General features: G+C 73.8%; 111 protein-coding genes, 2 pseudogenes and 1 riboswitch (1 of these 114 cut by a window edge). Of the genes and pseudogenes, 48 read left to right on the forward strand and 65 right to left on the reverse strand.

Features of this window, described 5'->3' with window-relative positions; all coding sequences use genetic code 11:
- Nucleotides 1-150 precede the first annotated feature (150 nt).
- Complete coding sequence (locus tag GCU60_RS11935; protein WP_163205465.1) at nt 151-348, forward strand: hypothetical protein; 198 nt, start codon at nt 151-153, stop codon at nt 346-348.
- 81 nt (nt 349-429) lie between these two features.
- On the opposite strand, the gene GCU60_RS11940 is transcribed toward GCU60_RS11935, so the two are convergent.
- The 9 genes and pseudogenes from GCU60_RS11940 to mobF form a co-directional block, all read right to left on the reverse strand.
- Complete coding sequence (locus GCU60_RS11940) at nt 430-897, reverse strand: hypothetical protein (protein ID WP_163205467.1); 468 nt, start codon at nt 895-897, stop codon at nt 430-432.
- The gene (locus GCU60_RS11945; RefSeq protein WP_345770551.1) at nt 894-1,370 is read right to left on the reverse strand and encodes a TadE/TadG family type IV pilus assembly protein; all 477 of its coding nucleotides are present in this window, start codon (nt 1,368-1,370) and stop codon (nt 894-896) included. The genes GCU60_RS11940 and GCU60_RS11945 overlap by 4 nt, the downstream gene beginning before the upstream one ends.
- Nucleotides 1,363-1,572 carry a hypothetical protein gene (locus GCU60_RS11950; protein WP_163205469.1) on the reverse strand — a complete coding sequence of 70 codons (210 nt, stop codon included), beginning with the start codon at nt 1,570-1,572 and terminating at the stop codon, nt 1,363-1,365. The genes GCU60_RS11945 and GCU60_RS11950 overlap by 8 nt, the downstream gene beginning before the upstream one ends.
- Before the next feature lie 23 nt (nt 1,573-1,595).
- On the reverse strand, nt 1,596-2,537 hold the full coding sequence (locus tag GCU60_RS11955; protein ID WP_163205471.1) for a type II secretion system F family protein: 942 nt from the start codon (nt 2,535-2,537) through the stop codon (nt 1,596-1,598).
- A complete protein-coding gene (locus GCU60_RS11960; protein WP_163205473.1) occupies nt 2,534-3,397 on the reverse strand; it encodes a type II secretion system F family protein in 864 nt (287 codons plus the stop codon). The genes GCU60_RS11955 and GCU60_RS11960 overlap by 4 nt, the downstream gene beginning before the upstream one ends.
- Before the next feature lie 13 nt (nt 3,398-3,410).
- Nucleotides 3,411-4,163, reverse strand: coding sequence for a CpaF family protein (locus GCU60_RS11965; RefSeq protein ID WP_239521081.1), 753 nt, complete (start codon nt 4,161-4,163; stop codon nt 3,411-3,413).
- A 51-nt stretch (nt 4,164-4,214) separates the two neighbouring features.
- Nucleotides 4,215-5,009, reverse strand: a complete 795-nt coding sequence (locus GCU60_RS11970; RefSeq protein WP_345770552.1) for a tyrosine-type recombinase/integrase — start codon at nt 5,007-5,009, stop codon at nt 4,215-4,217.
- A gap of 6 nt (nt 5,010-5,015) precedes the next feature.
- Nucleotides 5,016-5,324: pseudogene (locus tag GCU60_RS22090) on the reverse strand (site-specific integrase); the annotation flags it as partial.
- Nucleotides 5,325-5,445: 121 nt separating this feature from the next.
- Nucleotides 5,446-9,108 carry a MobF family relaxase gene (mobF, locus tag GCU60_RS11975; RefSeq protein ID WP_163205477.1) on the reverse strand — a complete coding sequence of 1,221 codons (3,663 nt, stop codon included), beginning with the start codon at nt 9,106-9,108 and terminating at the stop codon, nt 5,446-5,448.
- 321 nt (nt 9,109-9,429) lie between these two features.
- Between mobF and GCU60_RS22095 the strand changes: the two are divergent.
- Together GCU60_RS22095 and GCU60_RS20325 are read left to right on the forward strand one after the other, a co-directional pair.
- Nucleotides 9,430-9,510: pseudogene (locus GCU60_RS22095) on the forward strand (transposase); the annotation flags it as partial.
- A gap of 78 nt (nt 9,511-9,588) precedes the next feature.
- On the forward strand, nt 9,589-9,771 hold the full coding sequence (locus GCU60_RS20325) for a hypothetical protein (protein ID WP_239521082.1): 183 nt from the start codon (nt 9,589-9,591) through the stop codon (nt 9,769-9,771).
- 186 nt (nt 9,772-9,957) lie between these two features.
- On the opposite strand, the gene GCU60_RS11985 is transcribed toward GCU60_RS20325, so the two are convergent.
- The 4 genes from GCU60_RS11985 to GCU60_RS12000 form a co-directional block, all read right to left on the reverse strand.
- The gene (locus GCU60_RS11985) at nt 9,958-10,878 is read right to left on the reverse strand and encodes a VOC family protein (RefSeq protein WP_163205481.1); all 921 of its coding nucleotides are present in this window, start codon (nt 10,876-10,878) and stop codon (nt 9,958-9,960) included.
- A gap of 34 nt (nt 10,879-10,912) precedes the next feature.
- The gene (locus tag GCU60_RS11990) at nt 10,913-11,779 is read right to left on the reverse strand and encodes a fumarylacetoacetate hydrolase family protein (protein WP_163205483.1); all 867 of its coding nucleotides are present in this window, start codon (nt 11,777-11,779) and stop codon (nt 10,913-10,915) included.
- A 348-nt stretch (nt 11,780-12,127) separates the two neighbouring features.
- Complete coding sequence (locus GCU60_RS11995; RefSeq protein WP_163205485.1) at nt 12,128-13,387, reverse strand: bifunctional 3,4-dihydroxy-2-butanone-4-phosphate synthase/GTP cyclohydrolase II; 1,260 nt, start codon at nt 13,385-13,387, stop codon at nt 12,128-12,130.
- Nucleotides 13,387-14,535 carry a flavin reductase gene (locus tag GCU60_RS12000; RefSeq protein WP_163205488.1) on the reverse strand — a complete coding sequence of 383 codons (1,149 nt, stop codon included), beginning with the start codon at nt 14,533-14,535 and terminating at the stop codon, nt 13,387-13,389. The genes GCU60_RS11995 and GCU60_RS12000 overlap by 1 nt, the downstream gene beginning before the upstream one ends.
- Before the next feature lie 118 nt (nt 14,536-14,653).
- Here GCU60_RS12000 and GCU60_RS12005 point away from each other — a divergent pair, with 118 nt between their 5' ends.
- The 6 genes from GCU60_RS12005 to GCU60_RS12030 all read left to right on the forward strand — a co-directional run bounded on the left by GCU60_RS12005 (nt 14,654) and on the right by GCU60_RS12030 (nt 22,911).
- Nucleotides 14,654-17,692: a BTAD domain-containing putative transcriptional regulator gene (locus GCU60_RS12005; RefSeq protein WP_163205490.1), complete on the forward strand. Its 3,039-nt coding sequence runs from the start codon at nt 14,654-14,656 to the stop codon at nt 17,690-17,692.
- Between the two features lie 55 nt (nt 17,693-17,747).
- On the forward strand, nt 17,748-18,191 hold the full coding sequence (locus GCU60_RS12010; protein ID WP_163205492.1) for a nuclear transport factor 2 family protein: 444 nt from the start codon (nt 17,748-17,750) through the stop codon (nt 18,189-18,191).
- Complete coding sequence (locus GCU60_RS12015) at nt 18,188-19,795, forward strand: 4-hydroxyphenylacetate 3-hydroxylase family protein (RefSeq protein WP_163205494.1); 1,608 nt, start codon at nt 18,188-18,190, stop codon at nt 19,793-19,795. Before GCU60_RS12010 ends, GCU60_RS12015 begins: the two co-directional genes overlap by 4 nt.
- A gap of 131 nt (nt 19,796-19,926) precedes the next feature.
- Complete coding sequence (locus GCU60_RS12020; protein ID WP_163205496.1) at nt 19,927-20,697, forward strand: FAD synthetase family protein; 771 nt, start codon at nt 19,927-19,929, stop codon at nt 20,695-20,697.
- A 169-nt stretch (nt 20,698-20,866) separates the two neighbouring features.
- Nucleotides 20,867-21,805 carry an intradiol ring-cleavage dioxygenase gene (locus GCU60_RS12025; RefSeq protein WP_345770553.1) on the forward strand — a complete coding sequence of 313 codons (939 nt, stop codon included), beginning with the start codon at nt 20,867-20,869 and terminating at the stop codon, nt 21,803-21,805.
- On the forward strand, nt 21,802-22,911 hold the full coding sequence (locus GCU60_RS12030) for a maleylacetate reductase (protein WP_345770554.1): 1,110 nt from the start codon (nt 21,802-21,804) through the stop codon (nt 22,909-22,911). The genes GCU60_RS12025 and GCU60_RS12030 overlap by 4 nt, the downstream gene beginning before the upstream one ends.
- A gap of 290 nt (nt 22,912-23,201) precedes the next feature.
- Here GCU60_RS12030 and GCU60_RS12035 read toward each other — a convergent pair whose 3' ends face one another.
- On the reverse strand, nt 23,202-23,588 hold the full coding sequence (locus GCU60_RS12035; RefSeq protein ID WP_239521085.1) for a hypothetical protein: 387 nt from the start codon (nt 23,586-23,588) through the stop codon (nt 23,202-23,204).
- Between the two features lie 16 nt (nt 23,589-23,604).
- Nucleotides 23,605-24,711, reverse strand: a complete 1,107-nt coding sequence (locus GCU60_RS12040) for an ArdC-like ssDNA-binding domain-containing protein (RefSeq protein ID WP_239521087.1) — start codon at nt 24,709-24,711, stop codon at nt 23,605-23,607.
- Between the two features lie 1,054 nt (nt 24,712-25,765).
- Between GCU60_RS12040 and GCU60_RS12045 the strand changes: the two genes are divergently transcribed.
- The 6 genes from GCU60_RS12045 to istB all read left to right on the forward strand — a co-directional run bounded on the left by GCU60_RS12045 (nt 25,766) and on the right by istB (nt 30,027).
- The gene (locus GCU60_RS12045) at nt 25,766-25,975 is read left to right on the forward strand and encodes a helix-turn-helix transcriptional regulator (protein ID WP_163205498.1); all 210 of its coding nucleotides are present in this window, start codon (nt 25,766-25,768) and stop codon (nt 25,973-25,975) included.
- 181 nt (nt 25,976-26,156) lie between these two features.
- Nucleotides 26,157-26,816 (forward strand): hypothetical protein, encoded by a 660-nt coding sequence (locus GCU60_RS12050; RefSeq protein ID WP_163205500.1) that lies wholly within the window; start codon nt 26,157-26,159, stop codon nt 26,814-26,816.
- A 55-nt stretch (nt 26,817-26,871) separates the two neighbouring features.
- Nucleotides 26,872-27,498 (forward strand): LuxR family transcriptional regulator, encoded by a 627-nt coding sequence (locus tag GCU60_RS12055; protein WP_345770555.1) that lies wholly within the window; start codon nt 26,872-26,874, stop codon nt 27,496-27,498.
- A gap of 59 nt (nt 27,499-27,557) precedes the next feature.
- The gene (locus GCU60_RS21050) at nt 27,558-27,680 is read left to right on the forward strand and encodes a hypothetical protein (protein ID WP_275585516.1); all 123 of its coding nucleotides are present in this window, start codon (nt 27,558-27,560) and stop codon (nt 27,678-27,680) included.
- A gap of 134 nt (nt 27,681-27,814) precedes the next feature.
- Entirely contained in the window at nt 27,815-29,194 is a 1,380-nt protein-coding gene (locus GCU60_RS12060; RefSeq protein WP_163205504.1) for a Mu transposase domain-containing protein, read from the forward strand.
- Entirely contained in the window at nt 29,191-30,027 is an 837-nt protein-coding gene (gene istB / locus GCU60_RS12065; protein WP_163205506.1) for an IS21-like element helper ATPase IstB, read from the forward strand. The genes GCU60_RS12060 and istB overlap by 4 nt, the downstream gene beginning before the upstream one ends.
- Before the next feature lie 222 nt (nt 30,028-30,249).
- On the opposite strand, the gene GCU60_RS12070 is transcribed toward istB, so the two are convergent.
- The 5 genes from GCU60_RS12070 to GCU60_RS12090 form a co-directional block, all read right to left on the reverse strand.
- On the reverse strand, nt 30,250-30,717 hold the full coding sequence (locus GCU60_RS12070; protein ID WP_163205508.1) for a hypothetical protein: 468 nt from the start codon (nt 30,715-30,717) through the stop codon (nt 30,250-30,252).
- A gap of 378 nt (nt 30,718-31,095) precedes the next feature.
- Nucleotides 31,096-31,533 carry an ATPase, T2SS/T4P/T4SS family gene (locus GCU60_RS12075; protein WP_239521088.1) on the reverse strand — a complete coding sequence of 146 codons (438 nt, stop codon included), beginning with the start codon at nt 31,531-31,533 and terminating at the stop codon, nt 31,096-31,098.
- Between the two features lie 228 nt (nt 31,534-31,761).
- Complete coding sequence (locus GCU60_RS12080) at nt 31,762-32,193, reverse strand: nitroreductase/quinone reductase family protein (protein ID WP_163205510.1); 432 nt, start codon at nt 32,191-32,193, stop codon at nt 31,762-31,764.
- Nucleotides 32,193-33,131, reverse strand: coding sequence for a zinc-binding dehydrogenase (locus tag GCU60_RS12085; RefSeq protein WP_163205512.1), 939 nt, complete (start codon nt 33,129-33,131; stop codon nt 32,193-32,195). The genes GCU60_RS12080 and GCU60_RS12085 overlap by 1 nt, the downstream gene beginning before the upstream one ends.
- 27 nt (nt 33,132-33,158) lie before the next feature.
- A complete protein-coding gene (locus GCU60_RS12090; RefSeq protein WP_163205514.1) occupies nt 33,159-34,241 on the reverse strand; it encodes an alkene reductase in 1,083 nt (360 codons plus the stop codon).
- A 90-nt stretch (nt 34,242-34,331) separates the two neighbouring features.
- Here GCU60_RS12090 and GCU60_RS12095 point away from each other — a divergent pair, with 90 nt between their 5' ends.
- On the forward strand, nt 34,332-34,832 hold the full coding sequence (locus GCU60_RS12095) for a MarR family winged helix-turn-helix transcriptional regulator (protein WP_163205516.1): 501 nt from the start codon (nt 34,332-34,334) through the stop codon (nt 34,830-34,832).
- 93 nt (nt 34,833-34,925) lie between these two features.
- On the forward strand, nt 34,926-35,546 hold the full coding sequence (locus GCU60_RS12100; RefSeq protein ID WP_163205518.1) for an NAD(P)H-dependent oxidoreductase: 621 nt from the start codon (nt 34,926-34,928) through the stop codon (nt 35,544-35,546).
- An 11-nt stretch (nt 35,547-35,557) separates the two neighbouring features.
- Here the strand turns inward: GCU60_RS12100 and GCU60_RS12105 are convergent, their stop codons facing one another.
- The 4 genes from GCU60_RS12105 to GCU60_RS12120 all read right to left on the reverse strand — a co-directional run bounded on the left by GCU60_RS12105 (nt 35,558) and on the right by GCU60_RS12120 (nt 38,639).
- A complete protein-coding gene (locus GCU60_RS12105; protein ID WP_163205520.1) occupies nt 35,558-35,797 on the reverse strand; it encodes a hypothetical protein in 240 nt (79 codons plus the stop codon).
- A gap of 221 nt (nt 35,798-36,018) precedes the next feature.
- On the reverse strand, nt 36,019-36,237 hold the full coding sequence (locus GCU60_RS12110) for a hypothetical protein (protein ID WP_163205522.1): 219 nt from the start codon (nt 36,235-36,237) through the stop codon (nt 36,019-36,021).
- A gap of 548 nt (nt 36,238-36,785) precedes the next feature.
- Complete coding sequence (locus GCU60_RS12115) at nt 36,786-38,324, reverse strand: acetolactate synthase large subunit (RefSeq protein ID WP_163205524.1); 1,539 nt, start codon at nt 38,322-38,324, stop codon at nt 36,786-36,788.
- Between the two features lie 3 nt (nt 38,325-38,327).
- A complete protein-coding gene (locus GCU60_RS12120) occupies nt 38,328-38,639 on the reverse strand; it encodes an EthD family reductase (RefSeq protein WP_163205526.1) in 312 nt (103 codons plus the stop codon).
- 232 nt (nt 38,640-38,871) lie between these two features.
- On the opposite strand from GCU60_RS12120, the gene GCU60_RS12125 reads away from it, so the two are divergent.
- Nucleotides 38,872-39,168: a WXG100 family type VII secretion target gene (locus tag GCU60_RS12125; RefSeq protein ID WP_163205528.1), complete on the forward strand. Its 297-nt coding sequence runs from the start codon at nt 38,872-38,874 to the stop codon at nt 39,166-39,168.
- Between the two features lie 106 nt (nt 39,169-39,274).
- Here the strand turns inward: GCU60_RS12125 and GCU60_RS12130 are convergent, their stop codons facing one another.
- Both GCU60_RS12130 and GCU60_RS12135 read right to left on the reverse strand, forming a co-directional pair.
- On the reverse strand, nt 39,275-43,639 hold the full coding sequence (locus GCU60_RS12130) for an FtsK/SpoIIIE domain-containing protein (protein WP_163205530.1): 4,365 nt from the start codon (nt 43,637-43,639) through the stop codon (nt 39,275-39,277).
- Nucleotides 43,640-43,723: 84 nt separating this feature from the next.
- The gene (locus GCU60_RS12135) at nt 43,724-44,659 is read right to left on the reverse strand and encodes a quinone oxidoreductase family protein (protein ID WP_163205532.1); all 936 of its coding nucleotides are present in this window, start codon (nt 44,657-44,659) and stop codon (nt 43,724-43,726) included.
- Between the two features lie 117 nt (nt 44,660-44,776).
- On the opposite strand from GCU60_RS12135, the gene GCU60_RS12140 reads away from it, so the two are divergent.
- From GCU60_RS12140 to GCU60_RS12160, 5 genes are all read left to right on the forward strand, one after another.
- Nucleotides 44,777-45,283 carry a toxin-antitoxin system HicB family antitoxin gene (locus tag GCU60_RS12140; RefSeq protein WP_163205533.1) on the forward strand — a complete coding sequence of 169 codons (507 nt, stop codon included), beginning with the start codon at nt 44,777-44,779 and terminating at the stop codon, nt 45,281-45,283.
- Between the two features lie 89 nt (nt 45,284-45,372).
- The gene (locus tag GCU60_RS12145) at nt 45,373-46,164 is read left to right on the forward strand and encodes a DUF4097 family beta strand repeat-containing protein (protein WP_163205535.1); all 792 of its coding nucleotides are present in this window, start codon (nt 45,373-45,375) and stop codon (nt 46,162-46,164) included.
- A gap of 11 nt (nt 46,165-46,175) precedes the next feature.
- Entirely contained in the window at nt 46,176-47,135 is a 960-nt protein-coding gene (locus GCU60_RS12150; protein WP_239521089.1) for an ATP-binding cassette domain-containing protein, read from the forward strand.
- Nucleotides 47,132-47,923, forward strand: a complete 792-nt coding sequence (locus GCU60_RS12155) for an ABC transporter permease (protein WP_163205539.1) — start codon at nt 47,132-47,134, stop codon at nt 47,921-47,923. The genes GCU60_RS12150 and GCU60_RS12155 overlap by 4 nt, the downstream gene beginning before the upstream one ends.
- Nucleotides 47,924-48,093: 170 nt before the next feature.
- Nucleotides 48,094-48,786: a DUF4230 domain-containing protein gene (locus GCU60_RS12160; protein ID WP_163205541.1), complete on the forward strand. Its 693-nt coding sequence runs from the start codon at nt 48,094-48,096 to the stop codon at nt 48,784-48,786.
- An 85-nt stretch (nt 48,787-48,871) separates the two neighbouring features.
- On the opposite strand, the gene GCU60_RS12165 is transcribed toward GCU60_RS12160, so the two are convergent.
- Complete coding sequence (locus GCU60_RS12165; RefSeq protein WP_163205542.1) at nt 48,872-50,071, reverse strand: acyl-CoA dehydrogenase family protein; 1,200 nt, start codon at nt 50,069-50,071, stop codon at nt 48,872-48,874.
- Between the two features lie 139 nt (nt 50,072-50,210).
- Here GCU60_RS12165 and GCU60_RS21060 point away from each other — a divergent pair, with 139 nt between their 5' ends.
- From GCU60_RS21060 to GCU60_RS12180, 3 genes are all read left to right on the forward strand, one after another.
- Nucleotides 50,211-51,365 (forward strand): acyl-CoA dehydrogenase family protein, encoded by a 1,155-nt coding sequence (locus tag GCU60_RS21060; protein WP_163205544.1) that lies wholly within the window; start codon nt 50,211-50,213, stop codon nt 51,363-51,365.
- A 65-nt stretch (nt 51,366-51,430) separates the two neighbouring features.
- Nucleotides 51,431-52,072 carry a dihydrofolate reductase family protein gene (locus GCU60_RS12175; RefSeq protein WP_163205546.1) on the forward strand — a complete coding sequence of 214 codons (642 nt, stop codon included), beginning with the start codon at nt 51,431-51,433 and terminating at the stop codon, nt 52,070-52,072.
- The gene (locus tag GCU60_RS12180; protein ID WP_163205548.1) at nt 52,069-52,749 is read left to right on the forward strand and encodes a peptidoglycan DD-metalloendopeptidase family protein; all 681 of its coding nucleotides are present in this window, start codon (nt 52,069-52,071) and stop codon (nt 52,747-52,749) included. The genes GCU60_RS12175 and GCU60_RS12180 overlap by 4 nt, the downstream gene beginning before the upstream one ends.
- Nucleotides 52,750-52,804: 55 nt before the next feature.
- Here the strand turns inward: GCU60_RS12180 and GCU60_RS12185 are convergent, their stop codons facing one another.
- The 5 genes from GCU60_RS12185 to GCU60_RS12205 form a co-directional block, all read right to left on the reverse strand.
- The gene (locus GCU60_RS12185; RefSeq protein WP_163205550.1) at nt 52,805-53,758 is read right to left on the reverse strand and encodes an aldolase/citrate lyase family protein; all 954 of its coding nucleotides are present in this window, start codon (nt 53,756-53,758) and stop codon (nt 52,805-52,807) included.
- 98 nt (nt 53,759-53,856) lie between these two features.
- Nucleotides 53,857-54,582: an SDR family oxidoreductase gene (locus tag GCU60_RS12190; protein ID WP_163205553.1), complete on the reverse strand. Its 726-nt coding sequence runs from the start codon at nt 54,580-54,582 to the stop codon at nt 53,857-53,859.
- Complete coding sequence (locus tag GCU60_RS12195; RefSeq protein ID WP_163205555.1) at nt 54,579-55,034, reverse strand: hypothetical protein; 456 nt, start codon at nt 55,032-55,034, stop codon at nt 54,579-54,581. Before GCU60_RS12195 ends, GCU60_RS12190 begins: the two co-directional genes overlap by 4 nt.
- A gap of 75 nt (nt 55,035-55,109) precedes the next feature.
- Nucleotides 55,110-55,949: a DMT family transporter gene (locus GCU60_RS12200; RefSeq protein ID WP_345770556.1), complete on the reverse strand. Its 840-nt coding sequence runs from the start codon at nt 55,947-55,949 to the stop codon at nt 55,110-55,112.
- Nucleotides 55,950-56,032: 83 nt separating this feature from the next.
- Nucleotides 56,033-56,908 carry a PhzF family phenazine biosynthesis isomerase gene (locus GCU60_RS12205; protein WP_163205557.1) on the reverse strand — a complete coding sequence of 292 codons (876 nt, stop codon included), beginning with the start codon at nt 56,906-56,908 and terminating at the stop codon, nt 56,033-56,035.
- 104 nt (nt 56,909-57,012) lie between these two features.
- Here GCU60_RS12205 and GCU60_RS12210 point away from each other — a divergent pair, with 104 nt between their 5' ends.
- Together GCU60_RS12210 and GCU60_RS12215 are read left to right on the forward strand one after the other, a co-directional pair.
- Entirely contained in the window at nt 57,013-58,251 is a 1,239-nt protein-coding gene (locus GCU60_RS12210) for a magnesium transporter MgtE N-terminal domain-containing protein (RefSeq protein ID WP_163205560.1), read from the forward strand.
- Nucleotides 58,244-58,762, forward strand: coding sequence for a DUF1003 domain-containing protein (locus tag GCU60_RS12215; RefSeq protein ID WP_163205562.1), 519 nt, complete (start codon nt 58,244-58,246; stop codon nt 58,760-58,762). The genes GCU60_RS12210 and GCU60_RS12215 overlap by 8 nt, the downstream gene beginning before the upstream one ends.
- Before the next feature lies 1 nt (nt 58,763).
- Here the strand turns inward: GCU60_RS12215 and GCU60_RS12220 are convergent, their stop codons facing one another.
- The 3 genes from GCU60_RS12220 to GCU60_RS12230 are packed head-to-tail and all read right to left on the reverse strand — an operon-like array spanning nt 58,764 to nt 60,486.
- Entirely contained in the window at nt 58,764-59,432 is a 669-nt protein-coding gene (locus tag GCU60_RS12220) for a DUF6518 family protein (RefSeq protein ID WP_163205564.1), read from the reverse strand.
- A 56-nt stretch (nt 59,433-59,488) separates the two neighbouring features.
- A complete protein-coding gene (locus GCU60_RS12225) occupies nt 59,489-59,800 on the reverse strand; it encodes an AzlD domain-containing protein (RefSeq protein WP_163205566.1) in 312 nt (103 codons plus the stop codon).
- Entirely contained in the window at nt 59,797-60,486 is a 690-nt protein-coding gene (locus tag GCU60_RS12230; protein WP_163205568.1) for an AzlC family ABC transporter permease, read from the reverse strand. Before GCU60_RS12230 ends, GCU60_RS12225 begins: the two co-directional genes overlap by 4 nt.
- Nucleotides 60,487-60,648: 162 nt before the next feature.
- On the opposite strand from GCU60_RS12230, the gene GCU60_RS12235 reads away from it, so the two are divergent.
- On the forward strand, nt 60,649-61,800 hold the full coding sequence (locus GCU60_RS12235) for an Mrp/NBP35 family ATP-binding protein (protein WP_163205570.1): 1,152 nt from the start codon (nt 60,649-60,651) through the stop codon (nt 61,798-61,800).
- A gap of 141 nt (nt 61,801-61,941) precedes the next feature.
- Here GCU60_RS12235 and GCU60_RS12240 read toward each other — a convergent pair whose 3' ends face one another.
- The 4 genes from GCU60_RS12240 to sigE all read right to left on the reverse strand — a co-directional run bounded on the left by GCU60_RS12240 (nt 61,942) and on the right by sigE (nt 65,194).
- Nucleotides 61,942-62,307, reverse strand: a complete 366-nt coding sequence (locus GCU60_RS12240) for a twin-arginine translocase TatA/TatE family subunit (protein WP_163205572.1) — start codon at nt 62,305-62,307, stop codon at nt 61,942-61,944.
- A 72-nt stretch (nt 62,308-62,379) separates the two neighbouring features.
- Nucleotides 62,380-63,711 carry a S1C family serine protease gene (locus GCU60_RS12245; protein WP_345770557.1) on the reverse strand — a complete coding sequence of 444 codons (1,332 nt, stop codon included), beginning with the start codon at nt 63,709-63,711 and terminating at the stop codon, nt 62,380-62,382.
- Between the two features lie 215 nt (nt 63,712-63,926).
- Entirely contained in the window at nt 63,927-64,499 is a 573-nt protein-coding gene (locus GCU60_RS12250; RefSeq protein ID WP_163205574.1) for a zf-HC2 domain-containing protein, read from the reverse strand.
- Nucleotides 64,496-65,194 (reverse strand): RNA polymerase sigma factor SigE, encoded by a 699-nt coding sequence (gene sigE, locus GCU60_RS12255; protein ID WP_163205576.1) that lies wholly within the window; start codon nt 65,192-65,194, stop codon nt 64,496-64,498. The genes GCU60_RS12250 and sigE overlap by 4 nt, the downstream gene beginning before the upstream one ends.
- Before the next feature lie 92 nt (nt 65,195-65,286).
- Between sigE and GCU60_RS12260 the strand changes: the two genes are divergently transcribed.
- The gene (locus tag GCU60_RS12260) at nt 65,287-65,943 is read left to right on the forward strand and encodes an O-methyltransferase (RefSeq protein ID WP_163205688.1); all 657 of its coding nucleotides are present in this window, start codon (nt 65,287-65,289) and stop codon (nt 65,941-65,943) included.
- A gap of 31 nt (nt 65,944-65,974) precedes the next feature.
- Here GCU60_RS12260 and glgC read toward each other — a convergent pair whose 3' ends face one another.
- Nucleotides 65,975-67,195, reverse strand: a complete 1,221-nt coding sequence (glgC, locus tag GCU60_RS12265) for a glucose-1-phosphate adenylyltransferase (RefSeq protein ID WP_163205578.1) — start codon at nt 67,193-67,195, stop codon at nt 65,975-65,977.
- A gap of 281 nt (nt 67,196-67,476) precedes the next feature.
- On the opposite strand from glgC, the gene glgA reads away from it, so the two are divergent.
- The 4 genes from glgA to GCU60_RS12285 all read left to right on the forward strand — a co-directional run bounded on the left by glgA (nt 67,477) and on the right by GCU60_RS12285 (nt 71,742).
- A complete protein-coding gene (gene glgA / locus GCU60_RS12270; protein WP_163205580.1) occupies nt 67,477-68,649 on the forward strand; it encodes a glycogen synthase in 1,173 nt (390 codons plus the stop codon).
- 38 nt (nt 68,650-68,687) lie between these two features.
- Nucleotides 68,688-68,825, forward strand: a riboswitch (adenosylcobalamin (AdoCbl) riboswitch).
- A 55-nt stretch (nt 68,826-68,880) separates the two neighbouring features.
- Complete coding sequence (locus GCU60_RS12275; protein WP_239521090.1) at nt 68,881-69,834, forward strand: ABC transporter substrate-binding protein; 954 nt, start codon at nt 68,881-68,883, stop codon at nt 69,832-69,834.
- 13 nt (nt 69,835-69,847) lie between these two features.
- Nucleotides 69,848-70,933 (forward strand): FecCD family ABC transporter permease, encoded by a 1,086-nt coding sequence (locus GCU60_RS12280; protein ID WP_163205582.1) that lies wholly within the window; start codon nt 69,848-69,850, stop codon nt 70,931-70,933.
- The gene (locus GCU60_RS12285) at nt 70,930-71,742 is read left to right on the forward strand and encodes an ABC transporter ATP-binding protein (RefSeq protein WP_163205584.1); all 813 of its coding nucleotides are present in this window, start codon (nt 70,930-70,932) and stop codon (nt 71,740-71,742) included. Before GCU60_RS12280 ends, GCU60_RS12285 begins: the two co-directional genes overlap by 4 nt.
- A gap of 41 nt (nt 71,743-71,783) precedes the next feature.
- On the opposite strand, the gene GCU60_RS19895 is transcribed toward GCU60_RS12285, so the two are convergent.
- The gene (locus GCU60_RS19895) at nt 71,784-72,629 is read right to left on the reverse strand and encodes a biotin-dependent carboxyltransferase family protein (protein ID WP_345770558.1); all 846 of its coding nucleotides are present in this window, start codon (nt 72,627-72,629) and stop codon (nt 71,784-71,786) included.
- Nucleotides 72,630-73,256: a 5-oxoprolinase subunit B family protein gene (locus GCU60_RS19900; protein WP_345770559.1), complete on the reverse strand. Its 627-nt coding sequence runs from the start codon at nt 73,254-73,256 to the stop codon at nt 72,630-72,632. It lies immediately after the preceding gene.
- A 100-nt stretch (nt 73,257-73,356) separates the two neighbouring features.
- Between GCU60_RS19900 and GCU60_RS12295 the strand changes: the two genes are divergently transcribed.
- Nucleotides 73,357-74,472, forward strand: a complete 1,116-nt coding sequence (locus GCU60_RS12295) for a hypothetical protein (RefSeq protein ID WP_345770560.1) — start codon at nt 73,357-73,359, stop codon at nt 74,470-74,472.
- 64 nt (nt 74,473-74,536) lie between these two features.
- The gene (locus tag GCU60_RS12300) at nt 74,537-75,265 is read left to right on the forward strand and encodes a GAF domain-containing protein (RefSeq protein ID WP_239521091.1); all 729 of its coding nucleotides are present in this window, start codon (nt 74,537-74,539) and stop codon (nt 75,263-75,265) included.
- 6 nt (nt 75,266-75,271) lie between these two features.
- Here the strand turns inward: GCU60_RS12300 and GCU60_RS12305 are convergent, their stop codons facing one another.
- Nucleotides 75,272-76,036, reverse strand: coding sequence for a 5-oxoprolinase subunit PxpA (locus tag GCU60_RS12305; RefSeq protein ID WP_163205586.1), 765 nt, complete (start codon nt 76,034-76,036; stop codon nt 75,272-75,274).
- 37 nt (nt 76,037-76,073) lie between these two features.
- Entirely contained in the window at nt 76,074-77,258 is a 1,185-nt protein-coding gene (locus GCU60_RS12310; protein WP_163205588.1) for a zinc-dependent alcohol dehydrogenase, read from the reverse strand.
- A gap of 173 nt (nt 77,259-77,431) precedes the next feature.
- Here GCU60_RS12310 and GCU60_RS12315 point away from each other — a divergent pair, with 173 nt between their 5' ends.
- From GCU60_RS12315 to GCU60_RS12335, 5 genes are all read left to right on the forward strand, one after another.
- On the forward strand, nt 77,432-78,496 hold the full coding sequence (locus GCU60_RS12315) for a spore photoproduct lyase family protein (RefSeq protein WP_204261920.1): 1,065 nt from the start codon (nt 77,432-77,434) through the stop codon (nt 78,494-78,496).
- Nucleotides 78,497-78,608: 112 nt separating this feature from the next.
- A complete protein-coding gene (locus tag GCU60_RS12320; RefSeq protein WP_204261921.1) occupies nt 78,609-80,282 on the forward strand; it encodes a SpoIIE family protein phosphatase in 1,674 nt (557 codons plus the stop codon).
- Nucleotides 80,283-80,371: 89 nt separating this feature from the next.
- Complete coding sequence (locus GCU60_RS12325) at nt 80,372-80,563, forward strand: helix-turn-helix transcriptional regulator (protein WP_163205592.1); 192 nt, start codon at nt 80,372-80,374, stop codon at nt 80,561-80,563.
- Complete coding sequence (locus GCU60_RS12330; protein WP_163205594.1) at nt 80,553-80,981, forward strand: hypothetical protein; 429 nt, start codon at nt 80,553-80,555, stop codon at nt 80,979-80,981. The genes GCU60_RS12325 and GCU60_RS12330 overlap by 11 nt, the downstream gene beginning before the upstream one ends.
- Nucleotides 80,982-81,036: 55 nt before the next feature.
- On the forward strand, nt 81,037-82,539 hold the full coding sequence (locus tag GCU60_RS12335; protein WP_163205596.1) for a phytoene desaturase family protein: 1,503 nt from the start codon (nt 81,037-81,039) through the stop codon (nt 82,537-82,539).
- A gap of 22 nt (nt 82,540-82,561) precedes the next feature.
- Here GCU60_RS12335 and GCU60_RS12340 read toward each other — a convergent pair whose 3' ends face one another.
- The 4 genes from GCU60_RS12340 to GCU60_RS21600 all read right to left on the reverse strand — a co-directional run bounded on the left by GCU60_RS12340 (nt 82,562) and on the right by GCU60_RS21600 (nt 89,171).
- Nucleotides 82,562-84,028, reverse strand: coding sequence for a hypothetical protein (locus GCU60_RS12340; protein ID WP_163205598.1), 1,467 nt, complete (start codon nt 84,026-84,028; stop codon nt 82,562-82,564).
- Between the two features lie 151 nt (nt 84,029-84,179).
- Nucleotides 84,180-84,347 (reverse strand): DUF3117 domain-containing protein, encoded by a 168-nt coding sequence (locus tag GCU60_RS12345; RefSeq protein WP_012947303.1) that lies wholly within the window; start codon nt 84,345-84,347, stop codon nt 84,180-84,182.
- A gap of 126 nt (nt 84,348-84,473) precedes the next feature.
- The gene (locus GCU60_RS12350) at nt 84,474-85,028 is read right to left on the reverse strand and encodes a DNA-3-methyladenine glycosylase I (RefSeq protein WP_163205600.1); all 555 of its coding nucleotides are present in this window, start codon (nt 85,026-85,028) and stop codon (nt 84,474-84,476) included.
- 42 nt (nt 85,029-85,070) lie between these two features.
- Nucleotides 85,071-89,171 (reverse strand): fibronectin type III domain-containing protein, encoded by a 4,101-nt coding sequence (locus tag GCU60_RS21600; protein WP_163205602.1) that lies wholly within the window; start codon nt 89,169-89,171, stop codon nt 85,071-85,073.
- A 147-nt stretch (nt 89,172-89,318) separates the two neighbouring features.
- Here GCU60_RS21600 and GCU60_RS12360 point away from each other — a divergent pair, with 147 nt between their 5' ends.
- Nucleotides 89,319-90,821, forward strand: coding sequence for a glycosyltransferase family 39 protein (locus GCU60_RS12360; RefSeq protein WP_163205604.1), 1,503 nt, complete (start codon nt 89,319-89,321; stop codon nt 90,819-90,821).
- A gap of 1 nt (nt 90,822) precedes the next feature.
- Here GCU60_RS12360 and GCU60_RS12365 read toward each other — a convergent pair whose 3' ends face one another.
- From GCU60_RS12365 to dapE, 6 genes are all read right to left on the reverse strand, one after another.
- Complete coding sequence (locus GCU60_RS12365) at nt 90,823-91,725, reverse strand: EamA family transporter (RefSeq protein WP_163205606.1); 903 nt, start codon at nt 91,723-91,725, stop codon at nt 90,823-90,825.
- 73 nt (nt 91,726-91,798) lie between these two features.
- Complete coding sequence (locus GCU60_RS12370) at nt 91,799-93,178, reverse strand: hypothetical protein (protein WP_163205608.1); 1,380 nt, start codon at nt 93,176-93,178, stop codon at nt 91,799-91,801.
- A 52-nt stretch (nt 93,179-93,230) separates the two neighbouring features.
- Nucleotides 93,231-93,689 (reverse strand): SRPBCC family protein, encoded by a 459-nt coding sequence (locus GCU60_RS12375; protein WP_163205610.1) that lies wholly within the window; start codon nt 93,687-93,689, stop codon nt 93,231-93,233.
- Complete coding sequence (locus GCU60_RS12380) at nt 93,682-94,050, reverse strand: DivIVA domain-containing protein (RefSeq protein WP_163205612.1); 369 nt, start codon at nt 94,048-94,050, stop codon at nt 93,682-93,684. The genes GCU60_RS12375 and GCU60_RS12380 overlap by 8 nt, the downstream gene beginning before the upstream one ends.
- A 1-nt stretch (nt 94,051) precedes the next feature.
- Entirely contained in the window at nt 94,052-94,879 is an 828-nt protein-coding gene (locus tag GCU60_RS12385) for a TIGR00730 family Rossman fold protein (RefSeq protein ID WP_163205614.1), read from the reverse strand.
- Nucleotides 94,876-95,988 carry a succinyl-diaminopimelate desuccinylase gene (gene dapE, locus GCU60_RS12390; RefSeq protein ID WP_163205616.1) on the reverse strand — a complete coding sequence of 371 codons (1,113 nt, stop codon included), beginning with the start codon at nt 95,986-95,988 and terminating at the stop codon, nt 94,876-94,878. The genes GCU60_RS12385 and dapE overlap by 4 nt, the downstream gene beginning before the upstream one ends.
- Nucleotides 95,989-96,060: 72 nt before the next feature.
- On the opposite strand from dapE, the gene dapD reads away from it, so the two are divergent.
- From dapD to GCU60_RS12405, 3 genes are all read left to right on the forward strand, one after another.
- Nucleotides 96,061-97,041 carry a 2,3,4,5-tetrahydropyridine-2,6-dicarboxylate N-succinyltransferase gene (dapD, locus tag GCU60_RS12395; protein WP_163205618.1) on the forward strand — a complete coding sequence of 327 codons (981 nt, stop codon included), beginning with the start codon at nt 96,061-96,063 and terminating at the stop codon, nt 97,039-97,041.
- Between the two features lie 47 nt (nt 97,042-97,088).
- Nucleotides 97,089-97,757, forward strand: a complete 669-nt coding sequence (locus GCU60_RS21065) for a hypothetical protein (RefSeq protein ID WP_163205620.1) — start codon at nt 97,089-97,091, stop codon at nt 97,755-97,757.
- 272 nt (nt 97,758-98,029) lie between these two features.
- On the forward strand, nt 98,030-98,536 hold the full coding sequence (locus GCU60_RS12405) for a GGDEF domain-containing protein (protein ID WP_163205622.1): 507 nt from the start codon (nt 98,030-98,032) through the stop codon (nt 98,534-98,536).
- Between the two features lie 56 nt (nt 98,537-98,592).
- Here the strand turns inward: GCU60_RS12405 and dapC are convergent, their stop codons facing one another.
- Both dapC and fdxA read right to left on the reverse strand, forming a co-directional pair.
- Nucleotides 98,593-99,699, reverse strand: a complete 1,107-nt coding sequence (gene dapC, locus GCU60_RS12410) for a succinyldiaminopimelate transaminase (protein ID WP_345770561.1) — start codon at nt 99,697-99,699, stop codon at nt 98,593-98,595.
- Between the two features lie 8 nt (nt 99,700-99,707).
- Nucleotides 99,708-100,034: a ferredoxin gene (gene fdxA, locus GCU60_RS12415; RefSeq protein ID WP_091764542.1), complete on the reverse strand. Its 327-nt coding sequence runs from the start codon at nt 100,032-100,034 to the stop codon at nt 99,708-99,710.
- Nucleotides 100,035-100,221: 187 nt separating this feature from the next.
- Between fdxA and GCU60_RS12420 the strand changes: the two genes are divergently transcribed.
- A complete protein-coding gene (locus tag GCU60_RS12420) occupies nt 100,222-103,083 on the forward strand; it encodes an EAL domain-containing protein (RefSeq protein ID WP_163205626.1) in 2,862 nt (953 codons plus the stop codon).
- A gap of 50 nt (nt 103,084-103,133) precedes the next feature.
- Nucleotides 103,134-103,895, forward strand: coding sequence for a GNAT family N-acetyltransferase (locus GCU60_RS12425; protein ID WP_163205628.1), 762 nt, complete (start codon nt 103,134-103,136; stop codon nt 103,893-103,895).
- Here GCU60_RS12425 and GCU60_RS12430 read toward each other — a convergent pair.
- The 7 genes from GCU60_RS12430 to GCU60_RS12460 form a co-directional block, all read right to left on the reverse strand.
- Nucleotides 103,846-104,274, reverse strand: coding sequence for a hypothetical protein (locus GCU60_RS12430; RefSeq protein WP_163205630.1), 429 nt, complete (start codon nt 104,272-104,274; stop codon nt 103,846-103,848). The genes GCU60_RS12425 and GCU60_RS12430 overlap by 50 nt on opposite strands.
- Nucleotides 104,271-105,167, reverse strand: a complete 897-nt coding sequence (gene mshB, locus GCU60_RS12435; RefSeq protein WP_163205632.1) for an N-acetyl-1-D-myo-inositol-2-amino-2-deoxy-alpha-D-glucopyranoside deacetylase — start codon at nt 105,165-105,167, stop codon at nt 104,271-104,273. Before mshB ends, GCU60_RS12430 begins: the two co-directional genes overlap by 4 nt.
- 118 nt (nt 105,168-105,285) lie before the next feature.
- Nucleotides 105,286-106,338, reverse strand: a complete 1,053-nt coding sequence (locus tag GCU60_RS12440) for a dipeptide ABC transporter ATP-binding protein (RefSeq protein WP_163205634.1) — start codon at nt 106,336-106,338, stop codon at nt 105,286-105,288.
- The gene (locus GCU60_RS12445; RefSeq protein ID WP_163205636.1) at nt 106,331-107,383 is read right to left on the reverse strand and encodes an ABC transporter ATP-binding protein; all 1,053 of its coding nucleotides are present in this window, start codon (nt 107,381-107,383) and stop codon (nt 106,331-106,333) included. The genes GCU60_RS12440 and GCU60_RS12445 overlap by 8 nt, the downstream gene beginning before the upstream one ends.
- Entirely contained in the window at nt 107,380-108,327 is a 948-nt protein-coding gene (locus GCU60_RS12450; RefSeq protein ID WP_163205638.1) for an ABC transporter permease, read from the reverse strand. Before GCU60_RS12450 ends, GCU60_RS12445 begins: the two co-directional genes overlap by 4 nt.
- Entirely contained in the window at nt 108,320-109,243 is a 924-nt protein-coding gene (locus tag GCU60_RS12455) for an ABC transporter permease (RefSeq protein ID WP_163205640.1), read from the reverse strand. Before GCU60_RS12455 ends, GCU60_RS12450 begins: the two co-directional genes overlap by 8 nt.
- 141 nt (nt 109,244-109,384) lie before the next feature.
- Nucleotides 109,385-111,037, reverse strand: coding sequence for a peptide ABC transporter substrate-binding protein (locus GCU60_RS12460; protein ID WP_345770562.1), 1,653 nt, complete (start codon nt 111,035-111,037; stop codon nt 109,385-109,387).
- Between the two features lie 374 nt (nt 111,038-111,411).
- On the opposite strand from GCU60_RS12460, the gene GCU60_RS12465 reads away from it, so the two are divergent.
- A complete protein-coding gene (locus GCU60_RS12465; protein WP_163205642.1) occupies nt 111,412-111,585 on the forward strand; it encodes a CsbD family protein in 174 nt (57 codons plus the stop codon).
- A 106-nt stretch (nt 111,586-111,691) separates the two neighbouring features.
- Here the strand turns inward: GCU60_RS12465 and GCU60_RS12470 are convergent, their stop codons facing one another.
- Nucleotides 111,692-112,573: a DUF559 domain-containing protein gene (locus GCU60_RS12470; protein WP_163205644.1), complete on the reverse strand. Its 882-nt coding sequence runs from the start codon at nt 112,571-112,573 to the stop codon at nt 111,692-111,694.
- A gap of 104 nt (nt 112,574-112,677) precedes the next feature.
- On the reverse strand, nt 112,678-112,870 hold the 3' portion of the coding sequence (locus GCU60_RS19905; RefSeq protein WP_345770563.1) for a (deoxy)nucleoside triphosphate pyrophosphohydrolase. It continues 569 nt past the right edge of the window; only the last 193 of its 762 coding nucleotides appear in the window; its start codon lies beyond the right edge, outside the window; the stop codon is at nt 112,678-112,680.

Here is a 112,870-nt window from a genome sequence, read left to right on the forward strand (position 1 = left end):
TGAACCGGCCCCACCTGGGCATCGGCGGACGCTCACCCATCGACCGCGTCAACAACGCAGCGGGTCAGTACACCTAGTGCGGTGCGCCGACAAGCCGAACACCGTCACGACGACTCACCGGGTGGTGGGCGCAACGACGCAAGGAGTGACATGGACAAGCAGACCAAGATCGACAGGTGGGTCATCCTCGACGAATGCGGGGACACCACAGTCGCGCGCGAGATCGACGCACAGTTCGGCAACGATGCCGAGCGCGCGCCCGGGGAGTACCCGGTCTTCGAAGACCCTCGCGACAGGGCCAGGTGCGCCTGCATGCTGGCATGCGACAACGGCGTACCGAGCCGCTGAAGCGTGGGTGGCAGGCGGCGGGCGCTTGGTACGTCGCCTGCCACCAGTGAGCGTTCGACGCTGTTCGAGGAGATCTCGGGGTCAGCCGTCGACGTAGCGGTCTCGCTCGACGACGAACTGGCCGGTCGCGGTGTTGGCGTCGATGAACTCCGGCAGCAGCGGGATCCGCACCGTCACGGTCACGCACACCGAGAACTCCTCCCCCGGCGCCAGCGTCGGGGTGTAGCTGCCCGCGGCGTCGCAGTCGGAACCGGCCGGCGCGTAGGCCAGCCGCATGTCGGTGACGTCGACCGACTGGTCCTCCACCGCCAGCTGCGCCGCCCGCAGCGCCCGCTCCTGCCCGGTCACCGGGTCCGGCGCGGTGCCCATCGCCCGGCCTGCCTCCCGGGCCGCGGCCTGCGAGGCGAACACCCCGCGCTGCACGGCCGAGAACCCGGCCACGATGTAGACCAGCGGCACGAACACGACCAGCGCGATGAACACGAACTCCACCAGTGCCGAGCCCCGCTCCTCGGCGAGCATTCCGAGCCGGGCCCGCAGCCACCTCACGAGCCCTCCTTGAGCGCCCGGCCGGTGACCTCCAGCGGCAGCACGTTGCCCAGCGCCGCCAGCAGCGAGGGCACCGAGCCGGTGCAGCGGACCACCACCAGAGTGGCCCCGCTGGGGTCCGGTTCCTCCCCCGACGTGCAGGACAACCCCTGCGCCGTCTGCACCGAGGTCGCCGACGCCACGACCTGTACGGTGCGGTCCGCGCCGGAGGCCGAGTCGACGTCGGCGTTGGCCGCGTACCGAGCCCCGTCCTGTGCGCTGGCGGTGACGACGTTGCGCACGTGCACGTAGACCGCCACCTGCAGCACCGCCAGCAGCAGCGCCACGATCAGCATCGAGACCATGACGAAGTCGACGACGGCGGCACCCCGCTCGCCGTCGTCCCCCTCGCGGAGCTGCTGGAACGGCCTCGGTGCAGGGGCCCGCCGCGAGCCTGCGAGCGGTGGGGGGCAGCGAGGTCCTCTCTTATCCACCAGCGCCGGTGACGGAGGTCAGCGCGTTGGAGACCGCCTCGGTGATGGCCTCGCGGAACGGGATGAGGATGGCGAGCACCAGGGCCGCCGTCATCACGGTGATCATCACCCAGCCCGGCACGTCACCCCGCTCGGGATCCTCGCCCCGGACCCGGTCGGCGAGCGCCGACAGGGTGGCGAACAGGTACGCGTAGGCGCGCATGGGTCGGTCCTTTCTGGTTCCGCTCATTGCGAGAGCGAGACGATGCTGATCAGGCCCGGGAACAGGGCGAAGAGGACGGTGACCGGCAGCACCAGGAAGACGACCGGCACCATCATGGCGATCTCCTTGCGCCCGCCGGCCTCGAGCAGCCGGCGCTTGCCGGCCTCCCGGACGTCGGCGGCCTGGGCGCGCAGCACCTCGGCCAGCGGGGTGCCGCGCTCGATGGCCACGAGCAGGCCGTCGATGAACCGGGCCAGCGGGTCCAGTGACGTCCGGTCGGCCACCTGCTGGAGGGCGTCGACCAGCGGGACGCCGGCGCGGGCGCGGCCGAGCGCGGCGCCGAGTTCGCGCGCCAGCTCGCCGCCGGAGAGCCGGGTCACCCGGGCGATGGCCGCCGTCGGGCTCTCCCCCGCCGTCACCGCCAGCGCCAGCAGCTCGGCGACCACCGGGAACTCGGCGAGCAGCAGCTCCTCCCGGCGCTCGACCTGCTGGGTCAGCCACCAGTCACGGCCCAGCACGCCGCCGACCAGGCCGGCGACGCACAGCAGCCCGGCGGAGAGCACGTTGAGGTCGCCTGCGGCGACCGACCCCACGGTGGCGACGACGGCGGCCGCCAGCAGGCCCAGCCCGCCCCACACCACCTGCTCGATGCGGAAGTCCTCGACGGTCAGCTCGCCACCGAGCGCGTCGAGCCGACGGCGCACCGCCGCCCGCCCGCCGAGGAACCGGTCGACGATGCGGGCGCCGTTGCCGATGGACGGGCCGGCGATCCGGAGCACGGCGGTGAGCAACCCAGGTTCCGTGGCCGTACCCAGCAGCCGGGACGGCGGCGGGGTGTCGTGCACGTAGGGCGCGAGCCGGTCGACCAGGCGGACCGAGCGGAACGGCGGCGCGTAGGTGAGCGCGAGCAGCAGGCCGGTCGCCGCCACCAGCCCGAGCAGCATCCCCACCATGCCCGCGCTCATTGGAGCACCCGCACGTCCTCGGGCAGCCGCCCGATCCGCAGCATCAGCCGGTAGGCCACCAGGCAGACCGCTCCCCCACCGACGAGGATCGCCGTCCCCAGGGCCGAGTCGTAGGCGGCCAGCGTCGTGGACTGGGTGGCCAGCAGCAGCAGGACGATCCACGGCGCGGCGATCGCCAGCCGGGCGGCCTGCACGACCCAGCCCTGCCGCGTCTCCAGCTCGGCGCGGGCGCGGGCGTCCTCCCGGAGGAACGTCGACAGCGTCCGCAGCACCCGGCCCAGGTCGCTGCCGCCGACCTCGCGGGCCACCCGCAGCGTCTCCACGATGCGGTCGCCCACCGGGTCGGCCAGGTCGTCCTTGAGCCGGTCCAGCGCCGCGCTGAAGCGGCCGCTGGAGCGGTACTCACCGGCGAACCGGGCGAACGGCGGGCGCAGCACCTCCGGCCCCCGGGTGGAGAGCGCCCCCAGCGCCTCGGGCAGCGACAGCCCGGCGCGGACGGCCGACGCCAGGTTGTCGACGACCTCGGGCCACACCTCCCGCAGGTCCGCCCGGCGCTTGCCGGCCAGCCGGCGCACCTGCACGTGGGGCAGCAGGAAGCCGAACAGCCCGAAGGCGATGCTGACGGTGACCGTGGCGGTGCTGAGCAGGACGACGACGAACACCAGCAGCCCCGCGCCGACCTGCAGCGCGAGCAGCTGGGCGCCGTTGATGCCGGTGAGCCCGGCTGCGGCGAGCAGCTGCTGGCGCCGGCCCGGGCGCCGCGGGTCGGTGCGCCGCTTCGGGGCCCGCGACCCGCTGCGCCAGACCAGCAGCAGGCCCACCCCGAGCAGCAGGCCGAGGAGGGCCCCGGACTCGGTCATCTCGGCTGCCCCGTCACGCCAGCAGCGCCGGCAGGTCGAACCCGGCGGCGGCGAAGCGATCGGCGTGCGGCGGATAGCCGTCGGCGCGCACCAGCCGGCCCTCGCGGGTGGTGAACACGTCGGCGGTCTCGACGACGCCGTCCTCCGCCCGGCCGGGCAGCGCGACGATCTCCCGCACCCGCCGGCGGCCCTCGGCGTCGGTGGCGGCGTGCACCACCAGGTCGACGCTGGAGGCGACGGTCGGCACGACGAACGACGTCCCGATGTTCTCCCCGGCCAGCAGCGGCAGGGTGCACATCTTCACCACGGCTTCGCGGGCGCTGTTGGCGTGCAGCGTGCACATGCCCGGCAGGCCGGAGTTGAGCGCGATGAGCAGGTCGAGGCACTCCTCCTGCCGCACCTCGCCGACCACGATGCGGGAGGGCCGCATGCGCAGCGCCTCCTTCACCAGCCGGCGCAGCGGGATCTCTCCGGCGCCCTCGAGGTTGGGCTGGCGGGTCTGCATCGAGACGACGTCGGGCAGCGGCACCCGCAGCTCGAAGACCTCCTCGCAGGTGATCACCCGCTCGCGCGCGGGCACGGCGGCGCACAGGCAGTTGAGCAGCGTCGTCTTCCCGGCCTGGGTGCCGCCGGAGACGAGGATGTTCAAGCCAGATGCGACGGCGGCCTCCAGGAAGCGGGACGCCTGCCCGGTCAGCGTGCCCAGCGCCACCAGCTCGTCGAGGCTGTGCGCCTGCAGCACGAACTTCCGGATGTTGACGGCCATGTGCCGGCGGGTGATGTCCGGGATGACGCGCTCCCAGCCTCTTTCCGCAGGTCAGCGCAGGTATGCGACCCCCTCAGTCCGCACGGAGTCCGCAGATGGCGCGAATGCCGCGTCGACAGCCGCACGGGTTCGGGTGTCCGCGTCGGGCCACAGGTGCGAGTAGGTCCGCAGGGTTTCCGTCTCGTCCGCGTGGCCCAGGACGTGTGCCACGGTCTTCACCGACTCCCCGTAGCGGATCAGCGCCGAGGCGGTGAAGTGCCGCAGGTCGTGGAACCGAGCGGTCGGGAGGCCGGCGCGCTTGCGGAGCGGCTGCCACACCGAGTTGTTGAAGGTGTTGGCCCAGATCGGGCCGCCGGTGCGCGACCGGAAGACGAGGTCGTCCGCTCCGGCCGGGAAGCCCGCCAGGTGCTCGGCCAGCGCCGAGGCGACTACGTCGGCCAGTGGCACAGTGCGGATACTTCCGCGGGTCTTCGGCGGTGCGAGCTTCGGCGGCGCCCCCGGCACCAGCGTCAGCTGCTCGAGGACGTCCAGCTCCCGCTCGAGGAACCGGACCCTGCTCACCTTGAGGCCCAGTGCCTCTCCGAGCCGGAGGCCACAGCCCGCGCCCAGGACGACGAGGGCGCGGTACCGGTCGGGCGCGGCGTCGACCAAGGCTGCGACCTGCTCGACCGTCAAGGGGACGACCTTCTCCCGGTGCGGCCGGGGCGGGACGGTGTCCCGGCACGGTGACTTGGCGAGGAACCCGTCCTCGACGGCGTCGGCGAAGATGCCGGCCAGCAGCGCCATCATCTGCCGACTCGTCGTCGGCGACAGCTTCGCCTCGATCCCGCGACGGAATGCAAGCACCTGAGTTCGCGTGACTGCCGACAGCCGCTTGTCCCCGAAGGTGGGCAACAGATGATTCCGCAGATAGGAGTCGTAGGCCCGGCGGGACGAGTCCCGTAGCGGCTGCGCCGGCAGCCAAGTCGCAACGTAGGCACGGAAGGTGCTCCGGCCCCTCTTCGGGTCAACCCAGTCACCGCGCACTAACGCCGCGGTCTGTTCGTCGAGCCACCGCTGGGCGTCGACCTTGCGCTTGAAGTGGCGGGCGTGCTCCTTGCCGTTCTCGTCCCGGTACCGCGGCCGGTATGTGCCGTCAGGCCGCCTTGCGATCGACGCCACCGCTCATCGCCTTCCCTGGTCGTGAATCTGGCCCTGGCCAGCGCAGTCTCGGCTGGTCTGCTGACCCGAACGCTGACACCGCGAATGGGACTTGTCTTCCTGCTCCCGTCTCCCTGGGGATTCACCGAGGCATCCCCAGGCCCGCGTCGGGATGTAGTGCGAGCCGTCGGAAGTCCTCGGGGCGCGGCGGTCGGACGACCAGCTGCGACTGCGCCGACAGGGAGGCGGGTGTCTGGGTGGTGGCGAGCTCGTGGTCGTGGCGGGCCCGCCACCTGTCCCGCTCGTGGACGAGGTGGTTGACCGGCTGGGCGAGGAGGGCCGGCTCGGCCGTCAGGCGCGCGATGCGAGCTCGGATGGCGGCCAGTTCTGCCTGAGTGGCGGCGATGTCCCGGTCGGCGTCGGACAGTCGCTCCGCCGGGTCGAGGGTCCAGGCGAGAGATCCGAAGCGGGCGAGCCGGTTCTCGTGCTGACGGCGGGCGTCGGCCACCGCGGCCCCGGCGTGCCGGTGGGTCTCCTGGGCGGTGGCTGCGGTCGCGTGCAGCTGCGCGTGCTCCGGGTGGGCGTGTTCGGCATGGTGGCGGGCGTAGGAATCGAAGGCGGTCCATAGCCGGGGTCGGTCGTCGGCCCGGTCAGCCAGGCGCGCGATCTGCTGCGGGTCGGTGGGTATCGCGGGCAGGTAGGGCCGCCAGGCGTCCGCCCAGTCCGTGAGCTGCTCGCGGGCCCGGTTCACCGCCGCCCGCCGGAGTTGGAGCCGGCCGGGACCGTCGAGCAGGATCTGCGCGGCGTCGCGGGCGGCGTCACGCGCGGCGTCCCAGCTGCCGAGCAGCGTGTCGCGGATCCGGTCGGTTTCGGCGGTGACGAGCGCGCCGCTGGCGTCGGCCCGCGCGGTGGCGTGGCGGGCGTCGATTCCTGTCTGCCGATATGCATCGGTGAGCGCGGCGGCCCGGTCGGCGTGGGCGGACTCGAGCGCGACGATCTGGCGCAGCGCGTCCCGGCACGGCAGGTCGTGGGCGAGCCGGTCCAGGCAGCGCTGCTCGGCCGTCCACGCCGAGTGCAGCTCGGCGAGCGCCTGCTCCAGCGGGCGCTGCTGGGCGTACCGGGTGGCCTCGGCCGCGGCCAGCCGGGCGGCGTGCGCCGGGCCGAGATCGGCGCGGTCGCGGGCGAAGACCGCGAGCCACTGCTCCCGCGCATCGGCGGGGTCGGCCGCCACGAGGTGGGCGGTGTTGGCGGTACGGCCGCGGGTCATCCCGACGTAGGCCGCCGCCGCGCCGGTGTCCTCGCCGACCACCAGGTGCGCGGCGGTCACGGTGTCGCCTTGGGCCCCGTGCGCGGTGGTTGCATAGGCCAGTTCCACGTGCGCGGTGACGTAGTCGGCGGGCAGCACCCGCACCCCTGTCCCGGGCGGGGTGACGGCGGGGGTGACAGAGCCGAGCACGCCGTCGGCGGGGGTGACATGCGGTTCGCCGTCGGGGGTGACGAGCAGCCCGCCGTCCCGGTCGACGCCGGTGACCATCCACACGTCGCGGTTGGCGACCTGCAGGTCGCGGTCGTTGCGGCGGGTGGCGATCCGGTCGCCGACGCCGATCCGCTCCCCGCCCCCGGTGACCACCACGCGCCGGTCGTCGACCCGGCCTTCGGTGACCAGCCGGTCCCGGATGGCGGCATTGAGGGCGGTCGCCTGCTCACGCGTGGCGACCACCACGGCCACCCGCTCCCCCGCGGTGTAGCAGTCGGCCGCGCCGGCGGCCAGCGCCTCCCGCAGCGCCTCGGCGTCGGGGTGCAGCCGGATCTGCCCGCGGGCCAGCAGCGCGTCGAACACCTTCCCCGGCTTCTCACCGGTGCGCATCGCGAGGGTCAGGTCGGCGTAGTCGGTGTCCGGTGTCGTGGTGCGGCCCATGGCGTCGGTGCGGGTGAAGCGGTGCACCCCCACCAATGTCAGGTGCTCGGTCGGGTCGACCTGGGCCGCGGCGAGGTCCAGGACACCACCGCGACCGACCGCCGCGAGCTGATGCCGGTCACCGAGCAGGCCGACGTGCACCCGGCACTCGTCGGCGACCGTCAGCAGGGCCCGGGCGGTGTCCTGATCCAGCATGCCCGCCTCGTCCACCACGAGGAGGTCACCGGCCCGCAGCCGCGCCCCGTCGGCCGGTCCGGCATAGGCGCGGCCGGTGACCGGGTCGGGATGGCCGACGGCGAGGCGGGTCCAGGCGCCGTCGGCATTCCAGCGCCAGCCGTACTCGAAGGCCAGCCGGGCCGCCGACCCGGTGACCGCGCCGACCTCCGCGCCGGCGACCTTGGCCGCCTTCAGCGTCGGGGTGACGACCACCAGCCGGCGGCCCTGCTCGGCGAGCAGGGTCCTGGTGGCGGCGAGGGTCGTGGTCTTGCCAGCGCCGGCCGCGCCCTCGATCACGACCAGGCGCCGCTGGCCGGCGAGCGCGGCGACCGCCGCCGCCTGTCCGGGATCCAGCCGGGTGGCACTGGCTGCGACGCTGACAGGCGGTGTCGGGTCGGGGCCCCGGACGCCGGCCGCCCGGTCGGTAGCGCGGGAGGCCAGCCGGGCGGTGAGGTCGGCCTCGACGGCGAGCACCGGGCCTGAGGTCCAGGCCCGGATGTGCTCGGGCGCCCCGTCCCGATCCAGCAGCGGCACGCACCGGCCCATGGTGCGGGCGGTGAGGTCCTCGGCCAGCTCATTGCGCACCGCCGCGTCGGTCACGACACCGGCGGCGGCGATCAGCCGTTCGGCCTCCCCGCGGATATCCGCGGTGTTCCACGCCGAGCGGCCGGCGGCCAGCCTCGCGAGCACCCGCTCCACCGCCGCCGGTCGATCCAGGGCCCCGATCGGCGTCGGGCGCAGTGCGACGGGGCGGTCGCGGGGCCGGTAGCCGAGGGCGTCGAACTCGGCCTGCCAGCGTTCCTCCAGCTTCGTTCCGGGCTGCGGGGTGACCTTGTCCGGGCGCCCGTCAGCCCACGCCCGCGTGTCCCACGCGCGGCGCAGCGCCGGGCCGGGGTGTTCGCCGGGGTGCGCGGCGGTCCATTCCCGTTCGTAGCGGTCCACATTCCGGGCGATCTGCGCGTGCCGCGCGCTGAACGGGCCGACGTACTCGGAGAGCTCCCGGATTTCTCCAGTGGTGTCCTTTGTGTAGCCGTGCGCGGCGAACGCGGTGTTCAATTCCGGATCACAGGCCATCGCGGCGTGCCCGATCCCGTTGATCGCATTCAGCGAATCCCGGACACCGACGGTGTGCAGGCCCCGCCATTTCCCGGCGGCGAACACCCGCGCCAGCAGCTGCAGGTGCAGATGCCGGTGCGGGTCCTGCGCGCGGGAGGTGTAGTGCCGCACCGTCACCGCCTCCAGCACCTCCAGCGGCACCTGCACCTGCCCGCCCCGCGGCCCGACCCGGGTAGTGGCGTGCTCCGCCAGCCAGCCGATGATCTGTTCAGCGGCGCGGTCCTGCGCGGCCTCGTACGCCGCAGCGATGTCCGGGTGCAGGGCGGCCGCCAGGGACCAGGTCTTCGGGCCGTTGACCACCACCTCGACGAACCGGACCGCGTGCCCGTCGGTGCGCAGCTGCCCGCGTGGTTCCCCAGTCGCCGGGTCGTGGCCGGCGACCCACGTCTCGTAGGTATCGCCGGTCAGCGGCGGCAACTCCCGCACGCCTCCCTCGGCGGCGGTGAAGCGGCGGGCGAACCCGGTTCCCTCGGCCAGGTAGTAGTCATCCGCCCGGCCGCAGCCGGCCTCCAAGTACTGCCGGGCCGCGGCCGGCGAACCGGCGTAGACCTTCATTCCTCCGCGCATTTCCAACGCCACCCAACAATGACCAACAAGTCACCCCTAGAAACGCCGATGGGCCCCGCAAAGCGGGGCCCGAGCTACCCCCGAAGGTAGCATGCGTGCCGTCTGGAGTGAAGGCATTAGACGGCATTGATGGCGTCTAATGTGAAGGCTTCAGATAAGATTACCTGGGCATGATCGGCGAAGGCGGTTTGAGATCTGTTGGTCGAATCGTTGGACATTGTCGGTTGTAGCTGATCGCCTCACGCTCGTGTCAGCCGTCAGCCGCTGTGTCACGTGACCAGACGCTACGGGCGGACTCCGAGCGGGGACATGTCCTCCCGCTTCCCCTGCGCGGCGCACCTGGTCTCCTGGGCCGGCCTGGCGCCGGGGGTGCACGAGTCGGCCGATAAGCGCAAGCGGGCCGGAGCAGCAGCACGGCAACAAGTGGCTGACCTCGATGCTGATCGAGGCCGCCGACTCGGTGGCCGGATGAAAGGCAAGAACTACCGGGGCGCCCAGCGCGGCTGGCTCAGCAGCCGCCGCGGCATGGCCCGCGCCCAGGTCGAAGTGGCCCACTCGATGCTGGTCTCGGCCTACTTCATGCTCAAGAACTGGCGCGACGTGGTCCATGCCGGGGCCGACGCCGGTGAGACGCGGGAGACACTTCGATGAGTTCCGTAGCAGTTTTCTCATAGCTGCCATCGGCTCTGGCCACCTCAGCCCGGTTCGGCCGTACCGTTCGTGGGAAAGCCGAACGGTACGGCCGACGGCACGGAACCGCTGGTGAGCGATCTCACCCGGCCCGGCACCCCCGCCGTCACGATGGGTGCGCGGCCGGGACGAACGTGGCCAGAAGTGTCAGCAGCTGTGGGCGCCGGTCATGAGGGCGCCGAGGTCCTCCGGCTTGAGGAACGAGGGGGGCGGCGGGGGCCCCCAGTTGAACAGGCCCTTGGCTCCCTCAAGTGTCTCCGGCGTCCACAACTGGTCATCGACGATGCAGTCCATGTCGGAGTAGTACTCACTGAAGTTGCCGGCGGGGTCCTTCAGGTACCAGAAGAAGTTCGAGCCGGCGTGGTGCCTGCCGAGGCCCCACACGTGCCGTTCCGGATGGCCTTCCAGCATCGTGGCCGCGCCGCGGCCCACCTCGTCGATGTCGTCGACCTGCCATGACGTGTGGTGCAGGAAGGTCACCGGGGCCTTCAGGACCAGTACGTTGTGGTGATCCGTGGAACAGCGCATGAAGACCCCGTGGTCGGCGATTGCGTCGCTGAGTTTGAACCCGAGGCCGTCGATGAAGAACGTGCGGGTGACGGCCAGGTCCGTTGTCCCTAGCACGGTGTGTCCCAGTTTCCGGGGCCGGACCCGCTCCGTGCGCAGCACGCCCGGCGCCCGGGCGCCCGGGCGTTCCACCCGACCAGGCCCGTTGTATGCAGTGGCCGCCACGGCTGCCTGGTTCAGCCGGGGCGCGACCTCCACGGTGGCCCGCACGCCGGTGGCCTTCTCCACCGCGGTGACGCGCTCGGGATCGCGGGTCGCATCGATGCCCAGGCGCCGCAGCCCGTCGGCGACCCGGCCGATGTCGTCGGGGTGGTCAGCGCCGACGTGCAGCTCCATCAGTCGGCGGGTGGGCGCCTGAACGATGCGCAGTTGGCGGCCGCCGTCCTGGGTGCTGAACCAGCCGTCCGGTTCCGGAGTCAGCCCGAACTCGGTGTAGTAGGCGGCGGTCTCCGCCACGTTCGGTACGCCGATGGTGACCGAGGTGAGACGGTGCAGGGCCATGACGATGGACTCCTCTTCTCGCGAAACGAATTGGTCAATTCGTGCTGGTGCCGGAAGCAACGAATCGCTGGCGGAGTTCACCGATGCCGGAAATGCGGCTGACCAGTTCGTCACCGGGCGCAAGCCAGCGTTGCGGTTGTCGGCCCATGCCCACACCGGACGGCGTGCCGGTGAACAGGACGTCGCCCGGCAGCAGCGGCAGGGCGCGGGAGAGCGCCGCGACCATGGCCGGCACTGAGAAGATCAGGTCACGGGTGCGACCCTTCTGCATCTGCTCGCCGTTGACCGAGCAACCCAGTTCGAGGTCGTCAGGGTCGTCGAGCTCATCGGGAGTGACCAGCCACGGCCCCATCGGGCCGAAGCCGGGCAGCGACTTGGCGAGGCTGAACTGCGGCGACGGGCCGGCCATCTGGGTGATCCGCTCGGAGAGGTCCTGACCGACGGTCAGCCCGGCGACGTGGTCCCAAGCCTGGGCTTCACTCACGTCCTGAGTCCGGCGGCCGATGACTACAACCAGCTCGACCTCCCAGTCCGTATGCCCCCCCTGGGGCAGGATGACCTCGGTGACCGGCCCGGTGAGGCATGAAGCCCACTTGGTGAACATGACCGTCGGGGCGTCGGGGACCGCGAACCCTGACTCGGCGGCGTGCTCCCGGTAGTTCAGGCCGATGGCGAAGAGTTGCCGGGGGCGGGGCGTCGGCGGACCCAGGTCCTCCGCAGCAAACGCGACGCCACCTGAGAGGTCGGCACCGGCGGCCCAGCCGGTGAACGTGGACCAGTCGTCGTAGACGGCCTGCGGGTCGGAGCTGAACCGGCCGTTGCTGGCTCGCTCGACGTCGACGGCCGATGCGCCGTCCGGGGCGATGAGGACCAGTCGGCCGGAGAGATTGGCGATGCGCACGGGGAGTTCTCCTCGGATCGGATCGGAGGGTGACGGTGGTGTCTGTCGTGGACGGGGGGTTCAGCCGGCCGCATCGGGCAGAGAGAGCACCGTGACAAGGACCCGGCGCAGTTCGGCCGCCGGATCGGCGGGTGCCTCGTGGGCCCGACACGCGATGTGGCGATCCGGTCGCACGAGGAGGCATCCCGCATCGCCGATGCCGCGGATGACTCCCAGTCGCCGTCCCTCTCGCGGGAGCCGACCTCGCGGATGCCCAGCGGGAAGCCCAGGTCGACGGAGACGTTCTCGGCGGCCTGCACCCATCTGTCGCTCAACAGGAAGCTCTGGCACCGCCTCTCCGGCATGACCTCAGCCCTGCCCGGAACATGCGACCGCGTCCGCAGAGAGCTCGAGCCGGTGGCCCATGCGCTCGCGCTTGGTGCGCAGGTAGCGCACGTTGTGCTCCGTCTCGACGGCGGGGAGCGCGACGCGGTCCACGACGATCAGGCCGTAGCCGTCCAGGCCGCCGAACTTGGCGGGGTTATTCGTGATCAGCCGTAGTCTGGTGACGCCGAGGTCGGCCAGGATCTGGGCGCCGACGCCGTAGCTACGCGAGTCGGCGGTGAGCCCCTGTGCCGTATTGGCGTCGACGGTGTCCAGCCCGTCGTCCTGGAGCGCGTACGCGCGGATCTTGTTGGCCAGGCCGATGCCGCGGCCCTCGTGGCCGCGCAGATAGACCAGCGCCCCGCAGCCTTCGTCGGCGATGGCGCGTAGTGCCTGCTCGAGCTGGCCGCCGCAGTCGCAGCGCAACGAGCCGAGGATGTCGCCGGTGAGGCACTCGCTGTGCACGCGCACTAGGGCTCCGCGCGGGGCCCGGCCGGCCGCCGCGACGTCGCCCATAACCAGGACCAGGTGCTCGCTCCTGTCCAGGGCGGAGCGGTAGGCGACGGCTCGGAAGGTACCGAACGCGGTCGGCATCACGGAGGTGGCGACCTGCTCCACGAGGCGCTCGGTGGTACGCCGGTAGCGGACCAGGTCGGCGATCGTCAGCAGCGGCAGGCCGTGTTGCCGGGAGAACGCCGCGATGTCGCCCCCGCGCGGCATGGTGCCGTCGTCGGCGGTGATCTCGGTGATGACCCCGACCCCTGACAGCCCGGCCAGGGTGGTCAGGTCGACAGCGGCCTCGGTGTGCCCGGCGCGCACGAGCACACCGCCGTTGCGGGCGCGCAGCGGGAAGACGTGCCCGGGGCGGCGCAGCTCTTCCGGCCGGGTGCCGGGTGCAGCGAGCGCGTGAACGGTGGCCGTCCGGTCGGCCGCCGAGACGCCGGTGCCCGCCCCCGCGTGGTCCACGCTGACGGTGAACGCGGTGCCGTGGGCGTCGGTGTTGTGCGCGACCATCGGCGGCAGCCGCAGCTCGTCGGCGCGTTCCGCCGACATGGGGGTGCAGACGATCCCGGTGCCATGCCGGACCATGAAGGCCATCTGCGCGGCGGTCAAACACTCTGCGGCGACGACGAGATCGCCCTCGTCCTCGCGATCGGGGTCGTCGACGACGACGATCATCCGGCCCGCGGCGAGGGCGGCGAGCGCTCCTTGCACCGCCGCGGCGGGCGACTGGCGAGTGGTCATCAGAAGAGCCCCCCGGCCGCGGTGATCGCGATGCGGACGCGTTCCTTGCCGGCCTCGGTGTGCTCGAGCACGAGCGCCCGAGTGCCCTCGACGTCGCCCGCCTGCAGCAGCTCGGCGATGGCGACGTGGTCGTCCGTGAAACGGTCGAGGGTCTCCTCCACGCCGTGCAGCGCCTGTGACATCACCGTCGGCAGGGCCAGCCGCCGGTACGCGGTCAGCAGCGAGGGGTTGGCGGCCAGCTCCACGAGCGTCTCGTGGAACGCCGTGTTGGCGGACACGTAGCCGTCGACATCGACGAACCGGCCGCCGCGGATCCACGGGCGGGTGCCCTCGGCCGCGCCACGCAGCCGCGTCAGCTGCTCAGCCGTGAGTGACCGGCCGACCTGGTCAATCGCGCCGCACTCGATGGCCGCGCGCGCGTCGTAGGCCGCCCAGGCGGTCCCGACCGTGATCGGCGTAACCGTGAAGCCGCGCTCGGGGTGCGGGCTCAACAGCCCGTCGGAACGCAACTGTTGGAGGGCGCGGAACACCGGCGCCCGGCCGACGTCGAGCTGCGCGGCGATGTCCTCGACGGTGATCGACTCACCGAGCGACACGACGCGGCTGAGGACGCGCTCGCGCAGCTCGCGGTACACCGAGTCATCCAGCGCCTCGGCGAAGCGACCGAAGCTGCCGCGGTAGTAGGCCAGCGGGCTACCGGGGGAGGCGCCGGCCGTGCGCACCTCGGCGACGAAGACGGTGTGCGTCGCCACGTCGACGAGTTCCTGGACGGAGCACTCCAGCGAGGCGAGGGCGTCGGCCAGGACCGGGACACCGAGCGAGCCCTCCCGCACGGCGACGTTGCGGAACTTGTCGGGATGACTGGTCGCGAACTGGGTCGCCAGCTCTGCCTGGTCCTCCGAGAGGATGTTGACCGCGAACACGCCTGAGGAGCGGACGGCGTCGTTGGTGGGCAGCCGACGGTTCAAGCACACCAAGAGCATGGGTGGATCCATCGACAGCGAAGACACGGCACTGGCGGTGACGCCGAACCGTTGCTTGTCGCAGCGCGTAGTAATAACGGTGACGCCGCTGGTGAAGTGGCCGACCACGTCGCGGAAGACCGTCTGGTCCACCCGCGGGGTAGGCGCGGTGTCCGAGCGGTTCATGTTGCTCCTCGGGATGGGAGAGGGGGCCGTGCATCACCGATCCCGAGCGTGGTCGATGGCCTGTTAACGGAGCCGAAATCGGTCGGTATGATGGCGCGCATGTCGAGGGTGACCGGCCATGCGCCCTGAGAATCGGCCCCCGGCAGCCGTCATACATAGCAAGCTCGCAGTCCCGCCGCTCGCGGACCGGCTGGTGCCGCGCGCCCGCGTGGCGCGCCTCGTCGCGCAGCTCGTCGACCGGCACCGCCTGGTCTGGGTGACGGCGACGGCGGGGGCGGGCAAGACCACGGCCGTGGTGCAGGCGGCCACGATGCTCGGCCGTCCCCTCGCCTGGCTGACCTTGGACGGCACCGACACCGCGCCGGGCCGCCTCCTGGTCTACCTCGAAGCCGCCATCGCGGGGCAGGTGCCCGACGCGCAGGGCGTCGTCGGCGCGGCGCTCGCCGCGCGCATCCCGCATGCCGAGGTCGCTGGCCTGCTCGCCGAGGCGATCGGGGAGGTGCCGCTGCTCCTGGTCATCGACGGCCTCGAGCAGTTCGCGATTGACGATGCCGACGAAGGGCGCGCGGTCATGAGCGGTCTCGTGCGGTATGCGCCGCCGTCGGCCCGCGTCGTGCTTCTCAGCCGGGTCGACGTGCCGCTGGACCTCGGGCCGGGCACCGGCCCGGACCAGGTCGCGGCCGTCGGCGAGGCCGCGCTGGCGTTCACCCCAGAGGAAGCGGCCGAGGCGCTGGCCGGGGTTGGCCGCACCGGCATAGATCCCGCGCGGGCGGTGGAGGTGACCGGCGGCTGGGTGACCGGCGTGCTGTTCGAGGCCTGGCGCTCGCAAGAGCACGTCGTCGGTGCCGGCGGGGAGGCGGACCCGCTGCATGGCTACCTTGCCTCGCAGATCCTCGACCTGCTGGACTCCGAAGACCAGGACTTTCTCTTCGCCACCTCGCTGCTCGACGAGGTGACCCCGGCCCGGGCCGCCGCCCTGGGCCTGCACCGGCCCGAGGAACGCCTGGTCTCCCTGCGGACGCGGCACCTCCCGGTCAACTGGACGGCGGGGAGCGAGGGCATGCGCTGTCACCCCCGTTTTCGGGAGTACCTGCTGGCACGGCTGCAGCGGCGCGACAGCGAGGCGGTACGCGCGCTGCGGAGCCGGCACGGGCAGCTGCTGCGGTCCGAGGGGCACCTCGAGGAGGCGGTTGAGTCCTTACTGACCGCCGGGGACCTCGACGCGGCGTTGTCGACGGCCGAAGCGGTCATCGGGGCGGTGATCGACCGGCTGGACTTCGCGGTCGCCGAACGCTGGCTCGACGCGCTGGCGCCCGCCGACGAGCCCGGTCGCCGGCGGCTGGCGGGCGCCGAACTCATGCTGGCCATCACGCGCGAGGACTACCGCCGGGGTGGGCTGATCGCCGACCGGCTCGAGCGAGCCGGCGCCCGGGCGGAGCTCGCCCACGCGTCGGCCACCGCGGCTGCGGCGCTGACCTGGTGCTACTGGCACCTCGGGCGGGTCGAGGACGCCCGGACAATCATGGCGGTCGCCGAGCAGGGGCCCGAGACCGACGCGGTCAGCTACTTGATGTCGCTGGTGGAGGGCGAGCCCGGCCGGTCACCGGCCGCTCGGACGTTCAGCGGCGGTCCCATGGACGCCCTCGTCATGCGGGTGCACTACGCGCACGGCCGGCTGCAGGACGTTGTCCGGCCCCCGACCTCGCCGTGGGCGGGCGCCGTGTCGGCCCCCTGGCGGATCGGCGCGCTGCGCGCCACCGGGCGGCTGACCGAGGCGCTGGAGCTGTACCGCGCGGCGGACGCGGGCGGTTGGTCGCCGGCCTGGATGCACGGGATCGTCGGGCCCGAGCTGATGATCGACCTGGGCCGTATCGACGAGGCGCGGGAGGTGATGGCGCGGGGACGAGGGCTCATCCTGGCCACCGGCTCGGTTGTCTTCAGCTGGCTGAACCGGCTGACCGAGGCGAAGCTCGAGCTCCGGCTCGCGGGGAACCTGGCCGCCGCGGTGGCCATCCTCGACGAGGTGGCCGCGGCCGGTGGCGATCGGTACGCCTTCATCCGGGAAGCCATCGACACCTGGCGGGGAATGGCGCTGCTGCTGGCGCAGGGTCCGGCCGGCGAAGCCGCCGCCCTACTGCGCCGGGCGGTGCGCAGCATGGAGGCGGCCGATCGCGTCTTGGACCTGCCGACCGCGGCCGTCTACCTGGCCGAGGCCCTCTGGCGGTGCGGCGACGCCGACGAGGCCGACGCCGCGGCCGACCGGGCGCTCGCCGCCGCGGTCCGGCAGGGGTCGAACCACCAGCTACTCATGGCCGTCGCCGATTTCCCCGGGGTGGTGTCCCGCCGCCTCGACGCCGAAGTCGCGCCGGACTCACCGTGGCACGATCTGGGGCGCGCGCTGCGCGCGAGATCGGTCCACGTCGACCTGGCGGCGGGCACGGTCCTCCGGCTGACCGAGTTCGGGCGCATCGCACTGGCCGTCGACGGCCGGGATGTCAAGCCGCGCATCGCCAAGAGCCTCCTGCTCGTGGCGTTCCTCGCCGCGGCGCCGGAGCATCGGGCCACCCGCGACCAGCTGATTGAGGGGCTGTTCGACGGACGCGATGACCCGTCGACCCGGGCCTACCTGCGCCAGGCGGTCCACCGGCTGCGGGAGGCGTTGCCGGAGGAGGCGGGGCTGGTGTTCGTGGACGGGGTCCTGGGTTTCGCCGAGCCGGTGCGGCTGGATACCGACAGTGGGCGGCTGGAGGCGCTGTTCACCGAGGCGGCCCACCTCCAGGGCGAGGCGCGCCTGAGCGTGCTGCTCCGAGCCTTGGAGATCGCCGACGCCGGCCCGTACCTGTCGGGAGTGGAGTTGGAGTGGGCCTCCCGACGGCGAGGGGAGATCGACGCGTGGCTGGTCGAGGCCCGGCTGACGGCGGCCCAGCTCTCATTCGCCGCCGAACGCCTCGGGCAGGCGGAGGAACTCGTGGAACGTGCCCTGGCCGAGGATCCGTACAAGGAGAGCGCCTGGCGGCTGGCCATGCGCATCGCGAGCGCGCTGGGTGACGAAGACCGGCTGATCGCCACCTTCCGGCGCTGCCGCGCGTCCCTGGAGGAGCTGGACCTGTTCCCTTCGGAGGCGACGAGCCGCCTGCTGGACCAGCTGCGGCGCTGAGCGCTCGCCGCCGGTTTCTCAGTCGTTAACGGCCCGGGCCGCAGGGTTCCGCGGCATGGCAGCACACAATCAGGTCCTCGCCGCGCTCTACGAGGCCTACAACCGGCACGACGCCGACGCGGCCGCCGAGCTCTATGTGCGGGACGGCACGCACGAGGACGTCGCCGTCGGACGTCCGGCCCGTGGCCGCGAGGCCATCGCCGCCGGACTGCACCGCCTGTTCACCGCCTTCCCCGATGCGCGGTGGACGCCCTCGAAACAGCTCGAGCACGACGGCAGGGCCTTCGGCACGTACCTGCTCACGGGAACCCTCCAGCAGGACATGGGGCCGTTCCCGGCCGGCGGGCAGCGCCTGGAGCTGCGCGGCGTACACGTGCTCGAGACCGACTCGGGGCTGATCCGGCTGTCCCAGGACTTCTGGGACAGCGCCACCTTTCAGCGCCAGATGGCGCCCACCACATCACCCACCACATCACCCGAAGGAGAAACGACGGCATGAGAACCGGTCAGGAATACCTGGAGTCCCTGCGCGACGGTCGGCGCGTTTACGTCGGCGGCGAGCTGATCGAGGACATCACCACGCACCCGAAGACCCGCGGCTACGCGCAGGCCATCGCCGACTACTACGACCTGCACCTAGACCCCAAGCATCAGGACATCACCACCTTCATCGACGAGAACGGCAACCGGCAGTCGATGCACTGGTTCCTGCCGCGGTCGAAGGAAGACGCCGTGCGCCGACGCGAGTACTGCGAGTTCTTGTTCCGGCACTTTAAGGGCGGCATCTTCACCCGGCCGCCAGAGGGCATGAACGTCGTGATGTTCATGCAGGTCGACGACCCGGCGCCGTGGGCGGAGAACTCGCGCTTCAAGGGCAAGCACCGCGACCTGTCGGGCAACATCGAGCGGCAGTGGGAAGAAGTCACATCCAAGGACCACGCCATCACGCCGATGTTCATCGACATCCAGTTCGACCGCGGCCGGGACGACGCGCTGGCCGAGACTCCGATGCTGAAGATCATCGAGGAGAAGGATGAGGGCATCCTGGTCCGCGGCTGGAAGGCCATCGGGACCTCCGTACCCTTTGTGAACCACCTGCTGATCGGCAACTTGTGGCGCCCCGGCCAGACGCCGGAACAGACCGTCTACGCGCTCGTGCCGATCGCGACGCCCGGGATAAGCATCGTCGCCCGCGAGTCGCGTGCCACCCCGGACGCCGACCCGTACGACCGGCCGCTGGCCACCATCGGGGACGAGCTGGACGCGATGGCGTACTTCGACGACGTGCTCATCCCGTGGGAGCAGGTGCAGCACATCGGCAACCCCGACCACGCCAAGTGGTACCCGCAGCGGCAGTTCGACTGGGTGCACCTGGAGACCCAGATCAGGCACACCGTGCACGCGGAGCTGATGGTGGGGCTGGCCCTGCTGATCACCCAGGCGCTGGGCACGGCGAACAATCCGGTCGTGCAGCAGCAGCTGGCCGAGCTGATCCGCTTCCGGGAGACCTGCCGGGCGTTCATGATCGCGGCCGAGGAGACCGGCTTCCACACGCCCGGCGGGCTCTACAAGCCAAACAACATCTTCGCGGACTTCGGCCGCGCCCACTACCTCGAGCACCAGCACGAGATGGTCAACCGACTGATCGACTTCTGTGGTCGCGGCGTGGTCATGCAGCCGACCAGGCGCGAGTTGGACCACCCCTACCTCGGGCCGAAGCTGGAGGAGGCGCTCCGCGGCGCCGAGATCAGCGCGCGTGACCGGATCAAGATCTTCCGGCAGATCAGCGAGCGGTTCCTCACCGAGTGGGGCACCCGGCACGAGATGTTCGAGAAGTTCAACGGCACGCCGCTCTACCTGATCAACCTGCTCACCATGCAGCGCACCGAATATCAGGTGGACGGCCCCTTGACCGAGCTCGCCCGCGAGGTCCTCGACTTCGGCGACACGGCCGAGCTCGGCCACCGAGCGCAGGAGGCGGAGCAGAAGTCGCACTACGCCAGCGTCCGCTTCCAGCCCGAGTACGCCCGCGCGCAGGACGTGCACAAGGGCTACATCGCAGAGGCGCAGAAGCCGACCGAGGAACTGGCCAGCGACGTGTGACCACGCGGTGGGCCGGGCCGGAGGGGCATACCCTCCGGCTCGGCTCACCGCCGGATCACAGACCGATGGCTACTACTGCGACGGGAGGACTCCCCATGCGCGTGAACACAAATCCCGGCGCCCTGCCACGGGTGCCCCGCGCCGTCGCCCTCGGCACATTCGACGGCGTCCACTGCGGACATCGTGGCTTGGTGGCGCGCGCCTACGGCACCGGGCTCGTGCCGACCGTCGTCACTTTCGATCCGCACCCGCGTCGGGTCCTGGGGCGAGCGGTCTCGCTGATCACCACCCTTGACCGCCGCTTCGAACTGCTTGCCGACGCCGGGGCCGCGGACGTGCTCGTAGCCGCCTTCACCGAGGAGGTCGCCCGGATGAGCGCCGAGGACTGGGCCGAGCAGGTGCTGCGGCCGATCGGCACGGAACGTGTGATCGTGGGGGAGGGCTTCCGCTTCGGCGTCCGTGCCGCGGGGGACGCCGATACACTGCGCCGGCTGGGCTTCGCCGTCGACGAGCTGCCGCTGCAGGCGGGTGCCTCGTCCAGCCGCATCCGCGCGCACATTGCCGCCGGGGAGCTGGCCGCCGCCGCCGGGCTGCTCGGCCGCCCGTTTGAGCTGGAGGGTCGGGCGACCATGGCGCCGCAGCCCGGCCGGGTCCACATCTCGCCGGAACCCGGAACCGCAGTGCCCGCGCCCGGCATCTACGCCGGACGAGCTCTCGGCTGGCCCGTTCTCGCCACCGTCGCCGGGGACGGGCCGGTCGAGGTGCGCGTCGCCGCCCCCGTCGCCGTCCGTTGTCCCGTTCTGCTGCGGGTGGAGCTGCCCTGCGACGCAGTGACATCGCCGCCTGGCCCAAGCCGACTCGGTCGTCTCTCGCATCCCTTCGTCTACGGAATGGCGTCGTGATCACAATCTCCGACGGCCGGGATGCCGTGCTGCTCGGCCGGGTCCGCAGCCCTGATGTGGACTTCACGGCGCGGCAACCACCCGCCGGTGCAGCTCCAGACGGCGCAGCCTCCTCAACAATCATGGCGCTGGCGGCCGGAAATGCGGCCGTGACACATCAGGAGATCAGGTGAACGGACAGGAATTGTTCAGTGAGGAGCGGTCGGCCGCGGTGGTCGCGGCGAGCTTCCAAGGCACGCGGGATGAACGCCTACGCCAGGTCATGACCTCGCTGGTGCGGCACGTGCATGCCTTCGTCAAGGACGTGGAGCTGACCGAAGCCGAGTGGGGCAAGGCGATTGCCTTCCTGACCGCCACCGGTCAGCAGTGCGACGGCGTGCGACAGGAGTTCATCCTGCTCTCCGACATCCTCGGCGTCTCGATGCTGGTCGAGACGATGAACCACCGCACCGGCGGCACCTCGACCGAATCCACGGTCCTTGGTCCTTTCCACATGGTGGAGTCCCCGCCGCGTGAACTGGGTGCCAACATCGCTCTGGACGGCAAGGGCGCGCCCTGCCTGATCACCGGGCAGGTCAGCGGGCCTGACGGCGAGCCGCTGGCCGGCGCGCAGGTGGATGTCTGGCAGGCCAACGAGGACGGCTTCTACGACGTCCAGCAACCCGGTATCCAGCCCGAGCGCAACCTGCGAGGCCTATTCACCACCGACGCCGGTGGCGGGTTCTGGTTCCGGTCGATCGTGCCGCGCTACTACCCGATCCCCGCCGACGGGCCGGTGGGAGAACTGCTCGCCGCCACCGGGCGGCACCCCTACCGCCCTGCGCACGTGCACTTCATCGTCACCGCCGCCGGCTACCGGCCGGTCACCACCCACGTGTTCGTCGCCGGGGATCCCTACATCGACTCCGACGCCGTCTTCGGCGTCAAGGACAGCCTGATCCGGGAGTTCCCTGTTGTCGACGCCCCGGCGAGAGCGGCCGAGGTCGGGCTACCCAACCCGTTCCGCACCGTGCACTTCGACGTCACCCTGCTGCGCGAGGAGCAGGCGCCGCTGGCGGCGCAGCCGGCCGAGGTGCAACCGATCCCCGTGCCCGGCGCGCTGGCGTGACCCGGTCCTTCCGCTATTCCGCGCTGCCGATGCGGGTGGTCTTCGGCGCTGGGGCGTTGCTCGGGCTGCCTGCGGAGGTCGAGGCCCTCGGGTTGTCCCGGGTGCTGGTGCTCTGCTCGCCGGAGCAGGAGAAGGTCGGCCGGCAGGTCGCCGCCGCGCTCGGCGAGCGGGCCGCCGGGGTGCTGGCCGAGGCGCGCATGCACGTCCCCGTCGAGGTAGCGACCCGTGCCCGGGACCTCGCCCGCGAGCTCGGCGCCGACGGCTGCGTCGCCGTCGGCGGCGGCTCGGCGATCGGGCTAGGCAAGGCGATCGCGCTGGAGCACGGCCTGCCCGTGGTGGCCGTCCCGACCACCTACGCCGGGTCCGAGATGACCACCATCTGGGGACTCACCGAGTCGGGGGAGAAACGGACCGGCCGCGACGAGCGCGTGCTGCCGCGCAGCGTCCTCTACGACCCCGAGCTCACGACCAGCCTGCCGACGCGGCTGTCGGTCACGAGCGGGATCAACGCGATCGCCCACGCGGTCGAGGGCCTCTACGCCCCGGACGCCTCGCCGATCGTCTCTCTGATGGCCGAGGAGGGGGCACGGGCCCTGGCAGCGGCGCTGCCCGCCATCGTGGCCGACGGCACCGACCTCGAGGCCCGCGCCCAGGCCCAGTACGGCGCCTGGCTGTGCGGCGCGGTGCTGGGCGCAACCACCATGTCGCTGCACCACAAGCTCTGCCACACGCTCGGCGGGACGCTGGACCTGCCGCACGCGGAGACCCACACCGTAGTGCTGCCGTACGCCCTCGCCTACAACCAGCCAGCAGCACCGCAGGCCGTGGCGGCCCTATCCCGCGCGCTCGGCGACGTCCCGGACCCGGCCCGCGCGCTGTGGGAGCTGGCCGGCCGGCTCGGAGCGCCGCGCTCGCTGCGCGAGCTTGGCATGGCCGTCGACGACATCTCCCGCGTCGTGGAGATCGCCCTGGCCAGTCCGTACGCCAACCCTCGGCCGCTGAGCCGGGAGGGCATCGACCGCCTGCTCCGTGCGGCCTGGCGCGGGGACCCACCCGGCGCGGTCGGCGGCACCTCCCGGGTCCTTCCGGGCACGAGCGCCGGCTGACACGTGAGGCGGGGCGGAGGGACGCGCTGCGTGTGCGGAGGAGGGCGTCGATCGCTACAAGGCGAGGGCGCGCGCGATGGCGATCACCAGCCCGGTCGCTGCTCGTACCAGTGGCCGAAGGTGATCAGCAGGAGGTCCGCGGCCTCGTCGGGTTAGTCGTCCAGGGCGGCGCGCAGAAGGGCGTTTTCCACGTCGATGGGGGGTGACTCCGGCGAGGATCGTGGCGGCCGCCTGCCGGTGCTCGGCGACGATTTGGTGACCAGGCGTGCCGTCGGCGGCGAGGTGCGGGATCACGGTGAGGGCCTCCAGCACACCCTGGGCGGCGATGGAGTCGGCCAGCCCGGACAGGTCGCCGAGGTCGTCGCGGATGTTGCGGGGGTGCACGGCCAGTCCCGGGGGTCCAGCCACACCAGCCGGTGTGCCCGGCCGCTGTCCTCGGCCGTTCCGGCGCGTGCGCCGCCGGTGCCGGCCGAGTCGACGTGCTCCTTGTTGCGCTGCTCGATCCCGGCACCTTGAGCGTTCTCGGTCGCGGAAGGCTCGTCGGGCGTGCCCTCCGGGCCGGTGTTCAGGGCGGTGACTGTCGTGGTCGTGGTCATGGCGGGTTCTCCTTCGATGCTCTGCGCGGTGGGGGTGCTGTCGGAGGGCGTGCTGTCGGCGGGGGTGCTGGTGGCGGTCATGTCTTGCTCTCCCCGCTCAGGCGGTGGCGAGGACGCGGGCGCCCACGGCCTGCGTGACCGGTCCGGCGGGCGGGGCGGTTTCCCCATCCCCGGACGGGTTCTCGGGGCCCTCGGCGCCGTCGAGGTGGTCGAGGATGCGGCGGGCGGCGGCGGTCACCGTGGCCGCGGCGGCGCGGACGACGTCGGTGTCCCCGGCCGACCAGGCAGCGACGTAGGGGACGGTGTAGACGCCGGCGTCCAGCCCGGCCCAGGCGGTGACGATGTAGGCGACGGACTCGGCTTCGGCCTCCGCCTCCCCGCGGCAGCCCCGATAGTCGTAGCCCTCGGTGGTGTGCCCGCACTCGATGTGCGCCAGCTCGTGGGCGAGGGTCTTGACCGCCTGCGCGTCGGCGACGTCCGGGCGGACCCGCACGGTTCGGGCGGCCGGGTCGGTGACGCCGTTGGCCTGCCCGCAGGCCTCGCGGGCGAGCGTGTAGCCGTGCGCGGCGACTTGGGCGGCCAGCGCCTCCCACAGGGCGGCAGGGGCGTCACCGGTCAGCAGCTCCGGCACAACGTCGGGCAGCGGATCGCCGTCGGTCTGGGAGATGTCGAAGACGTGCGCGATCCGGAAGCCGCGCAGCACCCGCCCCCCGGCCGGTCGTTCGGTGTCCCTGCCGGCCGGCTCCGCCGCCGTCCCTGTCGCCGTCGTGGCGGCGGGTGAGGCCTGACGGGTGTCCTGCCCGGTGCCGGTGTCGGCTCGGGTGTCCTTGGGGGCGTAAGTGCAGGGGGCCAGGACCGCGAGCCCGGTGGACCCCTTGACCACGCTGCGGCCCAGCGCCCTCCAGGTGCCGAACCCAGCAACCCGGGTGGGGCTGATGCCCAGCCGCGCGGCCTGCAGCTCGATCAGCAGCTGGTTGTTGAGGCTGTAGGTGTGGAACTTCGCGGCGGCATCGAGCATCGCCCGCCACTGCGGGTCGGCGGTGAGCGCGTCGACCTGCTCGCCGATCTGCTCGTGCAGGGCGGCGATCTTCGCTGCCCGCGCGGCGTCGGCGGCTTCTCGCGCCACCTCGCTGAGGTGAGCGCGCCTGCCCCGCTCGCCCTTGCCGGTGCGACTGCTGCTCGTTGTGCTGCTGGTGCTGGTCATCTGGACCCTCCCGAAGATGTAGCCGAAGCCGGTACGGGAGGGACCACGGAATCGGTGTCCTGCCACCCATTCCCCCGGCCCGTCCGGCAAAGAGCTCTGCTCAGGGGCCGGGAGCGACGGCGGGGGACGAGCGGACCAAGACTGCTTCCGCAGCGCAGCGCCCGAAGGGCGGAAGGATCTTGGTCCGGTCGGGAGGAGACGGCGCGGGAGGCCCCTACGCTGAGCTGCCGGACGGGTCGGGGGACCAGCAAGGACAGCCCGCCGCAGGCGGACCTAGACGACGGCGCAGCCGGCGCCGCGCGCAGCGTGGCCCGAAGGGGGCTCCTGGCCTGCCCCAACCGTCGCGGCGCGACGACGCCGGCGGCGGGCCCACCGGATGGCGAGCCCCGGTCACCCGACACGTCGCGGGGGGCCCTGGCAGACCGGTCACGGGCCCTGCCGACTCGCCGTGGACCGAGTGCGGTGTCCAGTGCCATGAGTCGAGCGTGGCCAGGCCGGCGCTTGCCGAGGGCGTCCGTCCGTTTCCTGTGGACAGGAGCCGTTGTCCACAGGGACCGATTGCGCGGGAGCGCCCCGATGCTCACGGCCTTCATCAGCGGACTGGAGGACAACAGGAGGACAACTGGAGGAACCCCAGATCAGCAGCGGACCTCCAGTTCTCCAGCCTCTGTGCAACCACGGGCCCCCGACTGTCCTCGGCCTACCGGAGAACGTGCTGCAGAAGCGCAGGTCGCGAAGGTCGGTCAGGGACAGCGTCGCGGCGGACAACCGGGCATCGGCCGGAGACGAACTGGAGGCGGTCCCCGGGAGACTGCTCATCGGGACGAGGCCGAACCCCAGCCGCAGGACCGGGGCCGTCCACCGGCTGTCCCGGCGCCGACCCCGGCGTCGGCAGATGAAGGGCCTCCATCCCTGAGGTGACGCGCCAGAAGCGGCCGCTACAGGAGAACAACCGGAGACCGTCAGACAAAGCTGGCTGTGAAGTGTCACCACCGGGCCCGAAATGGCGCCTTCTGTGGTGAAGGCACCGCCCACCACCGCCCGGGAGCCAGACATGCCCGACCCCACCGCCGACCACGAGCCCGAGTTGCTCACCATCACCGAGGCCGCGGACGTGCTCCGCGCGCCGGTGGCCACCCTTCGGTACTGGCGACACCTCGGCATCGGCCCGAACAGCTTCCGACTCGGCCGGCGCGTCCTCTACCGCCGCGCCGACCTGCGCACCTGGATCGACGCACAAGCAGACCAGTCCCCGCACCGATAGCCCCGCACCTGCGGACAGCGGCTGGACGGGAGCGGGGCCGCTTTCGGACGCCGGGGACGCGGTGAGGTCGGTGGCCACCACCGGCTGTGGACAGCGAAGGAGCATCCACAGATGCCTACCGGGATAGGCCGGGCCAGCGCCGCAACGTCGACGCTGCCCACACGCACCCAAAGGAGGAGCGATGGGATGGATGGGCCCGGTCGTGGACGGCCAGGAGCATGAAGGTTGGGTGGTGCCGCTGTTCGCCGACGGCGCGCAGGGCGCCGGCACCAGCAGCGCCCGCGGCCGGCTGATCGCCCGCCGGCCCGACGACGGGCCCTGCAACGGCGACCGGGTGCGGCTGACCTACCGCGACGGCTCCACCGCCGAGGGCGTCTGGCAGGACGGCACGATTCTCCGCGGCGACGGGATCGTCCACTCGCACACCAGCGGTCAGGTCCGCCGCGAGGTGATCGACCAGGCGGAGCAGTGGCGCCCGGACGCGGCGGTCGTCGGCTGGGCCGCCGGCTGCACCTGCGGCTGGCGTGGCACCCCCTGGACCCGGGTGCCGGTAGCGGAGCCGGCCGACCCCGCGGCGCGGCGGCTCGCCACCGCCGGTCCGTGGGCCGATCTGGAGGCCGCCGACGAGAACCGGGTGATGACCGAATGGCGCCGGCACATCGCCGGATGGCAATCCCTCGAGGACGTGGAACAGGCCGCCGCCCGGCAGGCCGCCGCCGCCCGCGCGCTGGACGAGGCGGTGCGCGCCGCACTCGCGGCCGGGGCGTCGTGGGCCGACATCGGCCGGGCCGCTGGCATGACCAGCCGGTCGGCCACCGAGCGGTGGTCCACCCGTGACTGACCACGCGCCCCCTCACCCCGGGCGAAGGGGCGACACCCCCGCCGGGCAGCGCACCGTGCTCGTCGTCGACCTCGACGGCGAGCCGCTGGCGCCGCTCCGCGCTCTCGAGGAAATCCTGCTGTGCCTCGGCACCTGGGAGGACGACGACCGGCGGCATCCGGGCACCGACACCGAGCCGCTGCGGTTGCCGCCGCCACTGGCCGACCGGGCCGCCCTTGCCGCCGTGCAGCGCCTGCTCACCGCCCTCGCACCCACCCAGTCCCAGGGATCAGGGTGCGGCCGGCTGCTCGCTCCGGACGGCCGCTACGAGCAGGCGCCGATGACCGCACTGACCCTGCCAACCGCCGACATCGACCTCCTCTCCGCCACCGCCGCCGCCCTCGGCCACCCCCGGCTGAACGCCGACATCGCCGAGCTGGTCGACGCCCACGCCGCACAGCTCGCCGGCGGCTACCGCCGGGCCGACCGCACCAAACTGGTCTCGCTCCTCGCGCGGCTGGCCGGCCTCCTCGACCTCTCCCCCACCGACGACACCCGACTGCTCACCACCCGGCTGCAGGCCGCCCCGCCAGGCGCCGACTGTGTGCTCAGCGACGCCGAGGAAGCCGCCCACGCCCGCACCGCCGACCGCATGAACCACATCTGGGCGCACGGCTCCGGCATCGACCGCTACCTCTACTGAACCCGCGGCCCGCCCTGCGAAGGAGGTTTCGCCGGCGACCGGAACCGGAAGCCATACCGATGACCGCATCGAAGTGGGGCACCAGCCAGTGGACGGCACTGGCGCCCACCGCGCCCGACGGCACGAATCTGACCCCGACCCGCCTGCTGGCCGTGGCGGTCGTCGCAGACCGGCTGCTGTGACGGCGCTCAGGTGAATCTCCCCAGAGCTGCTCACTGAAAGTCCCCACCCGTGGAGCTCCGCCAGAGACGGCGGGGGCTCCTCCGAGGATGGCGGTCTCTGACCACCGCACCACCTCGAAGGAGCCCTGCCTCTCATGCTCACACGGGAGGACGACATCGACGTGCACGCGCTACGTCGCCAGGGCTGGACGATCTCGGCGATCGCCCGGCACCTGGGCCATGACCGCAAGACCATCCGCGCCTACCTGAACGGCCGCCAGGCCGGGGTCCGCGCGCCGGCCGGCCCGGACGAGTTCGCGCCGTTCGTCGACTACTGCCGCGCCCGGCTGACCGAGGACCCGCACCTGTGGGCCATGACCCTGTTCGACGAGGTCACCGGACTGGGCTACGACCGGGCCTACTCCACCTTCACCCGGCAGCTACGCATCCGGAACCTGCGCCCGCCGTGCGAGCCGTGTGCTCCGGCCAAGGGCCGCCCGGTCGCGGTGATCGACCATCCGCCGGGTGAGGAGACGCAGTGGGACTGGGTCGAGCTGCCCGACCCGCCCGCCGCCTGGGCGGCCGCCGGCTACGGGGGCAGGGCGTTCCTGCTGGTCGGGGCGCTGGCGCACTCCGGCCGCTGGCGCGGCGTGCTCTGCCCGTCGATGGAGCAACCGCAGCTGATCGACGCCCTGCACCGGGTCTCGGCCGCACTCGGCGGGCTGACCCGCAGCTGGCGGTTCGACCGGATGGCGACGGTCTGCCACCCGGCGTCGGGGAAGGTGACCGCGTCGTTCGCCGCGGTCGCCAAGCACTACGGCGTCCAGGTCGCGATCTGCCCGCCGCGACGTGGCAACCGCAAGGGCGTGGTGGAGAAGGCCAACCACACCGCCGCCCAGCGGTGGTGGCGCACCCTGCCCGACGACGTCACGCCCGAGGCCGCGCAGGCCTCCCTCGACGAGTTCTGCGCCACCCGCGGCGACGCCCGGCTGCGCACCCTGGCCGGCCGGCGGGGCACCGTCTCCAGCTTCCTCGACGACGAGCGGGTGGCGCCTCTGCCGACGCCGTTCCCCGCGGTGCTCACCGCCGAACGCAAGGTTTCGGCGCAGGCGCTGGTGGCCTACCGCGGCAACAGCTACTCGGTGCCACCGGAGCTGACCGGCACGACGGTGACCGTGACCCACCGCCTCGGCGCCACCAGCATCGACATCGCCACCGGCCCCGCCGACACAAGCAGCGGCCGGCCGCCGACCGTGGTTGCCCGGCACCGGCTGGCCGGCGACGGCGCCGGGGTGATGGTCCGCGATCACGGCCACGTGACCGCCCTGGAGACCGCCGCTCTAGCCGCGTTCTCCACCGCCGCGCCGCACCGGCGCAAGCAGCGCATCCCACCCGGCCCCGCCGCCCGCGCGGCCGCCGACGCCCTCCGCCAGACCACCACGACTACTGCGGCGCCCGCCGCTGGGGACGGCCAGGTCGTGATCGACCTGGCCGCCTACGACCGCGCCGCTCGAGGAAGGAACACCCTCCGATGACCGCTCCCAAGCCGAGCGCACCCGCGCCGCAGACCCCGGCGCAGGCCAGCGTCTACCAGCAGCTGCGCGGCCACCTGGCCACGCTCAAGCTGCACACCGCCGCCGAGCACCTGCCCGCCGTGCTCGACGCCGCCCGCACCGAAGGCCTGGGACTCACCGCGGCTCTGGAGCGGCTGCTGGCCCTCGAGGTCGACGCGACCGAGGCCCGCCGGCTGGCCGGCCGGCTGCGGTTCGCCTCCCTGCCCAGCCCGGCCAGCCTGGACGACTTCGACTATGACGCCGCCCCAGGAGTGGACCGGGCGCTCATCCAGGAGTTGGCCACCTGCCGCTACCTGGAGACCGCCACCAACGTGCTGCTCATCGGCCCGCCCGGAGTCGGCAAGACCCACCTGGCCGTCGGGCTGGCCCGGGCCTCGGCGCAGGCCGGCTACCGCACCTACTTCACCACCGCCGCCGACCTGGCCGCCCGCTGCCACCGCGCCGCGATCGAGGGCCGCTGGGCCACCACCATGCGCTTCTACGCCGGCCCCACCCTGCTCGTCATCGACGAACTGGGCTACCTGCCGCTACCCGGCGAAGCCGCCTCCGCGCTGTTCCAGGTCGTCTCCCAGCGCTACGGCAAGACCTCCATCGTGCTCACCACCAACCGCGGAGTCGCCTCCTGGGGTGAGGTCCTCGGCGACACCACCGTCGCCGCCGCCATGCTTGACCGACTCCTGCACCGCTCGGTCGTGCTCAACCTCGACGGCGACAGCTACCGACTGCGCGACCACCACGCCCGCACCGACACCCTCCGCCGCGCCACCACCGGCACCCGACGACCGCTAACCTGACCCCGCTCCCGGGTGGGGACTTTCGATGAGCACACCTGGGGAGATTCGGCGAGCGCCATCAGCTGTTCCTTCAGCACGTCGGCTCGGCCAGCACGCCACCGGACCCGGCCGCTTTCACTGCCTTGTTCGAGGACGCGTTCGAGGTCCCAGCGCCACGCCTGATCGTTCCGATTCAGCCTCGGCCGGGAGCGCCCGCCCGACCAACTTGTGTGTCGAAGGGCGTCACACTGATCCCGGCGACTGCGCCGCTCCCGTGTCCTGGGCGTCACTGATGATCCCGCGACGGACCTCGGGATCGTACGTAGCGAAGGCGATCGCGGCCTGAACGGCGCCGATGCTCCGCCGATCCAGCCCCGCGGCCACCTCACCCAGATCCACGAGCAGACCGTGGGCGAGGCTGGCGGCCACGCGGAGCGCAGCGATCTCGCCGGCACTGCCAGCCAGCCGCCCGTCCTGCAGCGCCGCGTGGACGCCGGCCCAGTCCAGCTTCGCTACCGGGCCGTCGCCGCAGCAGCCGTCGAGGCAAATCTCGACGGTGATCAGGTCGGCCTGACTCAGCTCGGGCAACCAGTCCCCTGCCATCAGAAGGACCAAGCCGGACTCGGCCCCGTGATCCCCCGCCGCCCCCCGCATCAACGCCTGTTTGATCTCGAACGCACTGAAGCCGGCGGTCGGTGGCTGAGGAATCACGGCGCTTCTCCGTCCGGGCGTGACGCTCGGCGGCCGGCGCTCGACCGCCGCTGACACAACAGAGCCTGTCCCACTCGGCTCTTGCTCAGCGCCGTTCGCCCCGACCTGTGGACGAGGGCCCTCCTCCACAAGCCGTACTTGTGGAGGGCCGGTTCCCTCGACTACGGCGCGACCACGGCGCGGCCCTCAGCAGCTACCCGTAGGCGTTTGCACCCACCACAGAGCCTCGCGCACGCAGACCTCGCCCGCTGCTTCCACTGAGCCGCTTGCCCCCGGCCTCCGGCCTCCGGCCAGGCAACGCGCGCGGCCCCCAGTCCGCCACGAGTCCGCAGAAAGTCCGCAGAAGGTTCATCTTTGCTCGTTGACCCTCAACCAGAGTCAACACTGTTTCTGCTGGTCAATGCCACATTTCGTCAGATCGGCACAGGTCGGGAAGCCGGTTCGAATCATGTCCGGGATGACCACGTGCAGGCGCGAGCCGTCGGGCATCATCGCGTCCACGAACGGGGTCGACATGTCGATACGTCGACCCGAGGTGCGCAACATCCGCTCGACCAGGTCGGCCAGCTCACCGGGCGCCAGGATCGTCGTCGTCAGCTCGCTGCGGCCCCGCCGGGCGATGAACACCCGGCCCGGCTCGTTGACCCAGATCTCCTCGATATCGGGGTCATCGAGGTACCGCTGCAGCGGTCCGAAGCCGGCCACCCGGTCCAGCACGTCGCGGACCACGGACTCGACGTCGCCGATCGGCGGCAGCGCCGAGGTCAGGGAACGCTCGGAGTAGTCGGCGACGACGTCGCGCACGAGCAGCCGCACGGGCCCCGGATCGGTGAACGGGTCCAGCCCACGCCGACGGATCAGCTCGCGGACCTCACCGTCCACGACATCCAGTGCAGTCGGCACGCCCATCCCCCGTCGAGCCCGTTGATCAACCGCCCGGACTGTAAGGAAACGGAACGGTCCGCGGGCCGCCGTTCACGGGTTCTGTGGACATCCGGACGCCACGTCCACCCACGCGGGTGAACGTGGCGCCGGCCGCCCCCGCTACGGCGTTCGGCGGGGCGCCAGCCGGAAGACCGGGAGACGGCGAGCGCCGGCCCGCTGCTGGTAGGCCTCGAACGCCGAGGATCGGCGGACGAATCGGGCGAACGCCGCCTCGTACTCCTCGCCGTCGAGCTCGGTGGCGGTGACCGGCACGGTGCCAACCTCCCCCCGCAGGGTGGCGACCTCGATCTCGGTGTGCGGGTGCGCGCGCAGGTTCACCGCCCACGCCGGATCCTTCTCCGCCCCGGCCGCCGAGGCCACGACCAGCCAGGCGTCGCCGTCCCGCAGGGACATCGCCGGATTCACCCGCGGCTGTCCCGTCCGAGCTCCGAGGGTGTGCAGCAGCACCAGGTGGGTGCCGAAGCCCGCCGAGTCCACCCGCCCGCCGTTGGCGCGGAACTCGGCGATGATGGTGTCGTTGTAGGAGCTCATCAGGACTCCCCCACCGTGATCACTGCCTTGCCGCGCAGACCGCCCGCCTCCCCCAGGGCGTGCACCTCGGCGAGCTGCTCGAGCGGGAACCGGGCGCTGACGTCGAGCTGGAGCGTGCCGGCGTCGACCAGCTCCACCAGGTGCGCGAGCTGAGCGGCGTCGCTGCGGACGAAGACGCTGCTGGCCCGGACCTCCCGTGCCGCGTCGTCCTCCCCCGGGGTGGTGGTGGAGACGACGACGCCGCCGGGCCGGACCAGCCCCGACAGCGCGGCGAGCTCGTCCGGAGTGGTGCCCACCAGGTTGAGCACGGAGTCGACCGGCTCGGTCACCGCCTCGACGACCGGCGCGCGGGTGTAGTCGATCACCTGGTCCGCGCCCGCCGCGGTGACCGCGGCGGTGCTGCGCGGGCTCGCCGTGGCGATCACCGTGGCGCCGAGGTCGGCGGCGAGCTGGACGGCGTAGCCGCCGACCCCTCCACCGGCGCCGTTGACCAGGAACCGCTGCCCCGCCCGGAGGTCGGCGTGCTCGGTCAGCGCCTGCCAGGCGGTGAGGCCGGCCGAGGGCAGCGCCGCGGCGTCGGCGAGCGGGACCGAACGCGGGGCGCCGGTCAGGAGCTCCACGGGTGCGACCACGTACTCGGCCGCCGCTCCCGGCTCGGTCATCGGCAGGAAGGCGACGACGTCCTCACCGACCAGCTCCTCCGGCCCGCCCGGCCCGACCGCGGCGACGGTGCCGGCGAGGTCGAACCCGGGGACGTGCGGCAGCCGCAGCGGGAAGACCTGCTGCAGGTACCCGGCCCGGATGGTGCCGTCGACCGGGTTGAACGAAGTGGCGGCGACCCGGACCAGGGCCTGACCCTCACCCGGGACCGGGCGCGGGAGGTCGGCGAGCTCGAGGACCTCGGGTCCGCCGTAGGACGAGAACGTGATAGCGCGCACGGGGATCTCCTCAGTAGGCGAGCGCGGTCAGGCGCTCAGTGGGGGGTAGTCGGTGTAGCCGTGCTCGTCGCCGCCGTAGAAGGTGGCGGCGTCGGGGTCGTTCAGCGGAGCGCCGCTGCGCACCCGCTCGACGAGGTCGGGGTTGGCCAGCGCCAGCGCACCGACGGTGACGACGTCGGCCAGCCCGTCCTCGACGTCCTGGACGCGGCGCGCGAGGTCGGCCCCCGCACGGTTGACGACCAGCCCACCAGGCCAGAGGTCACGCACGGCGCGCAGCAGCGGCTCGTCGTCGCCCTGCACGACGTGCAGGTAGGCCAGGCCCAGCGGGGCGAGCGCCTCGACCAGTGCCGGGTACACCGCGGCGACGTCGTCCTCGGCGATGTCGTTGAGCGGGTTGCCGGGGGCGATGCGGAAGCCGACCCGATCGGCGCCGATCTCGTCGGCGACCGCGGCCGCCACCTCGACCGGGAACCGGATGCGGCCCTCCACCGAGGCGCCGTAGGCGTCGGTCCGCCGGTTGGCGTTGCTGCTGAGGAACTGGTGCAGCAGGTAGCCGTTGGCGCCGTGCAGCTCGACCCCGTCGGCCCCGGCCTCGACGGCGAGCCGGGCGGCCCGCCGGAAGTCCGCCACCGTCTGCGCCAGGTCCGCGGGCGTCATCTCCCGCGGCACGGCCATCGGCTGCGGGCCGGAGGCGGTGAACATCTGCGCCTGCGCAGCGACGGCCGACGGCGCCACCGGCTGCCGGCCGTGCGGGGTGTTCGACGGGTGGGAGACCCGCCCGACGTGCATCAGCTGGATCACCAGCGTTGAGCCGGCCGCGTGCACGGCGTCGGCGACCGTGCGCCAGGACGCGGCCTGCTCGGCGGTGTGGACGCCGGGCGTGGCCAGGTAGCCCTGCCCGTCCTCGGACGGCTGAGTGCCCTCGGTGATCAGCATCGCCATCGTCGCGCGCTGCGCGTAGTAAGCCGCCGTCAGCTCGGTGACCCGGCCGTCGGCCGTCGCCCGGCTCCGGGTCATCGGCGCCATCGCCAGCCGGTGCGGCAGGGCGATGCTGCCGAGCTTCGCCGGCGACCAGAGCGCCGGATGGTGGGGTGTGCTCGTGGTGGTCATCGTCGTTCCCTCTCTCAGCGTGTTTCGAATTCGAAGAGTAGGCCCGGACGAGGGATGTGTCAAATTCGAAGCAACTCTAGAATGGGGGACATGGCGGACAGCACTGGGCGCGGCGGACCCCCGGCGGAGTTCACGCCGTACTTCGCGCTGCTGGAGGCGAGCGCTCTGGTGCAGCACGGCGTGGAGGCGCAGCTGCGCGAGTCAGGCGACCTGAGCTTCGTGCAGTTCCAGATCCTCGCCATGCTCTCCGAGGACGCCGGCGGCACGCAGACGATGACGGCGATCGCCGACCGGCTCGTGCACAGCCGGAGCGGCCTGACCTACCAGGTGCAGCAGCTGGAGAAGCGGGGCCTGCTCACGCGGGGCCCGTCGGCCGAGGACGAGCGCAGCACCGTCGTCGCGCTGACCGGCTCGGGGACGGCGCTGATCCAGCGCGTGCTGCCCGGACACATGGCCGTCGTGCGGGAGATCCTCCTCGACGCCCTGGACGCCGGGGACGGCGCCGAACTCACCCGGCTGCTGGAGAAGGTGCGCCAGCACATGCGCGCTCGACCACCCCGGTCAGCGACCCGCGCACGCCCACGCGGCTGACCGGATGCCGTCGGTCCCGGCGGCGCTCAGCACCCGAACGTCCGGGCACCCGCCACACCAGCAGGACCACGAGCCCTCTGGAGGACCAGGAGCATGAGCACGCTCATCGTGACCGCCCATCCCGACCCCGACTCGCTCACGCACCACGCCGCTCGACGACTGGGCGAGCTGATCGGCGCCGAGGGGTTCGTTCCCGCCCACCTGGCGCAGGAGGGCTTCGACCCACGGTTCAGCCCGGGCGACCGACGCACGTACCTCACCCGGGGGCAGCCGGACCCCGACGTCGCCGCTGAGCAGAAGCGCATCGACGACGCCGGCCACCTCGTGCTCGTCTTCCCCGTCTACTGGTGGTCGATGCCGGCGCTGCTCAAGGGATGGATCGACCGGGTGTTCATCGCAGGATGGGCCTTCACCTACGACGACGACGACCGCGTCGTTCCGCAACTGAGCCGTGTGACGGCGCACCTGCTACCGATCTCCGGGACTGCCGCGGAGTCGTTCGCGCGGCACGGGTACACGCAGGCCTTCGACACGCAGATCGAGCGCGGTGTTCTCGACTTCTGCGGCGTCCGACGCGGCGTCACCGCCTTCGTCCACGACTCCGAGTCCGGGGACAGGACCAGGGTGGCTCGCGATGTGGAGACCGCGGCCACGACGATCGCCTCAGCGATCACCGGCTCCGCCCACGGTGCCTCCCGGAACCGTCGGGACTAGCGGGGACGCGGTCAGCTCAGGAAGGTGTCCCCGCCCGCGAGCGCGGTGAGCACGACCATCCCGGTGAAGGCGAGCAGCACGATCCCGATCACCACCACGGCGATCAGCCACGTCCGCACGTCGGACGCCGGCTGGGGCCGGGATCGGGCACGGTCGGCCCGCTCGTCGGCCGGCCGCTCACCGCGGGCCGGGCGCTCGTGGAGGCGAGGCCGGCGGACCCTGCTCGGGCCATGGTGGGAGGTGACGCTCATGACGACTCCATGTGCCGGGTCCGCAACGGGCACCGTCCGGCGCCCCGGACCGGGCCCTGGGGGACCCGCTTTCGATCGTGGTCCCGCCGGCCGGGCCGGACCAGAGGCGGACGACCCCGTCCGCCCGCGGCCCGGCTCTCGGCAGCGCTCGGATCAGGCTCGCCTGCACGGCAGCCACCCAGCAGGCGTCGGCAGCCGTACCGCCCGCCGACGAGGGCAGGTCACTGCGGGTAGCCGTCCCCACCGGCGAGCATCGTCAGCGCGATCATCGCGCCGAAGATCACCAGGACCGTGAGGAGGACACCCAGACCGAGCAACCAGCCGCGGTCCTCGGCGCCGCGCTCACGCGCGGGCTGCTCCGCTGCCTGCCGCGGCTGGGCGGCGGGCCGCCTGGCCGGTCGCGCGACCGGACGGGGACGCTGGTGGACGGAGACACTCATGGTCACTCCCTGGGCTGCTCCTCCGGGGCCACCCGGCGCCCGGAGCGGGTCCTCGCTGGGGCCCGGTCCCATGCTCGCGCCGGCGGCCCCGCCCCCAGGAGGCCCGACGGTCACCACTGCGCGGAGGCGGAGGTCCCGGCGGCGGCGGGGACGAGTGCTCCCGGCGACGGGACCCCTGGTGCGCGACGCCTGCAGCGCGCTCGTGCGCACTCGCCCGCGACGCCGTCGACTCCGGGACGAGGGCGATCGCGCCGGCGCCCGGATCCGGCTCGCCTCGGCGGTGGCCACCCAGCAGGCGGCGGCGGGCATACCGTCCGCCGCACGGAGCCGTTCGGGCCCCCCCGATGAGGGGGGGCGCACCACGGGTGGCAAGTCCCCCGAGACAGTCGATGACGAAGAAGTCGAGCGCGAAGTCGATCAAGGAGAAGCGGATCGACCGCAAGGCCAAGACCGACACCACCTCGCAGGCGGAGGCCGTGCTCAACGCCAAGAAGCGCTGACGTCCCGGCCGGGGTGCGGGCAGCGAGCCCGCACCCCGGCCGCCCGGCTCAGCGCAGGACGGCGTCGATGAGGTGCGGCCCGGGCTCGGCCAGCGCCTTCTGCAGCTGCTCGGCCAGCTCCTCCGCCGTCGTCGCCCGGGTGGCCGGCACGCCCATGCCCTGCGCGATCGACACGAAGTCCAGCCCCGGGCCGCCGAGGTCCAGCAACTTGCGGGCCCGCTCGCCGTCGGAGGCCGCGCCGACCTTCTCCAGCTCGTGCTCCAGGATCGCGTACGAGCCGTTGTCGCAGATGATCGTGGTGATGTCGGCCTGCTCGCGGGCGTAGCTCCACAGCGCCGAGATCGTGTACATCGCGCTGCCGTCGGCCTGGATGCCGATGACCGGCCGGTCCGGGCAGGCCACCGCAGCGCCGAGCGCCATCGGCAGCCCGTCGCCGATCGCGCCGCCGGTGAGCGCCAGCCAGTCGTGCCGCGGTCCCGTCGAGGTCATCTCCGTCAGCCCGACGCCGGAGGTCAGCGCCTCGTCGACCACGATCGCGTTCTCCGGCAGCAGCGCGCCCACCACCGCCGCCATCGCGCGCGGGGTCAGCTCTCCGGTGGGCAGCTCCGGGCGCTCGAACTCCGCGACCTCGGGTTCGGCGTCCGGCGCCACGGCCTGCGCCAGCGCCCGCAGCGCGGCGACGCCGTCCTCCCCCGGCCGGCTCAGCACGTGCACCGTGCAGTCCTCCGGCACCGGCTGCCCGGGGGTGCCGGGGTACCCGAAGAAGTGCACCGGCGCGGTGGCGCCGGCCAGGACGAGGTGCTTCGTGCCGGCGAGCGCGGCCATCGCCATCTCCGGCGGGTAGGGCAGCCGGTGCAGGTCGGGCAGCCCGGCGCCGCGCGCGGAACGGGCCGCGAAGGTCTCCGACATCAGTCGCGCACCCGTCCCGGCGGCGACCTGGGCCGCGGCCAGCTGGCCGTCGGCGGTCATCACGTCCCCGCCCAGGAAGAGGACGACGTCCTCGCCGTCGCGCAGCACCGCGGCGACGTCGTCGACGACCGACGGCGCCACGTGCGGCACCGGCCGCACCGGCTGCGCGTCGGCGACCTCCGCGCCGTCCTCCCACGAGACGTCGGCCGGGAGGATCAGCGTGGCGATCCCTCCCGTGGCGATGGCGGCGACCGCCTCGGCCGCGTCGGCGGCGACGTCGGCCGGTGAGAGCGAGCGCCGCACCCAGGTGGAGACGGTGCCGGCGACCGCGTCGATGTCGGACTCCAGCGGCGCGTCCAGCCGCTTGTGCGAGCGCGCGTGGTCACCGACCACGTTGAGCAGCGGGGCCTTGCCGCGGCGGGCGTTGTGCAGGTTGGCCAGGCCGTTGCCCATGCCGGGACCCAGGTGCAGCAGCGTCGCGGCAGGGCGCCCGGCCATCCGCGCGTAGCCGTCGGCGGCACCGGTGGCCACGCCCTCGAACAGCGTGAGCACCCCGCGCATCTCCGGGACGTCGTCCAGCGCGGCGACGAAGTGCATCTCCGACGTGCCGGGGTTGGCGAAGCAGACGTCGACACCCGCGCCGACGAGGGTCCGGATCAGTGCCTGTGCGCCGTTCACGCCTCAGCTCACCGTCAGCACGTCGAAGTGGGTCATCGTGGCCCCGCCGGTGGCGAACCCGGGGACGTCGGCAGCCGCGGCCTGACCCTCCGGGGAGGCGAAGGCCGCGCCCATGGCGGCCTCGGAGTCGAAGTCGAGCTCGGCGACCAGGTAGGGAGCGGGCTGCGAGGGGTCCATCGCGCTGGCGTGTCCGATGGTGAACCGCACGAGCCCGGGCATCTGCCGGGCCAGGGGCGCGTGCACGTCGCGGTAGTGCGCGTCGAAGGCGGCCGGGTCCTCCGGCGGGCCGTAGCTGACGACGAGCCTGTGCACCATGGAGCGCTCCGTTCCGGCGGGTCCGGCGCCCGCCCGGCGACCAGCCAACCGGTCATCGACCGGCCGCGCGACTCCGGCCGGACCAAGGGCTCCTCCGGCTGCGCGAGATCACCCGGAGAAGGGCTGTGGATAACCCCCGCGAAGCAGCTCGACGGCCGAAAACCGTTGTTACGTTCCCGGACACATCGCTCCGCCGGTACCCGGAGCACCCGGACTCTCGATAGGACTCACCATGGCGAACGTCAACGTCACCTACCAGCAGATGGAGGACGCGGCCGGCCGACTGGTCAACGGGCGCACCGAGATCGACGGCATGCTCGGCCAGCTCAAGAGCCTGGTCGACCAGCTCGTCGCCGACGGCTACGTCACCGACGCCTCCAGCCGCAGCTTCCAGTCGTCGTACGACGAGTTCAACACCGGTGCACGGAACATGATCGCTGGCCTCGACGGCATGGCCCAGTACCTGAACCAGGCCGCCGCCACCTTCCGCGACGCCGACACCCAGCTGGCCAGCGCCCTCGGCCGCTGACCTGCCGCACCCGGCGAAGGCCGCCTCGCTCCCCGCGAGGCGGCCTTCGTCGTCGGTACCGGGCGCGCCCCGTCCGGAGCCTCGACCTCCTGGCGACGGGCGTCGGTCAGGGGGCCGGGACGGCGACGGTCAGCAGCGTGCCGTCCCCGAGGTGCAGCAGCCCGCGGCCAGGCTGCACCGGGGCACCGACGACGCCGCGCGGGACGCGGACGCCGATCAGATCGCCGTCGGTGCTGCCCTGCGGGGAGAGCAGGACGCCCTGCCGCACCTTCTTCGCGTCCACCTGCCAGCCGGACAGCCCGGTGCAGATGCCGTCGGCGTTGCCGGCCAGCACGAGGCTCCGCCCGGGGGCGTAGCCCTTCACGACCTCGCGGAAGACCTCCGACGCGGGGCAGTCGCGTAGCACGTCGCCGTCGTCGAGCAGCACCACCAGCGGCCGGCCGGGCTCGGCGGCCAGCAGTTCCTTCCACCGGTCGGCCGGCGTGGACGCCTCTTCCACGACCGCCAGCACCCCCTCGCGCCCGGCGAACGCCCGAAGCGGTGAGGCCTTCGGCGCGCAGACGACGATCGGCGTGCCCTGCCGCAGCAGCGACTCGGCCATCGCCGCGAGCACCGTGCTCTTGCCCGAGCGGGCCGGACCGGCGACCACGAAGCCGGGCCCCCGCTCGACCAGGTCGGGCCCGGCGGCCTCCAGCTCGTCCCCGCCGACGCCGACCAGCGCGAAGCCCGGCCCCGCGTCGGCCGGCCGCATCTCCCAGGCCGCCTCGAAGGTGATGCGCGAGGGCAGCACGTCGACCCGGAACGGCCGGGCCGACCGCGGCACCAGCGCGTCGCGCACGTGCGCCGCCTTCGCGATCTCGGCGATCGCGGCCGCCTGGCCCTGGCCGGACTCGTCCTCGGCCAGCAGCGCCACCTGCGTCTCCACGACGCCGTCGACGGTGACCCCGCGCCCCGGCGGCAGCACGCCGGGCACCTGCTTGGTGGGGACGCCGATGAGCGGGTAGTCGCCCCGGTCGGCCAGCCGCAGGACCAGCTTGTTGTCCGTCAGCGACGACAGCCGGGTGGTGCCGAGCGACCGGTCGCCGGTCATCACCACCGAGATCCCCACCGAGGCGCCCTCCCGGACGATCCTCATCAGGATGTCGGTGAGCCGGCCGCCGTCGACCTCGCCGAGCGTGGGGGTGAACCCCTCCCAGCGGTCCAGCAGCAGGATCACGTGCGGCAGCCGCTGCTCCGCCGGCGCGGACCGGCGCTGCTCGGTGATGTCGCCGAAGCCGCCCTCGGCCAGCACCTGCTGCCGGTGCTCCATCTCGCGCTTGAGCCGGTCGAGCAGCCGCACCGCCCGCTCGGTCTGCGTGCGGGTGACCACCGCGCCGCACTGCGGGAGGTCGGCCAGCGGCAGCAGCGCGCCGTTGCCGCAGTCCAGCGCGTACAGGTGGACGTCGCTGGTCGAGCAGCGGGCACCCACCGACCCGGCCAGCGTGCGCAGCAGCTGCGACCGGCCGCTCTTCGGCGAGCCGATGACCAGCAGGTGCCCGTCGGTCGCGGGATCGAAGGCGGCCACCCGGCACTCCTGCAGCGCGGGCAGGTCCTGCAGGCCGTAGGGCAGGCGGGCCGCCGACGCCGCACCGGCAGTGGGCGCCTCGAGCGCGCCCACCAGCACGCGGGAGGGCAGCGCCTCCAGCCACGGGCTGCGCTGGGCGGGCACGTCCTCGGCCACCGAGGCCCCGCGCACCGCCTCCACCAGCACCGACAGGTCGGTGATCTCGACGTCGGACTGGCGGGTCGCCGTCGCCGGCTTCTGCGGGGCCGCGTAGCCCACCTGGTGCCAGCCCAGCGGGACGACGAACGGCACCGCCGCCGCGACCGCGCCCTGCCCCGGCCGGCGGCCACCGATCCGGCCGGCCTGGAACGGCACCAGCGCGCCGTGCCCGAGCCGGGCGAACCCGCGGCCGGGCGCGGACTTCGGGATGCGCGCGGCGTCCGGGGCGTCCAGCACGTCGCTGCTGTCCGCGCCGTCGGTGACCCGCAGCGAGATGCGCAGGTTGGTGTTGGCGCGGATCTCCGGGGAGACCACGCCGCTGGGCCGCTGGGTGGCGAGGATCAGGTGGATGCCCAGCGAGCGGCCGCGCTGGGCGATGTTGACCAGGCCGGTGACGAAGTCGGGCAGCTCGCGGGCCATCGAGGCGAACTCGTCGATGACGATGAGCAGCCGCGGCAGCGGCGGACGCCCGGGCTCGCGGGCCTGCAGGTCGATGTAGTCGTCGATGTCCTTGACCCCGGCGCGCGCCAGCCAGTGCTCGCGGTACTTCAGCTCCGCGCCCAGTGAGGTCAGCGCCCGCTCCACGAGGTGGGCGTCGAGGTCGGTGACCATGCCGACGGTGTGCGGCAGGTGCACGCAGTCCTTGAACGCGCTGCCGCCCTTGTAGTCGACCAGCACGAAGTTCAGCGCGTCCGGCCGGTTGGCCACCGCCAACGACGCGATCATCGTCTGCAGCAGCTCCGACTTGCCGGCGCCGGTGGTGCCGGCCACGAGCCCGTGCGGGCCGTCGGTGCGCAGGTCGAGGCTGAAGGGGCCGTGCAGCCCGGATCCGGCGACCAGCCGGGTCGTCCGCCCCTCCAGCTGCCAGCGCGCGCGGATGCCGTCGACGGTGGGCGGCTCCAGCCCGAGCACGTCGAGCAGCCGCACGCTGTCGGGCAGGACGGCGTCGTCCTCCTCCAGGCTCACGTCGCGCAGCGGCGCCAGCGCCCGGGCCGCCCGCTCGGCGAGCTCGGCGGGCAGCGGCTCGGCGAGCACCCCCGGCACCGGGTCGTGCCCGCTGCGCCGGACCAGGAGCTCGTGCTCCTCGGCCAGGTCGAAGACCGCCGTCGCGGTGGCCGCCTCCGGCAGGAACCGCTCCTCCTCGTCGGCGCAGACGGCGTAGACCCCGACCGCCGGACCGTCCTGCAGCACCTGGGCCAGGCCCGGGGTGGCGCGCAGCGGCCGGAAGCCGTGGACCACCAGCACGTGCGCCGGGAAGGACTCCGGCTGGACCCGGCCGCCGCCCGACGCCGTCGCGTCGCGTCGCGCCTTGATCAGCGCGGTCAGCTCGGCGACCCGCGCGGTCACGGTCTCGGGGTCGTTGCCCACGAAGGCGACCGGCCCCTCGCCGTCCGACGGCCGGACGTGCGGCAGCCAGCGCACCCAGTTCCAGTCCGTCCGCGCGCGCGGCGCCAGCACCGTCAGGGCGAGATCGCGCGGCGGGTGGTTCACCGCCAGCTGCAGGACGACCCAGCGGAGCAGCCCGGCCAGCGGCTCGGCCGGTCCGGCCAGGCCGATGACGCCGGACTCCCGCAGCGGCACCACGACGGGCACCGCGCGGACTGTGCGCTGCTCTGGCGGCTCGTCGCTACCGGACCGGTCAGCCACCACGACGTGGGCGGGGAGGTCGGCCGCGCCCAGGCGCAGGTCGAGGGCATCGGGGTCGGTGCGGCGGCGCTCCCACAGCCGCCGCCCGGGAAGGACGGCGGTGAGCAGCACGGTGGCGGGGTCGGCGTGCCCCTCGCGGCGGCGCACGATCTCGTCGGCGACCGCGGTCTCGATCCGCTCCAGGGTGCGGGCCAGCTCCTGCTCGTACTCCTCGCGGGCCCGCCGGTCCTCCCGGGCGCTGTGCCTCTGGTCGGCCACCGTGTTGCTGATCATCATCACCGGGCTGGCGACGGCGAACACCAGGTACAGCGGCGAGCGCAGCACCAGCGCCAGCGTGATGCCGATGAGCAGCGGCGCGATGATCATCACCAGCGGGAAGCGGCGGGGCTCCCGCGCCGGGGGCTCCTTCGGCAGCTGGATGCGCACCTCGCGGGTCGAGGGCAGCAGCCGGGGGGCGCGCACGAACGCCCGGGTGCCGGGGCCGGCCGGCTCGATCGCCGCGTCGGACACGGCGGCGGGCCCGATGACCAGCTGGGTGTCGCCGAGCTGGACGACCTGGCCGGGCGCCACCTCGACGCCGTCGTCGTCCTCGGGCACCGGCTCACCTTCGAGCGTGGTGCCGTTGGCCGAGCCGAGGTCGCGCAGGGTCGCGCCGTCGGCGCCGACCCGCAGCAGGGCGTGGCGCCGGGACATCGACCGGTCGGCGAAGCCGAACGCGCTGCTGCGGCCCAGCTCGTGGTCGCCCATCGGCAGCTCGGCGATCAGGCCGCTGCTGGGGCCGCTGAGCACCCGCAGCTGCCAGCCGCGGGTCGGGGGCCAGGCCGGCGCGGCGAGCGCGGCGACCTCGGACAGCTGCACCACGACGCCGTCGACGAGCGCGCTCTCCCCCACCGGCTGGTCGTCGTCGAGGCGGGTGCCCGCCACCCACACGCCCTCGGCGGGCAGGCCGGCCACGCGGGCCAGCTCGGCGCCGACCCGGCCGACCGGCAGGTCGTCATCCACGTCGACGGCGACGTCGAGCAGCGTGCCGTCGACCTGCCCGACGCTGACCTGGACCCGCACGCTCGGGACCGTAGGCGGGATCGTCGAGTCCGGGCTCCGGGCCTGTGGAAAACCCCTCGGTCGCGGGACACCCGCACGGGCGGGTCAGAAGGTGAGGACGAGCCGCCCGCGCACGCCACCGGCCTCGAGCGTGCGGTGCGCCTCGGCGGCCTGCTCGGCGGGGAACGTGCGCGCCACGCGCAGGGTGAGCACCCCCTCCTCCACCTGCTGCCGGAGCCGGTCGAGCGCCGCGCGGTCCTCGGCCACCTTGCGCACCATGGTCGGGAAGAACCGCAGCCCGCGCTGCCCGTCGCCCCGGTAGCCGCGGACGGTCGCCACGGCGCCGCCGTCCTTCACCGCGGGGAGCACCAGCGCGTCCTGCACCGAGCCGTCGGCCAGGCCGTCGACCCCGTCGGGGAACTCGGCCCGGATGCGCTCGCCGACGTCGTCCCCGCGGCGGACGACGACGTCGGCCCCGAGGTCGCGGACCAGCTGCTCGTCGGCCTCGGACGCGTCGGCCACGACGGTGAGCCCGTCGGCCTTGGCCAGCTGCACCACGTAGCCGCCGTACGCACCGGCCGCGCCGGTCACGGCCAGGACCTGCCCCGGCCGCAGGCCCATCAGGTCCAGCGAGAAGCGTGCGGTGAGCCCGTTCATCGGCAGCGTCGACGCCTCGACGGCGGAGACGCCCGCCGGCGCGCGCACGACGGAGTCGCCGGGCAGCACCTTGTCCTCGCGGTAGGCGCCGTAGGGGCCGAACGGGACGACGACGCCCATCGCGAGGTCCCCGACGGTCAGGTGGTCCACGCCCTCGCCCAGCTCGGCGACGACGCCGGCGACGTCCATCCCCGGCACCCACGGCGGCGTCTTCACCGGGTCGCGCTCGGCGTAGGCGCCGGAGCGGGCGTGGGTGTCGGTGGGGCTGACCGCGGCCGCCGCCACCCTCAGCCGGACCTGCCCGGGCCCCAGCGGCTCCGGCTCCACGTCGATCAGGTGCAGGGCCTCGGGCCCACCGAACTCCGTCACTCCCACAGCGCGCATGGACACCTGCCTACACCGGCGGCTCCCGGCGCGCCCGATCGACCCCGCCACCGCGTGGCGTCACCCGGCATCACGAAAGGGCTTGTAATGACGTCATGGTGGTGTCACAGTGACGTCATGGACCTCACCCCCTTCGTCGAACAGCTCCGCCGCGATCTCCTGACGGCTGCCGACGCCGGTGGCGAGGAGTCCCGCGCACTGGCGGAGCGGCTCACCGCACCGCTGGAGTCCTCGATCCGCCTGGCGCTGCTGTCCGCGCTCTCCCAGGCCGCCGAGGAGATCACCGCCGAGCTCGCCCCGGGCGCCGTCGACGTGCGGCTCCGCGGCAGCGACCTCGGCTTCGCGGTCAGCGCTCCCCCGTCACCCGACCCCGCACCGGCGGCCGCCCCGGCCGCCGAGCCCGCCCCGGACGTCGAGGAGGGCGAGACCCTCCGCATCACCCTCCGGCTGCCCGAGCAGCTCAAGACCCGCGTCGACGAGGCGGCCACCCGCCTCGGCGTCTCGGTGAACACCTGGCTGGTCCGGGCGGTCGCGAACGCCGTCGACCCCCATGCACGTCCGACGTCGGAATCGCGCCGCGGCCGCCGGGCCTCCGGCGCCGAGTACACCGGCTGGGCGCGCTAGCACCCGCCCCCCGGCACCTCGCACCCGCACTGCCGACCCCGACCGACCGGTCCGGGGGCGATCCCACCTGCCCCGAGGAGGGCACCGCCATGCCCACGTTCGACACACCCGGACCCATCAAGGCCCGCATCGAGGTCGTGTACGGCACCGTGCAGATCCGCGCGGACGACCGGCACGACACCACCGTCACCGTCCGGCCGCGCAACGCCGCCAGCTCCGCCGACGTCGCGGCCGCCGAGCAGACCGAGGTCAGCCTCCGCGACGGCGAGCTGCTCGTCCGGTCGACCAGCCGGCCCCGGCTGCTCTTCTTCGGGTCCGGCCCGGAGGTCGAGGTCGACGTCGTCCTGCCCGCGGGCTCCTCCCTCCACGTCCGCACGACCGCCGGTGACATCACCTGCCTGGGGCGGCTGGGCGCCGCGGACCTGGAGTGCAAGCACGGCGCCGTCCGCCTCGACGAGGCCGGCAGCCTGCGTGCGCGCAGCTCCAGCGGCAACATCTCCGCCGACACCGTCGACGGCCGGACCGAGGTGACCACCTCCTACGGCGAGGTCCGGATCGGGGAGACCGCCGGCCCCGCCCACCTGGAGACCGGCTACGGCAACGTCACCGTCGACCGCGCGCTGGGGTCGGTGACCGGCACGACGAAGTACGGCCAGGTGCGCGTCGGGGAGGCCGTCCGCGGCTCGCTGGTGCTCGAGACCGCCTACGGCGAGGTCGAGGCCGGCGTGCGGGAGGGAACGGCGGCGTGGCTGGACGTCTCGGCCGGCACCGGCCGCGTCCGCAACCTGCTCACCGAGAGCGCCGGCCCCGAGGGCGCCGACGAGACCGTCGAGATCCACGCCCGCACGTCCTACGGCGACATCACGATCCGCCGGGCCTGAGAGGAATGATCATGAACCCCGCCCCCGCCATCTCCGTCCGAGGGCTGCGCAAGTCCTTCGGCGCCACCGTCGTCCTCGACGGCCTGGACCTGACCGTCCCCGAGGGCTCGGTCTTCGCCCTGCTGGGCCCCAACGGGTCCGGCAAGACCACCACCGTCGACATCCTGTCCACGCTCACCCCCGCCGACGCCGGCGAGGTCCGCGTCGCCGGTTCCGACGTGCGCCACGACCCGCGGGCCGTGCGCGCCGCCATCGCGGTCACCGGTCAGTTCACCGCCGTGGACAACCTGCTGACCGGCGCCGAGAACCTCCGGCTCGTGGCCGACCTGCTGCACCTGGGCCGCCGGAAGGGGCAGGCCCGCGCGGCCGACCTGCTGGAGCGGTTCGACCTGGTCGAGGCCGCCGCCAGCAGCCCGACGACCTACTCCGGTGGCATGCGCCGCAAGCTCGACCTGGCCATGGGCCTGATGGGCGACCCACGCGTCGTCTTCCTCGACGAGCCGACCACCGGCCTGGACCCGCGCAGCCGGCGGGCGGTGTGGGACGTCGTGCGCGGCCTGGTCGCCGACGGCGTCACCGTCCTGCTGACGACGCAGTACCTCGAGGAGGCCGACCAGCTCGCCGACCGGATCGGCGTGCTCGATGGCGGTCGGCTCGTCGCCGAGGGCACCGCGACCGAGCTGAAGCGGATGGTCCCCGGTGGCGCCCTCCGGCTGCAGTTCGCCGACCGGCGATCCCTCGACGACGCCGCCCGGGTGCTCCGCGGTGCCACCGCGGATCCCGACGCACTCGCCCTGGAGGTGCCCAGCGACGGCGGCGTCCGGGCCCTCAAGGACGTCCTCGCCCGCCTCGACGAGGCCGCGGTGGAGGTCGCCGACCTCACCGTGCACCAGCCCGACCTCGACGACGTCTTCCTGGCCCTGACCGGCCGGCCCACCACCCCCTCCGACCAGAAGGTGTCCACGTCATGACCACGCTGAGCTGGACCGTCGCCGACTCGGCGACCATGCTGCGCCGCAACCTCAAGCACGCGCTGCGCTACCCGTCGCTGACGATCATCGTCGCCGCGATGCCGATCGTCTTCCTGCTGCTGTTCGTCTTCGTGTTCGGCGGCACCCTGGGCGCCGGCCTCGGCGGTGCCTCGGGCGGGCGGGCGGAGTACGCCGAGTACCTCACCCCCGGCCTGCTCGTCCTCGCGATCGCCGCGGCCGCCCAGGGCACCGCCATCTCCATCGCGATGGACATGACCGAGGGCATCATCAGCCGGTTCCGGACCATGTCGATCTCCCGCGCCGCGGTGCTCGCCGGGCACGTGGTGGGTGCGGTGGTCCAGACGATGATCGGCCTGGCCCTGGTGCTGGGTGCCGCCGTGGGCGTCGGCTTCCGGCCGGACGCCGGGGTCGTGGAGTGGCTGGCCGCCATCGGCTTCCTGGCCCTGGTCAGCCTGGCGCTGTCCTGGCTGTCGGTGGCCATGGGCCTGGCGACGAAGACCGTCGAGGCGGCCAGCAACGTGCCGATGCCGCTGCTCCTTCTGCCCTTCTTCGGCAGCGGCTTCGTGCCCACCGACTCGATGCCGGCCGGGCTGCGCTGGTTCGCCGAGCACCAGCCCTTCACGCCGATCATCGAGACGCTGCGGGGGCTGCTCACCGGCACCGCGATCGGCAGCACCGGCGCGGTGGCGGTCGCGTGGTGCGTCGCGTTCACCGTCGTCGGCTGGCTGTGGGCCCGGCGCAACTACGAGAACCGCCCCGCCCGCTGAGAACGCCGCCGCCCCGGCGAGATCTGCACACTCACCCCCATCCGGCCGCTGAAGGGGGTGAGTGTGCAGATCTCGTCGGAGAGTGTCGGGAATGGCGGCGGCGGCACGGGCGCTGCAACCGGAGAGCACCGCACGAGCACGGACCCCTCCCCTGCCCCGAGAGGCCGCACATGCCCACGCTGCTGTCGTCCCGCCCCGCATCCCCCTCCCGCCGCCGTCGCCGGCCCTCCCTCCGGCTCGTCGCGGCAGGTGCCGGTCTGGCCCTGCTGGTGCCGGTCGGCATGCAGATCGCCGACTGGGTGCCCGAGAACCCCTTCGGCACCGACGTGGTGGACCGCAGCACGACCCCGCTGCTGCTGGCCCTCGAGGACCTGGAGGAGTACCACGCGGCGACGGGCACCTTCCAGGTCGTCGTCGACCAGGAGAAGGACACCCGGTACGTGCCGTCCTTCCTCAGCGGCGAGCGGGTCCAGCTGCTCGCGACCGGCACCACCGACGCCTACGTCGACTTCTCGACCCTGGACGCCGGCGCGGTGACCCTGTCCGCGGACGGCACGAGCGCGACCATCGACCTGCCGGCGCCGCGCCTGGACGAGACCCGCATCGACCCGCGGGAGAGCCGTGTCCTCGACCGCGACCGCGGGCTGGTGCAGCGCGTCGGCGACGCGGTCGGCGACGACCCGGTCGACGACAGCGAGCTCTACGCGCTCGCCGAGGACCGGCTCACCGCGGCCGCCGCCGGGAGCGACCTGCGCGAGCGCGCCGAGACCAACACCCGCGCCATGCTCACCGGCCTCGCCCGGTCCCTCGGCGTCGACGAGGTCGAGGTCCGCTTCGCCGAGACGGCCGACAGCGCCGGCTGAGACAGCACGAGATCTGCACACTCGCCCCCATCAGACCTCTAAGGGGGCGAATGTGCAGATCTCGGCGGGGTGGAGCGGGGGCTGATCAGCCCTTGAGCTTGTAGGTCCTCAGCAGACCCCGGCTGATGATCGTCTTCTGGATCTCGCTGGTGCCCTCACCGATCAGCAGGAACGGCGCCTCGCGCATGAGCCGCTCGATCTCGTACTCCTTGGAGTATCCGTAGCCGCCGTGGATGCGGAAGGACTGGGTGGTCACCTCGGCGCAGTACTCGCTGGCCAGGGTCTTGGCCATGCCGGACTCGACGTCGCTGCGCTTGCCGGCGTCCTTGAGGCGGGCGGCGTTGACCATCATCAGGTGGGCGGCCTCGACCTTGATCGCCATCTCGGCGAGCTGGAAGGCGATGGCCTGGTGCTGGGCGATCGGCTTGCCGAAGGTCTCCCGCTGCTGGGCGTAGGCGATCGCCAGCTCGAAGGCGCGGATCGAGATGCCGCAGGCGCGGGCGGCGACGTTGACCCGCCCGACCTCGACGCCGTCCATCATGTGCGCGAAGCCCTTGCCGGGCTCGCCGCCGAGGATGTCGGAGGCCTTGGCCTCGTAGCCGTCGAACACCATCTCGGTGGTGTCGACGCCCTTGTAGCCCATCTTGGCGATCTTGCCGGGGATGGTGATGCCCGGCTTGACCTCGCCGAAGCCGGCCGGCTTCTCGACCAGGAAGGTCGTGAGGTTCTCGTGGGCCTTCTCCGCACCCTCGTCGGTGCGCACGAGGGCCGCGACCAGGGTGGAGCTGCCACCGTTGGTCAGCCACATCTTCTGGCCGTTGATCGTGTAGTTCCCGTCGGCGTTCTTCGTCGCCTTGGTGCGGATGGCGGCGACGTCGGAACCGAGGCCCGGCTCGGACATCGAGAAGGCGCCGCGCACCTCGCCGGTGGCCATGCGCGGGAGGTAGTACTCCTTCTGCTCCTGCGTGCCGTGCTGGCGCAGCAGGTAGGCCACGATGAAGTGGGTGTTGATGACGCCGGAGACGCTCATCCAGCCGCGGGCGATCTCCTCCACCACGAGGGCGTAGGTGAGCAGCGACTCCCCGAGGCCGCCGTACTCCTCCGGGATCATCAGGCCGAAGATCCCGAGCTCCTTGAGCCCGTCGACGATCTCCTGCGGGTAGATGTCGCCGTGCTCGAGCTCCTGGGCGTGCGGGATGATCTCGCGGTCGACGAAGCTCCTGACCGTCGACAGGATCTCCTGCTGGATGTCGGTCAGGTCAGCGGTCTGCGCCAGGCGGGTCATCGGTCTCCTCCGGGACTCCGGTGTCCGTTGTTACCGGGGAGTATGAGCCACGGTCGCGCGCCCTCCCGCGTGTGCCTGGTCACGTCACGGCGGGGATCCACCGGCGCGCCGGAGCTCCCGGCGGGGAGAGGAGACCCGGGTGAGCACGCTCAGCAGGGAGGAGCAGGCGGTCGTGGCGGCGGTCCGCGACTTCGTCGACCGCGACGTGCGGCCCGTGGCCAGGGAGCTCGAGCACGCCGACACCTACCCTGCGGCGCTGATCGAGCGGATGAAGGAGCTCGGGGTCTTCGGCCTCGCCGTGCCGGAGCCCTGGGGCGAGGCGCCGGTGTCGATGCCCTGCTACGCCCTGGTCACCGCCGAGCTCGCCCGTGGCTGGATGTCGCTGGCCGGGGCGATGGGCGGGCACACCGTCGTCGCCAAGCTGCTGGTCGCCTTCGGAACCCCCGAGCAGCGGGACCGCTGGCTGCCCCGGATGGCCACCGGCGAGGTGCGCGCCACCATGGCCCTCACCGAGCCCGGCGGAGGGTCGGACCTGCAGGCGATGACCACGACCGCCCGCCGCGACGGCGACGGGTACCGGGTGGACGGCGCCAAGACCTGGATCACCAACTCGCGCAGGTCCTCGCTGATCGCGTTGCTGTGCAAGACCGACCCGACGGCGGAGCCGCGCCACGCGGGCATGTCGATCCTGCTCGTCGAGCACGGGCCCGGCCTCACCGTCTCCCGCGACCTGCCGAAGCTGGGCTACAAGGGCGTGGAGAGCTGCGAACTCGCCTTCGACGGCTACCGCGCGCCGTCCGACGCCGTGCTGGGCGGGGTGGAGGGGCGCGGGTTCGCGCAGATGATGAAGGGGCTGGAGACCGGCCGGATCCAGGTGGCGGCGCGTGCCCTGGGCGTCGGCCGGGCGGCCTTCGACGACGCGCTGCGCTACGCCCAGGAGCGGGAGAGCTTCGGCAGGCCGATCTGGCAGCACCAGTCGATCGGCAACTACCTGGCCGACATGGCCACCTCGCTCACCGCGGCCCGCCAGCTGGTCCTGCACGCGGCCGAGCGCGCGGAGACCGGTGCACGGTGCGACCTGGAGGCGGGGATGGCGAAGCTGTTCGCCTCCGAGACCGCGATGCAGGTCGCGCTGAACGCCGTGCGCATCCACGGGGGCTACGGCTACTCGACCGAGTTCGACGTCGAGCGCTACTTCCGGGATGCGCCGCTGATGATCGTCGGCGAGGGCACCAACGAGATCCAGCGCAGCGTGATCGCCGCGCAGCTGGTGCAGCGCGGCGGACCGGACTGAGCGCGCGGCCGATGAGTTCCGCCGGACCCGGGGGTCTGATCTGCACCGACCACGAAGGAGGCGCAGTGCCCCAGCTGCTCCGAGTCCAGAACTTCACCGTCTCCAGCGACGGCTTCGGCGCCGGCGAGGGCCAGAGCCTGGAGCGCCCGTTCGGGCACGCCGACCCCGGTGCGCTGATGTCCTGGGCCGGGGCAACGGCGAGCTGGCCCAACCGCACCGACCCCGGCGGCAGCCGCGGCCTGGACGACTACTTCACCCGCGACTTCGCGCACGGCATCGGCGCCGAGATCATGGGCCGCAACAAGTTCAGCCCGCACCGCGGTCCGCACGCCCCCGACTGGCTGGGCTGGTGGGGCGAGGAGCCCCCGTTCCACACGCCGGTGTTCGTGCTGACGCACCACCCGCGCCCGTCGTTCACGCTGTCCGACACCACGTTCCACTTCGTCGAAGGCGAACCGGCCACCGTCCTCGAGCAGGCCAAGGAGGCGGCCCAGGGGAAGGACGTGCGCCTCGGGGGCGGCGCGACGACGATCCGGGAGTTCCTCGACGCCGACCTCGTCGACACCCTGCACGTGGCCGTCGCGCCGGTCGAGCTCGGCGCCGGGGTGCGGCTGTGGAAGTCGCCGGACGAGCTGCGCGACCGCTTCCACTGCGACGTCGTCCCGAGCCCCAGCGGGGTGACGCACCACCTGTTCTGGCGCAGGTGAGCGAGCCGCTGCTGCTCCGGCTGCCGTTCGAGGGACGGTGGCTGACGCAGAACAGCCCGGCGCGGCGGGTGCCCAGCCACGGGGTGGACGTGCTGGGGCAGCGATACGCCGTCGACTTCGTCGGGGTGGACGACCGGCACCGGACCGCCGGGGTGCGGGACTGGCGGACCCTCGTGGCCACCGAGCCCGCGGAGCGCTTCGTCTCCTTCGGCCGCCCGATCCTCGCGCCCGCCGCCGGCACGGTCGTGCACGTGCACGACGGCGAACCCGACCACGAGGCGCGCCGGTCGCAGGTCGCGCTGGTCGGCTACGCGCTCGGCCAGGCCGGGCGGCTGCGCCGGGGACCGAACGCCGTCGCGGGCAACCACGTGGTCCTCGCGCTGCCCGGCGGGCACGCGTTCGTGGCGCTCGTGCACCTGCGGGCCGGGACGCTGCGGGTGCGGGCGGGTCAGCAGGTGGCCGAGGGCGAGCAGCTCGCCGAGTGCGGGAACTCCGGCAACTCCACCCAGCCGCACGTGCACCTGCAGGCCATGGACAGCGCCGACCTGCCCGTCGCCCGCGGCCTGCCGATCGCGTTCCGCTCCTTCACCGAGTGGCCGCGGGGAGGCGGGCCGCTGGCACGCGCGCACGGGATGCCCGCCGAAGGATCGGTCGTGGCGCCGTCGCCCGGCCCGTGAACGACGACGGCCACCCGGGAGCTCCCGGGTGGCCGTCGCGCTCAGGCGTGCCTGCTCAGCTCTCCGGCGGGGTGAAGGACGACGTCCGCGACATGCCCGCGGCGCGGCCCTTGCCGGCGATGACCAGGGCCATCTTGCGGCTGGCCTCGTCGATCATCTCGTCGCCCAGCATCGCCGAGCCCTTCTTGCCGCCGGCCTCCGACGTCGCCCAGTCGTAGGCGTCGAGGATCAGCTCGGCGTGGTCGTAGTCCTCCTGCGACGGCGCGTAGATCTCGTTGGCGGCGTCGATCTGGCCGGGGTGCAGCACCCACTTGCCGTCGAAGCCCAACATCGCCGAGCGCTTGGCGACCTCCTCGAACGCCGGCACGTCGCGCACCTGCAGGAAGGGGCCGTCGATCGCCTGGACGCCGCGGGCGCGGGCGGCCATGAGGATCTGCATGAGGATGTAGTGGAACGGGTCGCCCGGGTAGTCCGGGTGCAGCGCACCGACGACCAGCGACTTCATGTTGATGCTGGCCATGAAGTCGGCGGGGCCGAAGATGATCGTCTCGATGCGGTCGCTGGCGAACGCGATGTCGTTGACGTTGATCAGGCCCTGCGCGGTCTCGATCTGCGCCTCGATGCCGATCCGGCCGACCTCCAGGCCGTTGGCCTTCTCGATCTGGGTCAGCAGCATGTCCAGCGCCTTGACCTGGGCGGCGTCCTGGACCTTCGGCAGCATGATGCAGTCGAGGTTCGCGCCGGCGCCGCCGACGACCTCGAGGACGTCCTGGAACGTCCACTCCGTCGTCCAGTCGTTGACGCGGACGGTGCGGATCTTCTCGCCCCAGCCGCCCTCGTTCAGCGCCGCGACGATGTTCTTGCGGGCACCGGGCTTGGCCAGCGGCGCGCACGCGTCCTCGAGGTCGAGGAAGACCTGGTCGGCGGGCAGCCCCTTGGCCTTCTCGAGGAAGCGCGGGTTGCTGCCGGGAACGGCGAGGTTGGAACGACGGGATCGGAGCTCGGCCACGGTGCCTCCGCTGAGGATCGGGAAAGTCGGTTACCGGAGAGTAGCGACGGGCCTTCCCGCACGCGCCATCGCGGTGATCACCCGGGGAGCGCGGCGATCTACCGGGCGAAGGTCTGGACGCCGCGATCGGCCCCCGGCCCCGCCAGGAGGGTGCCGTCGCGGAACGCTCTCCCGAGCCTCCCCTGCAACGGCACGGGGAGGACGAGCCCTCCCCGGCCGGAGGCCCGGGCGTAGTCCCGGACCATGTCGGCCATGCGCAGGACCTCCGGTCCGGCCAGGTCGGGAACCCGCCCGCCGGGTCCCGTCTCGGCCAGTGCGACCAGCCGCCCGGCGACCTCCCGCGCGGCGACCGGCTGCGACCTCATCACCGGGACCGGGTGGAGGGAACCGAACCGCAGCCGGCCGTGGAGCTGCGCGGCGAACTCGTGGAACTGGGTCGCCCGCAGCAGGGTCCAGGGCACCGGGCCCGTGGTCACGAGCTCCTCCTGCACCGCCTTGCCGGCGTAGTAGCCGACGGGCGCGCGGTCGCTGCCGACGATCGACAGCGCGACGTGGTGCCCCACGCCCACCCGGGCCCCGGCGGCCAGCAGGTTGGCGGCGACGGAGCCGAAGAACCGCACCGACGCCTGCTCGGACTGAGTCATGACCGAGACCACGTCCACGACGGCGTCGACCCCGTCCAGCAGGGCGTCCAGGCCGGTACCGGCGACGAGGTCCACCCCGGAGGAGCGCGACAGGACGCGGACCTCGTGCCCGTGCTCGCCGGCGACGTCGACGACGTGGCGGCCGACGGTGCCGGTCCCACCGGCGACGGCGATCCTCATCGAGCCCGCACCCCGTCCGTGCTGCGACCGGTGGACCGGTCCACCGGCGAGCTCCCGCGCTCGGGGAGCAGCAGCGGGACGGCCAGCACCAACGTCGAGCCGAGGGCGATGACCTGCGCGACGGCGTCGAGGGCGCCCAGGCCTCCCAGGTGGTGCAGGTGGTAGCCGAGGTGAGGCACCGAGTAGACGATCCAGGCGATCGCGACGACGACGGCGGGCCCGCGATCCCGGTACCGGGCGGCCATCGCCGATGCCGCGGCGAGCGCGAGGTTGAACGTCCCGACGTCCCGGACGAGGTGCTCGTTGTACGGACCGTCGGCGGCGACCCAGGAGCTCAACGGTCCGGGGAACGACTCGTGGAACGACGCGGGGAAGAAGGTGGCCCAGAGCCCTACGTAGCAGCCCAGGAGGACGAGGATCCACAGCAGGATCCGGCGTGCGGTCGGCGTCATGCCCAGAGGACGACGCAGCAGTCCGGGATGTGACACCCGGACCGGAGGCTGCCCCCACCGCGGAGGGGCGCCGGGTCAGGTGCCCTGCTCGACCAGGGTCGCCGGCCGGCCGGCCCGCACCACCAGCGCCACCCCGGCCACGGCCAGCAGCACCCCGGGCAGGGCCAGCAGCGGCGGGACCTGCCCCAGCAGCACGAGCGCGAACAGCAGCGCACCCGGGACCTCGAGCAGAACGGCGAGGCTCACCACCGTGGGGCCGACCGAGGAGAGGACGAGATTGAGCAGCGTGTGCCCGAACAGCTGGGCCGAGACGGTGATGCCGGCGATGAGCCACCAGTCACGGGCCTGGAAACCCGTCAGCGGCACGTCGACGACCAGCGCGGCGACGGCGATGACGACCGCGCAGACCGAGTAGCAGACCACCGCGTACGCCGAGGTCGCCAGCCGCTGCCGGGCACGGGCGCCGGCCAGCACGTAGCCGCCGGCGCAGATCGCCCCGAGCAGCGCGAGGCCGTCGCCGATCAGGGCCTCGGTGCTCACCGTGACGTCCACCCCGACGATGAGGACGACGCCGGCGAACGCCAGCAGCAGCCCCCACCAGACCGCGGCGGGGAGCTGCACGCCGGTGACGCGGGCGGCCAGCGCGGTCCAGATCGGCGTGGTGGTCACGAGCGCCACCGACGCGGCCACAGTCGTCATGGACAGGCTGGGCAGCCAGGCCGCGAAGTGCGCGGCCAGGAAGAGGCCGGCCACCACCGAGCTGGTGAGGTCACGCGGGCGCAGCCCGGTGAGGGTGGAACGCTCGCGCGTCAGCAGCACCGGCAGGAGTGCCGCGGCGCCGGCGGCGTTCCGCCAGAAGGCCAGCGCCAGCATCGGCGCGGTGACCATCGCGGTCAGCGGCGCCGACAACGACACCCCCACCACCGCGAGCGACAGCAGCCCGACGTCCCGGGTGCCCGGCCGGTGCAGGTCCCAGGCCGACGAGGCGGCGGGCGCGTTCAGGAGGGGATCCGGATGCGGCCCGACGCGACCGGCACGACGGCGCCGCGGACCGTGACCGCGACCGCGCTGCCACCGGCGGCGGTGACCGTGCACTCCAGCACCGACGGGCGACCGAGCGCGGCGCCCTGGGCCAGCCGGTAGTCGGTGACGCCCTCGCCGGCCAGGCCCTCGGCGGCCAGCCAGATCCCGGTGCCGAGCGCGGCGGAGCCGGTGGCCGGGTCCTCCTGCCAGTCCAGGCCGGCGGCGAACACCCGGACCGTGCCGGTCGCCGTGCCCGGGTCCCAGGCCAGCACGGACACCCCACCCTCGACGCCGGGCAGCAGCGCGTCCAGCGCGGCGCCGTCGGGCACGGCCCGCTCCAGCGCCGCCGGACGGACCTCCAGCTGCGCGAAGTCGATCCCGCAGCCGACCAGGTGCGCGGAGCGGCCGGTGACGTCACCGGGGTCGAGCCCCACGGCGGCGGCGAGCGCGGCCGGGTCCGGCCCCGGCCGCAGCGACACCGCTCCCCCGCTCAGCCGCGCGCCGTCGTCGGCCACCTCCACCTCGACCACGCCCGCGCCGCACTCCTGGCGGAGCGTCCCGGCCGGCAGCCGGCCGAGCCGCACCAGCGTGTGCGCCGTGCCGACGCTGGGGTGACCGGCGAAGGGCAGCTCGGTGCGGGGGGTGAAGATGCGCACCCGGTAGTCGGCGTCCGGGCCGCTCGGCGCGCTGACGAAGGTGGACTCCGAGTAGCCGAACTCGGCCGCCAGGGCCTGGCACTGCTGCGTCGTCAGGTCCCCGGCGTCCAGCACGACGGCCAGCTGGTTGCCGCTGAACGGGTGCGGCGCGAAGACGTCCACGACCTCGTAGTCGAGCTGTTCCCGGGCGGTCACGGCAGCGACGGTAACCTCAGCCCCCGGTGGCCCGGCGTGCCAGGTCACCGAGGGCCACCGCACCCCGACGACGGGGCCGACGAGCGCCGGCGAGGAGGCTGTCCGTGAGCACCGTGACCAGGGCGTATGTGTCCCGGCTGGCCGGGCTGACCGTCTTCGACCCCAACGGCGACCGCGTCGGCAAGGTGCGCGACGTCGTCGTCGCCCTCCGGGTGGGCACCGCCTGCCCGCGGGTGCTGGGCCTGGTCGTGGAGGTCGTCGCCCGCCGCCGCATCTTCGTGCCGATGGGCCGGGTGACCGCCCTCGACCCGGGCGCGGTGATGCTCGCCTCGGGCACCCTCAACCTGAAGCGCTTCGAGCAGCGCGCCGGCGAGACGCTGGTGCTCGGTGAGCTGCTGGACCGGCAGGTCACGATCAACGAGTCCGGCCGGACGGCGCACGTCGTCGACGCCGGCATCGAGCAGACCCGCACCGGCGACTGGATCCTCTCCCGCCTCGCCGTCCAGGAGCCCGGCCGGATCGGCCGCCGCGGCCAGCTGCACCAGGTGGCGTGGGACGAGGTGGCCGGGCTGGCGCTGCCCGAGACGGGCCAGGGCGCCGAGACGCTGATCGCCACCTACCGCGAGCTCAACGCCGCCGACATGGCGCACGCGCTCCAGGAGCTGCCGATCAAGCGCCGGCACGAGGTCGCCGAGGCCATGGACGACCAGCGGCTGGCCGACGTCCTGGGCGAGCTGCCGGAGGCCGACCAGGTCACCATCCTCGGCACGCTGGAGGACAGCCGCGCCGCCGACGTCCTCGAGGAGATGGACCCCGACGACGCGGCCGACCTGCTCTCGGAGCTGTCCAACGTCGACCGCAACCGGCTGCTCGAGCTGATGGAGCCCGACGAGGCCGAGCCGGTGCGCCAGCTGCTCAAGTACTCCGAGGACACCGCCGGCGGCATGATGACCAGCGAGCCGGTGATCCTCTCCCCCGACGCGACGATCGCCGAGGCGCTGGCCCGCGTGCGCGAGCCGGAGCTCACGCCGGCGCTGGCCAGCCAGGTCTACGTCTGCCGTCCGCCGTCGGCCACGCCCACCGGCCGCTACCTGGGTCTGGCCCACATCCAGCGGCTGCTTCGCGAACCCCCGTCGACCCTGGTCAGCGGGGTGCTCGACGACCTGGAGCCGCTGAAGCCGGAGGCGCCGCTGGCCGAGGTCACGCACTACTTCGCCACCTACAACCTGGTCGCGGCCCCGGTCGTCGACGCGCAGGGCCGGCTGGTCGGCGCCGTCAGCGTCGACGACGTCCTGGACCACCTGCTCCCCGACGACTGGCGGGAGCGCGCCCGCCGTGGCTGACGCCCCCCGACTCGACGTCCCCCGCGGGCAGAACCGCCGCTTCGGCGGCTTCCTTCGGCTCAACCCCGACGCCGTCGGCCAGTTCGCCGAGGGGATCGCCCGCTTCCTCGGCACCGGCCGGTTCCTGGCCGTGCAGACGCTCATCGTGATCATCTGGATCGCGCTGAACGTCTTCGCGGTGCAGCTCCGCTGGGACCCCTACCCCTTCATCCTGCTGAACCTGGCGTTCTCCACCCAGGCCGCATACGCCGCGCCGCTGATCCTGCTGGCGCAGAACCGGCAGGCCGACCGCGACCGGGTGCAGGCCGAGGAGGACCGCGCCCGGTCCGCCGCGGTGCGCGCCGACACCGAGTACCTGGCCCGCGAGCTGGCCTCGCTGCGCGTGTCCGTCGGCGAGCTGGCCACCCGTGACTTCATCCGCGGCGAGCTCAACCGCCTGTCCAGCGACGACGCCGACGACGCGGACAGGCGCGAGAAGAAGAGCAAGAAGAAGCGCGACCCGGTCGGCTGAGTCAGCGGAGGAAGCCGGTGCCGTAGAGCACCCGGTCGAGCAGCTCCTGGGCCAGCCACGCCATGGGCAGCAGCAGGCCGACCGCCCACAGCCGGGTGCTGGGGGCGCGGGGCAGCACCAGCGTCACGACCAGGGCGACGACGACCTCGACGACCGCCTGCACCGGACGCAGCGGCACGGCCGCGCCGGTCCAGGACAGGTACAGCCCCCTGACGGCGCCGTGGGCGAACGCCGTCCCGCCGGCCAGCGCCAGCACGGCGCCGGCGAGCAGGCCCGGACGGCGGCACGCCCACCAGGTGACCACCGCGAAGGCCGCCACGGCCGTGGCGGACAGGGCGAGCCAGGCCAGGATCAGCTCGGGTTCGTAGCCGAACCCGAGCACGAACACGGCCCATCCGTAGTAGGCGGCGGTCATCGCCGCGAAGAAGACGGCGGCGCGGCCGGCCGCCGCGCCGAGACCCGGCGCGAAGCGGCCGATCAGCGCCACGACCAGCACCCAGGCGGCCGGGTAGGTGCCGAGGTCGGCGGCCCACTGCAGGCCCGATTCATCGGCGGCCTTGGCCGCGGCCCCGGCCAGCGCGCCCAGCAGGGCGAAGCCGAGGAACCGGAGCACCTCGGACCATCGGGACGACCGGGTCCGCGGGTCGGCCCCGGTTCCGACGTCGGTCACCGGGGCATCGTCGCCGACCTCCCGCCCGGACCGCCGCCGCGGCGCGCGGTGCACGGTCAGCCGGTGAGCACGTGCACCAGCGCGCCGGCCGCCCCGGCCAGCACCAGGACGACGATGAACGGCGCGCGCAGCGCCAACGCCAGCGCGGCCACGGCCAGCCCCGCGAGCCGGCCGTCGATCACGATCTCGTTCCCGCTGGTCAGCCCCTGCACCGCCACCAGAGCGGCGAGCAGCGCGGCGGGCACGAAGTCGACGATCCGGGCCACCCACGGCTGCTCGACCCAGGAGGCGGGCACCGACAGGCCGGCCAGCTTGAGCAGGTAGCAGCCCACCGAGGCGGCGATCACCGCGATCCAGACGGTGCTCACGCGGCGACCTCCCGCCGCGGCCGGCCGGCCAGCACCACGGCCACCACGGCGGCGATGACCTGGACACCGGCGGGCACGAACGGGGTGAGCGCAAGCGCCACCACGGCCCCGCCCAGCGCCACCCGCCGCTGCACGGCGGGCTCGGCGAAACCTCTGCCCAGGCGCGGCCAGAGCAGCGCCAGGAACGCGGCCGGGACGACGGCGTCCAGCGCCGCCCGCGCCGTCCCGCCGAGCGCCGCCGCCCCGAGCGCGCCGACGACGGTCGTGGCGTTCCAGGTCAAGTAGAGCACCACGCCGCCGACGAGGAACCCGAGCCGGCCCAGCCCGCGGTCGGGCGCGGCCAGCGCCAGCGCCGTCGTCTCGTCGATGACAAGGTGCGCCGTCCCGGCCCGCGCCGGCACCCCGCGGGGGCGGAGCAGCGGGACCAGGCGGACGCCGTAGACGGTGTTGCGCAGGCCCAGCAGCAGGGCGCTGCCCACCGCCGCCGCCGCGCTTCCGCCGGCGCCCAGCACGCCGACCAGCGCGAACTGGGAGGCCCCGGTGAACATGACGGCCGACAGTACGAGCGCCTGCCACACGTCGAGCCCGGCGGCGTCCGCAGCGGCTCCGAACGCGACGCCGTAGAGGCCGACGGCGAGGCCCAGGCCCACGGCGTCGCGCACGGTCTGGGCGCGGTCGGGCAGCACGGGACGACCCTAGGACCCCGCCCTGCGCGGCAGATCACCCTCCGACGGACGGCACCGCGTGCCGCCCGCCGTACAGTGGCAGGCGACCCGATCGCGCAGGTCGCCGCTCCTGGCCGCCGACCGCCGGATGCAGGTCCCCCGTCGAAGGAGACAGACGCAACCATGTCCGACCAGCTGACCGGCGCGCCGGCGCTCGACGCCATCACCGCCGCACTGGCCACCGTGCAGGACCCGGAGATCAACCGCCCGCTCACCGAGCTGGGCATGGTCAAGGACGTGCAGATCGGCGCCGACGGCGCGGTCCGCGTCGAGGTCTACCTGACCGTCGCCGGCTGCCCGATGCGCGAGACGATCACCAACCGGGTCACGCAGGCCGTCGGCAACGTCCCCGGCGTGACCGCCGTCCAGGTGGGCCTCGACGTCATGAACGACGAGCAGCGCGCCGAACTGCGCAAGACCGTGCGCGGCACCGACGCCGCCGACCCGGTGATCCCCTTCGCCCAGCCCGGCTCGCTCACCCGCGTGTACGCGGTCGCCTCGGGCAAGGGTGGTGTCGGCAAGTCCAGCGTCACGGTGAACCTGGCCGCCGCGCTGGCCAAGCGCGGGCTGTCGGTCGGTGTCGTGGACGCCGACATCTACGGCCACTCGGTGCCGCGGATGCTCGGGGTGGACGACAAGCCCACGCAGGTCGACAACATGATCATGCCGCCGCAGTCGATGGGCGTGAAGGTCATCTCGATCGGCATGTTCACCCCCGGCAACACCCCGGTCGTGTGGCGTGGCCCGATGCTGCACCGCGCGCTGCAGCAGTTCCTCGCCGACGTGTGGTGGGGCGACCTCGACGTCCTCCTGCTGGACCTCCCGCCCGGCACCGGCGACGTCGCGATCTCGATCGCGCAGCTGCTGCCCAACGCCGAGATCCTCGTCGTGACCACCCCGCAGCTGGCCGCCGCCGAGGTGGCCGAGCGGGCCGGCGCGATCGCCACGCAGACCCACCAGCAGGTCATCGGCGTCATCGAGAACATGAGCTGGATGGAGCTGCCCGACGGCACCCGCATGGAGGTCTTCGGCTCCGGCGGCGGTCAGACGGTCTCCGACGCGCTCACCCGCACCCTCGGTGCCCGGGTGCCGCTGCTCGGCCAGGTCCCCCTCGACCCGCGCCTGCGGGAGGCCGGCGACGCCGGTGCCCCGATCGTGCTGGCCCAGCCGGAGTCCCCCGCCGCCCAGGCGCTGGAGAAGATCGCCGACGGGCTGGCCAGCCGCCAGCGCGGGCTCTCCGGCATGTCGCTGGGGCTCACCCCCGTCAAGCGCTGAGCTGAACCGCCGGGGCCGCTCTGGGAGTCGTTCGCGCGGTCTCCTAGCCCTGCAGCACCCCCAGAGGACGAGCAACACTCCCAGAGCCGAGCGGGGCGGCTCCACGTAGCTCCTCGGAGACCCTCCGGGCCCCGCTCGTCGCTACGTGGCGTCGACGTCGAACGGGGGCGGGACGGCGCGGTCGCGCGTCTGAGCGGCCACCACCGAGGCCGCGGTCGCGCCGGCGGGACCGCTCGGGCGCACCGGGGCGTCCTCGTCGTCGCCGAGCAACTGGTCGCGGATGAACGTGCGCGGGTGGTACCTGCGCAGGTCCAGGTCGCGCAGCTCGGAGAAGTCGTCACCCATCGACTCGTGCACCTGCTCGCGGACCCCGGTGATCGCCGCCTTCGCCTTCTTCAGGCCGCTGGCGGCGTCCTTGGCCAGGTGCGGCAGGCGCTCGGGGCCGAAGATGAACAGCGCGGCGAGGCCCAGGACGATGATCTCGCCCCAGCCGATCGAGTCGAACACCGCCGCTCCCGTCCTCGTCGGCCGCCCGGCGCGGCCACCCACCAGCGTAGGTGGGGCCGTCCGGCCGCCGGATCACGCCTGGGTGAGCGTCGCCTGAACCTTCTGCGAGCTGCCGCCGCGGACCAGCTCCACGGTCACCTCGTCGCCCGGCTCGCGGGCGTCCACGGCGACGGCCAGCTCCTCGGAGCTGCCGACCTCGGTGTCGTCGATCGCGATGATGATGTCCTCCTCGCGGATCCCGGCCTCCGCGGCGGCGCTGCCGGGCTCCACGTTCAGCACGAGGGCGCCGTCGCGGGTGCCGTCGGTGACCGAGCGGGCGTTGACGCCGAGCGTGGCGTGCACCGCCGAGCCGGTGGAGATCAGCTGCTCGGCAATCCGCTTCATCGTGTCGATGGGGATGGCGAAGCCGAGGCCGATCGAGCCACCCGCGCCCGTGGAGGCGATCGCGGTGTTGATGCCGATCAGCGAGCCGGAGGCGTCCACCAGCGCACCACCGGAGTTGCCGGGGTTGATCGGCGCATCGGTCTGGACGGCGCTGATGACGGCGTTGGTGTCGGTGCCCTCGCCGGACAGCCGCACCGGGCGGTCCAGCGAGCTCACGATGCCGCTGGTGACCGTGCCGGCCAGGCCCAGCGGGGAGCCGATGGCCACCACCGGGTCACCGACCACGACGTCGTCGGACCGGCCGAGCGACGCGGTCACCAGGCCGGGCTTCTCCACCTTGATGACGGCGAGGTCGCTGGCCGGGTCACGGCCGACGATGCGGGCGGCCGACCCGCTGCCGTCGGAGAACACGGCGCGGATCTCGGCACCCTCGACGTCGTCGGCGCCGGAGACGACGTGGTTGTTCGTGACGATGTAGCCGTTCTCGCCGTCGATGACCACGCCGGAACCGGTCGCGCCGGCCTGCCCGACGCGCACCTCGATCGAGACCACGGCGGGGATCACCTGCTCCGCGATGCCCGACACCGAGCCGGGCTCCCGGGTGATCCCCGGTTCCACCTGGGAGAGCGTCGTCCCCGGGGCCAGCAGCGGCGTCTCCTCCGCGGTGCGGGTGAGGTACCAGCCGACGCCGCCCCCGACGGCCGACACCAGGAGCAGGCCGAGGACAGCGAGCGTCATCAGGCGCACGGACAGGTCGCGCAGCCGGAGCTTGCGGCGGCCCTGGGCGTCGACGACGACCGGGCCCGGCTGGGCGTCCTCGTCGTACACCGCGGGCGCCCCGAGGCCGGCGGGGGCCGCGGGGTCGCGCCACGGGTCGGTGCGGGCGTCGGCCTTCCACCACGGACCGGCGGCGGTGCGCCGGCCGCCCGGACGCCCGGACGGCGGGTCCTGCAGCCCGCCCCGACCGGGCGCGGGCGGCCCGAAGGCTCGGATCAGCGCCTCGGGCGGGGGCGGCGGCACGGGTCGCGCGGGGAGCGGGGGCCGGTTGCCGGCGAAGCTGCCGTCGACGGCCGGCGGGCGGCCGAACGCGCCGGCCTGGCCGGGCGTGTTGGGCGGCGCGGCGACCGGACGGGGGTCGAGCCGCTGGGCGGACGCGTCGAAGCCACCGGTCTGCCCGTCGGGCCGGGTGAAGACGGCGTCCGGGCGGCCGTCGGCCGACCGGTCCTCGGGACGGGTCAGGGTGTGCCGCCCGGACCGACGGCACCGGAGGAGCCCACTGTCACGGTGCGCAGGACCGGGGGCGCCACCTCGGTGTGCTGCTGGGGCCCGGGGTCGGCGGCCGGCCCGGGGGTCGCCCGGCCCGGGTCGGCGGGGAGGGTCAGCGCCAGCGCGGTGACGCCGGCACCCAGGCCGACCAGCGTGCCGGCCACCCCGCGGCGCAGCCACTGCCCGCCGAAGGCTCCGCGGCGTGGCTCCTGCGGGGTGAGGTCGACCGACCAGGAGCCGCTGCCGCCGGTGACGGTCAGCTCCCCCGGGGCGGCGCTCATCGAGCCCGGACCGCCACCGGCACCCGGCACGTCGGCGGTGAAGGGGATCGCGCACAACCGCGACATGAGGTCACCGGGGACGACGACGTCGGCGGAGCCGTGCAGCGCCTCCTTCGCCTCGCGCTGGGCCTCCACCGCCATCCGGCACTGCGCGCAGCCGGTCAGGTGGCGGGCGGCCCGCGCGGCCGGGCCGGCCGCCAGCTCGCCGTCGACGAGCGCGGCGATGGCCTCCTGCGCCAGGTGGCTCTCCGGGATGTTCACGCCCCTACCTCCCCCGGCACGACCGGACGACGGGGCGCCAGGTGGGCGAGCGCCTGGCGCAGCTGGACGCGGCCGCGGTGGATGCGGCTGCGCACCGTGCCGAGCTTGATGCCCAGCGTCGCGGCGATCTCCTCGTAGGTGAGGCCCTCGATGTCACAGAGGACCACCGCCACGCGGAACTCCGGCGGCAGCGCGTCCAGCGCGGCCTGCACCTGCGGGTCGAGGTGGGTGTCGGCGTAGACCTGCTCGGGGCTGGGCGCGCGGCCGGGGAGCCGCTCGGTGTCCTCGGGCAGCGCGTCGAACCGGATGCGCTGGCGCCGCCGGACCATGTCGAGGAACAGGTTCGTGGTGATGCGGTGCAGCCAGCCCTCGAAAGTGCCCGGCGAGTAGTCGGCCAGCGAGCGGAAGACCCGGACGAACGTCTCCTGGGTGAGGTCCTCGGCGTCCTGGGCGTTGCCCGACAGCCGGTAGGCCAGCCGGTAGACACGGGCGGAGTGGTCGCGCACGACCTGCTCCCACGAGGGCGCCACCCAGGCGTCCGGCCCCCCGACGGGGGCAGCGGACTGCACGGGAGTGGCCTCGGGCACGGACCCAGGATCGCAGACCGGAGTCGCGGCGACCTCCTCGGTCTCGGCGTTTCGGGCGGACAGGGCTCGCTTCACGCGCACGTCCTGATCAACGGGCGGGCGGCACATCCGTGTTCCCGCGCACCGGAACTCCCAGGAGACGCACAGGTGCCGCGTCCGCACGCAGGTCCGGGCCGCCCGGCCACTACCCTCGGCCGGTGATGAGCGCCCAGGCACCGCCGCCCGGCAGTGGCACCGACGCGGGCGCTGCGTACGCCGATCGGTTCGCCGGTGAGTCCCCCGAGATGGCCGCGGCCCGGGAGCGGGCGCACCACCTGTCCGGACCTCCCCCGGTGGAGCCCTCGGTGGGTGCGACCCTCGCCGTCCTGGCGACCACGACCGCGGCCCGAACGGTCGTGTCCATCGGCAGCGGAGGGGGGCTGGCCCCCCTCTGGCTGCTGCGCGGCATGCGTCCCGACGGCGTCCTCACCGCCCTGGACGGCGACCCGGAGCAGCTCCGCGCCGCCCGCCGGGCGCTGGCCGAGGCGAACGTGCCGGCCAGCCGCGCCCGGCTGATCTTCGGCACCCCCGGCGAGGTGCTCCCGCGGCTGTCCCCCGGCGCCTACGACATGGTCTGCTGCGCCGGCCCGCCCCGGGAGTACGCCGAGCAGCTGGCCGCCCTGGTGGCGCTGGTGCGGGTGGGCGGCACGCTCACCCTGCACGGGCTGCTGGAGGGCGGCCGCATCGCCGACCGCACCGTCCGGGACCCGCAGACGGTGGCCTGGCGCGAGATCGGCCGGACGATCCGCGACGACGAGACGCTGCTGCCGGCCGTGCTGCCCATCGGCAGCGGACTGCTGGTCGCCACCAAGCGCTGACCCGCCCGCCGCCCGCCCGCAAGCGGTCGGCTCAGACGTAGGCGCGGGCACCCTTGCCGATGACGGTGATGCCGCCGGCGCTGACGTGGTAGCGCTCCCGGTCGAGCTCGGGGTCCATGCCGATCCGCGCCCCCGCGGGGATCACGACGTTCTTGTCCAGGATCGCCCGGCGCACCTGGGCGCCCTCGCCGATGTACGCGCCGTCCATGACGACGCTGCCCTCGACCCGCGCGCCGCGCTCGACCCGCACCCCCGGCGAGATCACCGAGCCGTGCACCGAGCCGCCGCCGATGATCGCGCCCGCGCTCACCATGGACTCCTCGGCCCGGCCGCCGAGGACGAACTTCGCCGGCGGCAACTGCGGCGGCAGCGTGTAGATCGGCCAGCGGTCGTTGTAGAGGTTGAACACCGGCGTCACCGACACCAGGTCCATGTGCGCGTCGTAGTACGCGTCGATCGTCCCGACGTCCCGCCAGTAGCCGTGGTCGCGCTCAGTGGCGCCCGGGACGACGTTCGTGGAGAAGTCGTAGACCCAGGCCTCCCCCGCCGCGGCCAGCATCGGCATGATCGAGCCGCCCATGTCGTGCACGGAGTCCTCGTCGGCGGCATCGGTGCGCAGCGCCTCGAGCAGCGCGTCGGTGGAGAACACGTAGTTGCCCATGGAGGCGAAGCTCTCCTCGGGCGAGTCCGGCAGGCCGGGCGGGTCCGACGGCTTCTCCAGGAAGCCCCGCACCCGGCCCTCCGCGTCGGCGTCGATGACGCCGAACTCGGTGGCCTCCCGGCGCGGCACCCGCAGCCCCGCGATGGTCACCCCGGCGCCGGTCCGCAGGTGCTGGTCGATCATCTGCGCCGGGTCCATGCGGTAGACGTGGTCGGCCCCGAAGACGACGACGATGTCGGGCCGCTCGTCGTAGATCAGGTTCAGGCTCTGGAAGATCGCGTCCGCGCTGCCGGTGTACCAGCGCGGGCCGAGCCGCTGCTGGGCCGGCACCGGGGTGATGTAGTTGCCGAGCAGCTGCGACATCCGCCAGGTGGTGGTGATGTGCCGGTCCAGGCTGTGGCTCTTGTACTGCGTCAGGACGGCGATCTGCCGGATGTCGGCGTTCACCAGGTTCGACAGCACGAAGTCGATCAGCCGGTAGTTGCCCCCGAACGGGACAGCCGGCTTGGCACGGTCCTGGGTCAGCGGAGCCAGCCGCTTTCCCTCACCGCCCGCCAGGACGATGCCGAGAACCCGAGGACCGCCGCGCATGCCGGAAACGTAACCGTTCCCGGAGTCCGCCACAGCATCGAGGCCGACGAGGCCACCCATCGGGGGGCCTACCGGCGAACTGCGGCCCGGCTCGACCCGGCCCGTCGCCCGTTGCGCCGCGGCACGACGCGGCTCGACGGTCGCCGACCCGGCTCGACCCTCGGGAGCGCCGGGAGGTGACCCGGCTCGACCCTCGGGAGCGCCGGCAGGGCACGGACCGGAACGGCTCCGTCCAGGGCCTGCGAGGGGTGCAGAGGGCGGGATCCTTCTAGGGTGACGGCGTGCGCATCGGGATCGTCACGCGTGAGTGGCCGCCGGACGTCTACGGCGGCGCGGGGGTGCACGTCGAGCACCTCGTCGCGGCACTGCGCTCGCTGCCCGCGGGACCCGAGGTCGACGTCCACTGCTTCGGTGCCGAGCGGGCCGACGCCGCCGGGTACGCCGTCCCGGCGGGCCTGGCCGGCGCCAACGGCGCCCTGCAGGCACTGGGCACCGACGTGGAGATCGCCGCGGCGCTGGGCGGGGCGGACCTCGTGCACAGCCACACCTGGTACGCCAACGGAGCGGGGATGCTCGCCGCGCTGGTGCACGGCATCCCGCACGTGGTCACCGCGCACTCGCTGGAGCCGCGCCGGCCGTGGAAGGCCGACCAGCTCGGCGGGGGCTACCGGCTCTCGTCGTGGGTCGAGCGCACCGCCTACCTCGCGGCCGACGCGGTGATCGCGGTCAGCCACGGCATGCGCACCGACGTCCTGGACGCCTACCCCGAGCTGGACCCGGCCCGCGTGCACGTCGTCGGCAACGGGGTGGACGCCGACGCCTACCGGCCGGTGCACGCCCCGGACGTCGTGCGCGGGCTCGGGGTGGACCCCGACCGGCCCTACGCGCTCTTCGTCGGGCGGATCACGCGGCAGAAGGGCGTGATGCACCTGCTGGCGGCCGCCGAGCAGCTGCCCCCCGACGTCGGCCTCGTCCTCTGCGCGGGCGCCGCGGACACCCCGGCCGAGCGGCAGCAGGTGGCCGAGGCGGTCGCCGAGCTGCAGGCCCGCCGCAGCGGCGTCGTCTGGATCGAGGCGATGCTCCCGCGCGAGCAGCTGGTGCCGCTGATCACCGGCGCGACGGTCTTCGTCGTCCCGTCGGTGTACGAGCCCCTCGGCATCGTCAACCTGGAGGCCGCCGCCTGCGGAACCGCGGTGGTGGCCAGCGCTGTGGGCGGCATCCCGGAGGTCGTCGACGACGGTCGCACCGGGCTGCTCGTGCCCTACGACGAGCACGACCCGGCCGCGTTCGCCGCCGGCCTGGCCGCACGCACCGGCGAGCTGCTGGCCGACCCGCAGCGGGCGTCGGCCATGGGCGCGGCGGGGCGCGAGCGCGTGCTGGCCGAGTTCGGCTGGGCCGCCATCGCGCAGCGCACCACGGAGATCTACGCCGCCGTGCTCGCCGGCCGTCGCTGACGGGCGCCGTCGCCGCCTGCTAGCGTCCTCGCCGCCGGGACCGTGTCCCGGTGGTGCAACGGCAGCGAAGTCCGGTGGGAGCCCGGCGCTGTCCCGCAACTGTGAGGGCCTCCGGGGCCCGAGCCAGATCGCCTGCCCTGCGCCGTGTTCCGACCCTCGCGGCAAGGGTCGCGCATCAGGTGCCGGTCCGGCGCAACTGCGAGACGCTCGCCGCCTCCTCTGGAGGCTCCGTTGTCCCACTCCCTGCACACCCGCGTCCGCCGACGGCTCGTGCCCGTCGCCGCGCTGCTCGCCCTCGCCCCGGCGATCGCCGCCTGCGGGGGCGCGGACGAGGCACCGTCGACCTCCGGCACGTCGTCGTCCGCCGGCGGCGACTTCCCCGTCACGGTCACCGGTGACGACGGCGAGCTGACCCTCGACGAGCAGCCGCAGAACATCGTCTCGATGTCCCCCACCGCCACCGAGATGCTGTTCACGATCGGCGCCGGCGACCAGGTCGAGGCCGTGGACGACAACTCCAACTACCCCGAGGGCGTCCCGACCACGGAGCTGTCGTCGTTCACCCCGAACGCCGAGGCCATCGCGGGCTACGACCCCGACCTCGTGGTGCTCAGCGACGACATCAACGGCGTCGTCGACGCCCTCGACGCCCTCTCGATCCCCACGCTGCTGCTCGGCGCGGCCGAGGACCTCGAGGACAGCTACGCGCAGATCGAGACCCTCGGTGACGCGACCGGTCACGCCGCGGAGGCCGACGAGGTCGTCGCCGGTATGCAGGAGCGCATCGCCGACGCCGTCGACGCCGTGGCCGACCAGGCCGAGGGCCTGACCGTCTACCACGAGCTCGGCCCGGAGCTGTACTCCGCGGGCAGCAGCACGTTCATCGGCAGCGTCTACTCGCTGTTCGGCATGGAGAACATCGCCGACGAGGCGGCGGACGCCGCGGGCGGGTACCCGCAGCTGTCGGCGGAGTACATCGTCGACGCGCAGCCGGACCTCATCGTCCTGGCCGACACGATCTGCTGCGCCCAGACCGCGGCCACCGTCGCCGAGCGGCCCGGCTTCGGCACCCTGACCGCGGTGCAGGAGGGCCGGGTCCTCGAGGCCAGCGACGACGTCGCGTCCCGCTGGGGCCCGCGGATCGCCGACTTCGCCGAGGCCGTCGCCGGGATCGTCCAGGGCTGATCGAGCCGCGACCATGACGACGACGACGCCCGGCACCACCGGCCCGGCCGTGGCGCGGCCCGCCCGCCGCCGGCGCCCCGGGGTGGCGGTGGGGTGCGGCGTCCTCGCGCTGGTCCTCGCCGTGCTCGCGGGGATCTGGGTGGGCGCGCTTCCGCTCCCGCCGGGCGCCGTCGTCGTCACGCTCGCCGACCGGGTCCTGTCGGTGTTCGGCGGGCACCTCTCCGGCGGGCTGGCCGAGACCCAGGCGGCGGTCCTGCTGGAGCTGCGGCTGCCGCGGGTGGTGCTCGCGTCGCTCGTCGGCGCGGGTCTGGCCGTGGCGGGCGCGGCCTACCAGGGGGTGTTCCGCAACCCGCTGGCCGACCCGTACCTGCTCGGTGCCGCGGCGGGCGCCGGTCTCGGCGCCACCCTGGTCATCGCCTACTCCCCCGTGCAGTCGGTGGGACCGGTGGGGATCGTCCCGCTGGCCGCCTTCGTCGGCGCCCTCCTGGGTGTCGGGGCGGCACTCCTCCTCGGGACGGCGACCGGCGGGTCGCACAGCCCGACGCTGCTGCTGGCCGGCATCGCGGTCGCCGCCTTCCTCGCGGCGGCCCAGACCCTGGTCCAGCAACGGAACACCGACGACCTGCGCCGGATCTACGGCTGGCTGATCGGCCAGCTCGGCAGCTCGCAGTGGTCCGACGTCGTCCTCGTGCTGCCCTACCTCGGGGTGTCCTGCGCCGTCCTGCTCTGCTGCGGGCGGGCCCTCGACGTGCTCGCCGTGGGCGACGACGAGGCCACCTCCCTGGGCGTCCACCCCGGCCGGCTGCGGCTGCTGGTCATCGTCGCCGCCTCCCTGGCCACCGCCTCCGCGGTGGCGGTCAGCGGCCTGATCGGCTTCGTCGGACTGGTCGTCCCGCACATCGTGCGCCGGTTCGTCGGCGGTTCGCACACGCTCGTGCTGCCCCTGTCCCTGCTGGTCGGGGGCGCGTTCCTCGTCCTGGCGGACCTGATCGCCCGCGTGCTCGTCGCCCCGGCCGAGCTCCCGATCGGTGTGGTCACGGCCTTCGTCGGAGCGCCGTTCTTCGCCGGGCTCCTGTGGGCCGGGGCCCGACGTCGATGACGGACCGGACGGAGGAGCGGCCCGACGCGCGGTCGGGCAGCGGCGCCCGGGTGGAGGTCGTCGGCCTGAGCGCCGGCTACGGCCGGACCACGGTGCTGCACTCGGTGCGGCTCACCGTGGAGCCGGGCGGGTGGCTGGCGGTCATCGGCCCCAACGGATCGGGCAAGTCGACGCTGCTGCGCTCGGTGCTCGGATTCCACCCGCACGAGGGGCAGGTCCGCGTCGACGGCGCCCCCACCACCGGGATGACGCGCAAGGACCGCGCCCGCTGCCTGGCGTACGCCCCCCAGGCGCCGGTGCTGCCCGAGGGCATCACGACCGAGGACTACGTGCTGCTCGGGCGCACCCCGCACCGCCCGTTGCTGGCCGCACCCCGCGGCGTCGACCGGCGGATCGTGGCCGACGTGATGGAGCGCCTCGGCCTCGCGCCGATGGCCGGGCGGCCGCTGACCACGCTGTCCGGCGGCGAGCAGCAGCGCGCGGTCCTGGCGCGGGCGCTGGCCCAGCAGCCGCGCGTGCTGGTCCTCGACGAGCCGACCGCCGCGCTGGACCTCGGCCACGCGCAGCAGGTCCTCGACCTGGTGGACCGGCTGCGCCGGCAGGACGGCCTGACCGTGCTGAGCACGCTGCACGACCTCACGCTGGCCGGCCAGTACGCCGACCGGCTGGCGCTGCTCGCCGAGGGGCGCGTCGTCGCCTCCGGCTCCCCCGACGAGGTGCTGACCGCGCAGGCGCTGAGCACCCACTACGGCGCGCGCGCCGAGGTGGTCCACGGTCCCTCCGGGCCGGCGGTGCTGCCCGTCCGGTGACCTCGTGATCCTCACCGGGCCCACTCGCGGCACGACCGTGCTCAGGCCCGGAAGCGGAGCACGTCCCCGGGGCGGACCTGGCCGGCGGCGGGCAGGTCGTCGGTGACCACCACCGCGAGCACCGGGTAGCCGCCGGTGACCGGGTGGTCGACGAGGAAGAGCACCGGGGCGCCGTCGGGCGGCACCTGCAGCGCGCCCGGCACCAGGCCCTCGCTCGCGAGCTCGCCCTCCCGGGCCCGCACCAGGGCCGGCCCGGCCAGCCGCAGGCCCACCCGGTCGCTCGCCGGCGCGACGGTCCACTCCGCGGTGGTCAGCGCCGCCCAGGCCTCCGGTGCCAGCCAGTCCCGCCGCGGCCCGGGCAGCACCCGCAGCACCACCGGCCGTCCCGGCGGCGCGACGGGGGCGACGTCCACGACCGGCTGGTCCGCGCCCGGCGGGCCGACGGGCAACCGGTCGCCCGCGCGCAACGGCGCCGGCCCGAGCCCGGAGAGCGTGTCGGTGCTGCGCGACCCCAGCACCTCGGGCACGTCGATCCCGCCCCGCACGGCGAGGTAGCTGCGCAGCCCGGCGGACGGCGTCCCGAGGGTGAGCACCGCACCCGCCGGCAGCGGGAGCGGCGCGTTCCACGGTGCGGCCCGCCCGTCCACGTCGGTCGGCGCCGGCGCCCCGGTCAGGGCGACGAGCAACGCCCGCCCGGCCCGCACCCGCAGACCTCCCGCGGTGACCTCCAGCACGGCGGCCGATCCCGGGTTGCCCACCAGCCGGTTGGCCAGCGCGGCCGAGGGCCGGTCGGCGGCGCCCGACCGGGTCACGCCGATCCCCGCCCATCCGGGCCGGCCGGTGTCCTGCACGGTGGTCCGCGGCCCCGGCGCCAGCACGGTGAGCACTCAGCCCACCGCCCGCAGGGCGACCGTCGTCCCCGGCACCAGGAGCGCGGGCGGGTCCCGGTCGACGTCGAAGAGCACCAGGTCGGTGCGCCCGACCAGCTGCCAGCCGCCGGGTGACTCCCGCGGGTAGATCCCCGCATAGGCGCCGGCGAGCCCCACCGACCCGGCGGGCACCCGCGTCCGCGGGGTCGGGCGGCGGGCCACGTGCAGCTCCGGAGGCAGACCGGTCAGGTAGCCGAAGCCCGGGGCGAAGCCACCGAAGGCGACGGTGAGCCGGGTGCTGGTCAACGCGGCCACGAGGTCCTCGACGGAACGGCCGGTGCCGGCGGCCACGTCGCCGAGGTCGGGACCGTCGAAGACCACCGGCACCTCCAGGTGCCCGGCAGCGCCCGCCGCCGACGTGGCCGCCGGCCGGAGCCGGCGCAGCACGGCGAGGTCCCGGTCGGTGGGCGGCCGGTCCAGCACCACCAGCAGCGTGCGGGCCGCCGGCACCAGGTCCCGCTGGCCGGGGAGCGGTGCCGCGGCCAGGGCGGCCCGGAGGCCCGGGACCGCCACCGGGTCGGCCTCCAGCAGCACGGCCCGGTCGCCGTAGGCGACGACCCGCTCGACTCCCCCGACCTCGGACACGGCCCCATGATCGGGCATCGGTCACCCGACCGCGTGAGCCGTGACCCATCCGCCGCCTCCGGGGAGCCGCGGCCGTCCCCGGGTGGAATGCTGGCCCGTCGTGACCGTGCCGACCTCCCAGGAGCAGCTGGACGACGACGCCGCGCAGCCGGTCCTGCTGGTGGGGCTCGTCGCCGCCCCCGGCGCGGCGGCCGAGCTGGCCAAGGGGCTGGCCGGTGAGCTGGCCGCCGAGCTCGGGACCCGGCACCCGGAGGTCGGCTGGCGGGTGGAGACGGTCGAGGACGGGCTCGTGCAGCCCCCGGCCGACGACGCCGAGCTCGTCGCGGCCACCCGGGAGCGGTTGCTGGCCGCCGACTGGGACCTCGCCCTCTGCCTGACCGACGTCCCGCTCGAGGTGTCCCGCCGCCCGGTGGTCGGCCACGCCAGCCCGCTGCACGGCGTCGGTGTGCTCTCCCTGCCGGCGCTCGGGGTGATGGGCCGGCGCCGGCGCGCCCTGGACGCGGCGGCCGGTCTGGTGCAGGCGCTGGTGAGCGACGGCGACGACGACCCCGCGGACCCCGCCGACCGGGCCACGCTCGGGCGCCGCCTGCAGCAGCTGGCCTCCGACCCCGACGGCGCCGACGACGGCATCCGGTTCACCGCGCGCGTGCTGTCGGGCAATCTCCGGCTGATCAGCGGGATGGTGCGCGCCAACCGGCCGTGGCGGCTGGCCGTGCGCCTCTCCCGGGCGCTGACCGCAGCCATCGCGGCCGGGGTGTTCGCCCTCGTCACCGCCGACATCTGGCGGCTGGCCGACGCCTTCGGCTGGCTGCGGCTGCTGCTGGTCGCCGTCGGCTCCGTGGTGGCGATCGCCGTCACGCTCGTCGTGGGCGCCGAGATGTGGGAACGCCCCCGGGGGCACCGGGTGCGCAAGCAGGTCGTGCTGTTCAACATCGCCACCGCCGCCACCGTGACGATCGGGGTGCTGTCGCTCTACCTGGCGCTGTTCGTCCTCGCGCTCCTCGGTGGCCTGTTCCTGGTGGTCGAGCCCCTGTTCAGCGAGGGCCTCGGGCATCCGGCGCGGTTCTCCGACTACCTCGAGCTGGCCTGGCTGACCAGCTCGCTGGCCACGGTGGGCGGGGCGCTGGGCGCCGGGCTGGAGAGCGACGAGGCCGTCCGGGAGGCCGCCTACACCTACCGGCCGGGGGGTGCGGACCCGGTGACCCCGGGCCCGTGACCCGCCCGGTTCCCCGCCGGCCCGTCCGGGGTGTGCCGGACCGCCCGCGGCGGGACACTCGGGCGTGACCATCGCCGACCGCTTCGCCGCCGCGCTCTCCGCCCGGTCCGGGCCCGAGCTCGCCGGTCCGGAACTGCTGCCGGTGCGCCTCGCCCAGGCCTGCGCCGTGGTGACCGGCGTCGAGGGCGCGGGGCTCAGCACGGTCGACGTCGCCGGGCGGTGGCTGCCCCTCGGGGCGAGCAGCCCGACGGCCGGCACCGCCGAGCGCGTGCAGTTCAGCGCCGGGGAGGGCCCCTGCACGACCTCGCGGGCAGCGGGACAACCGGTCCTCGCCGCCGAGGAGGACCTCCGCCGCCGTTGGCCCCGCTTCGCCGAGCAGTTCCTGTCCCGGTCCCCCTACCGCGGGGTCATCGCGCTGCCCCTCGGCCCCGCCCCGTGGGGCAGCGGGGCCCTGGACCTGTACCTCACCGACGGGAGCGCGGTCGCCGAGGTGGACGTGTTCACCGCGACGGCCGTCGGCGAGCTGGTCAGCGCGCAGCTCAGCGACGCCACGATCTGGTCCACCTGGTCCCCCGGGGACGCCCCGGGCTGGTTGCGCGGACCGGCGGCCCGGCAGCGGAGCCGCGTGTGGGAGGCACTGGGCCGGGTGTGCCTCGATCTGGACATCCCGACCGAGGAGGCGCTGGCCGTGCTGCGCGCCGACGCCGCGGCCAGGGACCGCACGGTCGACGAGGTCGCCGCCGAGCTGCTCGCCGGCGACCGCGCCCCGGCGGACCTGGCCGTCCGCCGCTGACGCCGCTCAGCCGGTGAAGGCGGCCACCGTCAGACCGGCCGACTCCAGCGACGACCGCACCGACCGGGCCAGGTCGACCGCGCCCGGGGTGTCCCCGTGGACGCACACCGACTCGACCTCCACCGCCACCCGGCTGCCGTCGACGGCGACCACGATCCCGTCGGCCGCCATCCGCACCGCCCGCTCGGCCACCTCGGCGGGATCGTGCACCACGGCACCGGCGGCGTTCCGCGGCACGAGCGTGCCCTCGGGGGTGTACCCCCGGTCGGCGAAGCCCTCCGCGACGGTGCGCAGACCGGCGTCCGCGGCCAGCCGCAGCACCGCCGAGCCCGGCAGGCCGAGCACGGCCAGGCCGGGGTCGTAGGCGGTCACGGCGTCGACCACGGCCCGCGCCTGCTGCTCGTGGTGGACGACGGCGTTGTAGAGCGCGCCGTGCGGCTTGAGGTAGGACACCCGGCTGCCGGCCGTGCGTGCGATGCCGTCGAGCGCGGCGAGCTGGTACAGCACGTCGGCGGTCAGCTCGGCCGGCGCGACGTCGAGGAACCGCCGGCCGAAGCCGGCCAGGTCGCGGTAGGCGACCTGTGCGCCGAGGGCGACACCCGAGGTCGCGGCGGCCGCGCAGACCCGCCGCATGGTCAGCGGGTCCCCGGCGTGGAACCCGCAGGCCACGTTGGCACTGGTGACGACGCCCAGCAGCGCCTCGTCGTCGCCCAGCCGCCAGACACCGAAGCCCTCGCCGAGGTCGGCGTTGAGGTCGACGGAGCTGCTCACCGGCGCAGTCTCGCACTGCGCCGGTGAGCGGGACGGCTCAGAGCTCGGGCTTGAGCTGCACCTTGATCACACCGTCGGACTTCTCCTGGAACTTCCGGTACATCTCCGGGGCCTCCGACAGCGGCACGCGGTGCGTGGCGAAGTCGTCGACGCCCAGCGGGTCCGCGTCGGTGAGCAGCGGCATGATCTCCGGGATCCAGCGCTTGATGTTGCACTGGCCCATGCGCAGCTGGATCTGCTTGTCGAACATGGTCATCAGCGGCATCGGGTCCGCGGCGCCCCCGTAGACACCCGACAACGAGATGGTGCCGCCACGCCGGACGATGTCGATCGCCGAGTACAGCGCGTTGAGCCGGTCGACGCCGGCGTGCTCCATCAGCGGCGCGGAGACCGCCTTGGGCAGCAGCCCGGCGGCCTTCTGGACGAACCCCGTGCCCGGGGACCCGTGCGCCTCCATGCCGACGGCGTCGAGCACCGAGTCCGGCCCGCGGCCGCCGGTCATGTCGCGGATCGCGTCGCCGATCTCCTCGACCTCGTTCAGGTCGACCACCTCGACGCCGCGGGCCTTCACCCGTGCCAGCCGCTCGGGGACGAGGTCGACGCCGATGACCCGGAAGCCCTTGTGCTGGGCGATCCGGCAGGCGAAGTCACCGATCGGTCCCAGGCCCAGGACGACGAGCGTCCCGCCCTCGGGCACCGCGGCGTACTCCACGCCCTGCCAGGCGGTGGGCAGGATGTCCGAGAGGTAGGCGAACCGGTCGTCGGCCGGGCCCTCGGGCAGCGGGATGTGGGTGAACTGCGCCTGCGGCACCCGCAGGTACTCCGCCTGGCCACCCGCGACCTGGCCGTAGAGCTTGGAGAAGCCGAACAGCGCCGCGCCCATGCCGTGATCGCGCACCTGGGTCGTCTCGCACTGGGTGTAGAGCTGCTGCTGGCACATCCAGCAGTGCCCGCAGGAGATCTGGAAGGGGATCGAGACGCGGTCGCCCACCTTCAGGTTCGTGACCGCCGAGCCGACCTCCACGACCTGGCCCATGTTCTCGTGGCCGAGGATGTCACCCACGCCCATGAACGGCGAGAGCGGCTCGTACAGGTGCAGGTCCGAGCCGCAGATGTTCGACGTCGTCACGCGGATGACGGCGTCCGTCGGCTCCTGGACGAAGGGGTCGGGGACCTCCTCGACTCGTACGTCGCGCTGTCCGTGCCAGGTCACTGCCTTCATGGAACTCCCGTCACCGGGCACCCGTGGCGGGCGCCGCTCCGTCCCTGGGTGCCCGCAAGGTGCTCGGCTCAACCGCAGGTCCGCACCGTGCACCCGCAGGAATGACCGCCCCGGCGACGGCGCTGCACCGGGCATGGCAGCCGCCGAGCCGCTCACCCTCTTCAACGTCGCCGATGCCGCCCAACCCGCTGCTGCGGGTGCGCCGGGTCTACGCCGAGCCCGCGGCCCTGGAGTCGCCCCGTGGCCGTCAGGTGCTGGGGCGGTTCCCGGACGCCGCGGTCGTCGAGGTCCCCTCCCACTGGCAGATCCCGGAGCTGCACGGCAACGACGAGCTCGTGGACCGCTGGGTGCGCGTCACGACCGAGACGCTGGTCCTCGGCGTCCGCAAGGGCCTGGTCACCCGTCCCAACGGCCGGTCCGCCGACTTCATCGCCCCGGGCCTCTCGAACGGCTGCGCGATGGCCTGCGCCTACTGCTACGTGCCCCGGCGGAAGGGCTTCGCGAACCCGATCACGGTGTTCACCAACATCGAGCAGATCACCGCGCACCTGCGGCGGCACGTCGCCCGCCAGGGGGTCAAGCCCGAGCCGGACCAGTGCGACCCCTCGGCCTGGGTCTACGACATCGGGGAGAACAGCGACTGCTCCGTCGACGCGCTGGTCAGCGACAACGTGGCCGACCTGGTCGCCACCTTCCGGGGGCTGCCCACGGCCAAGGCCTCCTTCGCGACCAAGTACGTCAACCGGCAGCTGCTGGACCTGGACCCGGCCGGGCGCACCCGCATCCGGTTCTCGGTCATGCCGGACGACGACGCGCGGGTCCTCGACGTGCGCACCAGCCGGGTCGCCGAGCGGATCGCGGCGGTGGACGACTTCGTCGCAGCCGGGTACGAGGTGCACCTGAACCTCTCCCCCGTCGTGCTCCGCGACGGGTGGGAGACGGCGTGGGCCGAGCTGCTGCGGCAGCTGGACGACGGCCTCGGACCGGCCGCCAAGGCCCAGGCTGCCGCCGAGGTGATCATGCTGACCCACAACGAGGCGCTGCACGAGGTCAACCTCGGGTGGCACCCGACGGCGGAGCGGATGCTGTGGCGACCCGAGCTGCAGGAGGCCAAGCGCAGCCAGAACGGCCAGGACAACGTCCGGTACCGGGGCGCGGTGAAGCGGGCGGCCCTCGACACCCTCCGGGGGCTGCTGGCGGTGCACGCCCCCTGGTTGCGCGTGCGGTACGCGTTCTGACGCTGACCGCGCTGTCGTGTCGACATGACCACATATCGACCGAACGCATGCGGATGGTGACGCTCGGTGTGAGACTCTGACGGCGTGGGGTCCTGCCGCCCCCACACGGGGGATGTCGCGGCTCGAGGGGGAACTGGTGCCGGAGAAGAGCTCCGGGGTGCCTGCGGCGACGTTGCTGGCCGCACTCCCGGACACGGTCGTCGTCGCCGACGCCCTGGGGCGGGTCACCTACGTGAACCCCGCGGTGACCCGACTGCTCGGATGCGAGCCGGCGGACCTGCTCGGCCGGAACCTCACCGAGATCATGCCGCCGCGGTTCCGCACGGGGCACGGGAGCCACATCACCCGGTTCCTCACCACCGGCACCGGCGAGCTGGTCGGGCACACGACCCAGCTCCCCGCACTGCACGCCGAGGGGCACGAGGTGTCGATCGACGTGACGCTGGCCGGCGTCCAGCCCGCTCCCGGGACACCCCCCGACCAGGCCTCGGTGGTGGGGGTGCTGCGCGACGCGAGCACCACCATCCTGCTCGAGCGGCAGCTGCAGGTGAGCCGCTACCTGGCGGCCACCCTGCGGGTGACCGCCGCACTCACCGAGGCCCCTGACGCCGACGTCGCCTTCCACCAGCTGCTGCCCATGCTCCGCACCGAGCTGGACTGGGACGCGGCCCTGCTGTGGCAGCCCGACGAGCGCGGACGGCTCGTGCACGCCGGCACCTGGACCACCGCTCCCGTCACGGCCCCCGCCCTGGCCGCCGACTCGGAAGGGCGCTCGTTCCGGCGCGGCGAGGGCCTGCCCGGACTGGCCTGGCAGCGGCGGGTGCCGGTGGTGGTCGAGAACCTCCAGTCCGACGACCGGGTGGTGCGTCGTGAGGCGGTGCGCGCGGACGGCCTGAGCACCGGGGTGGCCTTCCCCGTGCTGCGCGGGGGCGAGCTCCTCGCCGTCTGCGAGCTGTTCTCCGCCGAACCGAGGCCGGTGCCTCCCGAGCTGCTGGAGGTGCTCTCCCACGCCGGTCGGCAGATCGGCCAGTTCCTCGGCCGACTGCGGGCCGAGTCCGACGTCCGCGAGCTCGCCGACACCCTGCAGCGGAGCCTGCTGCCCTCCCATCTCCCGACCATCCCCGGCGTCCAGCTGGCCGCTCGGTACCGGCCCGGCGGCGACACCGCACTCGTCGGCGGGGACACCTACGACGTCATGCCGCTGCCCGACGGCCGGTGGATGGTGCTGATCGCCGACGTCTGCGGGACCGGCGCCGAGGCGGCCGCCGTCACCCGGCACACCGCCCGCGCGGCCGCGGCCTCGGGCAACCCGGCGGAGATCCTCGCGGCCGTCAACAGCGCTCTGCTGCACGAGCAGGGCCAGGCGCCGCTGCGCTTCGTCACGGCCTGCTGCCTGGTGCTGGAGCCGGTCCCCGACGGGCTCCGGGTGGACCTCAGCGTCGCCGGCCACCCGCTCCCGGTGCTGCGCAGCACCGCCGGCGAGACCTGCGAGGTCGGCGTCGCCGGCCGGCCGCTGGGCATCGACCCCGAGGTGACGTTCGACGGGTCCACCCTGGACCTGCCCGCGGGCTCCACGCTCGTGCTCTACACCGACGGGGTCACCGAGGCGCGGGACGACGCCGGGCACCAGTTCGGCGAGGACGCGCTGCTCCGGGTCGTCGCCGGCGCCCCTGTCGACGCCGAGGCGACGGTCGGGGCGGTGGCCGCGGCGGTGGAGCAGCAGCTGGTCGGATCGCGCCACGAGCACGACGACCTCGCCGTCCTGGCGCTCACCATCCTCCGCTGACTCCCGCGGGGACGACAAGCTCGCTTGACATCGCCGCGGGTGTCAAGGATGCTTGTCCCGACAAGGACACTTGACACGGCGAGGTGCCGATGAAGAACGACGTGCGGGACCTCCGCACCGCAGCGGGGCTCTCCCAGCGTGAGCTCGCCGACGTCCTGGACGTCTCCCGGCAGACGGTCAACTCGATCGAGACCGGCCGCTACGACCCCTCGCTGCCCCTCGCCATCGCCATCGCCCGGCACTTCCGCCGCCCTGTGGAGGAGATCTTCCATGTCGACTGACCTGCGCCCCGGCCAGAAGAAGGCCCTCGCCATCGGGGTGGGCGTCGCCACCCTCACCCTGGCCCTCGTGCTCGGCCTGCTCCTCGTCGAGCACGGTCCCGGCAACATGGGCAAGGGCTTCCTGAGCGGCGCCGCCGTCGGCCTGGTCGGCGCCGCCGTCATGGTGTGGCGGGCGTCCGCCGGCAAGGGCCGGGCCACCACCTTCGAGCGCGCCTGGACCCAGACCGGCGACGAGCGGGACGACGCGGTGCTCACCCGGGCGCTGGCCGTCCTGGGCCTGCTGGCCTTCCCGCTGACCGGCGCCGCGACCGTGGCCATCGGCCTGGGCGCGACCGTCTACATGGTGCTGACGCTGCTGCTGGTCGCGCAGGCCGCCGTCGGGGCGGTCTCCTTCGTCGTCATCAACCGCCGGAGCTGACGGGCTCACCGGACGGCGGCAGGTCCCGGACCGCGGCCTTCACTACGGTGGAGCGGTGGCGCGGGTCGTGGTGGTGGGCGCCGGGCTCGGCGGGCTGTCGGCCGCGGCCAGGCTGGCCGCCCTCGGCCACGCCGTCACCGTGCTGGAGCAGGCGCCCGAGGTCGGCGGGAAGCTCGGCTGGTTCAGCCGCGACGGGCACTCCTTCGACACCGGGCCCAGCCTGGTCACCCTGCCGCAGGTGCAGCGCGACCTCTTCGCGGCCACCGGCGCCCGGCTCGAGGACGCCGTCGACCTGGTGCGGCTGGACCCGGCCGTCGGCTACCGCTTCGCCGACGGCACCGCGCTCTCGATGCCCGGCCGGCTCGACGCCGTCCCGGCGGCCCTCGACGACGCGCTGGGCGCCGGCGCCGGCCGGCAGTGGAGCGCCCTGCTCGACCGGGCCGCGGCCATGTGGCGGATCAGCGAGCAGCCGTTCCTCCGCACCCCGCTGGAGGGGGCCGCCACCCTCGCCCGGCTGGCCCGCCGGCCCGGCGACGTGCGGGCCATCGCCCCGTGGCAGTCGCTGCGCGGGCTGGGCGAGCAGTACCTGCGCCACCCCCACCTGCGCACCCTGCTCGACCGCTACGCCACCTACTCCGGCTCCGATCCGCGACGCGCGCCCGCGGTGCTCGCCACCGTGCCCTACGCCGAGCAGGCGTTCGGCTCCTGGTACGTGCGTGGGGGCCTGCACCGGCTGGCCCTGGCCGTGCTCGAGCGGGCCGTCGCCCACGGCGCCGTCGTCCGGACCGGGTGCACCGTGGGCCGGGTGCTGCTGGACGGCGGGCGGGTCGCCGGCGTCGAGCTGACCGACGGCGAGCGGGTGGCCGCCGACGTCGTGGTCTCCGGCGTGGACGCCGCCGCCCTGCACACCGACCTGCTGCCCGACGACCGGCGGACCCGCACCGCCCGCCGCGACCTCGGCAGGGCCACGCCCTCGCTGTCGGGGTTCGTCCTGCTGCTCGCGCTGCGCGGCCGGACCCCGGGGCTCGCCCACCACACCGTGCTGTTCCCCGACGACTACGACGCCGAGTTCGACGCGGTGTTCGGGGCGGGCCGGCACGCGGGGCGGCCGGTGCCGGTTGCCGACCCCACCGTCTACGTCAGCGCGCCCGACGACCCCGCGCTGGTGCCCGACGGCGACAGCGAGTCGTGGTTCGTGCTGGTCAACGCCCCCCGGCACGACCCGGGCGGCGGGGTGGACTGGAACTCCCCGGGCCTCGCCGAGCGGTACGCCGACCGCGTCCTGGAGGTGATGGCCGGTCGCGGCCACGACGTCCGCGACCGGGTGCGCTGGCGGGTGGTGCGCACCCCGGCGGACCTGGCGCGGGACACCGGCAGCGTGGGCGGGTCGATCTACGGCACGTCGAGCAACGGCAGCCGGGCGGCCTTCCTGCGCCCGGCCAACGCCTCGAAGGTGCCGGGCCTGTTCCTCGTCGGCGGGTCCGCCCACCCCGGGGGCGGCCTGCCCCTGGTCGGACTCTCGGCGCAGATCGTGGCGGGGCTGGTCGGACCGGCCTGAGCCCGGGCGGCCCGTCGCCCGCTCAGGCCCGCGCGGCCCCGTAGCCGAGCAGCGCCGCCAGCCCGAGCGCGCTGCGCGGGGCGTAGGCGGCCCGCCAGAGACCACCGTGCGCGGCCTCGTGGGCCTCGTCCTGCCACGGGTGCGCGTGCGTCGGCCCGCCGCCGGTGTGCAGGTCGTGCACCAGCAGGGCGGCCATCAGCACGTTGGCCGTCGCCGGCTCGAAGATCTCGACGCCGAAGCGGTGCGCGCCGGCGTAGGCCGCGGCCAGCGCCCGGTTCTTCACCACCGACCGGGTGCGCGTCGGCGGCGCCACGTTCATCGAGACCGTGCTGCCCGACGCGCGGGCCACCGTCGCCCGCCACCGCTGCAGCCGCTTGGCCAGCGCGTAGTTGGGTCCCTGCTGGGCCACCAGGCTGTCGGCGATCCCCGGGTCGGCGCCGGGCAGGTACGCGCGGCGCAGCAGCCGCCCCCCGGACACCGTGCGCAGTGGCCGGCCGAGCAGCTTCGCCGTCCCGGACCGGGCGGCGTAGGCCCGCGCGGACTGCGCCACGGCCTCGGCGGGCACGGCGAAGACGTCGGTCGGTGTCGCGAGGAAGGCCAGGGCGACCTCGGGCCGCGCTGCGCTCAGCCGGACCGTCAGCGCGTCCACGGCCGTGGAGACCCGGACGTTCGTGGCGCCGTCGGCGTAGACGTAGTTGCCCAGGACGGGCCGCCCCGGCAGGCCCGCGATCCAGTCGGCGACCGCCGGGACCTCGGCGATGAGATCACCGCCCGCACGGCGCGGATCGACCTCCGCACCCGGGCCGTCCGTGGGCACCAGCAGCGTCCCGGCTCCGGCCCGGGCGGTGTCGAGCACCCGTTCCCACAGCGGCGCGCGCGGCAGGTCGACCCCGGCGACGCGGGCACCCCAGCGCAGCAGCGCGGTCAGCGGCCCCATCTCCGCGCCGGCGCCGAGCACCACGACGGTGCTGTCCGGCAGCGCGAGCCAGTCGGGGTTGGCCGCCACCGTCCGCACCGCCTCGGCGCAGGACGGCTCCACCACGCCGCGCTCGACCCAGCGGTCGAGCCGGCGCAGCAGCGCGTCGCCGCGCAGCCGGTCCCCGGAGAAGGGCAGCGAGAGCTCCCGCTCCGGCTCGGCGGTACCGGTCACCTCCACGGTGCGCAGCGTCCGCCCGGCGGGCGCCGTGGCCAGGGCCGCCAGCGCGGTCTCGCCGTCCGGCCCGGCGACCCGCATGCGGGCGTGCAGCGAGTCGAGCCCCGCCGCGGCGATGGAACGGGCCGCATCGGCCGACGGCAGCCCCGCCTCGACCAGCCGTCGGAAGTGGGTCAGGTAGCCCGCCCGCCAGTTCGTCTCCTGCTCCGCGGCCAGCGCGCCGGCCGCGTCGGCCGGGCGCAGCGCGTCCGCGACGACGGCGCGGCCCAGCGCGCCCGTGCTCCGCCGCCCGTCGGGCCCGGCGGGGAACCGGACCCCGAGGTCGTCGTCAGCCACGGTCGATCACCACGACCACAGCATCTCTCGCGGCGGCGCATTCCGGCATTCCGGGAACGGCAGGGAACGACGCGGCCCCGGCGCCGGCGGGAGCCGACGGCCGGGGCCGTGTGTGTCGTGCGCGGGTCCGCCGGGGAGGCGGACCCGAGGGTCAGCTGGTCGCGCCCTTGAGGGCCTCGGACAGCGCCGCTGCCTCGTCGGGCGACAGCTCGACCACCAGGCGACCGCCGCCTTCCAGCGGAACCCGCATGACAAGGCCGCGCCCTTCCTTGGTGACCTCGAGGGGACCTTCACCCGTGCGCGGCTTCATGGCCGCCATGCGTGCCTCCTTCGCCAGCCGCGCCCCTGCCTCGTGAACAGGCGCGCGGTGTCCGATGCTGTGAGCTCCGCAGCAATGATCCCGTATGACCGCGCTCCGTCCAACACGGGGCCTGTACGGGTGACATCAGGGGCGCGCCCGGAAGCAGTCGGCGACGTGGTCGTCCACCATCCCGGTGGCCTGCATCAGCGCGTAGGCGGTGGTCGGCCCGACGAACACGAAGCCGCGGCGCTTGAGTTCCTTGGCCATCGCGACCGACTCGGCACTGGTGGCCGGGACGTCGGCGAGCGTGGCGGGCCGGGGCCGCGACCCGTTCGGGGCGAAGGACCACAGCAGTTCCGACAGCCCGCCCGGGAGCGCCTGCGCGGCGCGGGCGTTACCGATCGCCGCCCGGATCTTGGCGCGGTTGCGCACGATCGCGGCGTCGGCCATCAGCCGCTCCTCGTCGGCCGGGGTGAACTCCGCGACCCCGTCGATCGCGAAGCCGGCGAACGCCGCCCGGAACGCCGGCCGCTTGCGCAGGATGGTGATCCAGGACAGCCCCGACTGGAAGGCCTCGAGGCAGAGCCGTTCGAAGAGCGCGTCGTCCCCGCGCAGGGGCACCCCCCACTCCTCGTCGTGGTACGTCACGTACTCGGGGGTGCTGGTCGCCCAGCCGCACCGCTGCCTGTCCGGCTCCACCCGGCAGACGCTAGCGGCGGCCGCCGACAGCTCCTGCGCGGATCAGCCCAGCGGGGAGGAGACGACCCCGGTCCCGAGGTCCTTGAGGTAGAGGTCGCGGAGGCGGTTGGTGTCGGCCGACACCAGCGCCTGCGACGTCGTCACCACGACGCGGTCGGCGGTGAGCGCGGTCAGCCGGCCGTACTCCGAGGACATGACCGAGCCGATCGGCCCACCGGTGACGCGACCGTCGGCGTCGGTGGTCACGTGCACGAGCGGGCCGGCGACCCCGCCGGCCAGGTCGCGCCGGTAGTGGTCGGTGTGCCCGTTGGTGTCCGCGGGCAGCTGGCCCGACGCGGTGGCGAAGAAGGCGTGGCGGCCGGTGGGGTCCAGCTCGACCTGGTGCTCCCAGACGGTCTGCTGGCCGTTGCCCAGCGGGAGGACCGCGCGCGTCGTGAGGTCGATCCGGTACGCCAGACCGGTGCTGCCGGCGGCCCCCGGGGTGGACGTGGCGATCCGGGACGCCGTCACCAGCGCGACGTACCGGCCGTCGTCGCTGATGGCGATGTCACCGGCGTCCCGGAAGACGCCGAACTGCACCGCTCCCCCGGGCCGGGGGACCGCGGAGACGACCACCAGCTCACCGGCCCCCGCGCCGGAGAGGGTCTTGCGGTGGAGCAGCACGGTGCCGTCGGGCGCCGCGGCGGGGAAGAGCGCGAAGCGGCCGTCCGGCGTGATCTCCAGGGCCGGCCCGGTGGCCGCACCGAGGTCGCCGCCGGCCGTCGTCGTCGAGACCCGGGTGACGACGCCGGTGGAGAGCCGCTTGGCGAAGAGGTCGGTGCGCCCGTTGGTGTCCCCGGCGACGAGGTCGCTGCGGTCGGAGTAGAAGAGCACGAGGTCGCCGTCCGCGGAGAGCGCCACCGGCGGGCTCGTCGCGTACACCGAGCTGCCGGGATGGAGCACCGCGCCCGCGGTCGTGCCGTGCGCCCGGCCGCCGGCGGGCACGCTCACCAGCGACCAGGTCGCGCTCGCGGTGTCGTACCGGTAGACGTCGGGCTGCCCGTTGGTGTCGCCCGGGACGAGGGCGGCCCGCGTGGCCAGGGCGATGGTCCGGCCGTCGGCGCTGATCGCCGGGGCGCTGGTGTTCGTCGGGTCGGTGGCGCCGGACGCCGCCGCCGGCAGCGGCGCGAGGCGCCGGGCGGTGCCGGCCGTCCGGTCGAGCAGGTGGAGCTCGTAGGCGGTGTTGGTGTCCGCCGCCTCCAGCCGGGCGGCGGTGCCGACGACGACGTACCGCCCGTCGGCGCTGACCGCGAGCCCACCGCTCTCGCCCGCACCCTGGACCGGCACCGCCGGCGAGGCGGGCACCACGGTCGCGGCCGTCGACGGGGCGGAGACGTTGCCCCCGGCGTCCACGGCCACCACGGTGAACCGGTACGTCGTGCCGTTGACCAGCCCCGGGACGGCGACCTGGGTGGTCGGTGCGTCGACGGTGGCCGCGACCGTGCCGTCCTGGCGGAGCACCCGGTGGCCGACGACGTCGGGATCGGCCGGCGCCGTCCAGGCGAGGACTGCCCGGCGGTCGCCCGGGGTCGCGGTGAGGTCGGTGGGCGCGGCGGGTGCCATGTCCCGCGGGGTCGCAGCCGCCGTCGCCGAGGTGGCCGACCGGTTGCCGTGCCCGTCGACGGCGACGAGCGAGTAGCTGTAGGTCACGTCGTTGGTCCGCCCGGTGTCGGTCCACGCCGTGCCGGTCACGGTGGCGACCTCCACGCCGTCGCGCAGCACCCGGTAGCCCGCCACGTCCGGCTCGCCGTTCGCCGTCCAGCCGAGCACGACCTGGCGCTCCCCCGCCTCGGCGACCAGTCCGCTCGGCGCGGCTGGGGGCGTCAGGTCGGTGGGGGTGGCCGGCACGGCGGGACCCGCCGGTGACCGGTTGCCGCTGTCGTCCACGGCGACCAGCGAGAAGCGGTAGGTGACGTCGTTGACCAGCCCGGTGACGACGTGGGTGGTGCCTGTCACGGTGGCGATCTCCACGCCGTCGCGCAGCACCCGGTAGCTCGCCAGGTCCCGTTCGCCGTTGGCCGCCCACGTCAGGGTGACCCGGGAGTCGCCGCGGGTCGCGACGAGCCCGGTGGGGGCGACCGGTGCTGTCACGTCGGTCCGCGAGGTCACCGGAGCGCTGGGCACCGACCGGTTGCCGTGCGTGTCGACGGCGACGAGGGTGTAGCCGCTGCCCGCCCGGCCCGAGGCGTCCCGGTGGGAGGTCCCGGTCACGGTGGCGATCTCCACGCCGTCGCGCAGCACCCGGTAGCTCGCCAGGTCGGGCTCGCCGTTCGCCGTCCAGCTGAGCAGGTTGTCCCCCGCGGGACGGTCCACGGACAGGCCCGTGGGCGTCGCCGGTGCGGTGAGGTCGGTGGGGGTCGCCGACACCTCGGCCGACCGGGCCGACCGGTTGCCGGAGGTGTCCACCGCGACCAGCGAGAAGGCGTAGGCGGTGTCGTTGACCAGACCGGTGACGTCGTGGGCGGGACCGGTCACCGAGGCGATCTGCACGCCGTCGCGGAACACCAGGTAGCCGGCGAGGTCGGGCTCCCCGTTCGCCGACCAGGTCAGGGCGACCCGGCCGTCCCCGCGGGTCGCCGCCAGACCGGTCGGCACGGCGGGGGGCGTCGTGTCGAGCGGCGTCGCGGACACCACCGCGGAGGCCGCCGAGCGGTTGCCGTGGCCGTCCACCGCGAGCACCGCGTAGCCGTACGTGCGGCCACTGAGCAGACCGGTGTCGGTGTGCGTGGTGCCGGGAACCGTGGCGAGCTCCACGCCGTCACGCAGCAGCAGGTAGCCGGCCACGTCGGCGTCGGCGACGGGCGACCAGGACAGCGCCACCTCGCGGTCGCCCGGCGTGGCCGTGAGGCCGGTCGGGGTCGCCGGGGCGCCGAGGTCCGTCGGCGTCGCGGGCACCGCCGACGAGGACACCGAGACGTTCCCGTGGGCGTCGACCGCGGCCAGGGTGTACCGGTAGGTGGTGTCGTTGGTCAGCCCCGTGTCGGTGTGGGCCGTGCCGCCGGCGACCGTGGCGATCGCCACCCCGTCCCGGCGCAGCTCGTAGGAGACGACGTCGGGCTCGGCGTTCGCCGTCCACGACAGCTCCACCCGCGTGTCCCCGCGCACCGCCGTGAGGCCGGTGGGGGCCGCGGGGGCGGTCAGGTCGGTCGGCGTGACCGACACCGGGGACGACGGGGCCGACCGGTTCCCGTGGGTGTCGACGGCGACCACGGTGTAGACGTAGGTCCGGTCGTTGACCAGCCCCTCGTCGACGTGCTCGGTGGCGGTTCCGGCCGCCACGTCGACGCCGTCGCGCAGCAACCGGTACCCGGCGAGGTCGGGCTCCCCGTTCGGGTTCCAGGACAGCCCGGCGCGGCCGTCCCCCCGGCCGCCGATCAGCCCGGTGGGCGCCGCGGGCGGCGTCAGGTCGGTCGGCGTCGCGCTCGCAGCCGGTGTCGAGGGGGCCGACCAGTTCCCCGACGTGTCGCGCGTCTGCACGGCGTAGGCGTAGGCGACGTCGTTGACGACCGCGGTGTCGGACCACTGGGCGGTGGCCCGGCCGGGGAGCACGGCGGAGACCGGGACGCCGTCCCGGAGCACCCGGTAGGCGTCGGCGTCGGGGTCGGCGGTGTTCGGGGTCCAGGACAGGTCCACCCGGCCGTCCCCGCGCACGGCGGCCACGCCGGCCGGCGCGGCCGGTGCCACGGCGTCCCGGGGGATCCCGGTCGCCGGGGCGCTGGCCTGAGACCCCGTCGTCGGCAGGCCGAGGAAGGAGGAGCGGGTGACCACGGTGACCACGTAGGAGCGGCCGTTGACCAGGCCGGCGAGCGTGGCCGACGTCGTGGTCGGGGTGGCCACCCGCACGCCGTCGAGGTGGACGTCGTAGCCGGTGACGGCCTCCCCGGCCGGGGCGGTCCAGGAGACGACGAGTGCCCGGTCGGCGCTCGCGGCCACCACGGCTGTGGGCGGGGCCGGGTCGGTGGCGCTGGCCAGGAGCAGGTCCGGAGCGGGCGGCGGCGAACCGGTACCGGGCAGGACGAGGGCGGCCGCGACCAGCAGTCCGAGGAGTCCGCGCAGCAGCGGGCCACGCCGGCGGTCGCCGACGGAACCGACCGACCGCTGCACCGACGCCTCCCTGGGCGCCCGGGATCCGAAGGGCTGCCGCTCCCCCTTCTCGGCACCGGTCGTGCCTGCCTTGAGCCGGGCCGCCGGATCGATGTCCCGCGTCCGGCGTCCGCCTGCGAGACGGCCGGGTCCACTACGGTCCGCCAGGTGACCGCGGTGGCCGAGGCGCAGCAGGGCCGGAGCGCGCCTCCCCGCCCGGCCGGCTCGGCGCTGGTGGCGCTGGGGGCCGCCGTCGCCGCGGTGCTGCTCGCGCTCGCCGGCCGCTACGGGTACCACCGCGACGAGCTGTACTTCCTGCGCGCGGGGTCCGAGCCCGCGGCCGGCTACGTCGACCAGCCGCCCCTCACCCCGTTCGTGGCCGCTGCCATGGACGCGCTGGCACCGGGGTCGCTGGTCGCGCTGCGGCTGCCCTCGGCGCTGGCGGCCGGCGCGGTGGTGGTGCTGACCGGCCTGCTGGCGCGCGAGTTCGGGAGCGGCCGCACCGCGCAGCTGTTCGCCGCGGCGTGCATGGCGGTGTCCTCGGTGCTCCTCGCCGTCGGCCACCTGCTGTCGACGACGACGTTCGACCTGCTGTTCTGGACGCTGCTGTCCTGGTTGCTGGTGCGGGCCGTCCGCGACGGCGGTCCGATCTGGCTCGTGGTGGGCGGCGTCGCCGGGCTGGCCCTGCTGAACAAGCTGCACCCCGCCTTCCTGCTGGCCGCCGTGCTGCTCGGCCTGCTGGCGGCCGGCCCCCGGCGGGCGCTGCGCTCCCCATGGCCGTGGGCGGCCGGCCTGGTGGCGCTGGCGGTGTGGTCGCCGAACCTGGTCTGGCAGGCGAGGAACGACTGGCCCCAGCTGGCGCTGGCCGAGGCGATCGCCGCCGGCAGCTCGGGCACCAGCGAGCCCTGGTACCTGTTCGTGCCCTTCCAGCTGGTGCTGGTCAGCCCGCTGCTGTTCCCGGTGTGGATGGCCGGGTGGTGGCGGCTGGCCCGGGACCCGCAGCTGCGGACCTGGCGCTCCTTCGCGCTCGCCTACGCGCTCCTCGCCGGGCTCTTCCTGGTCACCGGTGGCAAGCCGTACTACCTGGCCGGGCTGTACCCGCTGCTGCTGGCCGCCGGCGCCGACCCGGCGCTGCGCTGGGCCCGGCGGCGGGGTGGCCGGGCACGGCGGACCCTGCTGCCCGTCCTGGCGCTGAGCCTCGCCGTCTCCGCCGTCCTGATGCTGCCCGTGCTCCCCGCCCGCTGGCTGGCCTCCACCCCGGTGCCGGCCGTCAACTACGACGCCGGTGAGACGGTCGGCTGGCCGAGATTCGCCGAGGCCGTCGAGCGGGCCGCCGACGAGCTGCCGGCGGGCGAGCGCGCCGTCGTCCTCACCGGGAACTACGGCCAGGCGGGCGCCGTGGACCGCTACGCCCCGCAGCTCGGTCCGGCCTACAGCGGCCACAACTCCTACTGGACGTGGGGACCGCCACCGGAGGACGCGTCGGCCGCCGTCGTCGTGGGTCTGCCGCGGGAGCAGCTGGAGCGCTGGTTCGGCTCCGTACGGGCGGCCGGCAGCGTCGACAACGGCGTCGGGCTGGACAACGAGGAGCAGGGCGCGACGGTCTGGCTGGCCACCGACCGCCAGGTCCCCTGGTCGCGGATCTGGCCCGAGCTGCGCCGGCTGGCCTGAGTCAGCGCGCGGCGGCGTCCACGGCCTCGACGCTGGGCTCCGGCCGGGGTGCGCTGCGCCGGGTGGCCAGGACGCACCCGACCAGGACCAGCGGCAGGCCCAGGGCGATGCCGAGGGTGAACGGCTCGTCGAGGAGCCAGACGCCCAGCAGCACCGCGACCACCGGGTTCACGAAGGTGATGACCAGCGCCCGCTGCGGGCCGACCTCGCGGATCAGCACGAAGAACAGCGCCAGGGCCACCGCCGTGCAGAGCACGCCGAGCGTGACGAGGGAGACCACCGCGTCGGTGGAGGCGCCGGTCACCTCCCCCAGCCGCGGGAGGGCGAACGGCGCGTAGACCACCGCGGTGACGAACAGCGCCACCGAGCTGGCCGCCACCCCCGGGACCTCGGGCAGTGCCCGGGTGACGATCAGCGGCGCCGTCGCGTAGCCGACCACGACCAGCGCCACGGCGAGGATCGGCAGCAGCTGCGCGCCCTCCAGGTCCAGCCCGAGCAGCACGGCGATCCCGACGACGCCGATGCCCATGCCGAGCAGGCGGACCGGGGTGAGCCGCTCCTCCTCACCGGCCAGGCGGGCGGCCAGCGCGGCGGCGAACGGCACCCCGGCGACGAGCAGGCCGGTCAGCGAGCTCGACAGCGTCTGCTCCGCCCAGGACAGCAGCAGCCAGGGGCCGGTCATCTCCAGGACCGTGAAGGCCAGCAGCGGCTTCCAGTGCCGCAGCGCCGGCCGCAGCTGCCCGCGGGCGATGGTCCACGGCAGCAGCAGGGCCGCGCCGACCACGCAGCGGGCGAAGACCACGACCACCGGCGACACCTCGCCGACGGCCACCTTGATCAGCAGGTAGGGCACGCCCCAGATCAGCGACATCGCCAGGAACAGCACCCAGCCCCGGCGGCTCACGCCGCTCCCCCGCCCGTCCCGGCCGCGTTCCGCACCCGGTGATGATCGCCCATGGCCCTGACGGTTCCCGACGTCACCACTCCAGGCGGACGCCCACCTCGATGGCGATCGCGAGGAGCACCGAGGCGGCCAGCCACGGACGGCGGGCACGGGCCGGCAGGAACGCCGTCGCAGTCAGCACCCACAGCTCGAACGGCAGCCAGATCCGCTCGGTCTCGCCCCGCACCACCCCCGTGAGGTCGGCGAACAGCACGCCGGCGAGCGCCGCTCCCGCCAGCACCGCGAGCCGGGTGCGGCGCAGGGCCCCGAGACCGGCGACGGCGGCCGGCCCGACGGCCATGATCCCGGCCGCGATGTTGGCGAACGCGAAATAGCTCCACGGCCGGTTGGTGAGCGCCTGGCCGGTGGCCAGCCGGGCCTGGGTGGCGGCCAGCCCGTCGAACCACCAGTAGCCGCCCAGGGCGAACAGCGCGACGACGACCAGCGTCCCGGCGGCGCCCAGCACGAGGACCCGGAGCACGCGACCCCAGCCGATCCGCCGGTGCTGCACCACCACCACGGCAGCGGCCAGCGGCGCGATCGCCGCCAGGCCGAAGGAGAGGAACAGCCCGACGCCCAGCAGCAGTCCCCCGCCCAGCGCCGCGGCATCCCGCCGGCGCCCGGGTTGGCCGGTGGCCGCCACGGCCACCAGCGCGATGCCCCAGGCGCTCACGAAGGTGAAGAACGCGTCGGCGCTGGTGGCGACCCACAGCGCCGCGGGCGCGAGCACGAGGAACGGGGCGACGACGCGGGCGGCTGCCTCGTCCGCGACCGCACGGACCCCGACCAGCACGGCCGGGACGGCGAGCGCCCCGCCGGCGATGCAGAGCACCGCGGCCCAGCCGAGCCCGCCCAGCCCCACCCGGTCGAGCAGCACGAAGGTGAGCAGCGCCCCCGCCGGGTGCCCGCTGACGTGCGCGGTCCACGCGTCCGGGGAGTCCGGCGGCATGGCGTCCAGGAACGTGCTGAGGAAGGTCGCGAGCGACTCGACCTTGGGCACCTCGGCCGGGTACTCGTAGATCGATCCCAGGGGCTCGGTCAGCCGGCCCCAGCCGCTGCTCAGCGCGAGGGCCACCGCCCAGACGGCCGCCCCGGCCGCGGACGCCCACAGCAGCGGCCGCCAGCGCAGCCGGGCCGCCAGCCCGGGGGCCCAGAGGATGCCGGCGAGCCCGACGAGGACGGGGAGGAGCACCCGGGGGGTCAGCACCACGTCGGGGTCGCCGCGCAGGACGTAGTTGTCGAGCAGGCGCAGGTCGGTGCCGCTCTCGGTCAGCCGCATGCCGACGAGGTGGACCCCGACGACGAACAGCGCCGCGCCGGCGACAGCCAGCAGCGACCGGCGGGTGCGCGCCGCCCCGGTCGCACGCTCGGGAGCGGGACCGGTGGTCGATTCCCCGGTGATCACCGTGCCCACCCTGCGGAGCCTAGGAGCCGTTCCGGGCCGCCGCCTTCCGGCGAGGGAGGCGTCAGGCGGTGAAGGTCGCGGCGAACGCCGCGAACCGCCGCAGCGACCAGCGGATGCCGACCAGCGCGAACGGCTTCACCAGCACCCAGCCCACCACGCCCAGCAGCCCGTAGGGCAGGTACAGCCGCTCGGTCCAGACGAAGGTGGAGCCGGTGCCCCGCTTCTCGATCCGGAAGATCCCCGGGCCACGCACCAGCCGCCCGGTGTGCTGCACCTCCACCAGGCGCGGCGGGTCCCACTTCGTGATCACCATGGTGTCGAGCAGCCCGACGTGCCGCCCACCGGGCAGCGGCAACCCGGTGCGGGCGGCCAGGCGCCCACCGACGCCCTGGGCCGGGCCGGCGACGGTGCGGACGTCGGTGGCCACCATCCACTCGCCCTGCCGGGTCCAGGCGGTCAGCGCGGCCCACACCTGCTCGGGCGGTGCGTCGACGTCGATCCGCTCCTCGAGCTCAGGCATCGCGGTCCACCCCTCCGTCGTGCAGGGCCGCCCCCGGGTCGGTGGGTGCCTCCTGCTGCGTTCGCGCACCGAGCTCGGCCCGCAGGCCGGCGATCTCGGTGTCGCGCTGGTCCAGCGTCCGTGCGAGCTGGTCGAGCAGCCAGTCGACCTCGGCCATCCGGTAGCCGCGCGCCGTGACGGTCATCCGCAGGGCCCGCACGTCGTCGGCGGTCACCGCACGCTCCACGGGCAGCTCGACCGGTGACCGGCCGGGATCGGCCGGCGGCTGGGTCTCCCCCCGGCCGAGCACGACCGACGCCAGCAGGAACAGCACCCCGCCGACCAGCAGGACGACGACCACGAACAGGACGAACGACAGCACGTCAGGCGTCGGACGGGCCGGTGTCGATCGGTGCCCGCATGCCCCCGCCGCTGTCCCCTGCCTGGCGCGACGCCTCGGCGGCCTGGATGACCGCCACGGCCTCGGCGACGTCGTCGGTCACCGTGATGAGGTCGAGGTCCCTCGGGCTCACGGTGCCCTCGGCGACCATCGTCTCGCGGATCCAGGCGAGGAGGCCCGACCAGTAGGCGGTGCCCAGCAGGACCACCGGGAAGCGGGTGACCTTCCGGGTCTGCACCAGGGTGAGGGCCTCGAACAACTCGTCGAGGGTGCCGAAACCGCCGGGCAGGATCACGAACGCCTGCGCGTACTTGACGAACATCGTCTTGCGCACGAAGAAGTAGCGGAACGAGATGCCGATGTCGACCCACTCGTTGAGCTCCTGCTCGAACGGCAGCTCGATGCCCAGGCCGACCGACATGCCACCGGCGTCGCAGGCCCCCTTGTTGGCGGCCTCCATGGCTCCCGGCCCACCGCCGGTGATCACCGCGTACCCGGCCCGCGCCAGCGCGGCGCCCAGCTCGACCCCGGCCGCGTAGTGCGGGTGGTCGCGCGGGGTGCGCGCGCTGCCGAAGACGCTGACCGCCCGCGGAAGCTCGGCGAGCAGCCCGAAGCCCTCGACGAACTCCGAGGTGATCCGCATGACCCGCCACGGGTCGGTGTGCACCCAGTCGGCCGGACCCCGGCGGTCCAGCAGCCGCTGGTCGGTGGTGCTGTCCTGGTTCTTCGGGTCCGGCTCGCCGCCGCGCAGCATCACCGGCCCCTTGTGCCGGGCGGTCCGGCGACGGCCCTCGGACGGTGGCGTGGTCATGAGCTGCTCCCGGACAGGTAGGCGGTGAGGGCGTCGACTGCGGGCTGGAGCCGGTCCACCAGGACGTGCTCCTCCCGGGTGTGGGCCAGCTGGGGGTCCCCCGGGCCGTAGTTGATCGCCGGGATGCCGAAGGCGGCGAACCGGGCGACGTCGGTCCAGCCGAGCTTGGCCCGCGCCGGGCGCCCGACGGCGGCGATGAAGGCGGCGGCGGCCGGTTCGGCGAGGCCCGGCAGCGCTCCGCCGGAGTTGTCCACGACGGCCAGCGTGGCGCCGGCGGCGATCGCCTCGGCGAAGACCTCCCGGACGTGCGCCTCGGCGGCGTCCTCGTCCCGGTCGGGGGCGTAGCGGAAGTTCACCGTCAGGGACGCCTCGTCGGGGATGACGTTGCCGGCGACGCCGCCGGCGATCCCGACGGCGTTGAGCCCCTCGCGGTAGGTGCAGCCGTCGATCTCCACCTCGCGGGGGCGGTAGGCGGCCAGCGCCGCCATCGCCCCGGCCAGCCCGTGGATCGCGTTCTCCCCCAGCCAGCTGCGCGCGCTGTGCGCCCGCCGGCCCTTCGTGGAGAGCACCGCCCGGAGCGTGCCCTGGCAGCCGGCCTCGATCTCGCCGTCGGTCGGCTCGAGCAGGATCGCGAGGTCGCCGTAGAGCCAGCCGCGGCGCTCCCGCGCCACCCGGCCGAGCCCGTTCTTCACCGCCTCGACCTCTTCGTTGTCGTAGAAGACGAACGTCAGGTCGGAGGCGGGCTGCGCGCCGGGGACGCCGAACCGCGCCGCCAGCGCGAGCATGACCGCGTCGCCGGACTTCATGTCGCTGGTGCCGCAGCCGTGGAGGCGGCCGGTCGCCTCGTCCAGCCGGCTCGGCACGTTGTCGGCGATGGGCACCGTGTCCAGGTGGCCGGCGAGGACCACCCGCGTGGGCCGGTCGAGGTTCGTGCGGGCCAGGACGGCGTCACCGATTCGCTCCACCTCCAGGCCGCCGAGCGCCCGCAGCGCCGCCTCGACCGCGTCGGCGAGCGCGGTCTCGCTCCCGGACACCGACGGCGCGTCGACCAGCGCACGTGTCAGGGAGAGGACGTCGGAGGAGAGATCCAGTTCTGGCACGGCGCTCACGCGGGCGAGCCTATGCGCCGCCCGACCGCCCGGCCGCGCCGACGCGGGGTGCGGCTCGGTAGCGTCGTCGCCGTGACTGACGCAGCGTCCGCCCCCGTCTCCGCCGTCGCCGCTGGGCTGGCGACCGTCACCCCGTCCGGCACGGTGCTCGACACCTGGTACCCCGAGCCCCGGCTCGGGGCGCCCGCGGGCGCTGCCACCGGGACGAGCCGGCTCGGCGCGCTGGAGCTCTCCGGCGAGCTGGGCCCGGACTACGGCGGCCTGGTCCGCCGCGACGAGGCCCGCGGCGTGGAGGTCATCGCCGTCCGCACCGTCATCGCCGACCTGTCGAAGCCCCCGGCCGACACCCACGACGTGTGGCTGCGGCTGCACCTGCTCTCGCACCGGCTGATCCGGCCGCACGACGCGAACCTGACCGGCGTCTTCGGCCTGCTCACCAACGTCGCCTGGACCAGCGCCGGGCCGGTCGAGGCGGCAGGCTTCAACGCCCACCGGCTGCGCGCCGCCGTCGGCCACGTGACCGTGTTCGGCGTCGACAAGTTCCCGCGGATGGTCGACTACGTCATCCCCACCGGAGTGCGCATCGCCGACGCCGGCCGGGTCCGCCTCGGGGCGCACCTGGCCGAGGGCACCACCGTCATGCACGAGGGCTTCGTCAACTTCAACGCCGGCACGCTCGGCCCCTCGATGGTCGAGGGCCGGATCAGCGCCGGCGTCGTCGTCGGGGCCGACAGCGACATCGGCGGCGGCGCCTCGATCATGGGCACGCTCTCCGGTGGCGGCACGGAGGTCATCTCGATCGGCACCGGCTGCCTGCTGGGTGCCAACGCCGGCATCGGCATCTCGCTGGGGAACGACTGCATCGTCGAGGCCGGCTGCTACGTCACCGGGGGCTCGCGGGTCACGCTGCCCGACGGCTCGGTGGTCAAGGCTCGGGAGCTGTCGGGCCGCGACGGCCTGCTGTACCGCCGCAACAGCGTCAGCGGTGCGCTCGAGGTCATCGTCCGCAAGGGCACCTGGGGCGCGCTGAACGCGGAGCTGCACGCCAACTGACGGCGCTTCCAGGGAGCTGTCAGGTTCGGAACCTACAGTTGGCCGCGATGGCCGACACCCGTACCGCGACGCACGCCGCCGCGGGCCGGACCCGCAGCAGCACCCGGCGGCGGTCCCCCGGTAGCCGCGGCAACGCTCGCCGCCGACCCGCGCGGCGGGGACCCGCCGGCCGCCGGAGCTCCGGCGGGATCCAGGGCATCGCCCGCTGGTGGCCGGCGCTCCTGGTCGCCGCGGCGGTCCTCGCGGGCGTCGCCTGGGGCACCGAGCGTGCGGTCCCGACCGGCGCCTGCACCTTGCCCGGCTCGTCGGTGACCCTTTCCGAGGAGCAGATGGCGAACGCGGCCACCATCGCGGAGGTCGGCTGGAACCGGGGCCTCCCCGACCGGGCGGTCGTCATCGCGCTGGCCACGGCGATGCAGGAGTCCACCATGCGCAACCTCGACTACGGCGACCGGGACTCTCTCGGCCTGTTCCAGCAGCGCCCGTCGCAGGGTTGGGGCACACCTGAACAGGTGCAGGATCCCGTCTACGCAGCCGGCCAGTTCTACGACCGTCTGGTGCAGGTGCCCGACTGGGAGACCGGCGAGCTGACCCTCGTGGCCGACGCCGTCCAGAGAAGCGCGTTCCCGCTGGCCTACGGACGGTGGTCGACCTTCGCCGAAGAGCTCACCGGCGCACTCCACCCTGCTGCGGGTGCCGAGCCGCCATGCGCGTGATGGACCGCGCTTTTCCGCGGAAACCCACGGGTGAGTTTCCGCGGAAAAGCGGGGAGGTGGGTCAGGACTCGAGGATGGCGACGACGCCTTGGCCGCCGGCGGCGCAGAAGGAGATCAGGCAGCGCTTGCCGGGGCCCGCCTGGTGCAGGGTCTTCGGGCCTGGCACCTGAGCCGTGGCGTCCGCCACAGTTCCGTCCGATTCCGTCCCTCCCCGGAGGGACATCCCGGGCCGGGCGCTCAATGAACGCCACCCCGGCACCGACTGCTGGGCCATGACGATCGCGTCCCACGACTCCCCGCAGGCGGACCCCGCCCCCGCTCCTGCGGTCACCGACATGCCGGTGCTGCTGCCCACCCGCGAGGACCTGCTGGAGCGGCTCGCCGCCGAGCTGCCCTCCTCCGGCGAGCAGCCGACCACGCTCCTGGTCATCGGCCTCCTCCGCCGCGACGACGGCTGGCCGACCCCGACGAGCACCCTGGCCCAGGTTACCCAGCTGTTCGCCCGCTCCGTCCGCGGCGACGACTGGCTCGGCGCCTCCGGGGCGGCCGAGTTCGGCATCGTCCTCGCCGGCCCCACGACCGCTGCCGAGGTCGCCGGCGCGCGCCTGATCGCCTCGATCACGGCGCTCGGCGTCCCGGGGCTCACGGCCGCGGCCGGCTACGCCACGCTGCTGCCGGAGCTCTCCGCGAGCGAGGTGTTCCGGCGGGCCACGCTGAGCCTCACCGCCGCCCGCCGCGTGGGCGCCGGCACCGTCATCCGGTACCGCGAGCCCGTCTGAAGAAGGAGCCCCTGCCACCCACGGCTCGCACGCTCGCCGTGGGCCCCTGCAGGGGCCTAGCGCAGGCGCTCCACGGCGGCGTCGATCCGTTCGTCGCTGGCGGTCAGCGCCAGCCGGACGTGGCGGGCGCCGGCCGACCCGTAGAAGCTCCCGGGGGCGGCGACGACGCCGAGCCCGGCGAGCCGGTCGATGGTGGTCCAGCAGTCCTCGTCCCGGGTGGCCCACAGGTACAGGCCCGCCTCGGAGTGGTCGATGCGCATGCCCGCGCCCCGCACGGCGGCTGCCAGCCGGTCGCGGCGACCGCGGTAGCGCTCGCGCTGGGCGTCCACGTGTTCGTCGTCGTCCAGGGCCGCGACCATCGCCGCCTGCACGGGCGCCGGGACCAGCAGCCCCAGGTGCCGGCGCACCTCCCACACCCGGCGCACCAGCGCCGGGTCACCGGACAGCAGACCGCCGCGGTAGCCGGCGGCGGTCGACTGCTTGGACAGCGAGTGCACCGCGAGCAGACCGGTGTGGTCGGCCCCGGCGATCGCGGGGTGCAGGATCGACCGCGGGGTGACGTCCCAACCCAGGGTGATGTAGCACTCGTCGGCGACGACCGGCACCCGGTGCGCCCGGCCCCACTCGACCCACGCCCGGAGCTGCTCGTCGGTCAGGACCCGGCCGTGCGGATTGCCCGGGGAGTTCAGCCAGACCAGCGAGATCCCGGCGGCCTCGGCCGGAGGTGCGTCGCAGCGGCGCACGGCCAGCCCCGCCAGGACCGCGCCCACCTCGTAGGTGGGGTAGGCGACCTCGGGGACCAGCACGGTGGTCGCACCGCCCTGCAGGCCCAGCAGCGTGGGCAGCAGCGCGACGAGCTCCTTGGAGCCCACCGTCGGGATGACCGAGGGTTCGGCCCCGCCCGGATCGGCGACCTCGACCCCGAGCCGGCGCGCCAGCCAGCCGGCGGCGGCGGCCCGCAGCGCGGACGTCCCCAGGGCGGTCGGGTAACCCGGCGCGTCAGCCGCGGCGGCGAGCGCCTCGCGGAGCACAGCCGGCGTGCTGTCGACCGGCGTGCCGATCGACAGGTCGACCACCCCGCCGGGGTGCTGGGCGGCACGCGCCCGCGCCCCGGCGAGGGAGTCCCACGGGAAGTCCGGCAGCGCTCGCGGCGCGCCGGGCACCGGAGCGGTCAGTGGCCTTCGCCCTGCGGCGGCAGAGCGGCCACCAGCGGGTGATCCTTGTTGATCTTCCCGGTCTTGGCGGCGCCGCCGGGGCTGCCCAGGTCGGAGAAGAACTCCACGTTGGCGTTGTAGAAGTCCTTCCACTTGTCCGGGACGTCGTCCTCGTAGTAGATGGCCTCCACCGGGCACACCGGCTCGCAGGCGCCGCAGTCCACGCACTCGTCGGGGTGGATGTAGAGCATCCGGTCGCCCTCGTAGATGCAGTCCACCGGACACTCGTCGATGCACGCCTTGTCGAGAACGTCGACACAGGCCTGGGTGATGACGTAGGTCACGGGGTTCCCTCCCGGGGACGAACGGGGCGGCACCCTCGGCGAGGCCGGAGGCGCCAGATGCGCACCTAGTATCACTCCCGGCGTCGCGGCCCGTTCGACGGGCCACCCTGCCAGGGGACGCTCACCCGTACGGGGTGGGCCGGAGGTCCCCGCTCAAGGCGGGGACCGACCAGCCGATCTTGACGACGTGTCCGGGCAGAAGTCGCACCACCAGGCAACGCCGCGACATCCGTCGCCGGCGTCGCCCTACGACGCCGAGGCGGCCCTGGAGCACCTCCTCGGCCGGCTGCGCGCCTCCGCCGGTGCCACCCGCGTCTCCGTGTGGGTGCACGAGGCCACCACCGAACTGGTCGTCCCGTTCCGGCGCGCCATCCGCCCCGGTGACGACCCCGCGCTGCCGCACCCGGCGATGCGCACCCCCGCGCTCCTCTCCGCCTCCCCCTTCCTCGAGGCCGTGATCCGCACCCGCCGGCCCGTCACCGGGCGCGCCGACGGCCGCCGGGCCAGCGACCAGCAGCTGGCCGCGCTCGGCATCCGGTCCGCGCACGGCGAGCCGCTCGTCCTCGACGGCGAGGTGATCGGCGTCCTGACCGTCGAGCCGGCCGCCGCCGCTGCCCCCCACCTCCTGCGGCAGGTGACCCCGAAGCTGGCCGCCGCCGTCGCCGAGGCCTGGAAGCGCCGCTCGCAGCAGCGGCGGCTGGACCAGGCCGGCGTGCTCCTCGGCCTGATCGAGTCCGCCGCCCAGGCGCAGTCGATGGACCACCTGCTCGGCTCCGCATGCCGCCAGCTCGCCGAGCTCGGCGAGGTCGAGCGGACCTGCGTCTTCCTGCTCGAGGACGGGCGGCTGGTCCCCCGCATGGCCGCCTACGCCGACGGCCGTCGCGACCTGGCCACCTGGGAGCAGTTCCGCAACGCGCCGGTCGGCCTGCAGCTGGCCGAGACGGTCCTGCGCACCGGCGAGGCCATGACCGCCGACCGCGACTCCGGCCTGGTGTCGGGGTGGTGGGTCGACTCCTTCCAGATCGCCTCCGCGCTCGCGGTGCCGCTGGGTCGCGCGCCGGAACTGGCCGGCGTCCTCACCCTCGACAGCACCCAGGTGCGGCCGTTCTCCGAGGACGTGCGCCGGCTCGCGTCCGCGGCCGGCGCCCACCTCGGTGGGGTCATCGAGCAGGCGCGCACCAGCCAGGCCCGTGCCGCGTCGCTGGCCACCGCCCGGGTGGTCCGGCAGATGCTGGTGGACGGCTCCGCGGTGACCGGTGCGGCCGAGGCGGCGGAGGTCCTGGCCCGCGCCGTCCAGCGGCTGGCCGGCACCGACCGCAGCGCCGCCTACCTGATCGGCCCCGGGGAGCGCGTCGGCGAGGTGCGCCACGTCGACTGGCCGCAGGCCCACAAGGAGATCGTGCAGACCCAGCTGGTCGGCCGCCCGGCAGCCGACGTCCCGCTGTGGCGGCTGACCTCCGAGCAGAAGACGCCGGTCTTCGTCGAGGACGCCCGGAGCAGCGACCTGCTGGACCCCCGGCTCACCGCGGCGCTAGAACTGGCCTCCTACATCAGCGTGCCGCTCATGTCCGGCGACCGGCTCATGGGCCTGGTCGTCACCGGGTCGACCGGGTCCTCGCGGGCCTGGACGCCGTCGATCCGCGACGCCGTCCGGCAGGTGACGCTCGAGGGCGCCCTCGTGGTGGAGAACGCCGAGCTGCGGGCCGCCGAGCAGCGGCGGCTGGCGCAGCTGGCCACCGAGGCCCACCACGACCCGCTCACCGGCCTGGCCAACCGCCGCCGATTCATCGAGCAGGTCGAGACCACCGTCTACGGCGACGGCGACGGCACGGGCGCGCTGCTCATGATCGACCTGGACCGCTTCAAGGAGATCAACGACAGCTTCGGCCACAGCGTCGGCGACGACCTCCTGTGCCTGGTGGGCCCGCGCCTGGAGCAGGCGCTCGGGCCGGGTGACCTGCTGGCCCGCATGGGCGGCGACGAGTTCGCCGTCCTGCTGCCCGGGGCAGGCGCCGAGCGTGCCCGCGAGGTGGCCGAGAACCTGGGCGCGGCGCTGCGGGAGGCGTTCGTCCTGGACGGCATGACCCTGCACGTCGACGCCAGCATCGGCATCGCGCTGTGCCCGGACCACGGCCGGGACCGCTCGTTGCTGCTGGCCAGGGCCGACACGGCGATGTACGCGGCCAAGCGCGGCCGGCACGGCTACGACGTGTGGGCGCCGGACGGCACCCCCGCCACCCGCGACCGGCTGGAGACGCTGGAGCAGCTGCGCGCGGCGCTGGACACCGAGCAGCTGGACAACCACTACCAGCCCAAGCTCGACCTGCGCAGCGGCGTCGTCGTCGGGGTCGAGGCGCTGGTCCGGTGGAACCACCCCGAGCGAGGGCTGCTCTACCCCGACGTCTTCCTCCCCCTGGCCGAGCAGGCCGGGCTCATGCGCCGGCTGGCGCTGCGCGTGCTCGAGCGCTCGCTGCGCGACCTGCAGGCCTGGCGGTCCCACGGGCACGACCTGTCGGTGGCGGTCAACCTGTCGGTCTCCAACCTGCAGGACGTCGCGCTCCCCGAGCAGGTCGGGATGCTGCTCGACGCCTTCTCGGTGCCGGCGGAGGCGCTGGTCCTGGAGATCACCGAGGACGTCCTCATGGCCGACGCCGCGCGCAGTCAGCAGGTCATGGCCGGGCTGCGCCGCCTCGGCGTGCGCCTGTCGGTGGACGACTACGGCACCGGCTACTCCTCGCTGGCCTACCTGCGGGCGCTGCCGGTGGACGAGCTCAAGCTCGACCGCAGCTTCGTCACGCACCTGACCACCGACGTCCGCGCGGCAGCCATCGTCCGGAGCACGCTGCAGCTGAGCCGGGACCTGGGCATGAGCATGGTGGTCGAGGGCGTCGAGGACGCCGCATCGCTCGCCGCGCTGCGCTCCTGGGGCTGCGACATCGCGCAGGGCTACCACATCTCCCGGCCCATGCCGGCCGACCGCATCCTGGGCTGGCTGGAGGCCCGGCCGGTGCCGGCCGGCGTCCTCCCCTCCCCCCGCCCCGCCCCCTGACCCGAGGGGCGCCCGACCCGTCCCCGCGGTGCGCCGGGAGGATCGACACCGTGCGCGCCGTCCCTCCCGTGACCGTCGACGACCTCGAGCGCCTGGCCGCCCGCACCTGGCGCGGCCTGGAGGAGCAGCCGCACGGCGGCTGGCTGCTCCGCGCCGGGGGCGGCTTCACCGGCCGGGCCAACTCCGCACTCGTGGTGGGGGAACCGGCCGGCGACCTGACGACGGCGGTCGCCGACGTGACCCGCTGGTACCGCGACCGGGGGCTGCGTCCCTGCGCCGCCGTGCCGACACCGGGGAGCGGAGCCGCCGACGAGGCGTTCGCGGCCGCGGGCTGGAGCCGCGACGAGGACAACCTGGTGCTCACTGCCGCGCTCCGCCCGTGGGTCACGGCCGCGGCCGACGTCCCCGTCACCCTCGCGGCGGAGCCCGACGAGGCCTGGCTCGCCGGGTACCGGTACCGGGGCGCCGCCCTGCCGCCGGCGGCCGAGACGGTGCTCCGCCGCGCCGAGCGGCCCCTGTTCGCCTCCGTGCGCCTCGACGAGCCGCCCGCCCCGCTGGCCGCCGTCGCCCGCGGCGTGCTCGCCGACGGGTGGCTGGTCATCAGCGCCGTGACCGTCGCCGACGCCCACCGCCGGCGCGGGCTGGCCACCCGGGTCATGTCCGCGCTGGCCACCGACGCGCTGGACCGCGGCGGGCACTCGTGCCTGCTGCAGGTGGCGGCGAGCAACGGCCCCGCGCTGGCCCTCTATGCCCGGCTGGGCTTCACCGAGCACCACCGCTACCACTACCGGTGGGCACCGGCGGAGGGCTGACCGGACGGGCCGGCGCCCCCAGCTCCGTTCCCGCCGCGGCGGCTGCGGCGAGCACCCCCAGCAGCAGGAACGCCGCGTTGACCACGCTCGCCGCGCCTCCGGCGAGGACGACGACCAGGTCCCCCTCCGGGCGACGGCCCATGGCGGCCACGACGACCCCGAGCCAGACCACGGCCGGCACGACGGCTACCCAGCGCGCCCCGGACAGCCGCGCCGCCGCGCGCACCAGCAGCACGTTGCCCACGACGGCGGCGAGCACCGACACCGGCACCAGCACGCCGCCCGCGCGCAGCGGCAGCCAGAAGACCTCGACCACGGCCAGCCAGCCCGCCACCAGCGCGGCGGCCAGCGCCCAGCCGGCCGGGCGCAGTCGGCTCATCCGGTCAGGCCGGCGAACAGGTCGTCCTCCCAGCCTTCCGGACCGGGACCCGCGGGCCCGCGCTCGCCCTGGACCAACCGGTAGTACTCCACGCCGAGCACCTCCAGGCCCAGGTTGTTCGAGAGGGCGAAGAAGGGTCCGTCGACCAGGATCTGCGTGGGGTGGGCCCGCATGGCGGCGTCCTTCTGCCCCGCGTGGGCCCGCCCGTCGACCGCCGCCGTCACCAGCTCGTCCGGAACGCCGAACGGGAGGTCGTCGGCGCTGGTGACGCCCTCGAAGAACGTCGTGTCGCCGGCGGCGGCCATGGCGTCGATGCCGTGCTGCAGCACCGAGCGCGGCATGCAGCACCAGTAGACCTTCGCCACGGACCAGGCCTCGCCGAGGTCCGGCCGGTACGCGGGGTCGGCGGCCGCGGCGACCGCCCCCATGGCGACCCGGTGCGCCTGGATGTGGTCCGGGTGGCCGTAGCCACCGTTCTCGTCGTAGGTGACCACCACCTGCGGCCGGGTCTCCCGCACCACGGCGACGGCGTGGCCGATCGCCTCGTCCAGGTCGGCGTTCCAGAACGCCCGCGGGTGCTCGTTGGCCGGCACCCCCATCATCCCGGAGTCGCGGTACCGGCCGGGCCCGCCGAGGAAGCGGATGTCGCTGACGCCGAGGGCCTCCATCGCGCCCCGCAGCTCCCAGATCCGGTAGCCGCCGAGCTGGTCGGCCTGGTCGGCCGCCAGCTGCTCGAGCTCGGGCACCAGGATCTCGCCCTCCTCACCCAGCGTGCAGGTGAGCAGGGTGACCTGGGCGCCCTCGGCGACGTACCGGGCCATGGTGGTGCCGTTGTTGATGGTCTCGTCGTCCGGGTGCGCATGGACGAGCAGGATGCGGCGCGAAGGAGTCACGCGATCATCTTCCCTGTCGCGCCGAGTGGGGCCCGCAGGGCTCCGCGCAGGCGTGAGGCAACGGCTCCGCGCATGACGGGACCGCACGTGCCCGCGGTGTCGTCCGGAGGACGACGGATCACTCCGTAGGGACGACGGTCTTCGCCTCGGCGAAGTGGCACGCCGAGGGGTGGCCCTGGCCGCGGTCGACCAGTGCCGGCGCCTCGGTGGCGCAGATGTCCTGGGCCTTCCAGCAGCGGGTGCGGAAGCGGCATCCCGACGGCGGGTTCGCCGGGCTGGGGACGTCGCCCTCCAGCAGGATGCGCTCCTTGAGCCCGCGCAGGTGCGGCTCGTGGACGGGGACCGACGACAGCAGGGCCTGCGTGTACGGGTGCGCGGCCGAGGTGTAGACCTGCGCGTCCGTGCCCTCCTCGACCACGCTGCCCAGATACATCACGGCGACCCGGTCGGAGATGTGCCGGACGACCGACAGGTCGTGCGCGATGAACAGGTAGGACAGGCCGAAGTCGTCCTGCAGGTCCTCGAGCAGGTTGACCACCTGGGCCTGGACCGAGACGTCCAGGGCGCTGACCGGCTCGTCGCAGACGATGATCTCCGGCTGCAGTGCCAGGGCCCGGGCGATGCCGATGCGCTGCCGCTGCCCGCCGGAGAACTGGTGGGGGTAGCGGTTGACGAAGTCGGGGTTGAGGCCCACCCGCTCCATGAGTTCCTGGGTGCGCTGCAGCCGGCCCTTGCGGGGGGCGATGTCGGCGTGCACCGACCAGCCCTCGGCGACGATGTCGCCCACGGTCATCCGCGGGTTCAGCGAGGCGTAGGGGTCCTGGAAGATGATCTGGACCTCGCGCCGGTACTGCTTGAGCGCGCGGGCGCCCATCTTCGTGACGTCGTCGCCCTTGTAGAGGATCTCCCCGCTCGTGGGCTTCTCCAGGGCGACCAGCATCTTGCTGACCGTCGACTTCCCGCAGCCGGACTCACCGACCAGGCCCATCGTCTCCCCGCGGCGGAGCGTCAGGTTGACGCCGTCGACCGCGCGGACGTGGCCCACGGTCCGCTTGAACACGACGCCCTGGGTGAGCGGGAAGTGCTTCTTGAGGTCCTTGACCTCGAGCAGGACCTCTCCGGGTGCGGCCGCCGGGCGCGGTGCCGCGGCGGCATCGGTGATGTCAGACACCGAGGACCTCCTCGCTGTAGTGGCAGGCCGCCTCGCGCCCCGGGACGACCAGCCGCAGCGGCGGGACGTCCTCGGCGCAGTGACGGCCGGGCAGTGCGTCGGCACCGAGCCGGCGCTTGGGGCACCGGGGGTGGAACGGGCACCCCGACGGGATCGAGGAGAGGTTCGGCGGCTGGCCGCCGATCGGCTGCAGCCTGCCGCCCTTCGCCTCGAGCATCGGGATGGAGGCCATCAACCCCTCGGTGTAGGGGTGGGCGGGGTTGCCGAACACGTCGTCGACCGTGCCCCGCTCGACGATACGGCCGGCGTACATGACGGCGACGTTGTCGGCGACCTCGTTGACCACGCCCAGGTCGTGGGTGATCAGGACCAGGCCCATGCCGGTGTCGCGCTGGAGGTCCTTGAGCAGGTCCATGACCTGGGCCTGGACGGTCACGTCGAGCGCCGTCGTCGGCTCGTCGGCGATCAGGATGCGCGGGTCCAGCGCGATCGCCATGGCGATCATCACGCGCTGCCGCATACCGCCGGAGAACTGGTGCGGGTAGTCGTTGACCCGCTGTGCGGCGGCCGGGATGCGCACCCGGTCCATCAGCTCGACGGCGAGCTTCTTGGCCTCCTTGCGCGAGGTGCCGCGGTGCGCGCGGAACATCTCGCCGATCTGGAAGCCCACGCTGTACACGGGGTTCAGCGAGGAGAGGGCGTCCTGGAAGATCATCGAGATCCCCGGGCCGCGGACCTTGCGCTGCTCCTCGGCCGGGGCGGTGAGCAGGTCCCGGCCCTCGAACATGATCCGGCCGCTGGTGATCTCCGCCGGCGGCATGTCGAGGATGCCCATGATCGCCTGCGCCGACACCGACTTGCCGGAGCCCGACTCGCCCAGGATCGCGACCGTCTCGCCCTCGGAGACCGTGTAGCTCACGCCGTTGACGGCGTTGACCAGCCCGGAGTCCGTGCGGAACTGCACCCGCAGGTCCTGGACCTCCAGGACCGGGCCGGAGCCGCCCCGGCCAGGGGCGTAGGGGACGGATGCTGACGCGGTGCTCATGAACGCTGCCTCGGGTCGAGGGCGTCGCGCAGGGCGTCGCCCATCATGACGAATGCCATCACCGTCATGGTCAGGATCAGGCTCGGGAAGAGGACCAGGTGCGGGGCGGTCCGCAGCAACCGCTGACCGGCGTCGATCTGCAGGCCCCACGAGATGGCCGGTCGCTGCAGGCCCACGCCGAGGAAGGTCAGCGTCGCCTCGGCCGCGATCAGCACACCGACGGTGATGGTCGCGTAGACCAGCACCGGCGCCACCGCGTTGGGCAGGATGTGCCGCACCAGGATCCGGCTGTTCGAGGCGCCCATCGCCCGTGCCGCGGCGACGTAGTCGGAGCTCTTGACCGCGATCACCTGGGAGCGGACCAGCCGCATCGCCGTCATCCAGCCGAAGGCCGCCAGCGCGATCGCCACGGCCACGACCCCGCGACCGAGGAAGCCGCTGCGCAGCACGACCAGCGCGCCCAGGATGAGCGGCAGGGCGTAGAAGATGTCGGCCACCCGCGAGAGCAGGCTGTCGACGAGGCCGCCGAAGAAGCCGCTCAGCGCACCGACGAGCACGCCCAGCACGAGGATCACCGCGACCGCCAGCAGCCCGATGATGAGGGAGTTGCGGGCCCCGAAGGCGACGTTGGCCATGTAGTCGCAGCCCTGCTGGTCGAACCCGAACCAGTGCTCGGCCGACGGCGCCTGCCCGGAGAGGGAGAGGCTGCAGTCACGGGGGTCCGCGCCGCGCGCGAAGACCTTCGGGAAGAGGGCGATCAGGACGAAGAGCAGCCCGAGCGTGGCACCGATCCAGAACAGCACGTTGCGCCGGAGCTGACGCCAGGCGTCGCTCCACAGGCTGTTCTGCGTGCCGGCGACGTCTGCCGATTCCTCAGCCGGCGGCGTCACGGTGCCGGCGCCGGTCTCGTCGTGGCCCAGGGTCGTCAGCTTGGGGTCACTCATAACGGATCCTCGGGTCGAGGACGGCGTAGAGCACGTCCACGACCAGGTTGAAGAAGATGAAGAAGAAGACCATCAGGGTCACGATGCCGACGACGACCGCGCCCTCCTGGGCGCGCACCGCGTCGAAGATGGCCCGCCCGATCCCCGGCAGGTTGAACACCGACTCGGTGACGATGGCGCCGCCGAGCAGCGTCCCGATGTCCGCACCGACGAAGGTGATCACCGGGATCAGGCTGTTGCGCAGCGTGTGCCGCACCACGACCGTCCGGTTGGGCAGGCCCTTGGCCCGGGCGGTCCGCACGTAGTCGGCCCGCATGTTCTCCGCGACGCTGGTCCGGGTCAGCCGGGCCACGTAGGCCAGCGATCCAGATGCGAGTACCAGGCCCGGGAGGATGAAGCTGTACCAGCCCTCCTGCGCCCCGGAGATCGGGAAGAGCCCCAGCTTCAGGCCGAACACGAACTGGGCGACGAAGGCGAGCACCAGGATCGGGATGGACACGACCAGGGTCGTCGACACCAGGACGACGTTGTCGAAGAAGCTGTTGCGCCGGATGCCGGCCAGGACGCCGGCGATGATGCCGATGACGGCCTCGATGGCGATGGCGACCACGGTCAGCTTGATGGTGATCGGCAGGCGCTGGGAGATGGTCTCCAGGACCGGGCGCCCGCGGAAGTCGGTGCCGAAGTCGCCCTGGGCCAGGTTGCCGAGGTACTTCAGGTACTGGACGCCCAGCGGGTCGTTGAGGTTGTACTGCTCCTTGAGCTGGGCGACCACGGCGGGTGCCAGCGGGCGGTCGCCGCCCAGGGCGCGGATCGGGTCGCCGGGCAGGGCGTACACCATCGCGAAGATGAGGAAGGACGCACCGAACAGGACCGGGATCGTCAGCAGCAGGCGGCGCGCTACGTAGCGGCCCATGTTCCCCCTCGGGTGAGCGCGTCACCGGCTCGCCGGTGACGCGGAACCATCGTGCCAAAGTCCCCCGCACGTGCGCCGCCGGGGGCGACTGTCCGATGGGACAGCACCCCCGGCGGCGGCAAGGGTCGTGCTGGGCGAGCGTCAGTTGTTGACGGTCACCTTGGAGGTGTCGACCTGCCCGAAGACGTCGACGAACACGCCGTCCACGTTCTCCGAGTGGACCGCCTGCTCGAGCCCGAAGAACATCGGGATGATCGGCATGTCCTCGAGGAGGACGTCCTCGGCCTGCTGGTAGAACTCGATGGCCTCCTCGTTGCTGGAGGCCTGGTTGCCCTGGGCCACCAGCTCGTCGAACTCGGGGTTCGAGTAGAACGAGGAGTTCGAGCCCGCCGGCGGCAGGGCCGCGGTGGAGTACAGCGGCTCCAGGTAGTTCTGCGGGCTCGGGTAGTCCATGGCCCACGCGAGGCGGAACGGCCCGGTGTAGCCCTTCTCGTCACCCAGCGGCAGGTACTGCGAGAAGTCCAGGTCGCCCCGGAGCTGGTACTCCAGGTCGAGGTTCTCCCGCAGCTGGTTGCCGATGGCCTCCATCCAGGCGTCGTGACCGGCGCCCGAGTTGAACCACAGGTCGATGGGCTGGCTGCGGTCGAAGCCGGCCTCGTCGAGGAGCTGGTTGGCCCGCTCGACGTCGACCTCGCAGTACTCGCAGGCACCCTCGCGGTACCCGTCGACGACCGGCGCGATGGCGGCGTCGGCGGGGGCACGCGTGCCGTTGAAGATGGCGTCGGTGATGGCCTCGCGGTCGATGGCCAGCGAGAGCGCCTGGCGGACCCGCTTGTCCTGGTAGCGCGGGTCGTAGGTCGGGAAGCCCACGTAGGTGAACTGCGACGACGGCGACTCGAGGAACCGGTCACCGAACTCGTCGGCCGCCGTGGTGATGGCGTCCGGCGGCACGTCCCGGGTGATGTCGAGGTTGCCGGCCTGCACCTCGGTGTAGGCGGTGTTCAGGTCCGTGAAGACCTTGTAATCCACGCCGTCGGCCTGGGCCTCGTTCTCACCGGCGTAGTCCTCGTACTTCGACAGCGTGATGCCGGTGCCGGGGACGTACTCGGAGTCGGCCTTGAACGGGCCGTTGCCGATCGGGTTCGTGCCGGCGGCCTGCGGGTCCTCGAAGAAGGACTCCGGCAGCGGGAAGAACGCGTTGTAGCCCACGGTCACGGGGAACTGGGCGAACGGCCCGGTCAGCGTGACGGTGAAGGTGGTGTCGTCGACGACCTCGAGGCCCGACATCTCCGTCGCGGCGGGCTCGCCGGTGACGTTGCCCTCCTCGTCCGTCGGCGCCTGCAGGTCCTCGTAGCCCTCGATGTTCGAGAAGAAGTACGACGCACCCTGGGCGTTCGGGCTGTAGGCGGTGTAGTTCCAGGCGTCGACGAAGGACTGCGCCGTCACCGGGGTGCCGTCGTGGAAGGTCCAGCCGTCGTTGAGCGTGACCGTCCAGGTGACGTTGTCCTCGGACTCGATCGACTCCGCGACGCCGGTGTACTCGACCTCACCCTCCGGGCCGTACTGGATCAAGCCGGTCCACAGGGACTTGACGACCTGCGAACCCTCGCTCTCGGTGGTGTTGCCGGGCACCAGCGGGTTCTCAGGCTCGTCGATGTACATGCTGAAGGTGCCGCCGGTCGAGCCGCCGCCACCCTCCCCGCCGTTGTCGTCGCTACCGCCGCAGGCGGACAGCACCATCGCGGCGGTGATGCTCGCCGCGACGAGCGCACCTCTGCGCTTGCTCAGGTTCACGTGCAATGCCTCCCTCGTCCCGCGTCGCGCGGGGGGAACGGACAGGTCGACCAGGACCCGTGGGGCCTGTGGACGACTGATTGGTCACGAGCCGAACGCAACCGGGTGACGGAGCCACCAGGACTGCGACGGGTGGACCCTAGGCACGCCTCGAAGAGGGTGTCCACGGACGTCATCGAGTTGTGACCTGGGCTCACGAATCGCGCGCCAACCGTAACTTCCACGCCTCATGCGCCCGCGCCGGCCCGGTCTTTCCGCCCGTCCACGAGGTCCGCCGGAGGCCTTCCCGCAGGTCGGCGGCACGGGGTGTCGCGAGCCCGCCCGCTGGGTATGGGCCCCTGGACGGACTGACAACGACACGGAGGTGGCTCGAGATGAGCGGCACGGACAAGCTGACGAACAAGATCGAAGAGATGTCCGGCAAGGGCAAGCAGGCCGTGGGTGACGCGACCGACGACCGTGACCTCCAGGCCGAGGGCAAGAAGGAAGAGTCCAAGAGCAACCTCAAGCAGGGCGTCGAGAACATCAAGGACGCCTTCAAGTCCTGAGGTAACTCCTCCTGCGACTACGGGCGCCGCTCCCCCACGGGGACCGGCGCCCGTCGTCGTCCTCCCGCTTCTCCGCGGAAAAGTAGCCGTGCTTTTCCGCGGAAACTCATCCCCCCGGGCCGGCCGCCGCCAGAGCCGACCCGATCCGCGCCATCAGCGAGTCCATGTCCCTCAGATCGTGAGCGGCCACCCGGATCACTCGCCAACCGGCTCGGAGCAGTCGCTCGTAGCGCGCATCGTCACGCGCCAGCTGCACCCCGTCGAAGTGGTAGGCGCCTTCGTACTCGACGATCACCCGCTGCTCGGGCCAGGCGAGGTCCACCCGCCCCAGCCAGGCACCGTCGTGCACGACCTCGTACTGCGGAACCGGCGCCGGAAGCCCCCCGAGCACGCAGGCGACGCGCACCCACGACTCCGGGGGTGACTCCGCGCGGCCGTCGACCAGCTGGAACGCCCGGCGGACCCGGCGCGATCCCCAGGCACCGCCGCGGTCGAGTACGAGACGCAGGAGAGCCTCGGGGGTCACCAGCCCGCGGCGCACCATGTCGTCGAGGACGCCGACCGCGTTCCCTACGGACTCGTGGGCTGCGACGTCCCACGCGGTACGCGCCGCGACGGTGAAGCGGAGATCGCCGTCCACCACGACGTCGGCAGGTGACAGCCCGGCCGTGTGCACGCGAACGCCCCGCGGCCCTCGCCACTTGGTCCCGTGCGGAACGACGACCACCACCGGGTCCGTGAACGAGGGACTCGGGCCCCCGAGCAGGGCCGCGGCGGTCCGGCCACCGAAAGCTGCCACGGGCGGCATGAGCAGCGACGCCGCGCGGGTCTTGAGCATGTGGTCCCGAGGTTGCGAGGGGTCGGCGTAGACCCCGTGCAGGACACGGAGGTACGGCCCGTTGTTCAGCTGGGCCCTGCTCAGCACTCCTTCCGACACAGCGTGGGCCCCGACGAAGACGCCGTGGAGACCCTGAGACCGCAGAAGCACGGGCCCATGCTGACGGGAGGCGGACACATCGCGCTGGCGTCGTCCACAACCCAGCTTTTCCGCGGAAAAGCTGGGGTGAGTTTCCGCGGAAAAGCTCGGTCGGGTCAGAGGCGGGCGAGGAAGGTGCGGACGGCGGGGAGGAGCGGGCGGTCGGCGGGGATCCAGTTCAGCGCCTCCAGCTCGTCGGCCCCCACCCAGCGCAGCTCGCCGTGCTCGTGCGCCACCGGCTCGCCCTCGGCGACCCGCGCCCACCAGACGCGCATGGTCGACGCGCCCGGCGCGCCACCACCGACGACG

The sequence above is a fragment of the Blastococcus saxobsidens genome (assembly GCF_010682065.1).
In the GTDB taxonomy this organism is placed as follows: domain Bacteria; phylum Actinomycetota; class Actinomycetes; order Mycobacteriales; family Geodermatophilaceae; genus Blastococcus; species Blastococcus saxobsidens_B.

Excerpts from the sequence above, each read along its gene's own strand:
- GCU60_RS11935 (WP_163205465.1), top strand. The coding sequence starts at position 151 with ATGGACAAGCAGACCAAGATCGACAGGTGGGTCATCCTCGACGAATGC.
- GCU60_RS11950 (WP_163205469.1), bottom strand. The coding sequence starts at position 1,572 with ATGCGCGCCTACGCGTACCTGTTCGCCACCCTGTCGGCGCTCGCCGAC.
- GCU60_RS11955 (WP_163205471.1), bottom strand. The coding sequence starts at position 2,537 with ATGAGCGCGGGCATGGTGGGGATGCTGCTCGGGCTGGTGGCGGCGACC.
- GCU60_RS11960 (WP_163205473.1), bottom strand. The coding sequence starts at position 3,397 with ATGACCGAGTCCGGGGCCCTCCTCGGCCTGCTGCTCGGGGTGGGCCTG.
- GCU60_RS11965 (WP_239521081.1), bottom strand. The coding sequence starts at position 4,163 with ATGGCCGTCAACATCCGGAAGTTCGTGCTGCAGGCGCACAGCCTCGAC.
- mobF (WP_163205477.1), bottom strand. The coding sequence starts at position 9,108 with ATGAAGGTCTACGCCGGTTCGCCGGCCGCGGCCCGGCAGTACTTGGAG.
- GCU60_RS20325 (WP_239521082.1), top strand. The coding sequence starts at position 9,589 with ATGAAAGGCAAGAACTACCGGGGCGCCCAGCGCGGCTGGCTCAGCAGC.
- GCU60_RS11985 (WP_163205481.1), bottom strand. The coding sequence starts at position 10,878 with ATGGCCCTGCACCGTCTCACCTCGGTCACCATCGGCGTACCGAACGTG.
- GCU60_RS11995 (WP_163205485.1), bottom strand. The coding sequence starts at position 13,387 with ATGACCACTCGCCAGTCGCCCGCCGCGGCGGTGCAAGGAGCGCTCGCC.
- GCU60_RS12000 (WP_163205488.1), bottom strand. The coding sequence starts at position 14,535 with ATGAACCGCTCGGACACCGCGCCTACCCCGCGGGTGGACCAGACGGTC.
- GCU60_RS12005 (WP_163205490.1), top strand. The coding sequence starts at position 14,654 with ATGCGCCCTGAGAATCGGCCCCCGGCAGCCGTCATACATAGCAAGCTC.
- GCU60_RS12010 (WP_163205492.1), top strand. The coding sequence starts at position 17,748 with ATGGCAGCACACAATCAGGTCCTCGCCGCGCTCTACGAGGCCTACAAC.
- GCU60_RS12015 (WP_163205494.1), top strand. The coding sequence starts at position 18,188 with ATGAGAACCGGTCAGGAATACCTGGAGTCCCTGCGCGACGGTCGGCGC.
- GCU60_RS12035 (WP_239521085.1), bottom strand. The coding sequence starts at position 23,588 with ATGACCGCCACCAGCACCCCCGCCGACAGCACGCCCTCCGACAGCACC.
- GCU60_RS12040 (WP_239521087.1), bottom strand. The coding sequence starts at position 24,711 with ATGACCAGCACCAGCAGCACAACGAGCAGCAGTCGCACCGGCAAGGGC.
- GCU60_RS12045 (WP_163205498.1), top strand. The coding sequence starts at position 25,766 with ATGCCCGACCCCACCGCCGACCACGAGCCCGAGTTGCTCACCATCACC.
- GCU60_RS12050 (WP_163205500.1), top strand. The coding sequence starts at position 26,157 with ATGGGATGGATGGGCCCGGTCGTGGACGGCCAGGAGCATGAAGGTTGG.
- GCU60_RS21050 (WP_275585516.1), top strand. The coding sequence starts at position 27,558 with ATGACCGCATCGAAGTGGGGCACCAGCCAGTGGACGGCACTGGCGCCC.
- GCU60_RS12060 (WP_163205504.1), top strand. The coding sequence starts at position 27,815 with ATGCTCACACGGGAGGACGACATCGACGTGCACGCGCTACGTCGCCAG.
- istB (WP_163205506.1), top strand. The coding sequence starts at position 29,191 with ATGACCGCTCCCAAGCCGAGCGCACCCGCGCCGCAGACCCCGGCGCAG.
- GCU60_RS12080 (WP_163205510.1), bottom strand. The coding sequence starts at position 32,193 with ATGAGCTCCTACAACGACACCATCATCGCCGAGTTCCGCGCCAACGGC.
- GCU60_RS12090 (WP_163205514.1), bottom strand. The coding sequence starts at position 34,241 with ATGACCACCACGAGCACACCCCACCATCCGGCGCTCTGGTCGCCGGCG.
- GCU60_RS12095 (WP_163205516.1), top strand. The coding sequence starts at position 34,332 with ATGGCGGACAGCACTGGGCGCGGCGGACCCCCGGCGGAGTTCACGCCG.
- GCU60_RS12100 (WP_163205518.1), top strand. The coding sequence starts at position 34,926 with ATGAGCACGCTCATCGTGACCGCCCATCCCGACCCCGACTCGCTCACG.
- GCU60_RS12105 (WP_163205520.1), bottom strand. The coding sequence starts at position 35,797 with ATGAGCGTCACCTCCCACCATGGCCCGAGCAGGGTCCGCCGGCCTCGC.
- GCU60_RS12110 (WP_163205522.1), bottom strand. The coding sequence starts at position 36,237 with ATGAGTGTCTCCGTCCACCAGCGTCCCCGTCCGGTCGCGCGACCGGCC.
- GCU60_RS12120 (WP_163205526.1), bottom strand. The coding sequence starts at position 38,639 with ATGGTGCACAGGCTCGTCGTCAGCTACGGCCCGCCGGAGGACCCGGCC.
- GCU60_RS12125 (WP_163205528.1), top strand. The coding sequence starts at position 38,872 with ATGGCGAACGTCAACGTCACCTACCAGCAGATGGAGGACGCGGCCGGC.
- GCU60_RS12135 (WP_163205532.1), bottom strand. The coding sequence starts at position 44,659 with ATGCGCGCTGTGGGAGTGACGGAGTTCGGTGGGCCCGAGGCCCTGCAC.
- GCU60_RS12140 (WP_163205533.1), top strand. The coding sequence starts at position 44,777 with ATGGACCTCACCCCCTTCGTCGAACAGCTCCGCCGCGATCTCCTGACG.
- GCU60_RS12145 (WP_163205535.1), top strand. The coding sequence starts at position 45,373 with ATGCCCACGTTCGACACACCCGGACCCATCAAGGCCCGCATCGAGGTC.
- GCU60_RS12150 (WP_239521089.1), top strand. The coding sequence starts at position 46,176 with ATGAACCCCGCCCCCGCCATCTCCGTCCGAGGGCTGCGCAAGTCCTTC.
- GCU60_RS12155 (WP_163205539.1), top strand. The coding sequence starts at position 47,132 with ATGACCACGCTGAGCTGGACCGTCGCCGACTCGGCGACCATGCTGCGC.
- GCU60_RS12160 (WP_163205541.1), top strand. The coding sequence starts at position 48,094 with ATGCCCACGCTGCTGTCGTCCCGCCCCGCATCCCCCTCCCGCCGCCGT.
- GCU60_RS12165 (WP_163205542.1), bottom strand. The coding sequence starts at position 50,071 with ATGACCCGCCTGGCGCAGACCGCTGACCTGACCGACATCCAGCAGGAG.
- GCU60_RS12190 (WP_163205553.1), bottom strand. The coding sequence starts at position 54,582 with ATGAGGATCGCCGTCGCCGGTGGGACCGGCACCGTCGGCCGCCACGTC.
- GCU60_RS12195 (WP_163205555.1), bottom strand. The coding sequence starts at position 55,034 with ATGACGCCGACCGCACGCCGGATCCTGCTGTGGATCCTCGTCCTCCTG.
- GCU60_RS12235 (WP_163205570.1), top strand. The coding sequence starts at position 60,649 with ATGTCCGACCAGCTGACCGGCGCGCCGGCGCTCGACGCCATCACCGCC.
- sigE (WP_163205576.1), bottom strand. The coding sequence starts at position 65,194 with ATGTGCCGCCCGCCCGTTGATCAGGACGTGCGCGTGAAGCGAGCCCTG.
- GCU60_RS12260 (WP_163205688.1), top strand. The coding sequence starts at position 65,287 with ATGAGCGCCCAGGCACCGCCGCCCGGCAGTGGCACCGACGCGGGCGCT.
- glgC (WP_163205578.1), bottom strand. The coding sequence starts at position 67,195 with ATGCGCGGCGGTCCTCGGGTTCTCGGCATCGTCCTGGCGGGCGGTGAG.
- GCU60_RS12280 (WP_163205582.1), top strand. The coding sequence starts at position 69,848 with ATGACGACGACGACGCCCGGCACCACCGGCCCGGCCGTGGCGCGGCCC.
- GCU60_RS12285 (WP_163205584.1), top strand. The coding sequence starts at position 70,930 with ATGACGGACCGGACGGAGGAGCGGCCCGACGCGCGGTCGGGCAGCGGC.
- GCU60_RS12310 (WP_163205588.1), bottom strand. The coding sequence starts at position 77,258 with ATGAAGGCAGTGACCTGGCACGGACAGCGCGACGTACGAGTCGAGGAG.
- GCU60_RS12315 (WP_204261920.1), top strand. The coding sequence starts at position 77,432 with ATGCCGCCCAACCCGCTGCTGCGGGTGCGCCGGGTCTACGCCGAGCCC.
- GCU60_RS12320 (WP_204261921.1), top strand. The coding sequence starts at position 78,609 with ATGTCGCGGCTCGAGGGGGAACTGGTGCCGGAGAAGAGCTCCGGGGTG.
- GCU60_RS12325 (WP_163205592.1), top strand. The coding sequence starts at position 80,372 with ATGAAGAACGACGTGCGGGACCTCCGCACCGCAGCGGGGCTCTCCCAG.
- GCU60_RS12330 (WP_163205594.1), top strand. The coding sequence starts at position 80,553 with ATGTCGACTGACCTGCGCCCCGGCCAGAAGAAGGCCCTCGCCATCGGG.
- GCU60_RS12345 (WP_012947303.1), bottom strand. The coding sequence starts at position 84,347 with ATGGCGGCCATGAAGCCGCGCACGGGTGAAGGTCCCCTCGAGGTCACC.
- GCU60_RS12375 (WP_163205610.1), bottom strand. The coding sequence starts at position 93,689 with ATGCCTGAGCTCGAGGAGCGGATCGACGTCGACGCACCGCCCGAGCAG.
- GCU60_RS12385 (WP_163205614.1), bottom strand. The coding sequence starts at position 94,879 with ATGACCACGCCACCGTCCGAGGGCCGTCGCCGGACCGCCCGGCACAAG.
- GCU60_RS21065 (WP_163205620.1), top strand. The coding sequence starts at position 97,089 with ATGGCCGACACCCGTACCGCGACGCACGCCGCCGCGGGCCGGACCCGC.
- GCU60_RS12405 (WP_163205622.1), top strand. The coding sequence starts at position 98,030 with ATGACGATCGCGTCCCACGACTCCCCGCAGGCGGACCCCGCCCCCGCT.
- GCU60_RS12430 (WP_163205630.1), bottom strand. The coding sequence starts at position 104,274 with ATGAGCCGACTGCGCCCGGCCGGCTGGGCGCTGGCCGCCGCGCTGGTG.
- GCU60_RS12445 (WP_163205636.1), bottom strand. The coding sequence starts at position 107,383 with ATGAGCACCGCGTCAGCATCCGTCCCCTACGCCCCTGGCCGGGGCGGC.
- GCU60_RS12450 (WP_163205638.1), bottom strand. The coding sequence starts at position 108,327 with ATGAGTGACCCCAAGCTGACGACCCTGGGCCACGACGAGACCGGCGCC.
- GCU60_RS12455 (WP_163205640.1), bottom strand. The coding sequence starts at position 109,243 with ATGGGCCGCTACGTAGCGCGCCGCCTGCTGCTGACGATCCCGGTCCTG.
- GCU60_RS12465 (WP_163205642.1), top strand. The coding sequence starts at position 111,412 with ATGAGCGGCACGGACAAGCTGACGAACAAGATCGAAGAGATGTCCGGC.